Genomic DNA, 114009 nt, shown 5'->3' with positions numbered 1-114009 from the left:
CGTGGTGCCGTTTATCGTCGGCGCGCTGGTGGCGCGGGCATTCGGCTACAGCGATGCCGTCAGCATGACGACCATCGGCGCCGGCGCGGTGACCTATATCGTCGGCCCCGTGACCGGCGCGGCGCTGGGCGCCAGCTCCGACGTGATTGCGCTGTCGATTGCCACCGGGCTCATCAAGGCCATCATCGTGATGGTCGGCACGCCGTTCGCCGCCGGCTTCCTCGGACTGAACAACCCGCGCGCCGCGATGGTGTTCGGTGGGCTGGCAGGTACGGTCAGCGGCGTATCGGCCGGCCTGGCGGCCACCGATCGCCGGCTCGTGCCCTATGGCGCGCTGGTGGCCACGTTCCACACGGGGCTGGGGTGCCTGCTGGGACCGTCGGTGCTGTACCTGGCCACCAAGGCGCTGGTCGGCGGCTGATCCGAGGTTTCACATCCGTGCACGGCCTGCTGCCGTGGTGTGGTAAAGGCCGCTAGCCTGAGGTGGCGGTCGCGCCAGCGGACTTCATCAGGTGCACAGATCGCTCCATGCCTTCCCGGTGTGCCCTGGCCGCACTGGTCCGGTAGACAGGACCACCCGGTTCCATTGAACGGCCCGGCGGCCGGGCATACAGTCGGACTGCCCCTGAAGCAGACAAGACAGCGGTGGAGACCGATATGCCCCTGAGCAGAAGACAATTACTGGCCGGCGCTGCGCTGGCTACCCTCGCCACGATCGCATCCGCCGTGCAGGCCGCCGCGGACAAGCCGATCACGATCGTGGTCGGCAGCCCGGCGGGCGGTACCACCGATTCACTGGCGCGTTTGATTGCCCGCTCGATGGGGGAAACGCTCCATCGCAGCGTGGTGGTCGACAACAAGCCCGGCGCCGGCGGCAATATCGCCGCGCAGTACGTGGCGCGCAGCGCACCGGACGGTTCCACGCTGCTGATGAGTTTCACCGGCCATACCATCAACGCGTCGCTGTACAAGAACCTGCCGTTCGACGCGGTCAGGGACTTCACGCCGATCACGATGGTCGCGCGTGTGCCGAGCGTGCTGGTGGCGCGCAAGAACGCGCCATTCGACAACACCGCGGGCCTGATCGATTACGCCAAGCGCAATCCCGGCAAGCTCAGCTTTGCCATCGGCGCGCAAGGTTCGTCGCTGCATCTGGCCAGCGAGCAGTTCAAGCAGCAGACCGGCACGGATATTCTCAACATTCCCTACAAGGGCACCAATCCGGCGCTGACCGACCTGCTGGCCGGCACCGTGGACCTGATGTTCGCCAGCACCGTCAATGTGCTGCCGCACGTCAAATCCGGCACGCTGAAGATCCTGGGCGTCAGCAGCAAGCAGCCGCTGGCGCAGTTCCCGGGCGTGCCGGCGATTGGCAGCACCGTCAAGGGCTTCGAGTCATCGGCGTGGTTCGGGCTGTTCGGGCCCGCGAAGCTGCCGCAGGCCACTACCGACCAGCTTTATCGCGCGGTCAAGATCGCGGTGGAGGATCCTGCCTACAAGCAGCGCATGGAGGCCGAGGCGGCCGGCGCCGTCAGCATGACGCCACAGGCGTTCGCACAGTTTGTGCGCAGCGATATCCAGCATTGGGCCAAGGTGATCCAGGCGTCTGGCACGCGGGTGGAATGATGGCGCGGGATTCAGTACAGGACGCGCCGCAGACCCTGGCGCAGAAGCTGCTGGCGCGCGCGGCGGGCCGCACGCACGTCACGCCGGGAGAGATTGCCACCTGCCGCGTGGATCTGGCGATGATGCACGACTCGGGCGGTCCGCGCCGGGTGCAGCCGCTGCTGGAGAAGATCGGCGCGCGCGTCTGGGACCCGTCCAGGGTAGTGGTCGTCACCGATCATTACGTGCCGGCGCATGACCCCGACAGCCAGAGGATCGTGCAGATCGCGCGCGACTGGGTCAGGGAAACCGGCGTGGCGCGCTTCCATGACATGGAAGGCATCTGCCACGTGGTGGTGCCGCAGAAAGGCTATCTGCGCCCCGGCATGTTTGCGGTGGGCGGCGACAGCCATTCATCGACCGGCGGCGCGTTCGGCGCCTATATGTTCGGCATCGGCGCCACCGAGATGCTCGGCGTGCTGGTAACCGGCGAGATCTGGGTGCGCGTGCCCGAGACCATCCGCATGCAGTGGCACGGCCGGCTGGCCGCGGGCGTCTCCGCCAAGGACATGATGCTGCGCATGTGCACGCAGTTCGGCATGGACGGCGGCCAGTACCAGGCTGTGGAATACACGGGCGCTGCCGTGGCGGCGTTGTCGATGCAGGAGCGCATGACACTGTCCAACATGACCGCCGAGCTTGGCGCCCAGGTCGGCCTGGTCGCGCCGGACGCGGTCACGCGCGACTGGTTGCGCGCCGCCGGGGTCGAGGACGAAGCCATCGAGCTGGCGCGATGGACTTCCGATGCCGGCGCCGAGTACCTGGCCACGCATGACTTCGACGCTGCCGCGCTCGCGCCGCAGGTGTCGCGGCCGCATACGCCGGCCGACGCCGGGGACGTCGACACCCTGGGTAATGTGGCCATCGACATCGCCTATATCGGCGCCTGCACCGGTGCCAAGCTCGACGACCTGCGCATGGCCGCGGAGGTACTCCGGGGCCAGCGCGTGGCACGCGATACGCGACTGCTGGTGGCGCCCGCCAGCGCCGCCGACCAGGCCCAGGCGGCGCGCGAAGGCACGCTTGCCGCGCTGGTCGACGCAGGCGCCGAATTGCTGCCGAACGCCTGTGGCGCGTGCGCCGGCTACGGCGAACACCGCTTTGGCGAAGACACCGTGGTGATCAGCGCCACGGCGCGTAATTTCAAGGGACGCATGGGCGCCGCCTCGTCGCAGGTCTTTCTTGGTTCGCCTTACACGGTCGCCGCCTCGGCGATCGCGGGGCGCATTGCTGATCCACGGGAGATGCTGGCGTGAACCTGGCTACATCGCATGAAACGGGTCGCGCCTGGGTCTTCGGCGACGATATCAATACTGACCTGCTGGCACCTGGCGCCTACATGAAGTTCGGCATCGGCGAACTGGCACGCCATTGCATGGAGCATGTCGACCCGACGTTCGCCGCTACCGTGCGCCCGGGCGACATCGTGTTCGGCGGGCGCAATTTCGGTGCGGGGTCCTCGCGCGAGCAGGCGGTCGAAGTGCTGCGCCACCTGGGCGTGGTTGCGGTGGTGGCGCAGTCATTCGCGGGCCTGTTCTACCGCAACGGCTTCAACCTCGGCCTGCCCCTGTTCATCTGCCCCACGCTGCCGCAGATCAAGCCGGGACAGCGCGTTGCCTGCGATATCGACAACGCCCGGGTGGTCATCGAAGGCGCATCGCTGGTGCAATGCGAGGCGATTCCGCCCCACCTGATTGCCATGATCCGCGACGGCGGGCTGGTGCCGCACCTGGCGCGCAAGATCGCGGCGGGCCAACTTTCCCTGACCACAACCACACCATGACCTTCAAGCAGCGCCTGCAACAGCCTCGCATCGTCACCGCCCCGGGCGTCTACGACGCCTTTTCCGCCTTGCTGGTGGAACAGGCCGGCTTCGAGGCGGCCTACCTGTCGGGCGCCAGCATCGCCTATACGCGCTTCGGCCGGCCGGACATCGGCTTGCTGTCGCTCGACGACGTTGCCTCGGTCACGCGCAATATCCGCGAACGCGTGGCGTTGCCGCTGATCGTCGATGCCGACACTGGTTTCGGCAACGCGCTCAATGTCGTGCAGACCGTGCGCACGCTCGAGCGTGCCGGGGCCTCGGCGATCCAGCTCGAGGACCAGGCGAGCCCCAAGCGTTGCGGCCACCTCGATGGCAAGACGGTGATTCCGGCAGCGGAGATGGCGGGCAAGATCCGCGCCGCCTGCGACGCGCGCCGCGACGCCAATACGCTCATCATCGCGCGCACCGACGCGGTGGCGGTGGAGGGCATGGCAGCGGCGCTGGAACGTGCCGAGCGCTATGCCGAGGCCGGCGCGGACCTGCTGTTCGTGGAAGCGCTACGCAGCCGCGACGACATGTCGGCGGCGATCGCCCGGCTGGGGCAGCGCGCGCCGCTGCTGGCCAATATGGTCGAAGGCGGCAAGACGCCGGTGCTGGCCGCGCCGGAACTGGAGGAGATCGGCTTCCGGGTTGTGATTTTTCCCGGCGGCACCGTGCGCGCGCTGGCCTTTGCGCTGCGCGACTATCTGCAGAGCCTGGGCGCGCACCACACCACCACGCCTTACCTGGACCGCATGCTGTCGTTCCAGGCCCTCAACGAACTGATCGGCACGCCCGAGATGCTGGCGCTGGGCAAGCGGTACGAGTAGGGCGCGGGGCGGCTTGCTCTGACGGTGCGACGGGCGTACCGTTGCGCCATGTTTTGCCACCGCAGTCTTCCATGCCGCTGATGACCTTCGACGCCAGACCCGACCTGCCGCGCTTCCAGCAAGTCCGCCTGATCCTGCGCGACCGCATACGCGGCGGCTATTACGAGACCGGCATGCCGTTGCCAGGCGAGCGCCAGCTGGCCGAGGAATTCGGCGTGGCGCGCGTGACCGTGCGCTCCGCGCTGGCGCGGCTGCAGGAAGAGGGCATGGTTGCCCGACTGCGGGGCAAGGGTACGGTGCCGACTTTCCGGCATGAGGCGTCCGCCGCCACGGTGCAGGGCGGCTTGCTCGACAATATCGTCAGCGTCAGCATGCGCACGCGCGTGACCGTGTTGCAATGGAAGCGCATGCCGGCGCCGCCTGCGGTCAGCGCCGCGCTGGGCCTGCCGCCCGGCGCGCCCGTGCTGAAGGTCGTGCGCGTGCGCAAATTCAAGGCGCAGCCGATCGCCTACACCGAGGTCTTCGTTCCTGATGACCTTGCCGGTGCGCTCGACCGCCATACGCTGCAGGACACGCCGATGCTGGTGGCGCTGGAACAGCATGGCGTCCATGTCGTGTCCGCCGACCAGACCCTCGGCGCCGCCGTGGCCGACCTGGATGTCGCGCGCATCCTGCGCATCACGCCCGGGGTGCCGCTGCTGCGCGTCGCGCGCATCGCCACGGACCGGCACGGCCGGCGCGTTCAGTACCTGGTCGGGCTATATCACCCGGAGCGGTATACCTACCAGATGCGGCTGTCGCGCGTGGGCGGCTCCACGCGGGTCTGGATCGACGCGGATGCATCCAGGGCGGCGGAACAGGGCGGGGCGACACCGGCGTTGCCCTTGGAATGAGAGGGCGTGACGCCGATGCCCCAATCGATCGCGACAGAGGATGCGACAGACGTGGAGGTCCGCACGCGGACGGAATCAGCTCTCGCTTACGCCCGTATCGAGAATGCGCTTGTAGAAGCCGATTTCATTGATGATCGCCACGCCAGTGTTGGCCCGGAGCAAAGCCATCTGCTGTTGCGCCCGCGCCCTGTCTCCCCGTTTCGCCGCCACATAACCCAGCAGCATCCACGGATAATTCGCGCCCGGTTCGATCTGCGTGGACCAGGTTGGCGCATGCTCGTTCAAATAGGCATAACCGATGTCATACCGGTTTTGCGTTGCTGTGGTATCCGCGGATAGCGGCACGTCGTACAACTGCGGAAAGACCTGGGTGACCGTGCCGGGATAGAAGCCCGGATTGACGGTCTGTTCAACATCGGCCGCATAGAAGTTGGTTCCATTGGACAACTGTTGCATGCCGGCCGAGACCGACGCGGCCACTTGCCTGTAGTAACCGGCATCGCCGTCGCCAATCGAGTCGAGGGCAGCGGCAAAGTCGACCAGGCCACGGTAGTTCTCGGTATTGTCTTCGGTGTACGCGATATCCGATTGCCTGAAGACCGGACAATAGCTCGGATCCGTGGGGGGTGCGTAGTCGCGCCGAAATACCGGAATCAACCCGTTCGGCTTTTGCGTCGCGGCGAGGTTTGAGTATGCAATGGATTTGAGGACTGGCAGGTTATCGCGGAACCATGCGACATCACCAGTGACCTTCAGGTATTCGGACGCCAGCGAAAGGAAGCTCGAGGCATACGAATCATTTGAGTCTGCCGGACATGCAACGGGTAAATTGGTATCGCCGCCGAATTTTACGTCATTGATGGTGTAATTCGATCGGTCTACGTTCCGGATATAGACGTTCATATAATTCCGGACTTCACTGGGTCGTTCCCTGATGAACGGGAGTAACCCGAGATTTGCGAAATACCAGTTCAGATAGTTGCTGCCGATGCCGACCTGATAAGCGCCGGCGAATGGTCCGGTGGCAATCTTCAGTGCATCCAGGTGATCGAGGATATTGAATCCTGTCGTCGAGGTACTCTGCGGAGAAGTGATTTGAATGGTTGAATTTTGAGTGGGCGCTGCCTGGGTCGAATTTTCGCCGCCACCGCCACAAGCAGCCAATGCCAATGGAACGGCTGCCATAAATATAAGATTTTTTTTATAGAATTGCTCACCGAAAAACTTTGCTTCTTTTACATCCATGCTAGATTTAATTTAATGATATAAATTTGGAACGATAATATCCCTTTCCGTCTGGAGGACGGATTATTAAATACTGGGATTGACCGGATTGACGATTGGACAGACCACAGTAGCGGTCTCGCGTCGCGCGTAGATAACGGGCGAGCGAAAAATCCGAAACGTTACTTGGGGGTGAATTCGCCACAAAGTGCCCGATTCACCTCTAAACGACTCTACCGGTCGTAATTTGCAGAAGCGGAATGATAACCGATTGCGTCAGGGCGACAGTCAAACGCCTGGAACTCCGCGCTGGCACGACGGCAGGATGGCGAGTGGAGGGGTTCGCCAACGTGGCCAGGCTTCACGGGTCAAACGGGCACTTCCATGCGCGGCGCATAAGCTAAGCCGACTTCCTTCGTTCCCATCGCCTGCCAGCATGCGTACGCTGGCAGATCGTCCAGACATGCGGTGCCGCCGTTCGCGCTGGCCGCCGGTGCGAATCTGACCTACTACGCCAGCGAGGCACCCTCACCTTCCGCGCAGGCCATCGTTGTCAGGCAGGATTCTCCGATCCATTCCGTCACTCAACTCAAGGGCCAGCGCGTGGCGTTCGCGAGAGGTGCCGGTGCACACTACCTGTTGCTGGAAGAACTCGGTGAGGGGGACTGTCGATGCGCGATCGAGATGCGCGCCACCGGACAGCGCATCGATATGGACGTGATGACGTCGCAAGCCCGGCGCCGCGAAGCCGGCGGCTGGCGGCAGGTGACGTTTCAGGCGACCAACCGCTGAGTCCCCCGGCGCCACCCTTGCCGGCATGCCTCAAGGTCCGCGCTATCGAACGGTAGTGCGGGCCGGTTTCGCTTAAACTGTCCCGCGTTACCGATGTCCGTCAGCCATGTCCATTTCCGATCTCGACGCCACGCACCTCAAGATTCTCGACGCGCTCCAGCGTGACGCCAGCCTGACCAACGTGCAGCTGGCCGAACGCGTCAACCTGTCGGCGTCGCCGTGCCTGACGCGGGTGCGCGCGCTGGAAGAGCGCGGCCTGATCCGCCAGCGCGTGGCGCTGCTGGATCCGCAGAAGCTCGGCCTCAACGTCAATGTGTTCATCCATGTTTCGCTCGAACGGCAGGCGCGTACCGGCCTGGACGCCTTCGAGCGCGCGGTGTGCGCGCTGCCCGACGTGATGGAGTGCTATCTGATGACGGGCGACGCGGATTACATGATCCGCGCCGTGCTGCCCGACGTGCAGGGCGTCGAGCGTTTGATCGTCGACGAGATCACGCGCATTCCCGGCGTCGCCAGCATCCGCACGAGCTTTGCGCTCAAGCAGGTGCTGTACAGCACGGCGCTGCCGCTGCGGCATTTGCGGTAGGCGTGCGCCTCAGGGATGACTGGACGGCACCGGTTCCAGCGCGGTCTCGCGCAGCAGCATCTCGTCGAGCCCGCGTCCGCCACGGATCATCGGCCAGACGTTCTCGCTGCCATCCACGTGGATGTCGAGGAACACCGTGCGGGTCTTCTGGGCCAGCGCCTCGCGCAGGGCCGGTTCCACGTCGGACGGCTTCTTCACCTGGATGCCGACATGGCCGTAGGCGCGGGCCAATGCGGGAAAATCGGGCAGGGCTTCCATGTAGGACTGCGAATAGCGGCGCTCGTACTCCACGTGCTGGAGTTGCCGCACCATGCCAAGGTAGCCGTTGTTGAGCGAGACGATCTTGACGGGCAGGTCGTACTGGCGGCACGTGGACAGTTCCTGGATGCACATCTGGATCGACCCGTCGCCGGTCACGGTGATGACATCGCTGTCCGGAAAGGGGTGCTTGACACCCATCGCGTAGGGCAGGCCGACGCCCATCGTGCCGAGGCCGCCCGAGTTGATCCAGCGGCGCGGGCGCGCAAAGCGGTAATGCTGGGCCGCCCACATCTGGTGCTGGCCGACGTCGGAGCAGATGAAGGCGTCGTCGCCGGCGATATCGCACAAGGTCTCGATCACGAATTGCGGCTTGATGCGCTGCGCGTCGCGCGCGTACGCGAGACATTGCGTCGCGCGCCAGGCGGCGATGTCGCGCCACCAGGCGTCGCGGGTGCCAGCCTCGGGCGGCGCTTCGGACAGGTGCGCGAGCAGGCTGCGCAGCACGCGGCGGGCGTCGCCGACGATAGGCACGGTCGGCTTCACGCGCTTGCCGATGCTGGCCGGATCGATGTCGATATGAATGATCTCGCGCGGGGTGGCGGCGAAGCTCTTCACGTTGCCGATCACGCGGTCGTCGAAACGCGCGCCGATGGCGACGAGCACGTCGCAGTCCTGCATCGCGCGGTTGGCCTCGTAGGTGCCGTGCATGCCCGGCATGCCGACAAAGCGCGGGTCCGCGGCGGGAAAGCACCCGAGCGCCATCAGCGTGGTGGTGACCGGCGCGTCGGCCAGCCGGGCCAGTGCCGCCACTTCGGCCGCCGCGTCTGCCGCGACGGCCCCGCCGCCGACGTACAGATAGGGCCGGCGCGCCGTGCGCAGCAGCTTCGCGGCGTGGCGAATCTGGCCTTCATGACCGTCGAGCGCGGGGCGGTAGGAACGGATGTCGATGGTATCCGGGTAGTCGAAGACGCCGGCGGCCAGCGCGACATCCTTGGGGATATCAACCAGCACCGGGCCGGGCCGGCCGGTGCGCGCGAGGTGGAAGGCCTTCTTCAGCGTGACGGCGAGCTCGGCCACGTCGCGCACGTTCCGTTTCGTCGAAACCGCCCCTAGCCGCCCGTCGGCGGCGCATAGCCTGGCATCCGTTCGCTCATGGCCATCAGTGGGACGAGCAGGGCGGCGTGCAGGTACCTGACTGCGGGCGAGAACTGACGGCGATGCGGGCAGACCAGGTTCAGGGGTGCCCGCTCGCCCGGCTGGTCAGGTAGCAACTGTTCCAGCCGGCCTTCTTCGACGTCATCGCAGACATCGAGCCAGGACTTGTAAGCGATGCCGCGTCCATCAAGTGCCCAGCGCCGCGCGATTTCCGCGTCGTCGCACATCAGCGTGCCCTTGATGGTGATCTGCCGCCGGGCGCCGGCGACGGGAAAGCTCCAACGGTCATGGACCCGGCCGCCCAGCACATATGGCAAGCACTGGTGCGCGAGCAAGTCGTCGAGCGATGCGGGCCGGCCGTGGCGCCGAAGATAGTCCGGGGACGCCACCAGCACGCGGCGATTGTCGGGCGCGAGGGGCAGGGCGACATAGGTAGCGTTTTCGTTCATGCCATACCGGAAGGCGACGTCCACCGGATCGCGGAAAACATCGGAGACCTGGTCGGACAGCGACAGCCTGAGCACAAGTTTGGGGTGGGATTCCCGGAACGCGGTCAGCAGCGGCAGCAGGATATTGCGGCCGAGGTCTGACGGGGCGGCGATCTTCAGCGTGCCCTGCAATGCCCGCTGCTCGCCGTGCAGGCGGTCCCTGCCTTCCTTGAGCTTGGCCAGCACCTCATCCGCATATGGCAGGTACTCCTCGCCCTCGGCAGTGAGCCGCAGGCTGCGCGTGGACCGTGCAAACAGGCGGATGTCGAGCTCCTTCTCCAGGCGCTGGATGGCAGCGCTGACCTGTCCAGGCAGCAGGTCGGCCTCGCGCGCGGCATTCGAGAAGCTGCCAAGCGCTGCGGTTCGTAAAAAAAGTTGCAGATCATCGAGTCGGATCATTTTCACTCTGATAGTGAAAGTCTTGCCGAATTTTCCCAGTTTTTCGACAACGCCGCAGCGACGAGAATGCCGAACTCGTCCCCCGGCTAGACGACACGCACGAAGCTGAACGATTTCCCGTATTTCCCGAACATTCGCTGGAGCAGAATATGAATTTCACTGACGCCGTCCTTTCCCGCCATACCGTCAAGGCTTACGAAGGCGGTAAGACCTTGCCCCAGGAGCAGGTCGACATGCTGCTGGCGTGGCTGCACAACAGTCCGTCGTCGGTCAACTCGCAGCCGTGGCATTTCGTGGTGGCGTCGACGCCAGAGGGACGCGAGACGATCGCCAAGGCGGCCACGGGCACGTTTTCCTACAACCATCCGAAGATCGTCGATGCCTCGCACGTGATCGCCCTGTGCATGCGTGCCGACATGGATGAAGCGCATCTGCGCGCCATCCTGGCGCAGGAGGAAATCGACGGCCGGTTCAAGATTGAAGGCGCTCGAGAAGGTCAGGACAAGACGCGGCGTTCGTATGTGGACTTGCATCGCTACGCGCTGCGCGATGTGCCGCAATGGATGGAAAAACAGGTCTACCTTGCCCTGGGCGGTCTGCTGCTGGGCGCTGGCATGCTGGGGATCGATGCGACGCCGATGGAGGGCTTCGACGCGTCGGCGCTGGATGCGGCACTCAAGCTGCGCGAGCGTGGCCTGACCAGCGTCGTACTGGTGTCGCTGGGCCGCCGCAGTGAACAGGACTTCAATGCCGGACTGCCGAAGTCGCGCCTGCCGAAGGAGGCAGTGTTCACGAATATCTGAAGTGGATTCTCCATCGCTGCCGGGTTGGGGCCTGCGCCCGCGCCCGGCATCAAACTTCAGGTGTCAGGGTCCAATCACTCGCCATTGCCCCTTCTCAGCAAGTTCGCGAAGCGACGGCGACGGTGGTCGGTGACTCGGCAAGAGGCACAAAGCGCCGTGTCGCGCCGTCGAGCGCGTCGATGCTACCGGTCTCAATGTCGTAGACCCAGCCGTGCAAATTCATGCGTCCCTGTTCGAGCGCAAGTGCCACGGACGGATGTGTGCGCAGATTCGCCAGTTGTGCAATGACGTTTTCACGTACCAGGCCGTCAAGCTTGGCGCGAGGCGTATCGAATTGGTGCGCGGCATTGATGGCTTTGGCCGCATCGGAATGACGCAGCCAGTTTGCGACCGCCGGCATATGGTCAAGGCAAGTGCAACGCGAGATCGCGCCCATGGCACCGCAGTCGGAGTGCCCGCAGATCACGATGTCATGCACGCCGAGGACGGCAACCGCATATTCGACGGTTGCCGATACGCCACCGGGTTCCGGCCCGTACGATGGGACGATGTTTCCCGCGTTTCGAATGACGAACAGTTCGCCGGGCTCACGCTGGGTGAGCAGCTCGGGCACGACGCGGCTGTCCGAGCAGGTCACGAACAGCGCCTTGGGGTTTTGGCTGGTTGCAAGCTGTTTGAAGAGCTCGACACGTTGCGGATAGACCTCGCGCTGAAAGCGCAGGAAGCCGTCGATGATGTCACGCATATGGTTCTCCGGATTCGAGTACCGGATGCCGGCATGTGATTCGAATGCCCGCGTCCGGTGCGGCAGCGATTATCGCTGAACACTGCGGCCGGGTACGGGCTGTTGCCGTGCTCAGGAATACAAGGCACCAATAAGAATGCTGGAGCAGCGTGATCTTATCGGCGTTGCGCCTGTTTGGTCGAGAAGTGTGATGCCGGCTTTAGCAGACTCTCGCATCAGGACCGGATTGGTCTGCAGAAAGCCAGGAATGGGGATCAGTACCCGCGACGGTGATCACTGCACAGAACTGCCGAGCCGATCCCGCCAAGTCCGTAGCTCTGCTGCGCGGAAGGACTGGAGCTTCCCGGCTAGCGCCAGGAGCAGATCCGATTGTGGCGTATCGAGCAACCTGGCGGCCTCCGATAATCTCAGCCCGCTGGCACGGATACGGTGGGTGATGTCTTTCGCGATGTCTGCTTTCAACGGGATCTCTTCGGCGTCTGCGAAACCAAGTTGCGCATACACATTCCCTTTCCCATACTCGAAGCAAAACATGCGGACTCCTTTCATTCGCTGGACAACAACCCCTTTCTGCGTCATGCGTGATGGTGGCTGAGGGCGCGATTATTCAGGGAAGTGAATGTCCAGACAATCTCGGGGAAACACTGAGTGCAGCGCTCCGATGTCCTCGTCCCCGGCGTTGCCGCCCCCGCTGAGGCTCCTTTTTTGTGGACCCTAAACCCGAATGACGAGGTCGGAATACTTCCAGACGTGTTCGTCTGCCGATAGCAGTCGCAATGGTTCGGTGATCGCCTGGGCGATCAGCAGCCGGTCAAACGGATCTCGATGGTGATTTGGCAGATGACGCACTGCGGCTGCATGCGTGTTCGCCACTGGAAGCTCGCGAAAGCCTGCGGCGGTAATTTCAGTGATGAGTTCGTCGACATCGACTTCGATCTTGTCGAGGCCAGCTTTGATGGAGATCTCCCAGATGCTGGCCGCGCTGATGTAGACCTCCTCGGCATCCAGGATCAGGCGCTCCGCGGTCTTGCTCAACTTCGGGTCATTCGTGACCGCCCAGAGGAAAACATGGGTATCGAGCAGGATGCGCATTACCGTCCTTCGAAGGCCGCGAGCAGGTCATCGGGGAGCGGGGCATCGAAGTCTTCCGCCGTGCGGATCTTCCCCTTCAGTCCGCCAAGACGCCGCGGGCTCTTTGGCTTGTCGAAGGGCACGATCCGGACCACGGGCTTGCCCGCCTTCGCAATCACGACCTCGTCGCCGTCCGCTACCGCCTCGATGAGCCGCGAAAGGTTCGTTTTCGCCTCATGAATGTTCACCGTCTGCATTATTTCCTCCGAGATACGAACTTAGTCTAGCTTAGTCTACTCTTGCCGGCAAGGTCGCAGACGCACGCGTCAGGATACCGCTCAATACCGCCCCGTTCACACTCTTTGGCATCGCGCTGACCATTTTCCTGGTCTTCCGGAACAACGCGAGCTATGAGCGCTTCAAGGAAGCGCGGCTGATGTGGGGCAACATGCTGATCTCAGCACGGTCGCTCACTTCGCAGATACTGAGTTTCATCCCTGAAAACGGTAGCGTCGATCGTATCCAGGCTGCATGGCCGCACGCAGGGGCGCATTCGCTTCGCGCATTGGGAGCAATCGACAAGCCGGCGCGTTTAGTGTCGCCCCTCACCTTGGCGCGAATGTCATAACGTGACGGCGGTTTGGTTCTATCGCCGATCCTGCGAGATTTGATGTACTTGCGAAACGCCCCCCAGGGCGTACGGCGCTCCGATCGGAGCGATTGGAACAGATACCGCAGCGATGGTCGAGGGCAGCATGTCCGTCAGCACATTCGATATTTTCAAAGTTGGAATCGGGCCGTCCGGTTGGAGTACCGCAGGGACCATGACCGCGGCCCGGGACTTGAAGTGGCAGAACGTCGACGAGCATCCGATTCCTTATCCCTTTCGGACCAGCGAGGAATTGTTCCGGTTGTGCGAGGAGTCAGGCCGCACCCTTGCCGACCTGATGCTCGAGAACGAAAAATGCTGGCGAAGCACCTACGACATTCGGGTCAGGCTGCTCGCCATAGCCCGCGGGATGGACGCTAGCGTTGCGGAAGGCGCCGCGACAGCCCAGACACGTGACGCTGCGGACGTCACACCCGTTGTGCTTCGGTACTACCGTGATTCCGTTCCCGGGGCTAGCGAGCAAGGTGTGTTGGATTTCCTATTAACCGCCGCGGCAATAGGCATTCTTTACAGCGATGGCGCGCGAATATCCGGGGCCGGGGTCGGCTACCAGGATGACGTCGGGGCGGCGTGCTCGATGGCGGCTGCGGGCCTTGCCGCGGTGCTGGGTGGTAGCAACGAACAGATCGGGGACGCCGTCGAGATCGCATCGACGCATAACCTTGTCATGAGCCGTGATCCGATGGAAGGCCTTGTACAGATTCCCGGTATCGGAACCAATGCCAGGGGCGCCATTGCGGCAATCAGCGCTGCACGAATGGCGTTAAGTGGCAGGGGCCATCGCGATGTCTATCGCATGGCATGGACAGCAGCGGAAGCCTCGGCACAGCCAGAAAGGATTGGTTATGGAACATATTGACGGTCTGACCCTGCGCAAGGCATTGGGTGCGTTCCCCACGGGGGTGACTGTGATGACCACGCTGGATGCCACCGGACGAGCGTGCGGAATTACAGTCAACTCGTTCAGCTCGGTTTCGCTAGACCCGCCGTTGATCCTCTGGAGTCATTCACTGTCCTCAAGAAGCTACCCCGTGTTTCGGGATGCCGAGCGCTTCGTGGTCAATATCCTCTCGGAGCATCAGGTTCACATATCCCGGCAGTTCTCGACGGCCCGCGACGACAAATTCCGCGATATTTCCATCCGATCCGGCTTGGGAGGTGTGCCCATCATCGGTTCATGCGCCGCAAACCTCGAGTGCGTGAAGGTTTCCGCCCATCCTGAAGGCGATCATGTCATCTATATCGGAAGAGTGATCCGCCTGGAGCGGTCGGAGCACCGGCCTCTCGTCTTCGGGGAGGGGCGCTACCTGGTCGCACGAGACCATCAGCATGATGAACGCGAGGCTGTTCTCGCCTAGAACCGAGGGGCCGCGCTTATCCCGTCGGCCAGGGGCTCACCGTTCCCCGAGATCGGCGAGCAACGCCCGGGCCTCGCGCAAGTCCGCGGTGTCAAAGCCTTCGGTGAACCAGCCGTAGATCTCGCGCAGCAAGGAACGGGCCTCGTCATGCCGGCCCTGCTGCTGCCACAGGCGGCTTAGCGCGACCGCCGCCCGGAGCTGCGGCGATCGGGCTTCCTGCCTGCCAGCGATCGCGATCGCCTTCTGGAAGCAAGCCTCGGCTTCGCGGACGCTGTCGTTCGTTTTGCCCGATGACCGGACCGCTTCGAGCAGCGTCAGTTCTCCCTTGAGCCGATGCAATTCGGCTTCGTGCAACCGCTCTCCGGTGCGTTCCACGGCAGCCAGTGCCTCGGCCACCGCCGCAAGTCCTGCCTCGACTTGTCCTGCCTTGGCACAGGTTTCGGCAAGCCGCGCCAGGAAGTGCGTGCGTCGAAGCTCGGCGCCGGTTTCGCGGTAGGCACCCAGGCCTTTCCGTATGAGATCGATCCCCTCTTGCACGTGGCCGCCTGCAGCGAGGGCACAGCCCGACAGCAGGGTTCCGCAAGCCAACCCGTACGGCAAGCCATAGTCGGTCGCCAGAGCGACCAGCGCCTGGGCGAGATCGAGAGCCGGCTGCACTTCACCGCGGAACAGCCGGACCTCTGTCGCGGCGATCAGCGCATCGGCCGAGTCCGAAGGATGGGACGGTGTCTGGGCCAGGGCCAGCGCCTCCTGGCTGCGGGTGCAGGCTTGGTCCGGATAGCCGAGCATCCAAAGATCCATGGCAAGCAGGGCCAGACCCTGCACACCGGGTTCGAGGCCATAGACGAAGGCATGTGAACGGTGCTGCTGTGGGTCGTAGAGCGCCATGGCCTGCTCCAGCCGGGCACGGGCCGCAACCAGTTCGCCAAGATAGAACAGGTTGGCACCCAATGCCCGGCGCGCCTGGAGCAACAGCGCGGGATCCTGCGCCTGCTCGGCCTGGCCAAGCAGTTGCTCCGCCAGGTCGCGGGCGGTCCGCAGTTCCGCACGCACGGTGTAGAACGTGCGCAGCCCCATCAGGGCCGTGAAGAGCTGGGTCGTCTCCCCGAGCTGCTGACACAACGCCAGCGCACGGTTGTACGTCGCACCCACTTCCGGGGCAGCGAAGCCTCTGGTCACCATCAAGGCTGGACCGAGGGTGATCTGCAGCGCGAGTTCCTCTTCTGCGCGCGCGGGTCCATCGGGCAGGCCGGCTAGCAAGGTCAGCGCCAAAGCCAGGTGGGTGACCGCTTCGGCGTCAGCGGAGCGTTGCACGGCCTGGCGTCCGGCGCGCCGCAGGTACTCCACCGCCTTTGAGGTGTTGCCGCTGCGGCTGAAATGATAGGCCAGCTCGCTGCAGTGCTCCTCGATCTGGGCGCTGAAGAGGGACTCGATCGCCTGCGCGGTGCGCTCGTGCAGCGCACGACGTCGCTCGCTCAGCAGCGAACCGTAGGTCACCTCCTGGGTCAAGGCATGCTTGAAGCTGTACTCCACCTCCGGGAACGCCGGTTGTTCGTAAATGAATTCCCCTGCCTGCAGCCTGGCCAGCAGGCTCTTCGTCTTGTCCTCGGGCTGCTCCACGACGCGGGCCAGCAGGCTCCAGGGAAAAGTCTTGCCGACCACGGCCAGGGTCTGCAGCAGCGCTTTCTCCGCGGGCTGCAGGCGGTCGATGCGGGCGGCGAGCACCCCCTGCACGGTGGCGGGAATGTGCAGCTTGCCGGGAACCTCCTCGAGACGGTAATGCCCGCGTTCGCCACGCAGCACCTGTGCTTCGACCATGTCCTGCACCACTTCTTCGATAAAGAACGGGTTGCCCTCGGTCTGCTGCAGGATCAGCTGCTCGAGCCGGGCAAGCCCCGGGGCATCGCCCAGCAGCGCGCGCACCAGGTCCCGGGCTTCGGCTTCGCCAAGCGGATCCAGGCGCAGCTGGGTGTAATAGCTCTTGCGGCCCCAGTCGTGCCAATACTCCGGCCGGAAGTTGACCAGCAGGAGAATGCGCGCGCTGGGCACGCTTTCGCCGAGAAAGCCGAGGAAAGCCTCAGTTTCGCTGTCGAGCCACTGCAGGTCCTCGATGATCAGCTCCAGCGGCTGGGCCAGGCTCTCCCGCACGAGCAGCCGCTTGATCGCCTCGAAGGTACGCTGCTGGCGGATCTGGGAGTCCATCTGCGCCAGCGCCGAGCCAGGCTCGACGGCGCCAAGCAGGTGGAACAGATAAGGCAGGCTGTCTTCAAGCGCACGGTCCAGCGTCAGAAGCTTGCCCGTGAGCTTTTCGCGCCGCCTGCGCTCGTCGTCTTGCGCCGTGATCTGACAGTAGTTCCGCAGCAGCTCGATCAGCGGCAAGTAGGGATAGGCCTTGCCGTGCGACACCGAGAAGGTTTCGAGCACCAGGCAATCGCGCGGCGCAAGCAGCTTGAATTCATGGCAAAGCCGCGACTTGCCAACCCCCGGCTCTCCAACCACGCCGACTATTTGCCCGTGTCCGGCCCGCGCCCGCGCGCGCGCTTCGCGCAACTGTTCGAGCTCGCGGGTCCGGCCGACAAAACGCGCCAGGCCGCGGCTGGCCGACATCTGCAGCCGCGTGCGCAGCGGCCCCAAGCCGAGGACTTCGAAGACCGCGAGCGGCTCGCGCAGTCCCTTGATCGGCGTCGCGCCGAGGGCTTTGAAAGCGAAATAGCCCTCGGTCAGGTTGTGGGTGTGTTCGCTGGCGACAATCGTGCCAGGCACTGCGATGCTCTCCATGCGTGAAGCGATATGGATGGAATTGCCCACGGGGTCGTAGTCGGTGTGCAAATCCTTGATCCGGATGGTGCGGACCACCACTTCGCCGGAGTTGATGCCGACGCGGATCTGCAGCGCGATGCCCTGGGCCAGACGGACGCCGTCCGCGTAGTGGCGCATGGCTTCCTGCATGCGCAGCGCCGCGAGCAAGGCCCGCTGCGGATGGTCTTCGTTCGCGATAGGCGCGCCGAAAAGTGCCAGGATGCCATCGCCCATCGACTTGGCCACATAGCCCTCATAGTGATGGACAGCCTCCATCATCAGTGCCAACACCGGGTCGATCAGGCGGCGGGCATCTTCGGGATCGAGATCATGGATCAGGCCGGTCGAGCCAGCCATGTCGGCGAATAGCGCGGTGACCATCTTGCGCTCGCCGTCCGCGGGGCTTCTGGCCTCCAGTTCTGCCTGAGCGGCCCGGATGCGCTCGGCCAGATAGGGCGGGGTGTAATCGACGGGGGCGCTGGACGCCGTTGCCGGGCCAGGCGGGGCCGCGCCCGAGGCAGGAGAGCCCCCCAGCGGCGCGCCGCATTCGCTGCAAAACTTGGCGCTGCCGGCCGCCTCTTGTCCGCAGGCGGGGCAGACGCGTACCTGCCTGGCGCCACATTCCTCACAGAACTTGGCGCCTGCCGGATTCTCGAACCCGCATCTTGCGCAGCGCATGGGGTTGTCCCCGTGGAAGCCAGCGATGGCCAACGATTAAATCTTAGCGCCTGCGCGGGGCGTGTCCGGTCGGGGTACCCAATTCTTCAGCAGCGTGCGGCATTGCGGCGTGCTGACCTGGCAGTGGCCAGGGCCACCGGCGGGCGCAAGTGATCTAGGGTGTTCATGTCGCCCGACTTTTCCTTGAAGCGTCGAGGGCGTTGCCGGCGCGGCCTGATGTGGCCCGCTCATTGCCGGCACCAGGGCAGCCGGCCAGGCTTAACCTGAGCCGGCGGCGTGCCGCCGGCCCACGGTCATGCCGAGCCCCTCAGTACAGCACCACCGAGCGGATCGACTCGCCGCGTTTCATCAGGTCGAAGCCTTCGTTGATGCGGTCCAGCGGCAGCGTATGCGTGATCAGGTCGTCGATGTTGAGCTTGCCGTCCATATACCAGTCGACGATCTTCGGCACGTCGGTGCGGCCGCGCGCGCCGCCGAAGGCCGAGCCCTTCCATTCGCGTCCGGTCACCAGCTGGAACGGGCGCGTGGAGATCTCCGCGCCGGCCTCGGCCACGCCGATGATGATCGACTTGCCCCAGCCCTTGTGGCAGCACTCCAGCGCCTGGCGCATGACCTGCGTGTTGCCGATGCATTCAAAGGAATAATCGGCGCCGCCGTCCGTCAGCTGGATGATGTGGTCGACCACGTTGCCCACGTCCTTCGGGTTGACGAAATGCGTCATGCCGAACTTGCGCGCCATCGCTTCACGCGCGGGGTTCAGGTCGACGCCGATGATCTTGTCGGCGCCGACCATCTTCGCGCCCTGAATCACGTTCAGGCCGATGCCGCCGAGGCCGAACACCACCACATTGGCACCCGCCTCGACCTTGGCCGTGAAGATGACCGCGCCCACGCCGGTCGTCACGCCGCAGCCGATGTAGCAGACCTTGTCGAACGGCGCGTCAGGGCGGATCTTCGCGAGCGCGATCTCCGGCACCACGATGTGGTTCGCGAACGTCGACGTGCCCATGTAGTGGAAGATCGGCTTGCCGTCGATCGAGAAGCGCGAGGTGCCGTCCGGCATCAGGCCCTTGCCTTGCGTCGAGCGGATGGCCTGGCACAGGTTGGTCTTGCGCGACAGGCAGAACTTGCACTGGCGGCATTCCGGCGTGTACAGCGGGATCACGTGGTCGCCCGGCTTCAGCGAGGTCACGCCCGGGCCGACGTCGGTGACAATGCCGGCGCCCTCATGGCCGAGGATCGCCGGGAAGATGCCTTCCGGGTCGGCGCCGGACAACGTGTAGTAATCGGTGTGGCAGATGCCGGTGGCCTTGATTTCCACCAGGACTTCACCGGCGCGAGGGCCTTCCAGGTCCACGTCTTCGATCGTTAGCGGCTTTCCCGCCCCCCAGGCAACTGCTGCGCGTGTTTTCATTGAACGTCCCTGTTGATTTAAGTTCTTGGTGCCAGACTATAAGTGGACCGACGATGGCGATGGCCAGTCGGGTATGCAGTTGTCCGAAGACGGACGCAAGTTGGCCGTCGCCCGTCATCGCACGTGCGAACGGAACGCCGAGCAAGATAATTTCCCCACCATGGAACGACAGGCTCAGCACTCGCTTTCACTTTCGGTGAGCGCCGCTTCCTCGCTGGCATTGCCATTGGGCTGCGACGCCGGATCTACGCCCTTGTCGCGATAGGTGGCCGGCGGGACGCCGAACTGCTTGCGAAATTCCCGGCCCAGATGTGAGGCGTCGGCAAAGCCGCAGCCCAACGCGATGTCGGAGACGGTGCGGTCCGAGCTGGTCAACAGCCACGCCGCGGTGCGTAGCCGCACATGCTTGGCGAATACCTGCGGGCTCTTGCCGGTTTCTGCCTTGAAGAGGCGTTCAAGCTGGCGCGGCGACATGTCGAGCTTGCAGGCGAGCGCCTCGAGCGGGAGCGCCCGGCCGACGTGCTGCTCCATCAGCAGGATCGCGCGCTTGACCTTCGGGTGCGTCGCGGGCTCGAGGCCGGGCGGATGTGGCTGCGGCGCGTTGCCTTTTTGCATCTCGCCGACGAGCAGGATCCGCAGCGCCTTCTGCACGGTGGCGTGATCGAAGTGGCGCAGCAAAATGGCGGCGGCGACGTCGATCGACGCCCGCCCGCCCGAGCAGGTGATGCGCCGGCGGTCGATCACGAACAGCCGGTCCGCAATCAGCAGGTCCGGATCGGCCGAGGGAAAGCGCTCAACAAAATCCCAGTAATGGAACCAGCTGACGCAGGCGCGGTGCCCTTCGAGTACACCCGCGCGCATCAGCGAGAATACGCCGGTGCAGATGCCAACCATCGTCGCGCCGCCGGCGGCCGAGCGACGGATGAACTCGAGGGTCTCAGGTCCCGCCTGGGGCCCCGAGTGCAGTAGCCCGCCAACCACGACCACGTAGTCGAACGGCTCCGCGTCGTCGAATGTCTCCCATGGCGCGACCTGGATCCCGCAACTCGCGCGTACCGGCGCGAGGGTGTTTCCGATTACGGTCCAGACACACCGCACGGGCTTGCTGTAGTCGCCGTCGTCCGCCGACAGTCTGAGCATGTCGACGAAACCCGAAAACGCGGTCAGCGTGAAGTTCGGCAGCAGCACGATGCCGAAGCGGACGCGCCGGGGCGCCGGCTCGGCGACAGGTGAAATGGGTACGTCGGGTGTCATGGCGGCATCCATCTTGGACAGGCTCGTGCAAGCGGGCGGATCGGGGTGGCGGGCTGGAGCTTCAGTGGCCAACGCTGGTGACGCATACGGCATCCATGCAGCCCGCGCGGCCCACCCGCACGACGCGGCTCCGTCACCGCCAGAGTCGCCGATCGGCCGGGCGCGGACTTGTGTATTTGCGACACGAATCATCGCCAAAGCGAATTTCCGGCGAGTCTGGACCGCCCCCTGGCGTCGCTGTCCCACGCCGATGCCGCTTTTGTTCTATCGGCAATTTCCGCGCTTTGATGTACTGGCATCCAACGACACCTACCAGGCCAGAGCAAAGAGGCAGCCAGATGAATGTCAGTGTTTTCGACCTTTTCAAAATCGGCATCGGTCCATCGAGTTCGCACACGGTCGGCCCAATGATCGCCGCATGCCGCTTCGTTTCGCATCTTGAGGATGCGAACCTGCTCGGCTTCGTGCGGCGCGTGCGGGCGGAACTGTACGGTTCGCTCGGCGCGACCGGCAAGGGCCATGGCACCGACAAGGCGGTGCTGCTCGGGCTGGAGGGAAGCCTGCCGGACCGGATCGATCCGGACGCCATTGAGCCACGCCTCGCGCAGATCCGCAAGGACAAGCGCCTGCTGCTCCTTGGCAAGCATGAGATCGCCTTCGACGAAAAGGAGCATATCGGCTTCTTCCGCCGGCTGATGAGCGGCACCGGGAACGTCGTGCATCCCAACGGCATGCGCTTCCAGGCGTTCGACGAGCAGGGGCAGTTGCTCGTCGAAAAAGAGTTCTACTCGATCGGTGGCGGCTTCGTCATCAATCGCGACGGGGACCGCGTGAATGGCGTGCGCGCGGCGGCCGAGGTGCCGTATCCGTTCCGCACCGGGGCCGACCTGATGCAAGCCTGCGGCGACAGCGGCTTGTCGATTGCGGAGCTTGTCTTTCGCAACGAATGCGCGCTTCGCCCCGCGGAAGACGTGCGCGCCGGGCTGCTGGCGATCTGGCAAACGATGGCGGCCTGCGTCGAGCGCGGCTGCAAGGTCGAGGGCGAGCTGCCCGGCCCGATGCGCGTGAAGCGCCGAGCGGCGGAACTCAACCACCGGTTGCGCACACGTTCCGAGGAATCGCTGCGTGATCCGCTGTCGATGCTTGACTGGGTCAATCTCTATGCGATGGCCGTCAATGAGGAAAACGCGGCGGGCGGCCGCGTCGTCACCGCGCCGACCAACGGCGCGGCTGGCGTGATCCCCGCGGTGCTCCACTACTACGTGAAGTTCGTGCCCGGTTCGAATGACGATGGCATCGTCGACTTCCTTTTGACGGCGGCGGCGATCGGGATGATCTACAAGGAAACCGCGTCGATCTCGGGCGCCGAGGTCGGTTGCCAGGGCGAAGTGGGCGTTGCGTGCTCGATGGCTGCGGCCGCGCTTGCCGCAGTGATGGGCGGCACCCCTGGACAGGTCGAGAACGCCGCCGAAATCGGCATGGAGCACAACCTCGGGATGACCTGCGATCCCGTCGGCGGGCTGGTCCAGATCCCATGCATCGAGCGCAATGCAATGGGCGCAATCAAGGCGCTCAACGCCTCGCGCATGGCGCTGAAGGGCGACGGCCAGCACTACGTGTCGCTCGACTCGGTGATCAAGACCATGCGCGAGACCGGGGCCGACATGAAGACGAAGTACAAGGAGACGTCGCGCGGCGGTCTGGCCGTGAACGTCATTGAATGCTAACGAGGGTCCATCCAATGAGCCGCTATTCGATATTCAGTCTGTTCCGCAACGGCTTGTCCTATCACCAGAATTGGGAGAAGCAATGGCGGAGCCCGGAGCCCAGGCGCGAGTATGACGTGGTGATCGTCGGCGGCGGTGGGCACGGCCTCGCGACCGCCTACTACCTCGCGAAGGAGCACGGCATCACGAACGTCGCCGTGCTCGAAAAGGGCTGGATCGGCGGCGGCAACACGGCGCGCAACACGACCATCGTCCGCTCGAACTACCTGTGGGACGAGTCCGCGGCGCTCTACGAAAAGGCGATGAAGCTGTGGGAAGGCTTGTCGCAGGACCTGAACTACAACGTGATGTTCAGCCAGCGCGGCGTGATGAACCTGGCCCACACGCTGCAGGATGTGCGCGACACCGAGCGCCGGGTCAACGCGAACCGCCTGAACGGCGTCGACGCGGAATTCCTGACGCCGCGGCAGATCCAGGAGATCGAGCCAACGATCAACCTGAACAGCCGCTATCCCGTTCTGGGCGCGTCGATCCAGCGCCGCGCAGGCGTGGCCCGGCACGACGCGGTCGCGTGGGGCTTCGCGCGCGGCGCCGATCGCGCCGGGATCGACATCATCCAGAACTGCCAGGTGACCGGTATCCGCCGAGACGGCGGCGCGGTCGTGGGCGTCGAGACGGTGAAGGGTTTCATCAAGGCGAAAAAGGTCGCGGTGGTCGCGGCCGGCAATACGACGACCATCGCCGACATGGCGGGCGTGCGCCTGCCGATCGAAAGCCACCCGTTGCAGGCGCTGGTGTCGGAGCCGATCAAGCCGGTCGTCAACTCCGTGATCATGTCCAACGCGGTGCACGCGTACATCAGCCAGTCGGACAAGGGTGACCTGGTAATCGGCGCCGGCATCGACCAGTACACCGGCTTTGGCCAGCGCGGCAGCTTCCAGGTCATCGAAGGCACGCTGCAGGCAATCGTCGAGATGTTCCCGGTGTTCTCGCGTGTGCGGATGAACCGCCAGTGGGGCGGCATCGTCGACGTGTCGCCCGATGCCTGCCCGATCATCAGCAAGACCGACGTGAAGGGCCTCTATTTCAACTGCGGCTGGGGCACGGGCGGCTTCAAGGCGACGCCGGGCTCGGGCTGGGTATTCGCGCACACGATCGCGCGCGACGAGCCGCATCCGATCAATGCCCCGTTCGCGCTCGATCGCTTCTATACCGGCCACCTGATCGACGAGCACGGCGCTGCCGCTGTCGCGCACTGAACCCCCGAGGAGAAAGAAATGTTGCTGATCGAATGTCCGTGGTGTGGTCCGCGCGCCGAATCCGAGTTCTCGTGTGGCGGCGAGGCCGACATCGCGCGCCCGTTCGAAACCGAAAAGCTGTCCGACCGCGAATGGGGAGACTACCTGTTCATGCGCACCAATACCCGCGGCACGCATCGCGAACAATGGATCCACGCCCAGGGCTGCCGCCGGTGGTTCAAGGTCGAGCGCGATACCGTCACCTACGACATCAAGGGCTACGAGACCTTCGTCCAGCCCGCCGCCAATGCATCGCAGAAAGGGGCCAAGAAATGAGCCAGAAAGACCGTCTCGGCGCGGGCGGCCGCATTCAACGCGGCCAGCCGCTGGCCTTCACGTTCAACGGACGCGCCTACCAGGGCTACCAGGGCGACACGCTGGCGTCCGCGCTGCTCGCCAACGGCGTGCGCTTCGTCGCGCGCAGCTTCAAGTACCATCGCCCGCGCGGCATCATGACCGCCGACGTCGCGGAGCCAAATGCCGTGGTGCAACTGGAACGCGGTGCGTACACGGTGCCGAATGCCCGCGCGACCGAGATCGAGCTGTACGAAGGGCTCATCGCCACGAGCGTGAACGCTGAACCGGACCTGGAACACGACCGCATGGCGGTCAACCAGAAGTTCGCGCGCTTCATGCCGGCCGGCTTCTACTACAAGACCTTCATGTGGCCGCGTAAGATGTGGCCGAAGTATGAGGAGAAAATCCGCGAGGCGGCGGGCCTGGGCAAGGCGCCGACGACGCTCGACGCCGATCGCTACGACAAATGCTACGCACATTGCGATGTGCTCGTGGTCGGAGGCGGCCCGACCGGTCTTGCGGCCGCCCATGCGGCCGCAGAGACCGGCGCACGCGTGATCCTGGTCGACGACCAGCGTGAGCTCGGCGGCAGCCTGCTGTCGGGGCGGACCGAGATCAACGGCAAGCCCGCACTGCAGTGGGTCGGCGAGATCGAGAGCAAGCTGCGCAAGCTGCCGGACGTGACGATCCTGTCGCGCAGCAACGCGTTCGGCTACCAGGACCACAATCTTGTCACCGTGACGCAGCGCCTCACCGACCATCTGCCGGTAGCGATGCGCCATGGCTCGCGCGAGCTGCTGTGGAAAATCCGCGCAAAACGGGTGATCCTGGCGACCGGCGCACATGAGCGCCCGATCGTCTTCGGCAACAATGATCTGCCGGGCGTGATGATGGCATCGGCGGTATCGACCTACATCCATCGCTATGGCGTACTGCCGGGGCGCGACGCGGTCGTGTTCACCAACAATGACCGCGGCTATCAGGCGGCGCTCGACCTGAAGGCAAGCGGCGCGAAGGTGACGGTCGTCGATCCGCGCGCCTCGGCCAGCGGCGCGCTGCCCGCCCTCGCGAAACGGCAGGGCGTGACCGTCATGAACGGCGCGGTCGTGATGGCCGCATCCGGCAAGCGGCACGTTACGTCGGTCAATGTGACTTCCTATGCGAACGGGCAGACCGGTAGCAAGGTGTCGAAGATCCCCTGCGATCTCGTCGCCATGTCCGGCGGCCTGAGCCCGGTGCTTCACCTGTTCGCACAGTCGGGCGGCAAGGCACAGTGGAGCGATGAAAAGGTGTGCTTCGTGCCGGGCAAGTCGCTGCAGGCCGAGGTCAGCGTGGGTGCGGCGGCAGGCGAGTTCAACCTCGCCGTGGCACTGCCGCTGGCGCTGGAAGCCGGCATCGACGCGGCGAAAGCCGCCGGCTTTGGTGGCGCAAAGCGGCCGGCCGCGCCCAAAGTCACGGCCGTCGCCGAGGGCGCGCTGCTGCCGCTGTGGCTGGTCGGCAGCCGCGCGGCCGCCGCACGCGGGCCGAAGCAGTTCGTCGATTTCCAGAACGATGTCGCGGCGTCGGACATCCTGCTTGCCGCGCGCGAAGGCTTCGAATCGGTCGAACATGTGAAGCGCTACACCGCGATGGGCTTTGGTACCGACCAGGGCAAGCTCGGCAATATCAACGGCATGGCGATCCTGGCACAGGCGCTCGGCAAGTCGATTCCCGAGACCGGCACGACCACGTTTCGTCCGAACTACACGCCGGTCACGTTCGGCGCGTTCGCCGGGCGGGAAGTCGGCGACTTCCTTGACCCGATTCGCAAGACCTGCGTTCACGAGTGGCACGTCAAGCATGGCGCGCTGTTCGAGGATGTCGGCAACTGGAAGCGTCCCTGGTACTTTCCGAAGAAGGGCGAGGACCTGCATGCCGCGGTGAAGCGCGAATGCCTCGCCGTGCGCAATAGCGTCGGCATCCTGGATGCGTCGACGCTCGGCAAGATCGACATCCAGGGTCCGGACGCAGTGACGCTGCTTAACTGGATGTACACCAACCCCTGGAACAAGCTCGAAGTCGGCAAGTGCCGCTATGGCCTGATGCTGGACGAGAACGGCATGGTCTTCGACGACGGCGTGACGGTGCGGCTTGGTGAGCAGCATTTCATGATGACGACGACGACGGGCGGCGCCGCGCGCGTGCTGACCTGGCTTGAGCGTTGGCTGCAGACCGAGTGGCCGGACATGAAAGTCCGGCTGTCATCGGTCACCGATCACTGGGCGACCTTCGCGGTGGTCGGGCCGAAGAGCCGAAAGGTGCTGCAGAAGGTCAGCCATGACATCGACTTCGCGAACGACGCGTTCCCGTTCATGAGCTATCGGAACGGCACCGTCGCCGGTGCAAAGGCGCGCGTGATGCGGATCAGCTTCTCGGGCGAACTGGCGTACGAAGTGAACGTGCCGGCAAACGCCGGCCGCGCGGTGTGGGAAGCGCTGATGGCGGCTGGCGCCGAGTTCGACATCACGCCGTACGGCACGGAAACGATGCACGTGCTGCGTGCGGAGAAGGGCTACATCATCGTTGGCCAGGACACCGACGGTTCGATCACGCCGTACGACCTCGGCATGGGCGGCGTTGTTGCGAAGTCGAAGGACTTCCTGGGCAAGCGCTCGCTGACGCGTTCGGATACCGCCAAGGAAGGCCGCAAGCAGTTCGTCGGCCTGCTGACTGACGACGCGGATTTTGTGCTGCCAGAGGGTGCGCAGATCCTCGCGCCGGGTACGCGCCTGTCGGCCACCGAGGCAACACCGATGATCGGTCATGTGACCTCCAGCTACTACAGCCCGATCCTGAAGCGATCGATTGCGCTTGCCGTGGTCAAGGGCGGCCTGGGCAAGATGGGCGAGAGCGTTGCGATCCCGCTGGCCGATGGCCGGCGCGTGATGGCAAAGATCTCCAGCCCGGTTTTCTACGATACCGAAGGGGTGCGCCAGAATGTGGAATGAAACGGGAAATGCTACGCCGGTGGCCGACATGCCGGCGTCTGACGCGCGCAAGCGCGCCGTGCGACTCGAGTCGCCGTTCGTCGGCGCGGCCGATCTACTGAACGCGCAGATGGCGGGTGCGGCGAAGGCATTCGTGATGCGCGAGCGGGCCTTTCTGGATCTCGTGATCGTGCGTGGCGCTTTGTCCGATCCCTTGTTCGTCGATGCGTTCGAGAGCGTGGTCGGTTGCAGCCCACCCGCAGCACCGAACACCGTCGCGCGGAGCACTGCCTATGACGTGCTGTGGCTCGGCCCGGACGAGTGGCTAGTGCGGTCGAACGGGCCGGTGCCGGCGGGTGTACTGGAGCCGAAGCTTACCCAGGCGTTCGCCGGGGCGTATGCGGCCGCGGTCGACGTCGGCAGCGGCTACACGGTGGTCGAGATCCGTGGCGAGCGTGTGCGCGACGTGCTCGCGCGCGGCTGCCCGCTCGACCTGCATCCGCGCGTGCTCAAGCCAGGGCAGTGCGTGCAGAGCCACTACTTCAAGGCCTCGATCGTGCTCGTGCCGACAGAGGCCGACCGCTTCGAGATCGTGGTGCGCCGCAGCTTTGCCGATTACTTCTGCCGCATCATCCTGGACGCGGCGGTGCCGCTGACATCATGAAGCTCGTCGATAACGCCTTCAACGGTCCGCTGGCCGCGCTCGATGCACCGCTCCTGCCCGGGCGGGGATGGAGTGTGTTCATCGATGCCTTGGCGGTGCCGGTGCGCATCGGCATCCATCCGCACGAGCACGATGCACCGCAGCCGATCATCATCGATGCGCGTCTCGGCTATCGCAGCGAGCCGCGCGAAGATGGCGAATGGATCGACTACGAAGGCTATTGTGCTCGCCTGGCCGGGTTTCTCGGGCACAAGCCGCATACGCGGCTGCTCGAGACGCTGGTGGCCGAGATCGCGGAGCTGTCGTTTCGCGAATGGCCCGCGCTCGACACGCTGACGCTGGCCGTGCATAAGCCGAAGATCCGGCCTGGCACGCAACGCGTCGGTGTCGCGCTCGAGTGGACACGCGCCGATTACCTGAGGCGCAGCGGGAAAGTGGCCTGAGCACTGCCGGGACCATGTCGGCCTTGTTCAAACGCGTGTCGGTATTCGACATGGGCTTCCCGGCCTCCCGGACTACTCTCCTAGACGCCGCCGCAGTTGCCGCACCGATCGGTGAGCCAGCGGCGCAAGTCACATAAACACGAGGAGAGAATCCGATGAAAATGGGAGCGACTGCGGGCTCGGCCCTGGCTTTGATGGTTTCCACGTCCGCCTTTGCCCAAAGCGGCGTCACGCTGTACGGCATCATCGACGAAGGCATCAACTACACCAGCAACGTCGGTGGACATAGCCTGACCGAGGTGGCAAGCGGTTTTGCGCAAGGCAGCCGGTGGGGCCTGAAGGGCACGGAAGACCTGGGCGCCGGCCTCAAGGCGCTGTTCCAGCTCGAAGGCGGCTTTAATGCGAGCAATGGCAAAGCGGCACAGGGCGGATTGCTGTTTGGCCGGCAAGCCTATGTCGGGCTTTCCGATAATCAATACGGCAGCGTGACGCTTGGGCGCCAGTATGATTCGGTGATCGACTATCTCGCGCCGACGACTGTTGCCGGAAACTGGGGCGGTACCATGTTTGGCCATCCCTACGACAACGACAACTTCATCTACTCGTTCCGCGTCAACAATACCGTCAAGTACACGAGCCCATCGTTTGGCGGCTTCCAGTTCGGCGGCACCTACAGCTTCAGCAACGACACCAGCTTTGCCAACAACCGCCAGTTTGGCGGAGGGATGCAGTACGCGAGTGGCGGGTTGCTGCTGGCGGCGGCCTATCTGCAGGCGGACAACCCGTCAGCCACGTCGGGGGGCGCCATCACCAACGGCGGCGACCAGAACTTTCTTGCCAAGCGCTTGCGCATCTTCGGTGCCGGCGTCAACTACACGTTCGGCGCGGCGACGGCCGGCTTCGCCTACTCAAACTCGAACCTGACCGAGCCGCTGTCCACGTCGTATATCTCCGGTTCGATCCTGCCGGCCACCGGAACGCTGAACTCTCTCCGGTTCCAGAACCTGGAGGTGAATTTCAAGTACCAGTTCACGCCCGCTTTCTATGCGGGCGGGGCCTATACGCTCACCCTGGAGAACTTCAATGCATCGTCCGGCGACGCAAAGCCGAAAGTGCATTCCTTCGGGCTGATGGCGGATTACAGCTTCTCCAAGCGCACCGACGTTTACCTCCAGGGCGCCTACCAGCGTGTCGCCGGCGGCAAGACCGGCACTGCACTGGACATGGCTGACCTTCCCGGCGCGGCGAATGCATCATCGACATCGAGCCAGTTCCAGGTTCGCGCCGCGATTCGCCATAAGTTCTGAACCCATTGCTTTCCTGAGGTGGCCGCGAGTCGCGACAGCGACTCGCGGCAGACAGCCCGGACGGGATCTTTCCGCGAAATGCCGAGGCCCCGTGTCAGGAAGACTTATCTGCTGCGGCGTAGAAAGTTGCCTCGCCTGTCTCGTCTTCCGACGCCAGCGCTTCCAGCGCGACCCCGCGCGTCTCGATACCAAGCACCCCGACAGCGAGCGCCGCGACGGCAAACGACAGGGCGCCCAGCGTGAAAACTCCACCCTGGCCAAACACCGGCAACACGACGCCAACCACGTAAGGCCCGATCAGCGATCCGATCCGCCCGATCGCCGAGGCAAAGCCCGACCCCGTCGCGCGCGAGCCCGTGCCATACTGCTCCGGCGTGTAGGTGTACAGCACCGCCCACATGCCGAACAGGAAAAACTGCATCGCCAGGCCGGTGCCGACGAGCAGTCCAACACTGCCGCCATACATCGCACTCTGGCCGTACAGGTACGCCATCACGCCGCCGCCGAGCAGCGACGCGATGCAGGTCGGCTTGCGCCCCCAGCGCTCGACGAGCCATGCTGCGCACAGGAAGCCCGGCACGCCGCCAAGAGAAATCAGTACCGTGTAGTAGACCGATTGCGTCACCGCAAAGCCGGCCTGCTGCAACAGCGCGCCAAGCCAGGACGTCAGCCCGTAGAAGCCGAGCAGCGCGAAGAACCACAGCAACCAGACCATCGTCGTGCGGCGGCGATAGGCGCCGCTCCAGATCTCGCGCAGCGCGCCGCGCCCGCGCACTGGCGCGGCCGTCAGGTATTGCGCGGGCCGTGGCAGCATCGCGACGCCGGCCGAGCGCATCACCCTGGCTTCGATGCCACACATGACTGCGTCGGCTTCGGCGTGCCGGCCCGCATGCTCCAGCCAGCGCGGCGACTCGGGCACGATGCGGCGCACGATCAGGACGAACACGGCCGGGATCGCAAGCAGCGCGAACACGGCACGCCAGCCGAACTGCGGCAGCACGAAGTAAGAGACGATGCCAGCCGTGATAAAGCCGAGCGGCCAGAAGCCGTCCATCAGTGCGATCAGCCGTCCTCGGTTCGCGGTGGGGACGAACTCGGACAACAGCGTCTGCGCGACTGGAAACTCCATGCCCATCCCTATGCCGAGCAGTACGCGCCAGGCGATGAGCGCCTCGACGCTTTGCGCCGTCGAGCACAGGTACGAGGCTATGCCCCACAGCACCATGCTCCACTGGAACACCGGCCGGCGTCCAAAGCGGTCCGCGAGCAAGCCGGCGAGCGCTGCGCCGACCACCATCCCGAAGAAGCTGGCGCTGGCGACGAGGCCGGTCATCGCGGTGGACAGCCCGAACTCCTGCTTGATCGAGCCCAGTATGAAAGTCATCGTGGCGAGATCGACCGAGTCGAAGAAGAATGCGATCGCAACGACGACGAATATCAATTTGTGGTAGCCGGAAAACGGCAGGCGTTCGAGCCGGGCAGCGGCGTTCGAGCGCGTGGAGGAGGCAGTAGGCGTTGGCATGGCTTCCTTGAACAAGTCAGGGCCTCTTAGCGGATTGCTTGCAGGCCCTGGATGTTCAGTAGACGCGGTTATCGCCGAACGCTCTGGAGCCTACGCGTCGTAGGTATGTGTAAATCCGACATCGGCAGGCCAATGCGGGGCCGCCCCACTCAGTTCGCCAGGTGTACGCGGGCGTTCGTGTTGGCGACGCTGGCCGATGTCGGCAATGTGCAAGCGCCTGTCGGGTTCACGACGTCTTCCCCGGTGTCCCTGGACTACTCTCGATGGCGCATGCTGCGCATGCCACGCCAGTCGGCGTGGCCGCGGCACGGTGCAACGAGACAGGAGACAAGGCAATGAGCAGCAACCGCGGTGTCGTATATCAGGGGGCGGGTAGCGTCGAGGTGCAAACGATCGACTATCCGAAGATGGTCGATCCGAGCGGCCGTGCGATCGGCCACGGCGTGATCCTCAAGGTCGTGAGCACAAACATCTGCGGGTCCGATCAGCACATGGTGCGAGGTCGCACCACCGCGCCGACCGGGCTCGTGCTGGGTCACGAGATCACGGGAGAGGTGATCGAGGTTGGCCGGGACGTCGAGACGCTGAAGATCGGCGACCTGGTCTCCGTGCCGTTCAACGTCGCGTGCGGACGGTGCGCGATGTGCAAGGAGCAGCACACCGGCGTATGCCTGAGCGTCAATCCGTCGCGCGCGGGGGGAGCCTACGGGTACGTCGACATGGGCGGGTGGATCGGCGGGCAGGCCGAGTATGTGCTGGTACCGTATGCCGATTTCAACCTGTTGAAGTTTCCCGACCGCGACCAGGCGATGGCGAAGATGCGCGATCTCACCTGTCTGTCGGACATCCTGCCCACTGGCTACCATGGCGCTGTGACTGCCGGTGTGAAGCCCGGCTCGACGGTCTACATTGCCGGTGCCGGCCCGGTCGGCATGGCAGCGGCTGCGTCAGCGCGCCTGCTCGGTGCCGCATGCACGATCGTGGGCGACATGAACCCGGCACGGCTCGCGCACGCGAAGGCAATGGGTTTCGAAGTCGTCGATCTGTCGAAGGACGCTACGCTCGGCGAGCAGATTGCCGAGATTCTCGGCACGCCGGAGATCGACTGCGCGGTGGATTGCGTCGGCTTCGAAGCGCACGGCCACGGCTCGGCGGGTCATGCGGAGGAGGCGCCCGCCACGGTGCTCAATTCGCTGATGGAAATCACCCGGCCCGCCGGTGCGATCGGCATTCCGGGGCTTTACGTGACCGATGATCCGGGCGCCAGCGATGCCGGGGCACAGCGCGGCAGCCTGAGTATTCGCTTTGGTCTTGGCTGGGCGAAGTCGCACTCGTTCCATACGGGCCAGACGCCGGTGCTCAGGTACAACCGCAACCTGATGCAGGCCATCCTGCACAACCGGTTGCCGATTGCGCAGATCGTCAATGTGACCGTCATTTCACTGGACCAGGCACCGGAGGGCTACAAGCAATTCGATGGTGGCGCACCCCGCAAGTTCGTCATCGATCCGCACGGGCTGCTGGCGGCCTGACCCGCGAGACGGAAACGAAACGGGCGGCCGATGTCTGGCCGCCCGTTTCTGTCTGGCGTTACGGTGTCAATGGGGTTGCATCATCGCCGACGCGTAGGCGGATGCGCCTTGCGCGGCGGACTTCGCCAGCGGCGCGCCCTGCGCCCTGCGCTCGCGCGTCGGCGGGACGCCGAACGCGTCGCGGTAGCTCTTGCTGAAATGGCACGCCGACTGGAAGCCGCATGCCATGGTGATGTGCATGATCGACATATCGGTCTGAAGCAGCAGCTCGCGCGCGCGGCGCAAGCGCAGCGTCAGGTAGTAATGCGTGGGCGTCATCCCGAGATGGTCGCGGAACAGGCGCTGCAATTGCCGCTGCGACAGGCTTGCCAGCCGTGCAAGCTCTTCGCGCGACAGCGGCTCTTCGATGTTGTTTTCCATCAGCGACACCACTTCGAACAGCGATCTCTTGGCCGAGCCCAGTCGCGCGACCAACGGCATCTTCTGCTGCGCGCTGGTGTCGCGCACGTGCTCGACGATGAACTGCTCGGCGATCTGCGTCACAAGGGCGCTACCGACGCGCCGGTTGATCAGGTTCAGCATCATGTCCAGCGGCGCGACCCCGCCGGTGCATGTGACCCGGTCGCGGTCGATCACGAACAGTTCCTTCAGGAAGCGCGTGTCGGGAAACTCCTCCTTGAGCGCCGACATGTTCTCCCAGTGGATCGCGCAGGCATAGCCGGCCAGCAGGCCAGATTTCGCGAGCGCGTACGTGCCGGTGCAAAGGCTACCCAGCATGATGCCCTCGCGCGCAGCGCGGCGCAGGGTGGAAAGGTGCTCATAGGTCGTCGAGCGCTGCACCTCGATGCCGCCGCAGACGAACACGATGTCCGGACGCCCGATGCTGGCCGCAGGGTGAGTGTCGATCGCCAGGCCGTTGCTCGCTGTCACCGGCCCGCCCTCCGGGCTGATGATGGTCCAGCGGTACAGTTCCTGGCCGCTCAGGTAATTGGCCATGCGCAGGACTTCGATCGCGTTGGTGAACGCGATCATCGTGAAGTTGGGCAGCGGCATGAACGCGAAGTGAGCTAACGACGCGGAGCGGTCGGTCGGCATGGGTGGGGGCGTCCTTCGGATTTTTAAGGTGCATGTCCGGTCCTCGGGAAAAGGACTGGCTGCTCTTTGTATTCATTGTTATGTCAGCCGCAACTAGCGTGCCATACGGCGAAACCCTAGCCAGTCAATAGGGTGCGTCAACGAAGACATGGTGCGCACCGAGCGTGTTGCACTGCAATCGAGAAACGCTGCCCGCGCATCGCGCGTCGCGCACCGTCTCAGTGCATCCCATGGCCACTTGTGAAAATCGGACGCGCATGGCGGAAATGGAAAAGAACGCGTCTGAATTCATCAATCGAGCGGGAGCGCGAACGACAAGAATAGATCCGTCGGCAACGCTGCGCCGATCGGCTGGAAAGGCCTGGCGCAGCGGGCCTTTCGCCCCTCGTCAGCATTTCCATTCCACACGGACCTCTATGTCGAACACCCAGTCTTTCTTCTCGCAGCCCCTGGCCGAGCGCGATGCGCGGGTTCGCGGCGCCCTCTCGAAGGAACTCGAGCGCCAGCAGTCGCAAGTCGAGTTGATCGCGTCAGAAAACATCGTGTCGCGTGCGGTGCTCGAAGCGCAGGGATCGGTACTTACCAACAAGTATGCCGAAGGCTACCCGGGCAAGCGCTACTACGGCGGCTGCGAATTCGCCGACGAAGTCGAAGCGCTCGCGATCGAGCGCGTGAAGCAGTTGTTCCATGCCGGCTATGCCAACGTGCAGCCGCACTCGGGCGCCCAGGCAAATGGCTCCGTCATGCTCGCGCTGACCAGGCCCGGTGACACCGTGCTCGGCATGTCGCTGGACGCGGGCGGCCACCTGACCCATGGCGCCAAGCCGGCTCTGTCAGGCAAGTGGTTCAACGCCGTGCAGTATGGCGTCAACCGGGAGTCGATGCTGATCGACTACGACCAGGTCGAAGCGCTGGCAAAGGCGCACAAGCCGAGCCTGATCATCGCCGGATTCTCCGCGTATCCGCGCCAGCTCGACTTCGCCCGCTTCCGCGCGATCGCCGACAGCGTCGGCGCGAAGCTGATGGTGGACATGGCCCACATCGCGGGCGTGATCGCCGCCGGACGCCATGCGAATCCAGTCGAGCACGCCCACGTCGTTACATCGACCACGCACAAGACCCTGCGCGGCCCGCGGGGCGGCTTCGTGCTGACCAACGACGAAGACATCGCCAAAAAGATCAACTCGGCGGTGTTCCCTGGTCTGCAAGGGGGGCCGCTGATGCACGTGATCGCGGCCAAGGCCGTCGCGTTCGGCGAGGCGCTGACATCGGAGTTCAAGACCTACATCGACAACGTCCTCGCCAACGCGAAGGCGCTGGGCGAAGTGTTGAAGGAGGGCGGCGTCGACCTCGTGACCGGCGGCACCGACAACCACCTGCTGCTGGTCGACCTGCGCCCCAAGGGCCTCAAGGGTACGCAGGTCGAGCAGGCGCTGGAGCGCGCCGGCATCACCTGCAACAAGAACGGCATCCCGTTCGACACCGAGAAGCCGACCATCACATCGGGCATCCGGCTCGGCGCACCGGCCGCCACGACGCGCGGCTTCGGCGTCGGGGAGTTCCGCGAGATCGGCCGCCTGATCCTCGAGGTGTTCGAATCGCTGCGTGCGAATCCGGACGGCGACGCCGCCACCGAGCAGCGCGTGCGCCGCCAGATCTTCGCGCTGTGCGAACGCTTCCCGATTTACTGACCCGCCGAACGGACTGGAACGACCTATGAGCCCCCTGCACCAGGACAGCATCATTATCGATGGCCTGAACATCTCCAAGTTCGAGCGGTCGGTGTTCGAAGACATGAAGAAAGGCGGCGTCACAGCCGCGAACTGTACGGTCTCGGTCTGGGACAACTTCACCAGCACCGTCGACAACATCGCGCTGATGAAGCAGGCGATTCGCGACAACAGCGAACTGCTGACGCTCGTGCGCACCACCAACGACATCCAGCGTGCCAAGCACGAAGGCAAGACCGGCGTGATCCTCGGCTTCCAGAACGCCCACGCCTTCGAGGACAACCTCGGCTACATCGAAGCCTTCGCCGACATGGGCGTGCGTGTCGTGCAGCTTTGCTACAACACACAGAACCTGGTGGGAACCGGATGCTACGAGCGTGATGGCGGGCTGTCGGACTTCGGCCGCGAGGTCATCACGGAGATGAACCGCGTCGGCATCATGGTCGACCTGTCGCACGTCGGCGGCAACACGTCGTCGGAGGCGATTGCGTTCTCGAAGAAGCCGGTGTGCTACTCGCACTGCCTGCCGTCCGGTCTCAAGGAGCATCCGCGCAACAAGAGCGACGCGCAGCTGAAGGAGATCGCCGACGCCGGCGGCTTCGTCGGGGTGACGATGTTCGCGCCGTTCCTCAGGCGCGGGATCGAAGCGACGGTCGACGACTACATCGAAGCAATCGACTACGTCGTCAACCTGATCGGAGAGGACGCGGTCGGCATCGGCACCGACTTCACTCAGGGCTACAGCACCGAATTCTTCGACATGCTGACGCACGACAAGGGCCGTTATCGGCGCCTGACCAACTTCGGCAAGGTGATTAACCCCGAAGGCATCCGCACGATCGGCGAGTTTCCGAACCTGACCGCTGCGATGGAGCGCGCAGGCTGGAAGCCATCGCGCATCCGCAAGATCATGGGCGGCAACTGGGTGCGCGTCTTCAAGGACGTCTGGGGCGCTTGACAGCGCGCCATCTGTTAGCTGAATCACATCAAAACGGGACGAGCCCGCGCGCAATGCGCGGGCTCGCGGGCGATGCCGCGCCTGCGCAACCGATACAAGCGGCCTTTTCCTCACGGAGTTACCACGATGCAACCGCAACTGCCGATCGACGTTGATCCCGAAACCGGTGTCTGGACCACCGACGCGCTGCCCATGCTTTACGTGCCGCGCCACTTCTTCACGAACAACCATGTCGCCATCGAAGAGGCGCTCGGCCGCGATACCTACGCGGAGATCCTCTACAAGGCCGGCTACAAGTCCGCCTACCACTGGTGCGACAAGGAGGCGCAGTTGCACGATATCAGCGGCATGGCCGTGTTCGAGCACTACCTGAAGCGGTTGTCGCAGCGTGGCTGGGGCCTGTTCTCGATCCTGGAGGCCGATCCGGCGACGGCGAGCGCGCGCATCGCACTGCGCCACTCGTCATTCGTGCTCCAGCAGCCCAGGCGGAGCGGCAAGCTTTGCTACATGTTCGCCGGCTGGTTCGCGGGCGCGATGGACTGGGTCAACGACACGTCCGCCGCGGGCAAGGGCGCCCCGCGTGCGCAGTCGAAGGAAGTGCAGTGCGCGGCCGAGGGGCACGATCACTGCGTGTTCGAAGTGTCGCCGATCGCGCGCTGACACCGTAGCCCGCCCGCACTACCACAAATACGAGACACACCAACGCCAGAGGTCGTCCGCGATGCGTTATCCCCACCTGTTCAAACCTTTGCAGCTTAACCAGCTGACGCTGCGCAACCGGATCGTCAGCACGGCGCACGCGGAAGTGTATGCCGAGCCGGGCGGCTTGCCTGGCGACCGCTACGTTCGCTATTACGAGGAGAAGGCGAAGGGCGGTGTCGGCCTGGCGATCTGCGGCGGCTCGAGCCCCGTCTCGATCGACAGTCCCCAGGGCTGGTGGAAGTCGGTGAATCTCTCGACCGACAAGATTATCGATCCGCTCTCGCGCCTGGCAGAAGCGATGCACAGGCACGGCGCCAAGATCATGATTCAGGCCACGCACATGGGACGCCGCTCGGCGTTCCACGGCGAGCACTGGCCGCATCTGATGTCGCCGTCCGGCGTACGCGAGCCTGTGCACCGCGGCAATGCGAAGATCATCGAGCCCGAGGAGATCCGCCGCATCATCACCGACTTCGCGGCCGCAGCCAGGCGCGTGAAAGACGCCGGCATGGACGGCATCGAAATTTCGGCCGCGCACCAGCACCTGATCGACCAATTCTGGAGCCCGCGCACGAATTTCCGCACCGACGAGTGGGGCGGCAGCCTGGAGAACCGGCTGCGCTTCGGCGTCGAGGTGCTGCAGGCCGTGCGCGAGGCGGTTGGCAAGGACTTCTGTGTGGGGCTGCGCATGTGCGGCGACGAGTTCCATGAAGACGGCCTCGATCATGAGCAACTGAAGGAGATCGCGCAGGCAATGTCCGAGTCGGGGCTCATCGACTATCTCGGTGTGATCGGCTCCGGCGCCGACACGCACAACACGCTCGCGAACTGCATGCCGCCGATGGCGCTGCCACCCGAGCCGTTCGTGCATCTGGCCGCGGGCATCAAGTCGGTGATCAAGGTGCCGCTGATGCACGCGCAAAGCATCCGCGACGCGGGCCAGGCCGAGCGCCTGCTTGCTAACGGCATGGTCGACCTGGTCGGCATGACGCGCGCGCAGATCGCCGATCCGCACATGGTCATCAAGATCCGCGACGGCCGCGAGGACGAGATCAAGCAATGCGTCGGCGCCAACTACTGCATCGACCGCCAGTACAACGGCCTTGACGTGCTGTGCGTGCAGAACGCGGCGACCTCGCGCGAAGCGACGATGCCCCACCTCATAGAGAAGACGCGCGGCCCGAAGCGCAAGATCGTCGTGGTCGGTGCCGGCCCGGCCGGCCTGGAAGCGGCGCGCGTTGCGCGCACACGCGGCCATGATGTGGTGCTGTTCGAGAAGAACACTGAAGTGGGCGGCCAGATCCTGCTCGCCTCGAAGGCGCCGCAGCGCGAGCAGATGCAGGGCATCGTGCGCTGGTTCGACATGGAGACCAAGCGCCTTGGCGTCGACCGGCGCCTGGGCGTGGAAGCGGACGCGAAGACGATCATGGCGGAGAAGCCGGACATCGTCGTGCTCGCCACGGGCGGCCGGGCATTCTCCGATCAGGTCCCTGGCTGGGCCGTGGCCGAGGGTCTCGCGGTCAGTTCGTGGGACGTACTGGCGGGCAACGTCGAGGCGAAGGAAAACGTGCTCGTCTACGACGGCGTGAGCACCCACGCCGGCGCGGGCGTTGCGGACTATCTGGCCAGCCGCGGTGCGAAGGTCGAGATCGTCACGCCAGACGTCAAGGTGGCCGACGACTGCGGCGGCACGACCTTCCCGATCTTCTATCGCCGCCTGTATGCGCAGGGCGTGATCCATACGCCGAACTACTGGCTGGATCGCGTCTACAAGGAGGACGGCAAGACGATCGCGGTGCTGCGCAACGAGTACACCGAAGAGCAGGAGGAGCGTGCGGTCGACCAGGTGGTGATCGAGAACGGCTCGACGCCGAACGACGCGCTGTACTGGAAGCTCAAGCCGGAATCGGTCAACCGCGGCCAGGTCGACGTGCACAAGCTGTTTGCGTCGGAGCCGCAGCCGTGCCTGTCCGAAACGCTTGGCAATGGCCGCTTCCTGCTGTTCCGCGTCGGCGACTGCATCTCGATGCATAACATCCACGGCGCGATCTACGACGCGCTGCGGCTCGCGAAGGACTTCTGACCATGAATCCGTCCCTCCTGATTACCGTTCTGCTCTGGCTGTCGGTGGCGGGGCTCGCTTTCGCGGTCGTGAAGCGCGCCTCCTACTGGCGTCTCGGGCGGGCGACCGCGCCCGGATCGTTCGGCATCACGAACTTGCTGGCGATCCCGAAACGCTATTTCGTCGACCTGCACCACGTCGTCGCCCGCGATCCGTACATTGCGAAGACGCACGTCGCCACCGCGGGCGGCGCGCTGGCTGCGCTGGCGCTGGTATTCGTCAACTACGGCCTTGCTATCTACTCGCCATGGCTGGACAAGGCGACGTTTGCCGCGGCACTTGCGATGCTGATTGGCGTGGTATTCGTCTGGCGCCGCCGCGCCGCGAAGGATGTGCCCGCGCGCCTGTCCAAGGGGCCATGGAACACGCTGCCCTGGCTGCTCGGTTCGTTTGCGCTCGGCCTGGTGCTGTTCGTGGCCGTGCCGGCCGACCTGATGTCGGGCGCGTTTGCGGTGATCTGCGCGCTGCTGATCGGCGCCGGTGCCTTCGCGATGACATTCGGCGCGGCCAGAGGCGGCCCGATGAAACACGCGATCGCCGGCCTCATGCATCTGGCGTTTCATCCGCGCCAGGAGCGGTTCGCGGGCAAGGCCGACGCGTACACAGGCAGCGGCACCGCCACGCCGCCAACCGCGCTCAAGCTGCCGGAGATCGAAAAGCAGGAGTACGGCGTTGCGCGGCCCGTCGAGTTCCGCTGGAACCAGCTGCTGAGCTTTGACGCCTGCGTGCAGTGCGGCAAGTGCGAGGCCGCTTGTCCCGCGTTTGCCTCGGGCCAGCCGCTCAATCCGAAGAAGCTGATCCAGGATCTCGTGGTCGGCATGGCGGGTGGCACCGATGCCGCGTATGCCGGCAGCGCGACGCCCGGGATTGCCGTCGGGCGCCATCGCGGCGAGCCGAATGGCCCGATCGTGTCGGGCCTGATCGAAGCGCAGACGCTGTGGTCGTGCACGACCTGCCGGGCCTGCGTGCAGGAATGCCCGATGCTGATCGAGCATGTCGATGCGATTGTCGACATGCGCCGCAACCAGACGCTTGTCCATGGCACCGTACCGGGCAAGGGCGCCGAAGTGCTGGCAAACCTGCGCGAGACCGGCACGATGGGCGGCTATGACACCGCGGCGCGCTATGACTGGTCGGTCGACCTCAATGCGCCCGTGGCGCAGCGTGGCAAGTCGGTGGACGTGCTGATCGTTGCCGGCGAAGGCGCCTTCGACATGCGCTATCAGCGCACGCTGCGGGCCTTCGTGAAGGTGCTGAACAAGGCCGGCGTCGATTATGCCGTGCTTGGCGGCGCGGAAACCGACACGGGCGATGTGGCCCGCCGGCTTGGCGACGAGGCGACGTTCCAGCAGATGGCGAAGCGCCTGATCGGCACGCTCGGGACCCTGTCATTCGGGCAGATCGTGACGGCGGATCCGCACGTGATGCACAGCCTGCGCAACGAGTATCGCGCCCTGGGCCTGCGCGTCACGGTCAAGCATCACACGAGCTATCTGGCCGAGTTGGCGGACAGCGGCCGCATCGCGCCGAAGGCCGTCGAGGCGCTGCGCGAGAAGCGCACGACTTATCACGACCCATGCTATCTCGGCCGCTACAACGGCGAGACCGAGGCGCCGCGCAAGCTGCTGAAGACGATCGGCATCAAGGTCGTGGAGATGGAGCGCAACGGCATGCGCGGCCGCTGCTGCGGCGGCGGGGGCGGAGCGCCGCTGACCGACATCCCGGGCAAGCAGCGCATCCCCGATATCCGCATCGCCGATGCGCAAGCCGTGGGCGCGGAAGTCGTTGCGGTCGGGTGCCCGAACTGCACGGCAATGCTGGAAGGCGTGGTCGGGCCGCGCCCGGAAGTGCTCGATGTAGCCGAACTCGTTGCGGCCTCGCTGGAGTGACCCGATGAACAAGATTCCACGTATCGATCCGCGCCGGCCCTTCGTCGTGACGGCGGCGGGCCTGAGAAGGATCACGCTGGGCGAGACCGGCAGCGCGGATCCGAACACCGCGCACTGGGCCGCGCACGCGCACGGAGCGCCAGCGGCCAGGCCGCGCCGCCAGGTCGGCGATCCGCAGCACGTACTGCTGGTCGCTGCGCACAGCGAGCGCGGCGCGCTCGACGACCATGCATGCCAGGCGCTTGCCGCGGCCGCGTTGCTTGCCGACGCGCAGACCGAGGTCGCGCTGCTGGTGTTCGGTGAGCTGAAGGACGACGCGGCGGTGCTTGGCGCCGACAAGGTCATCGTGCTGCCGGCGTTCGATCGTCGCGCGTTTTCGCCCGATGCCGAGTTGCGGGCGTTGCTGGCCTGCGCGGCGGCGTTGTCGCCCAAGCATGTCTTCCTGCCTGATAACCCGACCAGCGACGGCGATCTCGGCCGCCGCTATGCCGCGGCGACGGGTACGAGCGTCGCGACGCAAGTGGTCGAGATCGACGCGCACCACGTTGGCGCCTATGCCCAGGCGAAGCGTGCGTTCGCGACACGCTCGCTTCCCGACGTGATCTTGCTCGCACCGGGCGCGGTCGACACGAAGCTGCCGTTCACCGGCGCGGGCCAGTCGCTGTCCGGCGACTTCCTGCTCGGGATCGGCGACGGCTCGCAGCCGTACCGCGATCTGGGCCTGGACGAGATCGATGCCGCACAGGTCGCACTCGAGGAAGCGGACTTCATCGTGTCCGCCGGCAACGGCGTGGCCGACATCGGCGCGTTCGAGCGGCTCGCCGGCGTGTTCGGCGCGGCGATCGCCGCGAGCCGCGTCGCCGTCGACAATGGCCATTTCACGCGCGACAAGCAGGTCGGCGCGACCGGCAAGACCGTCGAGGCGAGTGTCTATATCGCCTTCGGGATCTCGGGCGCCGTGCAGCACCTGCAGGGCATCAAGGACTGCCGTCATGTGATCGCCGTCAACCAGGACGGCAGCGCACCCATCGCCAAGCGCGCGAACCTGACCATCGTCGGCGACGCGAAGGAGACCATCGCGGCGCTGATTGACGCGGTGCAGGCCGCGCGCCGCGGGAACGGACGAACGCCGGCCACGGCCAGCGTGCACGAACCCCTAGGAGCCGCAGCATGAACGCCCCCCAAGCTATCCGACGCATCGCGGTGCTGGTGTCCGTCGGCCGTCAGCCGGTCAGCGGTGCCACGCGCTACAGCCGCAACGACGCGGCGGCGCTCGAGATCGGCCTGGCGCTTGCGGGCAAGCATGGTGCCCAGCTCGCCGTGCTGCACGCGGGCGATGCCGCCGAGCCGGCGCTTGCCGACTACCTGGCGCTAGGCGCACGTGAAGTCGAGGTGCTCGCATGCGGTACCGGGGGAGACGCCGGACGCACACTGGCCGCGCGCGTCAAGGATTACGACCTCGTGCTGACCGGCACCCGTGCGGAAGGCGCGTACGACACCGGGATGCTGCCGTACCAGGTCGCCGCCGCGCTGGGCCGCCCGCTGGTTGGCGCGGCTGTCGACGTCGATGCCGCGCACGGGCGCGTCACCGTGCGGCAGTTCCTGCCCAAGGGCGTGCGCCGGCGCGTCGAGGCGGTTCTGCCGGCCGTGGTGGCCGTCCATCCACTCGCGAACGCGCAGCCGCGCTATGCGTATGCACGGCTGCGCGCGGGGGCGGTCCGGACGGCGCCCGCCGCACGATACGAAGACGCCGATGCCGCCGCATGGACGATGGGCGCTCCCGAACGCAAGCCTGTCAGGCTCGCCGCCGCCGAGAAGCGCAGCGGGCACGCCCGGATGCTATCGGCGACGACCACCGAAAGCCGTGGCGGCAACGTCGTAAACAGTGGGACTTCGGTCGAAAAAGCACAAGTCATCCTCGCGTACTTGCGCGAGCATCAACTCATTGACTACTGATGTTGCCGGTCTGTTGGCAAACAAACCAGGAATGCAGGGAATCCGGAGCAAAACGATGAACGTATCGGTATCGGCAGACATTCGTACGCTGGTGGAACGGCGCAAGCAGGGTTACAGCCTCGAGGCACCCTTCTATCAGAGCGAGGAAATCTTTGCGCTCGACATGGAGGCCATTTTTCGCAAGCACTGGATCCAGGTGGCGGTCGAGCCCGACGTGCCCGAGCCGGGCGATTACGTGACTGTCGAGCTGGGCCACGACTCGATCCTGATCGTGCGCGACGACGACATGCAGGTGCGTGCGTTCCACAACGTGTGCCGTCATCGCGGTGCGCGGCTGTGCAACGAGGACAAGGGCACGGTCGGCAACATCGTCTGCCCGTATCACAGCTGGACCTACAACCTGAACGGCAACCTGATCTTCGCCGAGCACATGGGCGAGAAGTTCGACCGCTGCAAGCACAGCCTCAAGTCCGTCCATGTACAGAACCTGGCAGGCCTGATCTTCGTCTGCCTGGCGGACGAACCGCCCGCCGATTTTGCCGCGCTGCGTGCCGCGATGGAACCGTACCTGCTGCCGCACGATTTGCCGAACACGAAGATCGCCGCGCAGGTCGACATTATCGAAAAGGGCAACTGGAAGCTCACGATGGAGAACAACCGCGAGTGCTATCACTGCGTGGCAAACCATCCCGAGCTGACCATCTCGCTGTACGAGTACGGATTCGGCTATCAGCACTCGCCGGCCAATGCCGAGGGCATGCAAGCGTTCGAGCAGACCTGTATCGAGCGCGCCAGGCAGTGGGAAGCGATGGGACTGCCGTCGGCCGAGATCGAGCGCCTGCTGGAAACGACGGGGTTCCGCACACAGCGCCTGCCGCTGGACCGCAGCGGAGAGTCGCAGACACTCGACGCGAAGGTCGCCTCGAAGAAGCTGCTTGGCCAGTTCGGGCAGGCCGACCTGGGAGGGCTCTCGTTCTGGACACAGCCGAACTCGTGGCATCACTTCATGAGCGACCACATCGTCACGTTCTCGGTGATCCCGCTATCGGCCGGCGAAACACTCGTGCGCACCAAGTGGCTTGTCCACAAGGATGCGCGTGAAGGCGTCGACTACGACGTGAAGAACCTGACGGCGGTCTGGAACGCGACCAACGATCAGGACCGGGTGCTGGTCGAGTACTCGCAGCGCGGCTCGGCTGGCAGCGCGTACGAGCCGGGCCCGTACTCGCCGTTCACCGAGGGTCTCGTCGAGAAGTTCTCGGCGTGGTATGTCCGCCGGCTCGCCGAGCAGATCGGCGCCTAGGCCGCGAACAAGCCGCGAACAGGACAGCAAGCAAGCGAGTAGGCAAACAGGAAACAGCGAAGCGAAAGAGGCGGAAATGGAGATGATGCGCGATGCGGTCCAGTTCGAGCCGGCCGACTGCCGGGTGACGCGCCCGGCGTTCTGGAGCGCGCTCCCCGAGCGCTGGACCAGCGACGTCGAGGAGACGCTGGTGTGCTGCCACGTGCGGCACGAAACGCACGACGTGAAGAGCTTCTTCTTCCGTTCACCGGAAGGGCGCGCGTTCGTGTTCGAGCCGGGCCAGTTCATCACGCTTGAACTCGATATCGAGGGCGAAACGATCAACCGCTGCTACACGATCTCGTCGTCACCGGCGCGGCCGCACACGATCTCGATCACCGTCAAGCGGGTGCCGGGCGGCAAGGTGTCCAACTGGCTGCACGACAACCTGAAGCCGGGTGCGCCGATCCGCGTGCTGGGTCCGGCCGGCGAGTTCACGTGCGCGCGGCATCCGGCCAGCAAGTTCCTGTTCCTGTCGGCGGGTTCGGGCATCACGCCGCTGATGTCAATGAGTCGCGCGCATCATGACCTGGGCGAGGACCGGGACATCACGTTCGTGCATAGCGCCCGCACGCCGGATGACATCATCTTTGCGCGCGAACTCGACCTGATCGCCTCCAACCACGCGAACTTCCGCACATCCTTTGTCTGCGAGCGGGTCGGTGCGCGTACCAGTTGGCCAGGCGTGACGGGGTTCTTGTCCCTGCCGCTGCTGAAGCTGATCGCGCCGGACTTCATGGAGCGCGAGATCTTCACATGCGGGCCGGCGCCATACATGAAGGCCGTGCGCGACCTGCTCGACGAGGCGGGATTCGATCGCGGTCGCTACCACGAGGAAAGTTTTTCTTTCGAGACGCTGGCGGGGGAGGCCGCGGCCGAAGCGTCTGATGCCGGCGCGGAACCGGTGGCAAACGGCGATGCGGTGGCGGCGCAGTTCAGCGTCTGTTTTGCAAAAAGCCAGCGGGAGATCCTGTGCGGATCGGGGCAGCATGTGCTGGAAGCGGCGCGGCAATCGGGCGTGCGGCTGGCCGCCTCTTGCACGCAGGGCATGTGTGGCACCTGCAAGGTCCGGCTCGTATCCGGCCAGGTTGAAATGAAGCACAACGGCGGGATCCGCCAGCGCGAGATCGATCAAGGCATGGTGCTGCTGTGCTGCAGCAAGCCATTGACGGATCTCATCATTGACAAGTGAGGCAGCCGCCGGCCATCCGGTTGCCGGCCAATGACATCCGTCGCGCCTCTCTCGAAGATTGTACGTACACGGGGCAGTTCCGCTCCGGCCAATGGAGACATGCCATGAAGCTTCTCTCAAAGCTGTTGTTTACCGGCGCGGCGTCGGTGATGTTGACCTGGAGCGCGTTCGCGCTGGGGGATTCCAAACCGCCCTTGAAGATCGGTTACGTCGAGGGGTGGGATGACAGCGTCGCGACGACGAACGTGGCGGCGCGGATCATCGAGAAGAAGCTGGGGTATCCGGTGCAGCTCGTGCCGCTCGCGGCGGGCGTCATGTGGCAGGGCGTCGCACGCGGCGATCTCGATGCGACCCTCTCGGCGTGGCTGCCGGTGACGCAGGGCGCGTACTGGGACCAGTTCAAGACCAAGGTGGTCAATCTCGGGCCGAACTTTACCGAGGCCAGGATTGGCCTGATCGTTCCCGCATCCGTGACTGCGAAGAGCATTGACGACCTGAATGCACAGAAGGCGACGTTCGAAGGGCGCATCGTTGGCATCGATGCCGGCGCTGGCGTCATGCGCAAGACCGCCGAGGCCATCAAGACTTATGGGCTCAGTTATTCGCTGATGCCAAGCTCGGGCAGTGCGATGACTGCCGAACTGGCGCGCTCGATGAACGCGAACAAGCCGGTGATCGTCACGGGGTGGGCGCCGCACTGGATGTTCGCCAAGTGGAAGTTGCGCTTCCTCGAGGATCCGAAGAAGGTGTTCGGGGATGCCGAGCATGTCGACAACATCGTGAACCCGGGGCTGGAGACGAAGGCAAAGCCGGTGGTCGCATTCCTGAAGAAGTTCCAGTGGAAGCCGGGCGAAATCGATAGCGTGATGCTGGCCATCCAGGGCGGCACAAAGCCCGACGCGGCCGCCGATGCGTGGATCTCCGCGAATGGGGACCGCGTGAATACGTGGCTCGACGCCGAGCACTGATTCATAAAGCGAAGCCAGGAGATCAAGCAACGCCGGCCACGATCGCATTCCGATCGTGGCCGCTTTGCTTTGCGGTTACGGAAGGACGACGGTCCGGTCTCCATTGAGAAACACCCGCCGCTCGATGAACGCCTTGACGGCGCGGGAAAGCGTGATGCATTCGACGTCGCGTCCGACGGCAAGCAGTCGCTCCGGCCGGTACGAGTGGTCGACGCGTTCGACGGACTGCTCGATGATGGGGCCCTCGTCGAGATCGTCGGTGACGAAATGCGCAGTGGCGCCGATCAGCTTCACGCCGCGCGCATGCGCCTGGTGATACGGCTTCGCGCCCTTGAAGCCGGGCAGGAAGGAGTGGTGGATATTGATCGCGCGATTGGCGAGGGCGGCGCTGGTCTCGGCGGACAGCACCTGCATGTAGCGCGCGAGAATCACAAGTTCTGCGCCGCTCGATTCAAAGAAGTCAAGCCACCCGGCCTCCTGCTGTGCCTTGGTCTCGGGCGTAATCGGGAAGTGCCGGAAAGGGAGGTCGTGCTGCTGTGCAAGCGGGGCCAGGTCCGGATGGTTCGAGGCGATCCCGACGATGTCCATCTCGAGCTCGCCCATTCGCCAGCGGAACAGCAGATCCGCGAGGCAATGCTCAAGCCTGGACACCATGATCAGTACCTTCGGTCTGGCGAGCGCGTCGTGGATCGCCCAATGCATGCCGAAGTCGTCTGCAATCGGCGTGAACTCCTGCCGCAATACATCGACGTCCAGCGTTTGTGCTTGCGCCGGATGGAATACACAGCGCAAGAAGAAGCGGTTGCTCAGGTCGTCGTCGAAGACGGTCAACGCGTCGACATAGCAATGGTGGCGCTCGAGCATGCCGACCACCGCGGCCACCTGGCCCGGGGCGCTCGGGCACGACAGCGTGAGGATGAATGATTGCGAACGAGGCAGGGCGTCCATGGGATTCCTTTCATTGAGGGTGGCCTGCGGGCGCCTTGTGCGCACGCGCGTGCCATGCGCGAAGTAGAGCAGGACAATGGGCAGGCCGGATAGAACCGAAGCGCCGCGTGGCTGGTATCGGTGCGCCAGGGAAGATTGGCGGGCGCGACGCCTGAGCCTCGAGCGCACTGGTGCAGCGGGTCGCAATCGATCGATTGGACGTCGCATGCTGGCAAGCAGGCGCAGACAATCGGTTACGCGGATTGTCGGTGTCGCATTTGCGCAAGCACTTGTCGGAATTCATCGGCTGGGGACGGCCTTTTCTGGCAACTATGTAGGGGATCGCACGATATCTGTTTGCGATGCGACGAACCGAGTTAACCGGAGCATTCCAGGGAAGAGGTAGCAATGCACCGTCAGCGCCTTTCAAACGCAACAGGCGCGGGCATGCCATATGACGTATGAGTCCCCGCAGGACCAGGAGAAGGTTTCGATGGATAGTCCCAAGGTCGTGGTCGAAGGTCTGTGCAAGGTATTTGGAAGTAATCCGCAACAGGCGCTGGACATGCTCGCCGCCGGGTCGACGAAGGACGAAGTGTTCAGGCGCACCGGCCAGGTGGTCGGTGTCCATAACGTCTCGTTCGATGTCAAGGAAGGCGAGATCTTCGTGCTGATGGGCCTGTCCGGCTCCGGCAAGTCAACGCTGATCCGTCTCGTGAACCGGCTCGTCGAACCGACAGCCGGGAAGGTGTTGATCGGTGGCCGCGATGTCGCCGCCGTGAGCCGCTCTGAACTGATCGCGCTGCGTCGCAAGGACATGAGCATGGTGTTCCAGTCGTTCGCGCTGATGCCACAGCGCACGGTGCTGTCGAATGCCGCGTTCGGGCTGGAGGTCGCCGGCGTCGGCAGGAAAGAGCGCGAGCGCAGAGCGATGGATGTGCTCGAGCAGGTGGGGCTCTCGACGTTTGCGCAGAAGCTGCCGCGCGAGTTGTCGGGGGGCATGCAGCAGCGTGTCGGCCTTGCCCGGGCGCTTGCCGTCAATCCGTCCCTGATGATCATGGATGAAGCGTTCTCCGCGCTCGATCCCCTCAAGCGCAAGGAAATGCAGAACGTGCTGCTGCAGCTTCAGAAGGAGCATCGCCGCACCATCATGTTCGTGTCGCACGATCTGGAGGAAGCACTGCGCATTGGCAGCCGGATCGCGATCATGGAAGGCGGCCGGCTGGTGCAGGTTGGCACGCCGCAGGAGATCATTGCCAAGCCGGCCGACGACTACGTCCGCACGTTCTTCGACGGTATCGACACCAGCCGCTACCTGACCGCCGGCGACCTGATGCAGAAAGACGCCGTGCCGGTCGTGTCAAAGCTCGATGCGGCGAGCATTGCTGCGACGCTGAACGGACACGCCGCCTATGCCTTTGTGCTGGATGCCCAGCGCAAGGTCCGTGGCTGCGTCATGCGCGATGCAAAGGAAAGCGTGCGGCCCGTGGAAAGCATCCGGCGCAATGCGTCGCTGGAACACGTTGTCGAGCGCGTCGTCGCGAGCCCGAATGCGCTGCCGGTCGTCGACGACAATGGCTGCTACTGCGGGTCGGTAGACCGTGCCGTCATCCTCAAAGCTATCACGCACCTGAGAGGTCACCATGTCTGAATCCCTCCCGCTCGGCCACTGGGTCGACCAGTCTGTCCATTACCTGCTCGACCACGACGCGGCGACGTTCGACACCGTCGGGCGCGCGATCGAGGGCCTCGCCGCACTGATCGAGCGCAGCCTGCAGGCCGTGCCGATGTGGCTGATGATGGCGATCTTCATCGGCATTGGACTCTGGCGGGTCGGCTGGCGCTTTGCGCTCTTCACTGGCGCGTCGCTGTTCGTGATCTTTGCCACAGGGTTCTGGGATCAGACTGTCATCACGCTGGGCCTCACGCTGTCGTCGACGATCATCAGTCTGCTGCTTGGCGTTCCGCTTGGCATCTGGGCGGCGAAGAGCAGGGTGGTGGCGGCCATCGTGCGACCGATCCTGGACCTGATGCAGACCATGCCGGCGTTCGTTTACCTGATTCCTGCCGCGATGCTGTTCGGCCTGGGCCGCGTGCCGGGCATCCTTTCCACGGTGATCTTTGCCATGCCGCCGGCCGTGCGCCTGACGAGCCTGGGAATCCGACAGGTGAACATGGAGATCGTCGAGGCGGGCTATGCGTTCGGCTGCACGCCGTGGCAATTGCTGTACAAGGTGCAGTTCCCGAACGCGCTGCCGTCGATCATGCAGGGCGTGAACCAGACGATCATGATGGCGCTGTCAATGGTCATCATCGCATCGATGGTCGGGGCCGGCGGCCTGGGCAACGAGGTGCTCGCCAGCATCCAGCGGCTCGACATCGGCCTGGGCTTCGAAAGCGGCCTGTCGGTGGTGCTACTGGCCATTATTCTCGACCGCATTACGGAAAGCTTCGGCCGCGCGCCCGGCACCGCCAAGGCACCGCTTTTCTCTGGGCTCAGGCAACTGTTTTGCGCCAAGACAGCGACGGCGCAAGCCTGATCGCCGGCTCCTTCGTTCGCCAGGAGACTGACGTGAGCGCCATTGCCGCCGCGCTGCCCGACAGCGCACCCACTTCGATGTCGTCGCTCGCGCATTTCGGCTTCCTGACGTTGCCCGATTTCTCGATGATCGCGTTCTCGAGCGCCCTCGAAGTGCTGCGCATGGCGAACTATGCCGGTCGCGCCCAACATTACACCTGGTCGATCTATTCGCCCGAAGGGGCGCCGGTGCACGCTAGCAATGGCATCGCGGTACGGCCGACGCGCGCGCTCGATGCCTCGGGCTTGCCCGATGTCATGATCGTTTGTGGCGGCATTCGCATTCGCGACGCCGTGGACGATGGTACGCGCAGGATGCTCTCCCGGCTGGCCGGGCAAGGCCTTCCGCTGGGCGGCATCTGCACGGGCGCCTATGCGTTGATGTCGACCCATCTGCTGGACGGTTACCGCTGCGCCGTGCATTGGGAGAACCGGTCGGTCTTGCACAGCGAGTTTCCGCAGGTCCGGTTCGCCGACGAGTTGTTTGTCATCGACCGCGACCGGCTGACGTGCACGGGCGGCACGGCACCGATCGACATGATGCTGAATCTCGTAGGCTTGCGGTTCGGCCAGAAACTTGCCGCGCAGGTTTCCGAGCAGTTCATCCTGGAGCGGATCCGCAGTGCGACGGATCCGCAGCCGATCCCGGTCGATGCGCGGGTCGGCCTTTCGCGGGCCGAGCTGGTCGAAGTGGTACGGCTGATGGAGGCGAATATCGAGGAGCCGTTGTCGCTCGATGAACTGGCGCGGCTTGTCCGGCTGTCGCAGCGGCATCTCCAGCGGATGTTTCGGTTCTATCTGAACGTATCGCCCACCCACCATTACATGACCTTGCGCTTGAAGCGGGCCCGCGAGCTGCTGCGCACGACCAGCGCGTCAATCGCCCGTGTTACCGCGGTTTGCGGATTCCATTCGCCGAGCCATTTCAGCAATGCGTATCGCGCGCAGTTCGGTCATGCGCCCAGTCACGAACGCCGGCCGACGGGATGACCACCGGGGAGCACGGAGCGCTCGCCAGGGCGAGAATCCAACGCGCAGGATCGCGCGAGCTTGACTACAGAACTTGATACGCCGATGAGCCAGACGACCTTGCACGCATTGCGCACGCCACTGTATGAGCGCCACCTTTCCGTCCGCGCCCGGATGGCTGATGTGGATGGCTGGCATCTGCCAGTCGCTTACGGATCGCAGATCGAGGAGCACCACACCGTTCGCGCGGATGCCGCCATGTTCGATGTCTCGCACAGGGCCGTGGTCGACGTATACGGGTTGGACGCGCGAAGGCTGCTCGGCAAGCTTCTTGCCAACGACATCGGCAAGTTGAAGTCTCCAGGCAAGGCACTTTATTCGTGCATGCTGAACCGGGAGGGAGGCGTGATCGGTGACCTGGTGGTGTACTACCTGAACGATGAATGCTTTCGTATTGTCCTGAACGCGGACACCGCAAGTCGGGACATTCAGTGGATCCAGTCGCAGATCGGTGCGATGAAGAGTTCGGCGACCCTGGTTGCGCGCCGCCAGGATCTTGTCACGGGGGATGCGGAGCCCCTGGCAATGATCGCCGTGCAGGGCCCCCATGCCCGGCGGAAGGTGTTTCAGGCCATTCCATCCACACACGCCGCTGAGAAGGTGAAGCCGTTCAATTCCATGATCGTGCACGACCCTGTCGTGGGGGAACTGATGCTGGCGCGGACGGGGAAGACCGGCGAGGATGGGTTCGAAGTCATGATGCTGGCAAAGCATGCGGTTCAGGTATGGGACATGCTGCGTTCGGCCGGCATCTCCGCAGCGGGCCTTGACGCATGGGAAACCCTTCGGCTCGAAGCCGGCATGCACTTGCATGGGCGCGACATGGACCCACACACTTCGCCTTTTGACGTCGGCCTGGGTTGGACTGTGGAGCTTGGGCCGGAGCGCGATTTCGTCGGCAAGGCAGCGCTACGCGCTCGCCCCCAGGACTGGCAGTTCGTCGGACTCGCTTTTGAAGGAAGCGCCGCGGTTGCTCGCGCGCAGAGCCCGGTGATGTGTCTTGAAGGAGAAGTGATCGGGAAGGTGACGAGCGCAACCTACAGCCCGACGCTTCGGATCGCCATCGCTTTCGCGCTCGTCAACCCAGGCATCCAGTTCGGGACCTATGTCGATGTCGAGGTCTACGGCAAGAGAATCCCTGCCAAGGTCGTTCGTCCACCTTTCGTACGGGACGGAAGCTCCGTGCCGCAGCATTAGGGCGGCCGTCAACAACAGTCTGCCAGCGCTATCGCCTCGGCTGACAAGAACACCGGAACGCTTATGCATGACAACTTGCCACAGCGCTTGCGCTCACTGCTCTTCGTCCCCGCGGACAGTGACCGGAAGCTTGCGTCCGCGCTAAAGTCGGCAGCGGATGGGCTGGTGTTCGATCTGGAAGATGCCATCCCCGAGTCGGGGAAGGACGATGCACGGCGCAAGCTGGTGGCCTTTCTGGCGCAGCATCGCGCCGCGATGCAGCCGGCCCTGCTGGTGCGTGTCAACGGACTGGCGTCCGGCCATATCCTGCGCGACCTGGCCGCCGTGATCCCGTACCGGCCCAACGCGATCGTGCTGCCGAAGTGCCGCAGTGTCGATGATGTGCACCGCCTTTGCGATTTCCTTGCAGCCTTCGAATGCGCGCTGTTGGACGGCAGGTGGGAAGTCTCCATCATCGCGATGGCCACCGAGTCGTCCGAAGGCGTATTCGGATTATCGTCGTATCGCAACGCACCCATGCGGCTACGCGCGCTGATGTGGGGGGTGGATGACCTCGCCGCGGACCTCGGCGCTTTTTCCGCGCATGCAGGCAAGGAACTGACGGCCCCGTTTTCCGTGGCCCGTACCATGTGCCTGCTGGCAGCCGCCCAGGCGGGGATCGACGCCATCGATGCGGTCAGTACGAGGCTGACTGACCCGGCGAACATCAGCGAGGAGTCTGCCCAGGCCAAGCGCGACGGATTTTCGGCCAAGGCCGCGGCGCACCCGGCGCACATTGATGCCATCAACCAGGCCTTTGTCCCGCAGGATGAGGAAATACGCTGGGCCAGACAGGTGGTCGAGTCGTTCTCGGGCGTGGGGGCCTCGGGTGTGACCAGGCTGGGAAATTCCATGATTGACCGGCCCCACCTGCGGCTCGCCCATCGCATCCTGTGTCATATCGACGAGAGTTGATGCTTGCGGGGCAGGTCGACGAGACAGGGGGCTGCCGACGAGGGGCTCGCGGCAGGAAAGGACGAAAGCCAATGAGGACGAAGGAAATGCCCGTCACGATTCTATTCATGGCATGCCTTGCCGTTGCCTACTTCCTGCCGGATCGGATCTCGGTTCCGATGATGCTGATTGCGTCGATCGCGGCTGTGGTCCATGCGTGCCTGACGGATTAGCCTGTCTCTGGCTTCGGCGAGACGTCGCCGCAACGCTGGCTTGCCCATCCTGCGCCGGCACGGGAAACAGGTGTGCCCCTTCAGGCGGCGCCATTAGAATCCGGGTTGAGGGGTGGGCCGGTGACAGCGCCGCGCCGATTCCCCGAGTCGACGGAGTTGACTGATGATCCACTTTCCGCGACGGCTGTACGTTGCCAGCCTGATCGCTGTGTTGCTGTCCTTCACCTGGAGCCAGTCATATGGAGAGATGGTCGTCGGAATCGGCGTGTCCAGTCCTCTAACGGGAATCAATGCCGCCAATGGCAAGGATATCGAGAATGGTGTTCGTCTCGCTGTGGAAGAGGCCAACGCGCAGCACATCAAGCTGGATGGCCGGGAGGCCCGCTTCGAACTTCATTCGGTTGACGACGAAAGCGACCCCCGCATAGGCGTCCAGGTCGCCCAGAAGCTGGTCGACGATGGTGTGGCCGTCGTTGTGGGGTACTACAACTCGGGTGTTGCCATTCCATCCGCACGGGTCTTCGCCAGCGCGGGCATACCGATGATCCATCCTGCGGCGACCAATCCGGCCATTACGCATCAAGGCCCGAAGACGGTGTTCCGCATCATTGCGACGGACACCCAAAACTCCGGTACGGCGGGAAAGTACGCGGTCAATGTCATGAAGGCGCAGCGGATTGCCGTGATGGACGACCGGAGCGCGTTCGGCCAGGGGGCCGTGGACGAGTTCAAGAAGGCCGTGACGAGCGCCGGCGGAAAAATCGCGATCGCTGAATACACCAGCGACAAGGCGGTCGAGTTCAGCGCGCAACTGACGAACATCCGGGCGGCCAACGCCGACCTGCTGTTCTTTGCCGGCCTGGACAACCAGGCGGCGCTCATCGCGAAACGGATGAAGGAGCTCGGCATGCGAACCCGGTTCGTCGGCAGCGGTGGCATCGCCGACAGTATTTTCCTGAACATTGCAGGTCCCGCTGCGGAAGGTGCGATGGCCTGGGAGTACGGGCGTCCTGTCGATACACTGCCGCAAGGCAAGGCCTTCATGCTGAAGTTCAGGAAGCGCTTTGGTACCGACAGCCTGATCTATGCGCCGTTCGCGTACGACGCCACGTGGGTGGCGATCCATGCGATGAGGCAGGCCAACTCCGCGAAGCCCGGCGAATTCGTGCCCGCGCTACGGGCCATGCAATACGACGGCATCACGGGGAAAATTGCCTTCGATACGAACGGCGACCTGAAGAATCCGACCTCGACGCTCTATCAGGTAAAGGGCGGCCGTTGGTTTCCGGTAACGACCATAGGCGCCGAATGACGGAGTTTGCGGGCCGGAGTGAGTAAGCCAGGCCGCCTCAGCAGGTGGCGGAGACGTTCAGCCGGCCAGGCTGTCTAATTCTTGCCGCAAGGGGGCGTATGCGCCGGCATGGCCGGCAGCCACTGCCGCGGCGGCAGCGGCCATCCGTGCCTGCGCCGCAAGGTCCGGCCGTGGTTCGGCCAGCACCGCGGCTATCCACCCGCCCATGGCGGCATCCCCGCAACCTACGGTGTCGGCAACATTGACCCGGAACGCTGGCTGCTCCACCACGCTGTCGGACTGGAGCAGGGTCAGGCCGTCGGCGCCGCGCGTGAGCAGGATGGCGGCGTCCGGCGCCATGGCCCGCACCTGCGCGAGCGCTGCCTCCAGCGCCAGTGCCGGAAAGAGGCCCGCCAGGTCTTCATCCGAGAGCTTGATGTAGGACGCCAGCCCAAGCATGTGTGCAAGCGCTTCGCCATAGCCCGGCGCGTTCATCAGTTTGCGGTAGTTTGGGTCGAATGCAATGCGCTTGCCGGCCCCCGCCGCTTGCGTGGCTTCCGCGCACAGGCATGCGGCCAACGGCTGACGTGCCAGGCTGATGGAGCCAAAGTGAATGACTTGCGCCGCCTGACGCCAGCCCTGCGGCAGCCGGGACGGGTCGAAATGCAGGTCGGCACTGTCGTCGCCCACGAAGAAGTACTGAGGGGGATGGCGCGAAGCGACAAAGGCCAGGAAGGGCGAGCGATCGACACGTTGCAGGAAGCGCATGTCCAGGCCGGCCTGCTCGCTGGCCTGGGCCAGTTCGTCGCCGAACAGGTCCCGGCTGACAGCGCCGGCAAACGCCGTGTCGATGCCCAGGCGCGCGCCTACGCGCGCCACGTTCCAGCAGGACCCGCCAGGCAGGCCGAGCCAGCTTCCGTCGGCCTGGCGAACCATGTCGGTGAGGGCTTCGCCGAAGACGACATAGCGGGGCAAGGGCTTGGACATCGGTGACTCCTGTATCTGGGGTTACGCGCACTGCGCGCCTGGTTTGACAGGGAGAAGGCTCGCGGCTGGACTATTGCGTCCAGTAGACGTCCACGGGAGTGCTTTGCTGATGCAGCAGGTAGCTGACCGGCAACATCGGCGTGGGCTCCAGCGTGGCGGCATCGAACGCCTGCTTCTTCCGGGGTCCGCGAATGCCCACCAAGACCCGGCTCGCGCGCAGCAGGGCACTCAGGTTCAGGCTGACGCGACGATGCGGTGCGGCGCGCGGGCTCAGCGCCAGGTAGCCCGGCGGCCCGTTCGGGGACAGGCCCTCGGGCAGTTCCGGCGCATCGGGGAACAGCGACGCAGTATGGCCGTCTTCGCCCATGCCAAGGATGACGAGGTCGGGTTGACGATAGCTGCGGTTCAGGGCGGCCACGACCGCCGCGGCGTCGATCTGGTCAATTTCCGTGCAGAACGGTGGGACCGGCGGCTGGAACGATGCGCGCGACGCGGCCTGGCGCAGCAGCCGGTTGCACACCAGGCGCGCGTTGCTGTCGGCGTGGCCGAGGGGCACCAGGCGCTCGTCGACCAGCATCACGCTGACTCGGTCCCAGGGCAGGGCGCGCTGCTGTAGGGCCTCGAACAGCGGGAGCGGCGAACGACCGCCGGAGACCGCCAGGCAAGCCTGGCCCTTTTCGGACAAGGTACGCTGCAGTTCGCCGGCCACGGCTTGCGCCATGGCTTCGACGTGGGCGGCGGCATCATGGGGTTCAATCAGGCGCATGGCTCCCCCTGCACGTCCCTGTCATGGCGTGATGCGGTGTGGCGGTGTGGTTCTGGCTTCGCACGCGGCGGATCAGCGCGGCGGTCGAGGCGTCATGCGGCAGGGGCGGCGCGCCTTCCAGTTCGCGTTCGATAGGGCCGGCCAGTTTCTTGCCGAGTTCCACGCCCCATTGATCGAAGGAGTTGATGTTCCAGAGTGTGCCCTGCACGAACGTGCGGTGCTCGCACAGGGCGAGCAAGGCCCCCAGATGGAAGGCATCGAGTTGCTGCAGCAGCAGCGTGTTGCTGGGACGGTTCCCTTCGAACACAAGATGCGGCACCAGGCTCTCGTCAAGCTGCCCTTCGGCGCGTACCTCGTCGGCGGTGCGACCGCGCAACAGGGCTTCACCCTGCGCAAAGCAGTTGGCCAGCAGCTTGGTATGGTGGCCGGGCAGGTCACTGTGCGGCTGCAGGCAGGCGATGAAGTCCACCGGTATCAGTTGCGAGCCCTGGTGCACCATCTGGAAATAGGCATGCTGGCCGTTGGTACCGGTGGTGCCCCATACCACTGCGGCGGAGCCGGCCTGCAGCGCCGCGCCGTCGTGCTGCACCGACTTGCCGTTGCTCTCCATCTCCAGTTGCTGCAGGAAGGCCGGGAGCAGTTCCATCGGCTCGCAATAGGGCGCTACGCAGCGGCTGCCTGCGCCCAGGAAGCTGCGGTACCAGACATCGAGCAAACCGAGAATCATCGGCAGGTTCTGTTCGGGCGGCGCACTGGCGAAATGCCGGTCCATGGCCCTTGCGCCGTCCAGCAGCAGACGGAACCGGTCAAAGCCGATCGCCACGGCAATCGACAGCCCGACGGCCGACCACAGTGAGAAGCGCCCGCCGACCCAGTCCCAGAACGGGAACATGTTGACCGGGTCGATGCCGAACGCCGCCACGGCGTCGCGGTTGGTCGACACGGCCACGAAGTGGCGAGCCAGGTCCGCCTGCGTGGCCCCGTGGCGCAGGAACCAGTCGCGCGCGGTGCACGCATTGGCCATGGTTTCCAGCGTAGTGAAAGTCTTGGAACAGACGATCACCAGCGTGGTGGCCGGCGCCAGGCGTGCCAGCTTGCGGGCCAGCTCGCAGCCGTCCACGTTGGCGACGAAATGCATGCGCGGCGCGGCTTCCTCATCCTGCACCAGGGCGCGGCACACCATGCGTGGCCCAAGGTCGGAACCGCCGATGCCGATGTTGACCACATCGGTGATGGCGCGGCCGTCAAAGCCTGTCCATGCGCCGCTGCGCACTTGCTGCGCGAAGCGTTCCATCTGCGCGAGGACCGCCGACACATCGGGTTCTACCGGCACGCCGAGTGCCCGGAAGCCATCGCCGGGGCGGGCACGCAGCGCCATGTGGAGGGCGGCGCGGCGCTCGGTGGTGTTGACCGGCTCGCCGGCAAACATGGCATCGCGACGCTCGCACGCGCGGGCCTCGCGGGCCAGCGCGAACAGCAGGGCCAGGGTCTCCTCGGTGACGCGGTTCTTGGCGTAGTCAAGGGTCAGGCCGCAGGCCTCAGCCGCCATGCGTTCGGACCGGGCCTGGCCGTGCGGGCCCGCAAACCAGTCGCGCATATGGGCATGACGAATGCTGGCCGCATGTTCACGCAGGGCCTGCCAGGCGGGGAGGGACGTCGACATCGGGAGCTGCTCCATGCGGGAATCGGGATAGGCGATGAACGGGAATTCGGACTACATCTCTTCATGCCAGGCCATGCCGTCGCGCGACAGCAGGGCGCTGGATGACGCCGGTCCCCAGGTGCCGGCGGTGTACAGCTTGGGAGGCGCGTTGGTGTTCTCCCATGTCCGGAGAATGGGAGCGACCCAGCGCCAGGCCTGGGCCTGTTCATCCCTGCGCACGAACAAGCCCAGCCTGCCGCGGATGACATCCAGCAGCAGGCGCTCGTACGCGCCCATGCGGCGTACGCGTGGACCCGCCCCCGGGCGTTGCAGGTCCAGCGAAGCCGGCACCAGCGCTTGCGTGTCACCGGGCTGCTTGGCCAGGAAATAGAGCCGGATGCTCTCTTCCGGCTGCAGCGTGATGACCAGCCGGTTCCCCGCCGGCGTGCCCAGCGGGCGCGCGAACAGGGCGCAGGGCACATCGTGGAAATGGATGACGATCTCCGCCACGCGCGACTGCATGCGCTTGCCCGTGCGCAGGTAGAAGGGCACGCCGGCCCAGCGCCAGTTGGCGATCTCCGCCTTGATGGCGACGAAGGTCTCGGTCCGGCTCTCGGGCGGGATACCCGGCTCGCTGACATAGCCCGGCACCGGGTTGCCCCCGGCAGCACCGCGGCAGTACTGGCCACACACGACCTTCTCGGCCACGTCCTCGGGCCGGATCGGCCTGAGCGCCTTGAGGATCTTCAGCTTCTCGTCGCGGATCGCGTCTTCGGACAGGCTGGCAGGCGGCTCCATGGCCACCATGCACAGCAACTGGAGCAGGTGGTTCTGCACCATGTCACGCATCGCGCCGATGCCGTCGTAGAAATTGCCGCGCCGCTCCACGCCCAGCTCCTCGGCGATGGTGATCTGCACTTCCTTGACCCATTCGCGCCGCCATAGCGGCTCGAACAGGACATTGCCGAAGCGCACCGCCATCAGGTTCTGCACGGATTCCTTGCCCAGGTAGTGGTCGATGCGATAGATCTGGTCCTCCGCAAAGAACTTGGCCACTGCCGAATTGATCGCCTCGGACGACTCGAGGTCATGGCCCAGCGGTTTCTCGAGCACGATGCGGCTGCGATGGCCGGTGAGCCCGACGCGCTCCAGCTGCTCGCAGATCCTGACAAAGAGGTGTGGCGCGGTGGCCAGGTAGCACACCACCACTTGTGCGGCACGGGCATTCACCAGCTCGGCCAGTGCATCGAAGCCCGGCTCGGTGTTGGCGTCGACCTGCAGGTAAACGATGCGTTCCAGGAAGGCCGGCCACGACGAGGCCACGGCGTTGCCCGCCAACGCGGGCAGTACCTCGTCGTTGAGCATGGCAAGGTAGGCCTCGTGGGCCAGCGGCTGGCTGCCCAGCGCGAGAATGCGGCCTTGCGGATGCAGCGCGCCTGCAGCATGCGCGTCGAACAGCGCGGGCAGGAGCTTGCGGCGGGCCAGGTCGCCGGTGGCGCCGAACAGTACGAAATCGAAATCCGGGGCCTGCGCGCCGGTTTTGGTGCTATCCATCATGTCGCCTGGAAGGTCTGAAAGGGGGTCGAGTTTGGCCGGGGCGCTATCTCGGCGCCGCCCAGCCCTTGTAGTCGCGGACATTGGCGCGCGTGACCAGGGTGGAGGGCAGCAGCACCACCGGCCTGGCGGGCCGCTGGCCGTTCATCATGCCGACGCCGAGCTGCACCGCGGTGCGGGCAATGGCCCACGGGTCCTGGCTGGCCGAGGCCTGCACCAGCGTGTCGGCCTTCAGCGCCGCCTCGATGTCGGGCGCGCCGTCGACCGATGCGATCAGGATGCCGCGCCGGTTGAGCTGGCGGGCGGCCAGGTCGGCGCCGACAGCCTGCGGGTCATTGATGGTGAACACTGCATCCACCTTGGGAAAGCGCGTCAGGTAGAGCTGCATCACGTTGAGCCCGCCTTCGCGCGATCCCTTGGCGTCCTGGTCGTCGGACAGGATGCGGATGTCCGGGTGTTTCGCCAGCACCGTCTTGCAGCCCCTGACGCGGTCCAGCACGGCCGACACCGGCGGCCCGTTCTGGATGATGAGGTTGCCGTGGCCGTTGAGTCGTTCGGCAAGGAAACCGCAGGCCAGCTCGCCGGCCTGGAGGTTGTCGGTCTGCACGGTGGCGTCCGCACCGGCTGCGGCCACGTCCACCGCCACCACCACGATGCCCGCCTTCTTCGCTTTGCGCACGGCCGGTTCGATGGCGCGCGCGTCGGCGGCGTTGATCAGGATCAGATCCACGCCGGCGACGATAAAGCTGTCGATATGCGAGAACTGCTTGTTCAGGTCATAGTCGGCCGACAGCACGGTGACCTTGGCCTGCGGGTTGACCTGCTTCGCGGCGGCTTCGGCGCCGTGGGCCAGCGCCACGAAGTATGGATTGCCGAGGGAGCCAAGCGTGACGCCCACCTTCTTCAACTGCCGCGGCGCAGCGGCCGTGGAGGTCTCGGCAGCCGGGGCTTGTGCCGTCGCACCGGCAATGCAACATGCGCCGAGCGCGACTGCCATCAGGAATTGCTTGATCACTTCTGTCTCCTGCGTGTGCTCAGGTGCGGGCCGAGCCCTTCTGGCGATAGCGGTCCAGCGCGACCGCGCCGATGATGACCAGGCCCTTGATGATGTACTGCCAGATGTCCGACACGCCCAGCAGCACCAGGCCGTTGGAGAGTGCCGCGATAATCAGCGCGCCGATCAGGGTGCCGCCGATGGAGCCGACGCCGCCGACAAAGCTGGTGCCGCCCAGGATCACCGCGGCGATCGCGTCCAGCTCATAGGATTGCCCGAGCTGCAGGCCATTGGCCGCGTACAGGCGCGAGGCAGACATCACGCCGCCAAGCCCTGCCAGCAGGCCGGATACGGCATAGACGAACAGCAGTACGCCCCACACCTTGATGCCCGACAACCGCGCGGCCTCGGCGTTGCCGCCCACGGCGTAGATCTGCAGCCCCAGCACGGTCCGGCGCAGCACGACCCAGGACACCGCGATCACGGCACAGGCGATGATCACCAGCCACGGCACGCCCAGCACGTCGCCGTTGCCGATGAAGGCAAAGCCGATGTCGGGGTTGTAGACGGTGCTGTCATGTCCGGCCAGCCGCGCCAGCCCGCGCACCGCGGTCAGGCTGCCCAGCGTGACGATGAAGGGCGGCAGCTTCATGAAGGCGATCAGCGCGCCATTCACCAGCCCGAACAGCAGGCCGCACAGCAGGGCGGCGGGCACGCTGAGCGCGGACAGTTCGGGCGTCAGCGAAGTCAGCATCGCCGCCACGGCCGAGATCGAGAGGATGGAGCCGACCGACAGGTCGATCCCTCCGGTCAGGATGACGAAGGTCATGCCGGCCGCCAGCACCAGGTTGATCGACGCCTGCTGCGCGATGATCGACAGGTTCTGCAGGCTGGCGAAGTTGTCGGTCAGCAGCGTGAAACCGGCGCACAGCAGTACCAGCACGGGCAGCATACCCAGTGCCCGCAGGCGCTCCTGGGTGGTGGCGCCGCGGCGGCCGTCAGGCGTGTGCGCCGCGCCGTGTGAAGCTACGGCGTGTGCCGTGGGATGGATTGAATTGCGCATGGTGTCTCCTGAATCTGTGTGGCGGTACTTGCCGCCGACCGTCTGCGCGGTCTCGGTGGGATGGTCGGTTCAGTGCAGCACGGTGGCAGGGGCCGGTTCGCCAGCGCCGGTGGCCAGGGCGATGATGCGTTCCTGCGTGGCGGCGGCATCCGGGCAGGCGTGTACCTCGCCAACCAGCCGGCTTTCGCGCATCACCAGCACGCGGTCGCACAGGCCTACCACTTCCGGGAGTTCGCTGGAGATCAGCAGGACGGCCACGCCGGAGCGGGCCAGCGCGTCGATGAGGCGGTAGATCTCCGCCTTGGCGCCGATGTCCACGCCACGGGTTGGCTCGTCCAGGATCAGTACGCGCGGCTTCGTCTCCAGCAGGCGCGACAGCATCACCTTCTGCTGGTTGCCGCCCGACAGCGAGCCGACATTGACGCGCGGATGCGCCACGCGGATGCCCAGCGAGCTGACGGCGTCGGCCGTGCGCCGGCGCGCGCTGGCACGGTTGAGCCGGCCGCCGCGCAGTGCATCGCGTGCGGCGACGATCAGGTTGATGTTCTCGTGCACGCTCTGGTCAAGGAACAGGCCCTGCAGCTTCCGGTCTTCCGTCAGGTAGGCAATGCCGGCGTCAATGGCCTGGCGCGGATGATGGATGGCCAGTGGCGAGCCGGCCAGGTATACCGCGCCGCTGGTGGGCGTATCGGCACCGAAGACCAGCCGCGCAAGTTCCGTGCGGCCCGCCCCGACCAGCCCGGCCAGGCCAAGGACCTCTCCGGCACGCAGGTCGAAGCTGCAATCGCGCACGCGCCGCCCGTCGGACATATTGCGCACCGACAGCACAATGTCGCCCGCTTGCGTCTGGCCATGCGTCTTGGTGTAGAAGCCCGACAGGTCGCGGCCGACCATCATCTTGACCAGCGCCGCCTGGGTCAGCTGGGCCTTTTCCAGTGTGCCGACGTAGCAGCCGTCGCGCAGCACGGTGACGCGGTCCGCCAGTTCGTCGATCTCCGCCATGCGGTGGCTGATGTAGATGATGGCCATGCCGTCGGCGCGCAACTGGCGGATCAGCGCGAACAGGCGGTCGGTCTCGCGGGTGGACAACGGCGTGGTGGGTTCGTCCATCACCAGGATGCGGGTCTCGAAATGCACGGCGCGGGCGATTTCAACCAGCTGGCGCTGGGCGATCGACAGGCGCTCGACCAGGGTCTGCGGCGTAAAGTCGGCGCCGAGCCGGGCCAGCGTGGCCTCGCAGGCCCGCACCATCGCGGCGCGGTCCACCATGCCGTGGCGGCGCAGGTGGCGTCCGAGGTAGATGTTCTCGGCCACGCTCAGGTTGGGCGCCAGGCTCAGTTCCTGGTAGATCACGGCAACGCCGTGGGCGCGCGCGGCGAGCGGGCCGTCGATGACAACCGGATGGCTTTCGATGCGGCACTCGGCACCGTCGTCGGCGATATAGGCGCCCGCGAGGATCTTCATCAGCGTCGACTTGCCGGCGCCGTTCTCGCCCATCAGCGCGTGGACCTCACCGGGATAGATCGTGAGCTGGACGTTGCTGAGCGCCTTGACGCCAGGGAAGGTCTTGGAGATGTTGCGCATCTCCAGCAGCGGCGCCACCGGGGCGTGCCGTGCGGCGGGGATCGGGTCAGACCGTTGCATAGCTGGCCTCCGGAACGATGGCGGACGCGCCCTTGAGCAGTTCCGCGCGCGGCGAGAAGTTCATGAACATCGGCAGGGACGCAGCCCCGACCGCGCCGGCATTGGCGCCAAAGCAGCCGCGCACGATGCGCGCGGCGGGGCGTGCCTCCGGAGCGCTGTCGTCCAGCGCCTGCTGCAGGCGCTCGATCAGCGTGGGGACGAGGCCGCCGTCGATATCGGCATCGAAAATCACCAGCGGCACGTCCAGCACGGCCAGCGCGGATTGCAGCGCGGGGGCCATCGCCTCCACACAGTCATCCACCCATTCCGCCACGGCCGGGTGCTTCAGTTCCACCTGCCGCTGCAGGTCGGCATGCCCGTGCACTGTCACGGCGTGGTGGCGCAGGTGGCGCGTCAGCGCGTTGAGCGAGGCGCGCGAGAGCAGGATGTCCCGCCGCCGGCCCGGCACTGTCGGGGCGGAGGCCAGCGTGCTGGGCGGCACCGGCATCATGGCGATGTCGCCGGCATTGCCCGAGACCCCGCGCACGCAGTCGCCGTTGAGCACCACGCCGCCGCCGATCGCCGGGCCAAGGAAGACATAGAGGAAATGCTGGGCGTGGTGCCGGCCGTAAAAAAGTTCGGCCACCGCGGCCGCGGTGCCGTCGTTCTCGCTGAATACCCGCAGGCGCGTTGCTCCCGCCAGCATCGATGGGAAATCCGCCTCGTCCCAGGCGCGAAAAGTGGCCTGGAAGGCCTCGCCCTGCACATCGAGTTCGCGCAGCCATGCGCCGAGGTTGTAGGGCTGGGCAACGCCGATGCCAAGCAGGCGCTTCTGCTCGGCCGGGGAGAGCAGGGCGCGCATTTCCTCGATGTCGCGGCGCACCAGTTCCAGCGCCTGGTCAGGGTGGGGCAACACCATCTGGTGCGCGCGGCTGGCCAGGATATGCCCTGCAAAATCCACCATGACGGCCTCGATGCTGCCGCGGTCGAGCCGCACGCCAAGGCCAAAGGCCCCCTTGGGCTGCAGGCGGATCAGGCTTGCCGGCTGTCCGCGCTGGCCTTCGACGCGCCGCCCGGAAAGCTGGATCAGGCCTTCGTCGGTCAGTGTCTGCACGATGCTGCCGACTGCCGTGTTGGTGAGCTGCGCCATGCGGGCCAGGTCGGCCTTCGATGCCTCACCAGCGCGGCGCAAGGCCAGCAGCAAGGCGCGCTCGTTGTACAGGCGCAGGCTGGCGGAGTTTACGCCACGGCCTGCCTTGGATGCGTTCATCTTGTCTCCGCCCGGTGGGCTCCCTGCTTGGGAGCGCTATTAATTAATTCATGTTGAATTAAAGAGCAGAGGGAGGAAGAACTCAACTGAGGGGAAACCCGCAAGGGATTTTGGAAGTCCGTCTTGATAAAAGCGTTTTGGGGCCGGGATGTGGATAGAGATCTACTTAGGATGCGCGACTGGCAGCCGGCTCAAGCCGAGGTTCCGCCTGTCCGGCGCCATCACTGCTCGTCGGGCTCTTGCCCATATTTCCCGTTCCTCACGCTGCGGGGAACAGGCAGTGCCTGTCCCCGCTCTTCACCCGGCGATCAGTCCGGAGCGCGCTCCGGGACCGGCAGATGCACCCATTCCGAATAGAAGGCGTCGATGTCCGGCTCGAAGTCATGGATCACCGGATACCACGGCGTGGGCGCCTCGACGTCGTGCATGGTGCCGCACGCCGGGCAGTAGTACTCGCGATAGACCTGCCACTGGGTATCCGGCGCCATCAGCTTGGGATAGACCTCCGTCATCGCCTCCTCGGTGTCGCGTACGTAGATGGCGGCGTGCAGCTTCCAGTTGTCGCGGTAGTCGCCGAAGCTGTGGCCGCAGTCGCACTGGGTGACCCACTGCCTGGTGCTCGCCGACTGCACGATGTACAGGTGCGGGCCGAGCGGCAGCACGATGCGGTCCTTGAACTTGACCTTGGCCTGCAGCGCAGCCAGGTACTGCTCGAACCGGCTGTCATCCTTGGGCATCGACAGCATGCGGAAGGTGGTTTCCCAGTCCAGAGAGCCTTCGACGAGGTGGGCAACCTGTTCATTGGTGTAGGCAGACATTGTTCAGCTCCTTGATTCGGTGATTACTCTTCGACCTGGACGACGGTGGTGACGTCGGGCAGCAGGGAGAGGTCCATGCGGTGCTTGGCGCCGTAGGACGGCACCCCCAGTTCTTCCTCGCGCAGCTGCCACTCGGCGGGCAGGTTCCAGAATGTCTTGAACTCCCGCGTGAACTTCTCCGACAGGGCGAAGCTGGTGGCGAACATGTGTTGCACCTGGACGGACGCATGCTTGTTAAGGATGCGATCGCGTTCTTCCTTCATCCATTCGCGGGTTGGCAGCGAACGGGCCAGGCGTTCCTTGCGGATCTCGGCACGGCGGGCCTGGGTTTTGCCCGCATCTACCGCGAACACGCCCTTGGCGTCCTGAGTGAAGACGGCGCCGTAGACCTTTTGCGCATATTCCGGCAGCAGGAACTTCTGGTTGAGGTCCGCCTCGATGGCCTTCGGATCGCGGTCGATCGGATCCCCAAAGCCCGGGCCGCCGCGCAGGTAGTTGAGGTACAGGTCGTGGTTGGCGTAGCAGTCCTCGGTCGTGATGCACTGCTTGTCACGCTTGACCACGGCGGTGGCATCGATGTGGCGCTCGTAGTCCGGGTTGCCGGGATCGATGTCGCCGCCCAGAGGCAAGGAATCGCCAATGGCGATGCGCTTGTCCAGCCCGGTCTGGTGTGCCTCGAAGCGGTAGCCGGTGGCCGACGGATAGCCGCCCATCATGCCCCAGTCGCTGTTCATGAACCCGTTGCCCATGAAGAACATGGTCCAGTCCTGGGCGTTCCATACCATGCGCAGCGTCTCGAAGCCGCAACCGCCGCGGTACTTGCCGTACCCGCCGGAGTTGGCCTTGACGTTCCGTCCAAGGTAGAGCAGTGGCTCGGCCATCTCCCAGATCTCGATGTCACCCATGTCGCCTTCCGGGTTCCAGATGGCGGCGGCGTGGTTGAGGCCATCCTTGACGGCGCAGGCGCCCGTCCCGCACGAACTGGCTTCGAAGCTGTTGACCGCGTGGATCTCGCCATCCTGGTTGATGCCGCCGCCTTGAAGCCAGTTGGAGGTGTTGGCATTACCGGCGTTGACCTCTTCCAGATAGCCGCGGCTGAAATACGACTGTGACAGACCGCGCCACAGGGCCGCCCAGCCGGAGACCAGGAAGTGCCAGGCGTAGGCGTGGCCGGTGCGGCGGTCATCCGGGTTGCACCAGGTACCTTTTGGCAGGCGGAACTCGGTGGCGAAGTACGCCCCGTCATTGATGCGCTGTGTGGGGACCAGGGTCTGGCACATCATCACCCAGATGCCGGACGTAAATGCCACCTGGTGGGCGTTGAAGGTGTGCCAGCCCCAGCGGCTCGCGCCCTCGAAGTCGAGGCGCCACTTGCCGTCCGGCCTGATCGTCATCTCCACCGGCGAGTGCATGATCGAGTCGAGCTTGGCGAAGGCGTTGGAGACCTGCACGTCCTCGTGCTTGTAGGGCACGTCGACAAATGAAACCTTGCGGTACTTGCCCGGCAGGGTCATGGCCTTGATACGGCTCTGCAGTCCGCGGCGGCCTTCTTCGATGACCTCGTAGGTAAATTTCTCGTAGGCCTCGATGCCGTCGGCACGAATCACTTCCTCGACCAGGTCGCGAATCATATGGCAGCCGGCGATGCGGGTCTTCTCGTCGAGAATCCAGTACTTGGGCGTGCGCACCGAACGCTGGGACTCGTGCAGCCAGTCGCGCAGCGGCTCGTCATTCACCCCGGTCTTGCGGCAGGTGATCATGTAGCCGTCGCCGAAGCGTTGGGTTTGGCCGGTGGACATCGAGCCCGGCGTCACCGAGCCGGTGTCAATGACGTGCGTGACGCCGCCGACCCAGCCGATCAGCTGGCGTTCCCAGAAAATCGGGACGATGGTGGCGATGTCGCACGGGTGGACATTGCCGATGGCGCAGTCATTGGTCGTGAACATGTCGCCGGGGTTGATGCCGGGGTTGGCTTCCCAGTTGTTCTCGATCATGTACTTGATCGCCGCGCCCATGGTGCCGACGTGGATGATGATCCCGGTCGAGGTCAGGACGCAGTCGCCGGCGGCGTTGTAGAGGGTGAAACAGAGTTCGCCTTCCTGCTCGACAATCGGGCTGGCGGCGATTTTCTTGGCGGTCTCGCGGGCATGCACCAGGCCGCCGCGCAGCTTGGAGAACAGCTTCTCGTAGCCGATCGGGTCGCTGTCCCGGAATTCCAGCTTCCTGAGGCCGTTGTAGTGGCCGGTGGCCTTGGTGCGCGCGATGATGCCGTCGCGGTGCTGCTTGAGGGTCTGGCCGTTCTGCAGCAGGTCGGCGAAGCCGACTTCCTTCTTGCTCATCATGTTCATGGCGGGTCTCCTTACTTCACTTCCTTGAGATGGAACAGGCGGTGCTTGTCGATCGTGGTTTCGAAACCGTCGGGCACAACAAAGGTCGTGGCATCGGATTCGATGATGGCGGGACCCACGATGTGGTTGCCGGCCTTGAGCGCTTCCATCTTCCAGAGCGCGGCATCCACCCACTTCTTGTGGCGGTAGAAGGGACGGGTGCCCAGATAGGCCTGCTTGGGCGGCGTCGGGCCGGCATCCGGGTCTTCCGGCAGCACCGGCTTCTGGGTCACAACGGTGCCGCGCAGGATGGCGCCTGTGATCGAGAAGCCCAGTTCCGGCGAGCGGGCGGAGCTCGCGTAGACGCGCCCGTAGGTGTTCTCGAAGGCCTCGACGATCCGGTCCCAGTCGGCGGCTGTGGCGGCGCTGGTCACCGGCGAGACGATTTCGAGGTCATTCAACTGGCCCATGTACTGCATCTTGTAGCCGGGGATCAGCAGCACGTCCTCGGGCTTGTAGCCGTTGAGGACAAATTCGTCGATGACCTTGACGGCCAGTTCCGACCAGGATTCCTGCAGGCTCTTGCAGGCGGTTTCCTTGTCCGCATCGGGCGCGTGTTGGGCAACACCAAGGTCCACGGACTTGTCGTAGCGGTACTCGAAGTCGGCGCAGGCGCAGCCGAAAGCCGAGAAGCCGGCAGCCCAGGCCGGCACGACGACGTCCTTGAAGCCGACGCCACCGGTGTAGCCGTAGGTGTGCACCGGGCCGGCGCCGCCATAGGAGAAGCAGGTGAATTCCGCCGGGTTGTAGCCCTTGGCACTGATATTGGCGCGCAGGTATTCGGAGAGGGTGAGATCGAGCAGTTCGATGACGCCGGCGGCGGCATCCTCGACTGACAGGCCGAGCGGGTCGGCGATCTGCGCCTTGATGTGGTCGCGGGCGCGCTGCACGTCAAGCTTGATGGCACCGCCCAGGAAGTTGTCCGGGTTCAGGTAGCCGAGCACGACGTGGCAGTCGGAAACGGACACCGTGTCGAGACCGCTTTCCGGCCAGCAGGTGCCGACGCGGTAGCCAGCGCTGTCGGGGCCGAGCTTGATCGACTTGCTGTAGGGGTCGAGCCGCACAAAGCTGCCGGCGCCGGCACCGACCGAGTCCATCGCCACGAGGGGCAGGGACAGGACCAGGCGAGCCATGTCGGGGTCGGACTTGATGGCGAAATTGCCCTTGGTGATCAGGGCCACGTCGAAGCTGGTGCCGCCGATGTCGGAGCAGGCGATGTTCTCGTCGCCGAGATACTCACCCAACAGTTTGGAGCCGATGACGCCGCCGATCGGGCCGGAGACGATCGTGCGCGCGAGCTCCTTGGCCTTCCAACTGATGGTGCCGCCGTGGGTAGCCATCACCCGCAGGTCGAACTTGGCGCCGTGCTTCCTGAACCGGTCACTCACCTTCTTCAAGGTCTGGCGCGAAGGCTCCGCACCGTAAGCCTCGAGGATGGTGGTATTCATCCTGTGGCTTTCCTTGCGCGACGGGTAATAGTCCACCGAGGCAAAGACCGGAATATCCGACTTCAGCTTGTTCAGCTCCTCGCGCACGATGTCACGGGCGCGCTGCTCGCTCGACTCGTTCTTATGGGATTGCAGCAGGCAAATGACGATGGCTTGCGAGCCGGCCTCCACCAGTTCCCGGGTAGCCTGGCGCACCTCGTCTTCACGCAGGGGGATGACGAGCTTCCCCTGTACGTCGGTGCGTTCGGTGACACCGCGCGTGCGTGAGACGGGCACAAGAGGCTCGTCGTAGCGGTGAGTGTTCAGGTGAATGCGGTCCTCCAGTGCATAGCCCAGATAGCTCTGCAGGGCGCGGCCCATCGAATGAATCTGCTCGAAACCGCGGTTGCAGATGAGGCCAACGTCGAGGCCCTTGCGCATGAGGATGCGGTTGAGCATGGCCGTACCGGAATAGACGCAAGTCACCAGTTCCGGATAGACGTCGTCCACGGTCCGGTCCCAGTGGGCGAGGGCATCCTCGGAAGAGTTGTAGATGGCAAGCGATTCGTCGCCGGGATTGCTCTGCGCCTTGCCGACCACGAAGCGACCATCGGAGCGCACGAAGAATGTGTCGGTCATCGTGCCACCAGCATCGATGCCCATCACCTGTACGGTGGACTGCGATTGCATACTGCCTCCTGTCATTGATGTAGTCATGGTGGGATCCCCCACGACTCATCCATGGCAAAGCGTGTGCCAGGCCCCGTCCAGCAGCGGCGAACAGCCCCGCAAGGCGATTGAATTCAACGAGTTGCCGGCATTGTCCGGCCACGCCGCTGGTGGCGGCAGGCCTGTCGTCAGTGTCCGGATTCACGACGCCCCGCACAGCGGTGTCCGGGAACCGGACGCCTTCTGGCCAGCTATCGATTCGATTGGCCCTGGGCAAGCCAGCATTCCGCAGTTCCAGCAAGGCGCCGCCACGCAGTCGGGCGCTGGCACAAGCTATGCACTGGCTTCACGCGAATGGCCGCGAAACAGGGTGAAGCCCATGAAGAACTCAGTGAGGTCCAGCCGACCAAGTGTGTCCGGGCTGCGCGCCGCTTTCCGATTCGGATGCTCGGCTCGGGCCTGCGCGCATTCGACGCAATCCGTTTCCTGAAACCACAACAGCGCTTGTCGCGAGGCGCTGGTCAGCGCTGTCCGGAAACCGGACACCTGAAGCCGTGATGACCGGAAACCGGACACCTCCCGGTTGCTTTGCTGCAAAGCACAAATAATTGATTTCAAAAGAGATTTATTGACTTGGTGAGGGCACGCGGATACGGTTACTCCAGTCAATTGAGAGGGACCGTCCCATGCCGTTCTCGCGTTGCGGCACCCTGATCCCCCGCCTCGGCGACGAGCCGGTGGTGGCTTCCGCATGGGAGCGTTTTGTGCATGACCAGCCCCTGGAAGTGCAGGCGGCTGGTGTACGCAGCGTCGTCCTGGCGTCGTGGCAACGGTGTCGTTCCGAGGCCGTTGACCCTGCCAGGCACTCCGCGCCCGGGGCTGCGGCCGACCGTGTCCGCCAGTTGCAGCGGCAGAACCGGGAACTCTGCGATGCCGCGCGTCCGGCACTCGAAAGTCTGCGCGATATCCTGCGGGAATGCGGCACGCTCATCATGCTCTGTGATCCAGGCGGAACCGTACTGCAGCTCAATGGCGAGACCCGGGCCCGCAGCGTTGGCGAGGGGATCAACCTGGCCACCGGTGGTTGCTGGAATGAGGAGGTCATCGGTACGAATGCCATCGGCACCGCGATCGCCACTGCCACGCCGGTCCAGATCCATGCCGACGAGCATTTCTGCCTGGACGTGAAGCGCTGGACCTGCGCAGCGGCTCCCATTCTCGACCCCTTTAATCGAAGCCTGTTAGGCGTCGTGGATGTTTCAGGCGTCAAGCAAACCTTCCATGGCCATACCTTGGGTCTCGTGGTGACCGCGGCCAGGCAGATCGAAGGCGAACTGGCCCGCCGCAACGTTGCTCTCCATGAGCGGCTGCTGACCCGGGCCATCGACCATTTCATCCGTTACGCCAGCGACTACGTTGTGCTGGTCGACAGCCGCGGACGCATTGTTCGCACAAACGGAAATGCGCCCGCGGCGCGGGAGCGCTATGAAGCGCGGCTACCCTCGGAAGTTGGCAGTCAGGTGCCGGGACTCAACCTCGCACTGTCCGACATCGATCGATCGTGCCAACGCCCGGAATGGCTGCGTCCCGAATGGCTGCACCCGGTGAAGGACCATGACGGTGTGCTTGGTACGGTGCTGGTGCTCCCGCTCGGGACGCGCCAGAATCGAACCGCGATATCGCTGCCCACGGCCACTGTCAAGGCCAGGCCGCCCATGGCAGGAAATGATGCCTTTGGTGAAATCATTGGAGCAAGCGAGGTACTGGAGGGGACCAAGGCGCGCGCGCGTCGTATCGCCCCTCTTGATCTGCCGGTACTGCTTCTGGGCGAGACTGGCGCAGGGAAGGAGCTCTTTGCCAGAGCCTTGCACCGGGCGGGCAGCCGCCCCGACGGTCCGTTCATTGCCGTCAATTGCGGCGCATTCACCCGTGAGCTGCTGGCCAGCGAACTCTTTGGCTATACCGATGGCGCGTTTACTGGTGCCCGCCGTGGCGGTCTTGCCGGGAAGTTCGAGCAAGCCGACGGAGGCACGCTGTTCCTGGACGAGGTCGGCGAACTGCCGCTTGACATGCAGCCACACCTGTTGCGCGTGCTGCAGGATGGCGTTGTGGTCCGCCTGGGCGACACCCGCGAACGGCGCGTTTCAGTGCGCATCGTCGCAGCCACCAACCGCGATTTGCAAAAGGAGATCGCGGCCGGACGCTTCCGCGAAGACCTGTACCACCGCCTCTGCGTGGTCAGCCTGACACTGCCGCCGCTGCGTGATCGGCCTGGCGATATCGAGGCAATCATCGAGCACCTCAACAGCAAACTCGCACGCAAGTATGGCTGTTCATCCAAGCAGCTCGAACCGGCCGTTCAGCAGGCGCTCTTGAGCTATTGCTGGCCGGGCAACATTCGTGAGCTGCAGAATGTCTTCGAGGTCATGTTCGCACTCAGTGAAGGCAACATCATCGATAGTTCCCTACTACCCCCGGGCATCGCACGCACGGCAAGCGACCCGCTTCCCGTATCCACCTCGACGCGGATCCCTGTCTCCTTCGGCCGTCTTGACGAGCTGGAGCGACAAGCGATTCTTGATGCGATCGCGAATGCGCACGGAAATATCTCGATGGCGGCCCGGACTCTCGGTATTTCGAGGAGTACGTTGTACGTGAAGCTGGCCACGATTCGGGCAGATGTGCAGCGCGCGAATGACGCTGCGTCAGCATCCGGGTCCGGCACGGCCAGCGCATCCGGTGGTACCGGGCAAGCGCTACCGCGTGGCCCGGTGTAAGCACCGGCAGGACCCCAAGCCGCGCTCACTTGCGCAAGGTCTTTCGTTTGATCTGCTGTAAGCGGAATCGCGCGCAGGGGTGGCACATCCGCTCCATCTAACCAGGCGATGTCCGCCTCTACATGCGGTACACCATGCCAAGCCAGACACTGCGCGGCGCCCCCGGGGCCACGAACAACGCCGTCGCACTGTCGCCTGGCGCGACATGCGGCTGCACCAGGGTGCCGCCGGGAAACACATTGTTCGCGACCTGGCCGTAGGTCTCGTAGCGCCGGTCAAACAAATTAGCGATGCGAGCATATACCTCGAAGCGCTTGTTAACCTGGTACGCCGCGCGCAGGTTGACGGTGGCGTAGCCGGGCACGTGCCAGTTGGCCGCCTTGGGCTCCTGGCCCGGCTGCGGGTCGGCGCGCAGTCCGTCTTCATTGCCGCTGGCTGCGCTGTCGGACACGGCGACGAGGTCGGCGCCCAGCGTCAGCCCCGCCACGGCTTGCCAGTCCGCCCCGAACTTGAACGTGTGGCGCGGCAGGCCGGCGACGCGCATCCCGGGGTGGACGTCGATGGTGCGTTCGCCGACCGCAAGCTGTCCGCTCGCCTGGTAGGTCGCCTGCAGGTAGCTATAGGTAAAACGCAAGGTGACATCGCCGACGCGCTGGCGGGCGGTGAGGTCGAGGCCCTGGTTACGGGTGCGGTCGAAGTTCGCGAAATAGCCCATCTGTGTGTTGGGCGCGCGCAGGAACAGGATGTCGTCGTGGTTGTCGATGCGGTAGAGCGTCGCGGTGACGTCGGTGTCCTTGCCGGGGCGCCAGCGCACGCCGGCTTCATAGGCGTGCGAGACCACCTGCTTCAGGTAAGGGTCCGCCTGCAGCCCGGCAGGCAGGCGGCACGGCTGCGTCGGGTCGGCACAGCCGAGTTCCAGGACTGTGGGCACGCGGTTATTCTGCGCGTAGCCGCCGAACACCGAGACGCCGTCGCCCAGCTTCTGCACCAGCCCCAGCGCGGGATTGAGACGGCGGTAGGTAAAGCTCTCGCGCGCCTGTTCGCTGCCGTCGCTGTTTTGCAGCGTATTGCTCACCGTGGCGAGATTCCATCGTGCCGACGCCGTCAGGAAGGTGCTGGGCGTCAGGGTCCAGGTGTCCGAGAGATACATGCCAAATGTGCGCGCGTTGCCGCTGACGCCGGAGACGAGATTGTTGGGCGCGTCGGGGTCGGCCACCGCACCGCGGTCGTCGGTGAAGGTGCCCAGCTGGGCGAACTGCGAATAGCTCAGCCGGCTTCGGTCCAGGCTGATGCCGGCGTTCAGCACATGGCGTTCCGTCTCCCTGGCCAGGCTGAGCGCCACGCCGATGGTTTGCTGCCGCATATGGCTGGTGTTGACCACGGCAGGATGCAACAACGCGCCTTCGGTCCGGGTCACGCCGCAGCCCTGGCCACGCGGGCTGCCGTCGGCGTTGAAGCCGTCCTCGCAGGCCTCGGCATAGTTCTCGTAGTCAGGGTTGACGTCGCCGCTGGTGGTATCGCGCCGGCTGTTGCGCACATAGGCCAGGGCGGCGGCGCTGGTCTTGTCGTCGAACCAGTGGCGGCCGTTGACGGCGACCTGCGTGACCTGGTTGCGGGTCTGGTCCGGATAGGTATACACCGCGCGGCGGTCCAGCTGATAGATGTCGGGCTCGGTGGCATTGCCGCTGGCACGGTAGGCCGGTACCAGCCCATTGCCGCTCAGCGTGCTGCGGCCGTGCAGCAGCGACACATCGAGGCTGTCGGTATCGCCCGCATAGCCCGCCTTGGCAAAGACGTTGCCGAGCTTCCCCGACGAGTCGTCGCGCCAGCCGTGCTCCTGGAACAGCGTGCCGGCGGCAAAGGCATGCCAGCCGCCTGCGCTGCGCACGCCGCCCGACAGGTCGGCACGCTTGCGGTTGCCGCTGCCGTAGGACAGGTCGGCAGTGAAGCCGGGCGAGTCCAGGCCGGAGCGGGTGGTCATGGCAAGGGCGCCGCCCAGGCTGTTCAGGCCATAGGCCGGGTTGGCGCTGGAGATTAGCGACACGCTTTCCAGCGCGGCCTCGGGGATCATGTCCCAGCTGATCACATCGCCGAAGGGTTCGTTGACGCGGATGCCATCGAGATAGACCGACAGCCCCTGCGGCACGCCCGCGATCGATGAAGCGCGGTAGCCGCGATAGGTGATATCGCTCTGGAACGGGCTGCCCTGGATATCGTTGGTGTTGACGCCGGCCAGGTTGCGGCCCAGGTAGTCGGCCAGGTTGCTGGCGCGCGTGCCGTTCAGGTCATCGCCGCGCACGGTCTGAACGGTGTAGGGCACCAGGTTGCTGTCCACGCCGATGCCGGGCAGCGGCGCCGCCGCCACCACCAGCACTTCGGGCAGCACGGCACTGTCCTGCTTTGGAGCAGCAGTGTCCCATTGCGCAACAGCGGGCCGCTGCGCCAGCACGGCCACGGCCAGGGCGATGGCCGTGGCCGCGCGGCAGCAGCGCTTGCCACGCCGCGCCGGCGCGTGCTGGATGGCCTGCGATGACGGGGCAGGGAACGGGTTGGCTGGCATCTTGCATCTCCTCCGGAATCGGGGCGCGCTGCCTGCGTTGGGCAGCGGCTGAACCTGAACAAACTGAGGGGATGGGGAGCAGGTTCCGTACCGCGGGCATCGGGAAAAACTCCCGACCCGGGGCGCGCCCGGACTCCACCTTCCTCCGGAGGAGCACTGCCATGACGATGTCGCGTTTCCTGGCCAGCCGTGCGTTCTGGCTGTCCTGCGCCTGCCTCGGTGGCGCGTTGCTGGTGACGCTGTGGCTGGCGCAGCAGGCCATTGGCGAAGAGCGCAGCGGTGCCGCCGCCACGGCGCAACTGGTCGCGCGGCTCTCGGCACTGCAGTCCGCCGGGCCGGCGGAGCGCGCGGCGCACCTTGCCGCACTGCGCGCGATCAATCAATCGGCGCGCCTGCGCCACCTGCGGCTGCACGTCGAGGACGCCGCCGGCCACGCGCTGGTGGAAACGGCGCCGAAGGCGGAGCTGGCCCACGCGGAAAGCGAATGGGACATCCGCGCGCGCGATGGCACCGTCTACCATGCCGCATTGCGCTGGAACCCGGACAGCGAAGTGCGCGAGGCGCGCCGCGACGTCATCGGCAACCTGGCCCTGCTGAGCGCGTACAGCGTGCTGTTGCTGTGCGGCCTGTCGTGGATGCTGGGCCGGGCGCTCGCGCCCTTGCAGCAGATTCTCGACGCCATTGGCCACTACGAGCGCAAGGACTACAGCCTGCGCCTGCCCGCCATGCGCATCCGCGAACTGGATCAGGTTCGCCGCGCGCTGAACGACCTGGCCGGCGCGCTGGCGCATCACCAGGCCGAGCGGCGTGCGCTGAGCCGCAAGCTGCTGGACGCGCAGGAATGCGAGCGTGCCAGGCTGGCGCGTGAATTGCACGACGAGTTCGGCCAGGTGCTGACCGCCATGCGCGCCGATGCCACGTACCTGGTGCGCAAGTGCTCGCATGCGCCGATGCTGCAGATCGTGGCCAACGACCTGGCTGGACATTGCGCCCGGATCCAGGACGAAGTGCGCCACCTGCTGCATCGGCTGCGCCCGCATGGCGCGCAGCCAGACGGACACGTCGCCGGCGTGGACCGGCTGCTGCAGGACCTGGTGCGCAGCTGGCGGGGACAGCCGGGCCAGTCGGTGCGGCTCGATTGCGCCGTCGATCTTGGCGGCGCCATGCTGGGGCCGGACCTGACCCTGACGCTCTACCGGATGACGCAGGAGGCGCTGACCAATGTCATGCGCCACGCCGGCGCTCGCCGGGCGTCGGTCTGCATCGCAAGGAATGGGGACAAGGTCTGCTGGTGTGTGGAGGACGACGGCGCTGGCATCGGTGACATCGACGCGGCCCTGCAGCGCAGCCATGGCCTGCGGGGCATGCACGAGCGCGCCTGGGCGCATTGCGCCACGCTGCTGGTCGGAGACGCTCAACGCACCGGGGATACGCGGGGTTGCCGCCTGAGCGCAAGTTTTCCGCTGCCTGCGCCCGCGCAGGAGGCGTCATCGATGCAAGCAGGGAGGCAGGCGGCATGAACCCGATCGATGTGGTGATTGCCGACGACCATGCCGTGGTGCGCACGGGCTACCGGCGCCTGCTCGAACTGGACGAAGGCATGCGCGTGGTGGCGGAGTTCGGCGACGGCAATGCCGCCTACGACTGGCTGGTCCGGACACGGGCCGACGTGCTGATCCTGGACCTGTCGATGCCGGGCCGCGGCGGCCTGGAGATACTGCGGCGGCTGGGCGTGCGTGTGCCGGCGCTGCGCACGCTGGTGTTCAGCATGCACGACAGCGCGGCCGTCGTGATGCAGGCGATGCGCGCCGGCGCGGCCGGCTACCTGACCAAGAGCAGCGCGCCCGACGCGCTGGTGGACGCGGTGCGAAAGATCGCCGCAGGGCAGCAAGTGCTGTCCGATGACATTGCCGGCCTGGTCGACATGGGCACGCAGCCGCCGCACTTCGCGCTGTCGCCGCGAGAATTCGACCTGTTCCGGCAGTTCGCGCGCGGCACCGCGATCGAGGACGTCGCCGCGCATTTCTGCCTCAGCACCAAGACCGTGGCCAACTACCAGACGCTGATCCGCAAGAAGATGGGGCTGGCCAACCGCGTCGAGATGCATCGCTATGCGGTGGCGCACGGCTTTGGCTGATGGCGCGGCCACTGCTGGCTGTTCAGTTCTGGAGCAGATGCAACGCAATGTTGCGTGCTGACACGGCTGCAACGCCGCCACGCGGCGGCAATCGGCGGACTGGCGCGCAAATCCGATTGGCATGGGAATTGCCAACTGCGTCACTGGTTGCGGCGCAGTGGCGCACCGGTGGAAACGGAAAATAACGAGGAGAAGACAATGAGGACCTTACGAGTAGTGGTGGCAGCCGCGGCTGCCGTGGCCACGCTGGCCGCGCAGGCGGCGGTGACCGATGCCATGATCGAGAACGATGCGAAGAGCCCCGGCGACGTGCTGTCATGGGGCATGGGGCCGCAAGGCCAGCGCTATTCCGGGCTTACGCGCATCAACACCAAAAATGTCGGCAACCTGGTGCCGGCGTGGTCGTTCTCGTTCGGTGGCGAGAAGCAGCGCGGACAGGAAGCCCAGCCGCTGATCCACGACGGCAAGATGTTTGTCACGGCGTCGTACTCGCGCATCTACGCGCTCGACCTGAAGACCGGCGCCAAGTTGTGGAAGTACGAGCACCGGCTGCCGGAAGGCATCATGCCGTGCTGCGACGTGGTCAACCGCGGCGCGGCGCTCTACGACAACCTGGTGATCTTCGGGACGCTGGATGCGCAACTCGTGGCGCTTGATCAGAAAACTGGCAAGGTGGTTTGGAAGGAGAAGCTGGCGGACTATGCCGCGGGCTATTCGTACACGGCGGCGCCGCTGATCGTCAAGGGCATGGTGCTCACCGGCATTTCGGGCGGCGAATTCGGCGTGGTCGGCCGGGTCGAGGCGCGCGATGCCAAGAGCGGGCAGCTGGTGTGGTCGCGTCCGGTGGTCGAAGGCCACATGGGCTACAAGTACGACAAGGACGGCAACAAGACCGAGAACGGCGTGACCGGCACCGAGAACGCCAGCTGGCCCGGCGAGACCTGGAAGACCGGCGGCGCCGCCACCTGGCTCGGCGGCACCTATGATCCGTCGACGGGGCTGGTCTACTTCGGCACCGGCAACCCCGGCCCGTGGAACAGCCATATCCGCAAGGGCGACAACCTTTACTCGGCGTCGACGGTGGCCATCGATCCGGCCACCGGCAAGATCGTCTGGCACTACCAGAACACCCCGAACGACGGCTGGGATTTCGACGGCGTCAACGAGTTCGTGACCTTCGACCTGGACGGCAAGCGCATGGGCGGCAAGGCAGACCGCAACGGCTTCTTCTATGTCAACGACGCGAACAACGGCAAGCTGGTCAATGCGTTCCCGTTCGTGAAGAAGATCACCTGGGCCAGCGGCATCGACCTGAAGACCGGCCGGCCCAACTATATCGACGAAGGCCGCCCCGGCGACCCGGCCAGCGGCACCGACCCGAAGAAGGGCAAGTCCGTGCTGGCCGCGCCCGGCTTCCTCGGCGGCAAGAACCAGCAGCCGATGGCCTACAGCCCGCAGACCGGCCTGTTCTACGTGCCGGCCAACGAGTGGGCCATGGATATCTGGAACGAGCCCGTCAGCTACAAGAAGGGCGCCGCCTACCTGGGCGCCGGCTTCACCATCCATCCGCTGAACGAGGACTACATCGGCGCGCTGCGCGCCATCAACCCCAAGACCGGCAAGATCATCTGGGAGGTCAAGAACAACGCGCCGCTGTGGGGCGGGGTGATGACCACCGCCGGCGGCCTGGTGTTCTGGGGTACGCCCGAAGGCTACCTGAAGGCCGCCGACGCCAAGACCGGCAAGGAACTCTGGAAGTTCCAGACCGGCAGCGGCGTGGTGGCGCCGCCGGTCACCTGGGAAGACAACGGCGAGCAGTACGTGGCCGTGGTGTCGGGCTGGGGCGGGGCGGTGCCGCTGTGGGGCGGGGAAGTCGCCAAGCGCGTGAATTTCCTGGAGCAGGGCGGATCGGTATGGGTGTTCAAGCTGCATAAGAGCTGAACCCAGGCTGGTTGATCGCCAGACACGCGGGCGTCGCCATGGCGACGCCCGCTGACTTGCACGCTGACACAGCGGGAGACGAAGAATGAAGAAGGAATGGATGGCGCTGGCGGCGGCTTTGCTGCTGCCTGGTGTGGTTCAGGCGGGCACGGCGGCCGATATGCAGCCGCTGGCGGACAAGAACGGATGCTTCGCCTGCCATGGCATGCAGACGAAGCTGGTGGGGCCGGGCTTTGCGGAAGTGGCGGCTAAGTACAAGGGAGACAGCGAGGCGGCCGAGCGGCTCGGCAAGAAGATCCGCGAAGGTGGCAAGGGTGTGTGGGGTCCGGTTCCCATGCCGGCGCACGGGAACCTGGGGGAGGCGGATGCCAGGAAACTCGCGGAGTGGGTGCTGAGCGTTGGCTAGGTAAGGATTAGCGTGGGTTGTGGCACTACATCCGTAGTGCCAGCTCAGCCGGGGACCGACCCATCATTGGTTCCCGCGGCTCAGTCGCAGTGAATTGCCATCGCTGCGAAACACCATCGGCTGCGCCTCGGTGTTCGGCTGCAATGCTGCGAGCCGGCCCTGCAGCACAATCTCCCGGACCCGGCCATGTTCGCCAGAGCGCTCGCACACCGGATCGGTCGCGGCGGGGTCGCCGGTCAGCAATAGCGCCTGGCAGCGGCAACCGCCATGGTCTTCCTCGCGATGGTCGCATGACTTGCAGGGCTCCTGCATCCATCCGGTGCCACGGAAGCGGCGGAACGCCTCGCTGTCACGCCAGATCTCCCGCAGTCCGTGCGTGGTGACATTGGGCAATGCCAGGCCCGGCAACATCCGCGCCGCATGGCACGGCAGCGCCGTCCCATCGGGCGCCACGCCAAGGAAGGTCGTGCCCCAGCCGTTCATGCACTTCTTGGGCTTGCCTTCGAAGTAGTCGGGCACCACGAACAGGATCTGGCACTGCCTGCCGATGCGCGCGCGGTATTGCCTGACCACGGACTCCGCTTCCAGCAATTGCTCCTGCGTCGGCATCAGCGCCAGGCGGTTGTGCCAGGCCCAGCCGTAGTACTGCGTGTTGGCCAGCTCCAGGTACTCGGCGTCCATCTGCAGCGCCATTTCGATGATGGTGCCGACATGCGGCAGGTTGTGCCGATGCAGCACGCAGTTCATCACCATCGGATAGCCGTGCGCCTTGATCAGCTTCGCCACGCGCTGCTTCAGGTCGAAGGTGCGGGTGCTGGACAGGAAGTCATTGAGCTCGCGGGTGGAATCCTGGAAGGACAGCTGGATATGGTTCAGGCCCGCGTCGCGCAGCGCGGCGAGCCGGGCGTCGGTCAGGCCCACGCCGGACGTGATGAGGTTGGTATAGAAGCCCAGGCCGTGCGCATGCCGCACCAGTTGTTCCAGGTCCTTGCGCAGCAGCGGCTCGCCGCCGGAGAAGCCGAGCTGCACCGCGCCGAGCGCGCGGGCCTGGGTGAAGACGTCGCACCATTGCGCAGTGTCGAGTTCAGCCGTGTGCCGGGCATAGTCGACCGGGTTGGAGCAGAACGCGCAGTGCAGCGGGCAGCGGTAGGTCAGCTCGGCCAGCAGCCACAGCGGCGGGCCGGGCTGCGCGGCAGGCCGATCAGACCAGCCAGCCGCGTTCGGTTGCATGTTTGACAAAGGCATGTACCTCCGGGGCGATGCCCTGCACGCCGAAAGCGGCCTGCAGGTCGTCGATCAGCATATCCAGCGTATGGCCGCCGTCGCAGCGCTGCAGGATAGCGGCAGCGCTGTCGTTGAGGGTGACCATGCCTTCCGGATACAGCAGCACCCAGCTCTGCTGGGCGTCTTCCCACTGCAGGCGGAAGGTCCGGTGCAGGACGGGGCGGGCGAGTTCTGGCGGATTGGTGGTCATGGGTTGGCAAGCTGGATGGCGTCGAGCATCGACCAGAGTATGTCGAGCTTGAACTGCAGGATATCGAGGGCGCGCTGCTGTTGCTCCGGGGTGCGGAAGTAGCCCAGCGTCACGCGCAGGCCATGGTCGACATCGCGCTGCGCAAGCGGGATGCGCGAGCGGAAGTAATCGAGTCCGGCGGCCTCGATCCACGGGTAATGCGTAGGCCAGCCGGCCAGCCGCTCCTTGTGGATCTCGGGCGCGAACATCTCGGTGAGCGACGAGCACACGGCTTCCTGCCACGGCGCGCGCCGCGCGAAGTTGACATAGGCGTCGACGGCGAAGCGCACGCCCGGCAGCACATGCCGATGGTCGAGCAAGGCCTCGCGCTCCAGCCCTGTGGCCTGCCCCAGCCGCAGCCAGGCCTCGATGCCACCGGGCTGCGTGTCGGTGCCGTCGTGGTCGAGGATGCGCACCACCCACTCGCGGCGCGTGTCGCGCTCGGGGCAGTTGGCCAGGACGGCGGCGTCCTTCAGCGGGATATTGGCCTGGTAGTAGAACCGGTTTGCGACCCAGGCGCGGATCTGTTCGGGCGAACACAGGCCGGCCGCCATGCGCTGGTTGAACGGGTGGTGGATGTGGTATCCGCTCTCCTTGGCGCGCAGCCGGGCCTCGAATTCCGCGGGGCTCAATGCAGTGGCAGATGTCAAAGCGCGATCTCCATGCCGTCGTACGCCAGTTCGATGCCGTGCCGCGCCAGCACGGCGCGCTCCGGCGAGTCGTCCACCAGCACGGGGTTGGTGTTGTTGATGTGGATAAGGATCTTGCGGCTCGCCGGCAGCCGGTCGAGGACCTCGATCATGCCGCCGGGACCCGACAGGGGCAGATGCCCCATGTCGGCGGCGGCCTTGTCGGAGAAGCCGAGCGACTGCATCTCGTCCTCGCGCCAGAACGTGCCGTCGACCAGCACGATGTCCGCGCTGCGCAGTTCGGCGAAGACGTGGTCATCCACGCTGCCGAGGCCGGGCGCATAGAAGGCGCGGCGGCCGCTGCGCCGGTCTTCGATGCGCAGGCCGATGTTGTCACCGGTGCGCGGCGCGTGGCGGCCGGGCGAGTAGGGCGGTGCCTTGCTTTGGAGCGGCACCGCGGTCAGCACGATGTCGTCCAGCTGTGCTACCGAAAACGGCGTGCCGTCGCCGGGCAGGGTATGCGTCTGCAAGCCGCAGTAGTGCGACAGCATGCGGGTCAGCGGGAACGCGGTGCCGAGGTCGTCCAGCACCGCGGCGGTGGCATAGAGCGGCAAGCGCTGGCGGTGCTCGCGCAGCATCAGCAGGCCGGTGACGTGGTCGATCTGCGCGTCCATCAGCAACACCGCAGCGATGGCCGTATCGCGTGGCGCGCGTGCCGGTTGCAGTGCGGGCGTCTGCCGCAGCTGCTGAAGGATGTCGGGAGACGCGTTGACCAGGATCGAATCGGGTCCGTCGCCGGACAGCGCGATCGATGACTGCGTGCGCGGCGTGGCCCGCACGGTGCCGCGGCGCACGCCATCGCAGTTGTGGCAGTTGCAGTTCCACTGCGGAAAGCCGCCGCCGGCGGCCGAGCCGAGTACCCGGATGGTGGTCATGGCGCGAGCGAGTTGGGGTGGATCATGGCCGCAAGGGGCAGGCGCGCTGACCGTGCAGCCGGAGCCGATGCCTGCCCGGCTTCACGGTGCGTGCGTGGCGCCTGCGTACCGTGCGCCGGCGATCGCGGCGGTCATGTCGGGACGTTGACATGTCGCCGCGCGCAGCGCGCTTCAGCGGTTGGCGATATACATCGTGATTTCGAAGCCCAGCCGCAGCTCGGTATAGGCAGGCGTGGTCCAGTTCATGTCTCTCTCCTTGGTTGGCATGTTTAGTGATAATTCCGTCTTGGCGCGGCAGGCTGGCTGCCGCTTCCCTGCAAGGCAACATCCATGCCCGACGTGCCGCTCGCCTCCGACTGCTTCTACCTGCGTACGCCCGATGCGCAGCGCCTGCATGTGCGGCTGGCCGGGCCGCCGGATGGCGAGCCATGGCTGGTCCTGCACGGCGGTCCCGGCAGCGGTTGTTCGGCGGCCATGGCGGCGTGGTTCGATCGGCATCGGCATCGGGTGGTGATGCCGGACCAGCGCGGTGCGGGCAAGTCGCGGCCGACGGGCTGCCTGCGCCGCAATAACGTGAGCGCGCTGCTTGCCGATCTGGAACAGCTGCGCCGGGCGCTGGGCATCGGGCGCTGGGGCGTGGTCGGCGGCTCCTGGGGCGCGGCGCTTGGGCTGGCCTATGCGGCGAAGTACCCGGACGCGGTAGCAGCGCTGGTATTGCGCGGGGCGTTCCTGACCGGACGCGATGACATCGGCAACCTGTTTGCGGCGCGCCATGGCGGTCGCCGCATGTTGCAACGCATCAAGCCGTGCGGCGAGCGCGTGCCGGATGCCCGGGCCGGCCTGCTCACTGTGTCACGACTGTTGCAAAGTGGAACACCTGTCCAGAAACGGGACACCGCCGCGGCGTGGCGCGACAGCGAACGCGCCTTGCTGGGCCTGTCCGCGCGGCGGCAGTGGCGCAGCCAGCCGCTGCGCGGGCGCGCGGCGAAGGCAATGATCGCCAAGTACCGCATCCAGGCGCATTACCTGCGCAACCGGGCTGGGCTCGGCAAGCCGGGCCTGCTGCGGGCGGCACGGACGATTGCCGCGCAGGGCCTGCCGGTGACACTGCTGCATGGCCGGGCCGACGCGGTCTGCCGCCCGGCCAATGCCCGGCGCCTGCAGGCCGTCATGCCCGGCGCGCGGCTGGAGTGGGTCGATGGCGGGCACCTTGCCACGGGCGCGCTGGGCAAGGCCCTCGCCGCCGCGATCGTCGCCGCGCGCTGGCAGCCAGGGTGACGGCGGCACGGATATCCGGGGATCAGCCCGGAACAGGCGGCAGCCCGCGCGCCTCTTCCATCTTCCGATAGACCGTATTGCGCGAGATGCCCAGCGCCTTGGCAGCGGCCGAGATATTGCCGTGGTGCGCCTTGACGGTGGCGACGATGACCTGTGCCTCGACCTCGGCCAGCCGCGTCGGCTGCGCGGCCGGTTGCCCGCCCGGGCCAGCCACGGAGACCGTCAACCCCCGCATGATCTGCCCGCCCGGCGCCACCCCCTCTTGCCGCTCGCGCAGGTCGTCGAGGAAGTCGTCGGGCAGGTGGTCCTCGGTGATCTCGGCTTCGCCTTCCGCCATCAGGCGCGCCGTGCGCAGCAGGTTGCCGAGCTGGCGCATATTGCCCGGCCAGTGATAGCGGCGGAACAGTGCCATCACGGCATCGCCGATCCGCGGTGGTTCGCCGCCGCCCTGGCCCTGGTCCTGGCGCAGCAGCTTGCCCGCCACCACGTCGAGGTCGCTGCGCTCGCGCAGGGCCGGCAGGCGCACCACGAGCCCGTTCAGGCGGTAATACAGGTCTTCGCGGAACTGGCCGCCGGCGACCATCTCGCGCAGGTTGCGGTTGGTGGCGCACACCACCAGGACATCGACCTGGATCACTTTGCTGCTGCCCAGCGGCTGGACCGCGCGTTCCTGCAGCGCGCGCAGCAGCCGCCCTTGCAGGTGCAGCGGCATGTCGCCGATCTCGTCGAGGAACAGGGTGCCGCCGTTGGCCAGCAGCATCTTGCCGATGCCGCCCTTCTTGCGGGCGCCGGTAAAGGCGCCTTCCTCGTAGCCGAACAGCTCCGACTCGATCAGGTTCTCCGGGATCGATGCGCAGTTCACCGCGATGAAAGGCCCCGCGTGCCGCGGGCTGTCGGCGTGGATGGCGCGTGCCATCAGTTCCTTGCCGGTGCCGGTCTCGCCCAGCACCATCACCGGGATGTCCTTGCCGATGACCTTGCGCAGCTTGCCGATCACGGTCCGGATCTGCGCGTCGCCGGTGTCCAGGTCGGCCAGCCCCTCGGGCCGGGCCGGCGCGGCATAGAGGCGGCGCGGCTCCGGGATGGCATTGGCGCTGCCTGCCGTGGCCGTGGCCGCGGCCGTGCCGGGCATCGAAGCGGCGCTCGACTTCCATTCCACGCGTGCGCTGACCTTGACGCCGCTCGGCAGCTGCAATTGCACGATGCCGGCCGGCGCGCCGCGCACCGCATCGAAGAGCAGGGACATCGGCATGCCGAACAGCGAGGAAAAGGTATGCGCCTGCAGCGCCGCATTGGACAGGCCCAGCTGGAACTGTCCGCTGCGGTTCGACGACAGGAAGCGCCCGCCGGGCGTGAACGAGACGATGCCCTCGACCAGCGTGCCCAGGAACTCCGCGCGCGAATGGAAGCGGATGCACACCATGTCGCGGAACGCGTTGCCGAACAGCTGGTTCTCAATCATCTGCGCCGACATCCGCACCAGCGCCATGGTGTGCTTGTGGAAGCCACGCTGGTCGCCGGTCACATCGAGCGCGCCCACGGTCTTCCCGTAGGGGTCGAGGATAGTCATGCACGAGCAGGTCAGGAATTGGTTGGCCTCGAGGAAATGGTCGGCGCCGTGGACCAGCGTGGCGCGGTTTTCGGCCAGTGCGGTGCCGATGGCATTGGTGCCGCGGCTCTCCTCCGACCAGTCCGCGCCCGCGCGCAGCGCCACCTTGTCGGCCCGGGCCAGGAAATCGTCGTCGCCCAGCGAGTGCAGGATCAAGCCGTCGGCGTCCGTCAGGATCACCATGCTCTGCGTGTTGACGATCTGGTCGTAGAGCGTTTCCATCACCGGCAGCGCATAGGTGAACAGGGACTGGCTGCGTTCGATCCGCGTTTTCAGCTCGCTTTGCAGAACCGGGCAGAAGTCCGGCGACTCATAAGGGCGCAAGCCATACGAGGCGGAACGCTGGTGGGCCAGGGCAATCAGTTCGGCGCGCTCGGGCTGGCCGGCCAGGTCGCCGGTAGGAGCGGTATTGCCGGACTCGGCAGGTCGAACCGGCTCCGCTGGGATGGTCATGTCTCGGTCTCCTGTTGATAGTCGCCCGCGATCTGTTGCGCGGGTCGCTGTCGGCGCCTTCATCGCCATGCCCTGGCGTGCGGTCGACAGTGTTGCGTCATGTAGCAAAACGCTTGCCAGTGTGTGGCATTCCGGGACACCGCCGTGGCGATGGTGCACTGCACTCGCCCCAAGGGATGCCGGAAAGCCTGCTGCCGGGCGGTACGGTAGCCCGCTGCACCGTGCTACGGCCTGCTGGTATGGCTCTTGCGGAAATGGTGGCAAACAAAAACCCCATCCACCACTGTAGGAGACATCCATGAAAACGCAGCGCCGCCTGCTTGCCTTGTTCTCGCTCTGCGCCTTGCTGGGCGCCGCGCCGGCCGCATGGGCCCACGGCGATGTCACGCCGCAAGCGGTCGACACCAAGTCCTTACCACAGCTTGGCGACGAATGGCGTCCGGACAATCCCTATCGCGCCGGCGCCGAACAGCAGGAGGCCCAGCGTATCGGCAGCTCCGCCTATAACCAGAACTGCGCGCGCTGCCATGGCCTGGAAGCGGTGTCCGGCGGCATCGCCCCCGACCTGCGCAAGATCGACGGCGATTGCCTGTCGCTGGCCGACGCCAAGAAGAAGCAGGCCTGCATCAGCGAGATCTCGCAGTACTTCACCACCACCGTGCGCAAGGGCCGCACGCGCGACGGCCGTGTCTACATGCCGCCGTTTGACGGCGTGCTGAGCCAGGAAGCCGTGTGGGCGATCAAGACCTACCTGGAATCGCGGCGCGAGTAAGGCGGCGCGGTCCCGGCCGGCGAGCCGCTGGCGAACCCCTTTTTCCCTTTTCCAGCTTCCTTGTCCTTCAAGTTCAGGAGAGACCCCATGTCCCCGAGGCCTTGTCCGACCCCTGCCGAACCAACCGACATGCGGCGCAGGCTGTGCGGTGCCTTGCTGGCGGCCGGCGCGCTGCTGTGCGCCCCGCCGGCGCTGGCGGACCTGGCCAGGATCCGCCAGAACGGTACGCTGAAGGTGGCGGTCTACAAGGGTTTGCCACCGTTCTCGGCGGTCGCGGGCAGCCAGTACGCCGGCATCGACGTGGCCTTGGCCAGGGCCCTGGCCAGCGAGCTGGGTTTGCAGGTCTCGCTGTTGCCGTTCGATGCCGGCGATGACATGGCGGATGACCTGCGCTCGATGGTATGGCGCGGGCATTACCTTGGTTACGGCCCGGCGGACGTGATGTTGCATGTGCCGGTCGACCGTGCCTTCATCCGTGCCAACGACCAGGCCCTGATCTTCGCGCCTTATTACCGCGAGACCTTCGTGCTGGTGCGCGACCGCGAACGCGTGCCGGATGTGCGCGGCCTGGAGGACCTGGCCGGCCAGGCCACCGGCGCAGCCGCCGGCTCGGCGGGCGCCAACGCCTTGCTGTCCGGCGCGGGCGGTGCGCTGCGCGACAAGGTCAGGATCTACCCCGAAGCCGACGACGCGCTGCGCGCGCTGTTTTCCGGTGACATTGCCGCTGCCATGGTGACCCGGGCGCAGTACGAGAGCGCGTTGAAAACCGCAAACCAGTCCACGTCGCGCTTTGCCACGGCAGACATCAGCTCACCACTGTTGCCGCCGCGCGGATGGGCCGTCGGCATGGCCATCAAGGCCGGCGACAAGGCACTTGCCGAATCGCTGGAGAGTGCCATGGGGTCGCTGCGGCGCAAGGGGGAACTGGCCCGCATCTTCGCCAGCCATGGGGTGACCTTGCAGGAGCCATAGGAGAGACCGGCCCGCCAGAGGTCGCGGGCCGCGTCAAATGCCGGTCAGAACGAATGCTTCAGGCCGGCACCGGCCAGCAGGGTCTTCGCACCTGGCGCGGTACCGCCCGCGACGATGGAGGTCTTGAGGCCCTCGAGCGCATCGGCGGTCCCGACCGAGCCGGCATCGACATACGCCAGTTGCATATACAGGGTGGTGCGCTTGGAGAACGAATAGTCGTTGCTCAGTACCACCGACCGGGTCGAGCTGTTGTGCGCGTCGCTCTTGTAGTGGCTGTAGTAGCCGGCGAGCGTTGTTGTATTGTTCCCGTTCCAGCTGTAGTCGATCCCGGCGCCGCCCGACTGTACGTTGGAGATCCGGCCGCCGCTGGTCGCATTGTTGGTGACATCGATGTAGTTCAGCCTGCCGTTGAAGGCACCGCCGAACGGCACCGCGACGCCCGCGCTCCACAGCCGGCTGACGGTGGCGCCGCTGGCGCTGTCCTTCATTGCCTGATAGCCGAGGGCAACGGTGGCGGGGCCGGAATAGGTGGCGCCGAGCGAGATCTCGTTGCCCTTGTTCATGCTGCCGGGGATCTCGCCGAACGAGTAGGCGGCGGCCATCCAGAGCGGGCCGAAGTTGTTCGCGTATTGCACGGCGTTGCCGATGAACACGCCGACGTCGTTGCCGCTGTTCGAACCTGCGTTCAAGGCATTGCCGGGGGAGGACAACTCGTTGTAGGCCCACACGTACAGGTTGGAGAACTGCTCCTTGAAGCCGCGCGCTTCGGTGCCGATGACACCGAGCAGGGCCGGGCTGTATTGGCGGCCCAGCGTGATCGTGCCCCAGTTGCCGGCGAGGCCGACGTTGGCCTCGCGACGGAAGAGTTCCGAGCCAAAGCCGGGTCCGCTGGTCAGCTGCCCGGTATCGCTGCTGAAATGGCCCTGGAGGTTGAAGGTGGCTTTCATTCCGCTGCCAAGGTCTTCGACGCCCTTGAGGCCCCAGATGCTTGGGCTGATGCCACCGGACCTCAATTCCGTGAGGCTGCCTGCGTTGTCTGCGCTTTTGTTGCGGAACTGGAGTCCGGAGTCGACGGTGCCGTAGAGCGTCACCGAGGATTGCGCCATGGCGGTGCTGGCGGCACAGCTCATGATTGCGGCGGACAGGTATTTCTGAATGTCATTGCGCTGCATGAAGTCTCCTTTTTTTGTTGAGACCGGGTGGGTCTCTATTGGTCTGGGCCCAGTGCCAACGGCTTGATGCGATCGGCACCGGGGCGGGACTCAGCAATGTGCGTACCAAGGGGGGATTGAAGGCATGCCGGCTGCGTTTACTCACGGCGTGAGGCGTGAAACGCCGCGGTTCCTGGGCATACGGTGGCCGCAAGGGCTGTCGCTTTTCATGCGACATTCGTCGCGCGCGAGGGTGGCAGGTGTCGCGTGGTGGAGCAGCGGGGGGCGATGGATGTTCTGTATTGAGACAGGGTGGGGCGGCGCGTAGCCGGCAGGGGGGCTTCGGTGATGACCGGCTTGTCGCTCTTGGCATGCGCGGCTGTTTCGCCGGCGTAGCCGGCGAGTTACTTCTTGTCCAAGCGACAAGAAGTAAGGACGTGTCAGGAATTTCGTGTGCTGAGGTCGTTGTAAGAAATCTCAGCCGATGGCGTTGGTGAATCGCTCGCCAAACAGAATGGCGAACTGATTGACTGCCTGCCGCCAGGTGATAGGCGGCATCTTCCAATCCTTTTCGATGTTGCGCAAGGCCAGAAACAACAGCTTGCTGGCCGCTTCGTCGCTGGGGAAGTGGCCTCGATTCTTGACGATCTTGCGCAACTGCATGTGCATGCTTTCAATGGCGTTGGTCGTATATATGATTCTGCGTACTTCCGGTGGATAGGCAAAGAAGGGAATCACTTGCTCCCACTGGCGTTGCCACATGGCCGCGACGGTAGGGAATTTACGACCCCATTCGCCTTGGGAGAAAGCCTCCAGCGCCGCTGCTGCCGCATCGGCCGTGGCGGCCTGATAGATCGGCTTGAGCGCCGCAGCGAGCGGCTTGCGATCCTTCCAACTCGCCAGACTCAGCGAATTGCGGATCAGATGCACAATGCAGGTCTGGATCTGGGCATCCGGATAGACCGCTTCGATCGCCTCGGGAAAGCCGCGCAAGCCATCGACCACTGCGATTAGGATGTCGTTCAAACCGCGGTTCTTCAATTCGTTGAAGACCTTCAGCCAGAACTTGGCGCCCTCGGTTTGCTCGATCCACAGGCCCAGTACTTCCTTGCGGCCGTCGGCCCGAATGCCCAGCGCCAGATAGACCGCCTTGTTCTTGACCGTGCCTTCGTCGCGAATCTTCAGCCGGAGCGCGTCAAAGTACACGATCGGATACATGGCCTCGAGCGGCCGTTGCTGCCATTGCTCGACGTCGGCCAGCACCTCATCCGTGACCGTGGAAATCAGATCGGGCGACACCTGGAGCCCGTATAGCTCCAGCAGATGGCCCTGAATCTCGCGCACGCTCATGCCGCGCGCATACATGCTGATGACGTGGTCGTCGAAGCCTGGAAGCCGGCGTTGATACTTGCCAACCAACTGCGGCTCGAACGTTGCCTGCCGATCGCGCGGGATATCGAGCGTCAGCTCGCCGTTGGGCGTAATGACTGTCTTGGGGCTCTTGCCGTTGCGGTGGTTGCCGGCTTTGCCTTGCTCCGCCTCGCTCTCCAGGTGATGAGTCAGTTCGGCCGCCAACATTCGCTCGGCCAATTGCTTCTTCAACTGCCCAGCCAGGCCTGATTCGCCGAGGATCGACTCGGCATCTTTGTTCTGGACCTGCGCCAGCAGTTGATCGATCAGTTCATCAGGGAACAGCTTGGGTGCCTTCGGGCTCTTGCTCTTCTTGGTCACTGTTGTGTCGGTCATAGGACGTTTCCGTAATCGTCTCATGACCTCGTCACACTAAAAATCTGACAGGCTCAGAAGTAACCAAGAAACGCGTTTACTTGCCCTAACGGGCGAATATTGATCGTAGCGTGCGAAGAATTTCGTACGGGTATTCGCTTCAGAGACTGCCCCGCTGCCTGCCGCGTGGAGCGCATCCGTATGCAGGCTCTCCAGCACTGATTGAACCAGCCCCGAAACTGTCCGTGGCCCGACACTGCCCGCGATATCGCATCATCGCCTTCGGCTGCTGCGCGGCTCAGTAGTCGGTTGGTCGGGGGCATCAACGGCGCAGAGGCTGGTGCTTCCGTTTCTTCTTTCCCTCGGTTTTTACTGAGTGCGCGCAGCGCAGCCGTAGGCGTCCTGCCGATGGCGTGGTTAGAAGGGGCCACCAAACAATGGCCCGCTTTTTGCTGACAACGCATCGACACGCCACACCAAGATAAACGCGTGGAGCGGGCTGTCGGCACGCAAGTCCGCCAAAAAATGTCCTGTGCATCTGCCAAACAAAAAGCGAGCGAGACCGTGAATTTCCTGATCCGTTGCATCGGCATGGCGGCCCTGGCCTGCCTCAGCGTGGGACCGGCATGCCAGGCGTATGCCGCCGAAGGCGAAGTGGCCTATGTCACCAATCAAGGGGGCGGCGTGACCGTGCTGGATACGCGCACGTTCACGCCGGTCGCCCACATCGAGGTCGGACCAGATCCCCGCGGGCTGGCGGTTTCACCCGATGGTCGCTGGCTATTCACCGCCAACCAGGGGAGCTCCGACCTGTCGGTGGTCGACACCGGTACACGCAAGGAAATCAGGCGCATCGCCATCGGCAAGAACGTCGAGTTCATGCGCATCTCCCCTGACGGCCGCCGCGCATTCGTGACCTACGAGCCCGCGTCGCGCGGCGGCCCACAGGGCAGCGAGCGCAAAACCGGGAAGGAGGAAGCACAGGACGAAATCCCGGCCGAGGTGGCCGTCGTCGATCTCAGCCAATGGCGCATAGTCGGCCGCATCAAGGCATCCCGCGAAACCGAAGGCATCGAGTTCTCGCCGGACGGAAAACTGCTGGTGGTGGCCAACGAAGGCGACAATACGCTGGCCGCTTATGACCTCGCGACGTTTGAAAAAATCCGCTCGATCGATGTTTCGGCGTTTGGCAGCCGGCCGCGCGGCATCAAGATGGCGCCGGATGGCAAGACCTATGTCGTCACGATGGAAAACTCGGACAACCTGCTGCTGCTGGACACCGCCTTCAGGCCCATCAAGACGATACCGACCGAACGCGGCCCCTATGGCGTCGCCTTCGACCGCGACGGCCGCTATCTCTGGGTCGCCGCCAGCCGCGCCGACCGCCTGCAGGTCTTCGACGCCCGAAGCCTGGCCCCGGTCGCGGTGATTCCGGTTGGCAAGCGCTGCTGGCATTTCAGTTTCACCCCCGATGCGCAGAAGCTGCTGCTCGCCTGCGGTCGCTCGAACAGCCTGCAGGTGATCGACACGAAGCGCTATGAGGTCGTCGATACGCTGCAGGACTACAAGATGCCGTGGGGCGTGGTCACCTATCCCATCTCGGTCGGGAGCCTCGATGCACCACGCTAGCCGGGCAGGGGACGCGCACCGGGACGGCCCTGCCACGGCGCCGCGCGCATATGCGGCCGTTCAGATCGCCCTGCATTGGATAAATGCCCTGCTGCTGTTTGCCCTGATTCCGCTGGGCTACTACATGACCAGCCTGGCGCGGGGATCGCCCGGAAAGGCCGAATGGGTGAATCTGCATAAATCGTTGGGGCTCACGGCCGCCCTCGTGATCGCATGGCGCATCGTTGAGCGGGTCCGGCGGCCCTTGCCGCGGCCCATGCCGGGGCTGCGCTGCTGGGAAGCGGAAGTCGCGCGCATCACGCACAGCGTGCTCTACATGTGCCTGGTCGTCATGCCGCTATCCGGCTATCTGGGCTCGTCGTTCAACCAGTACGGCACGCGCTTCTGGGGCTTGCCTCTGCCCCGTTGGGGCTGGGTCGACCTGACGCTGCAACACCTGTTCTACACGGTGCATGCCACGACTTCATACCTGCTGCTTGGCCTGGTCGTCCTGCATGTGGCTGGCGCGGTCAAGCACCAGTGGCTCGATGCGCTGGCCTGCACGCAGCGCATGCTGCCTGGCAGGCGCGATGCTTCCCGATAGGCCGCTCACGCCGGTCGGGTTGCTGCAACGTTGATCGCGCCGACCAGAGCGTCGCGTTCCTCGAAGCCGCATTCGACACGGTCAACCTTCGCCTGGGCGCGACAGTGGTCTGCCGACTCATTCCGATAGCACCCATTTCCGGTCGCCTCGACGATGCCGGCTTCACGGCGCGGCGGACCGAGCCCCTCTCACAGCCTTGATCGCAGTACCTAGCGCGCGTCATCGGATGCGGGCGACCTGAGACAAATGTCTCGCTGACCGCGACGTCTGTCTCGTCGCGCGGCTCGCCATGACGGCCATCCGGCGCGCCCCGGGAGCTGCGGCCGGATGGCTGCAAGGCCTCGTCCAGCAACGGTTTGCAGGCGTTGCAGAGCGCGCTGGGACGCCTCTGTTTGCTGCTGGCACCGCTCTTGCACTTATAGGCTATCCGGCACATCGGCCGGACACCGATACGAGAGCAAGAGGAGACATCGCATGGACCCCACACCGCAACATCTTCTGTGGATGTACGAGAAGATGATCGAGATCCGGCAGTACGAAGAGACCATGGCCAAGGTGTATCTGGAGGGCAAGCTGCCGCCGAAGATCCAGAAAGGCCTGGCTTTTGACATCGGGGCCGGCCCGGTTCCCGGCGAGATGCACCTGTCGGCCGGGCAGGAGCCGGTGGCCGTCGGCGTCTGCGCCCATCTGCGGCAGGAGGATACGGTGGTCGGCGCGCACCGCTCGCACCACTTTGCCATCGCCAAGGGCGTGCCGCTCGACGCGATGACGGCCGAGATGTTCGGCAAGGCCACCGGCCTGGGCCGCGGCAAGGGCGGCCATATGCACCTGTTCCATGCCGGGACCAAGTTCTCGTGCAGCGGCATCGTCGGCGCGAGCTCGCCGCAAGCCTGCGGCGCCGCACTGGCCGCGCGCAAGCTCGGCAAGGACTGGGTGGCAGTGTCCTTCTTTGGCGAGGGCGCCGCCAACCAGGGCTCGTTCCATGAGTCGCTGAACCTGGCCGCACTGTGGAAGCTGCCGGTGATCTTTGTCTGCGAGGACAACAAGTACGGCATCTCCGTGGAGAAGAGCGCCTCCACCGCCGTGCCGACCAACGAGATCCGGGCGGCCGGCTATGGCATGCCGGGCGTGCTGGTCGAACGCAATGACGCGGTGGCCGTCTACCGGGCGGCCGGCGAGGCGATTGCGCGCGCACGGCGCGGCGAAGGCCCCACGCTGATCGAAGTCAAGACCGACCGCTATCTGGGCCACTTCCAGGGCGACCCGGAAACCTATCGCCCGCGCGACGAGGCCAAGACCTTGCGCACCCATGACCCGATCCAGGTCCTCGGCGACGCGCTGCGCGCCGGCGACCTGCTCGACGCAGCGACCGAGGCGGGCATGCGCGCGGCTGTCGCTGCCCGGATCGAGGCCGCCTATGAATTCGGCCGCAACAGCCCCTACCCGGCCCCCGGCGACGCGCTGCAGCACGTCTTCGTGCAGTAAGCCGCGCCCCCCAACAAGACAGGAGACCACTATGCAAACGGCACAAGAAGCGGGCCAGGGCACGCGCACGCTGACCATGGCCCAGGCCATCGCCGAGGCCATCGGCCAGGAGATGGAGCGCGATTCGCGCGTCTTCGCGATGGGCGAGGACATCGGCAAGTACGGCGGCATCTTCAGCGCCACCACCGGTCTGCTGGACCGCTTTGGCCCCGAGCGCATCATGGATACGCCGATTTCCGAAACGGCTTTCATGGGCGCGGCCATCGGCGCGGCCGCGGAAGGGCTGCGGCCGATCGCGGAGCTGATGTTCGTCGATTTCTTCGGCGTCTGCTTCGACCAGATCTACAACCACCTGGCCAAGAACACCTACATGTCCGGCGGGCGGATGGCGCTGCCGGCGGTGGTGATGACCGGCATCGGCGGCGGATACAACGATGCGGCCCAGCACTCGCAGTGCCTGTACGCCAGCTTTGCCCACATGCCGGGCATGAAGGTCGTGGTGCCGTCCAACGCCTATGACGCCAAGGGCCTGATGATCCAGGCCATCCGCGATGACAACCCGGTGGTGTTTTGCTACCACAAGGGCATCATGGGCCTGTCGTGGATGTCGTACTTCGAGGGCAGCACCAACGCGGTTCCCGAAACGGCCTACGCCATTCCCTTCGGCCAGGCACGCGTGGCCCGCAGCGGCCGCGACGTGACCATCGTCACGCTGTCGCAGATGGTGCAGAAATCGCTGCTGGCGGCCGAGCAGCTCGCCGCCGAAGGCATCGAGGCCGAGGTGATCGACCTGCGCACCATCGTGCCGCTTGACCGCGAAACCGTGCTGCGCTCGGTGGCCAAGACCGGCCGCCTGCTGGTGGCCGATGAGGACTATCTCAGCTTCGGCTTGTCCGGCGAGATCGCCGCCATCGTGGCCGAGAACCTCGACAGCGTGGCGCTGCGGGCCCCGGTGCGCCGGCTGGCCGTGCCCGATGTGCCGATCCCGTTCTCGCGACCGCTCGAACAGTTCGTGATTCCGCAGGTCGACAGCATCGCCGCCCAGGTGCGCGCGCTGGTGCAGCACCAACCCGTTTCCTATTCACTCAAGCGAGAAGCAGCATGATCGACGTACTGATGTCCGACGCCGTCTGGCAGGACGTGGAAGAGGGCACCGAGGCCCTGTTGCAGGAATGGTCGGTCCAGCCCGGCGACACCGTCGGCGCGGGCCAGGTGCTGGGCGTGGTCGAACTGGTCAAGACCACCCATGAGATCACGGCGCCGGCCGATGGGGTGGTTGCCGCGCTGGCCGTGGCGGCGCAGGACACCTTCGGCCGGGGCGCCGTGCTGGCCCGGCTGGAGTCCGCATCATGAACCATAGCCTGGCTTCCGCCGCGGATGCCCGCGAGCGCCGCGTCGTCGCGCTCGCCGGCCTGCGCGGCGCCATCGCGCGCAGCATGAGCGCCGCGTGGCAGGTGCCGCGCGTGGCACAGTCGATCGAAGTGGACGCGACCCGGCTGGAGCTGGCGGTGGCGGCCCTGCAGCAACGTCTCGGCCCCCAGTGCAAGGTCACGCTGACTGCCTTTGTGCTGCGCGCGGTGGCACTGACGCTGCGCGAGCACCCGCGCCTGAACGCCCGCGTGCTGGAGAAGGAGAAGGCGATCGATGTGCTGCCCGACATCAACATCGGCCTCGCGGTCAGCCTGGACGAAGGGCTGATGGTGCCGGTGCTGCGCAACGTGGATGCCATGCCGGTCGCGGACATTGCCGCGCAAAGCCGCCGCCTGGCCGAGGGCGCGCGCGCCGGCACGCTGTCGGCAGGCAGCTACCAGCACGGCACCTTTACCGTCACCAACCTGGGCATGACCGGCATCGACAGCTTCACGCCCATCATCAACGTGCCGCAGGTCGCGATTCTGGGCGTGACGCGCGTCGCCAGGCGGGCGGTGGTCAGGGACGACAGCATCGCGATCGCACCGATGATGGGGCTGCACCTGGTGTTCGACCATCGCGCGGTGGACGGCTACCCCGCCGCGCGTTTCCTGACCGACCTGAAGACGCGGCTGGAAACCGTCGAAGGCCTGTGATGCTCGCCCCCGCCTTTCTCGCCGACGGCATTCACTGTGCGCAGGAGCAGGACTGGAACCGCTCGCAGCTGGCGGTGCCTGTGCTGCGGCCGGCCGTACGCCTGTGGACCTATGCCGCCCCGGGCATTGTGCTCGGCCGCGCCCAGGCTGCCCTGCACCCACGGCTGGCGGGCGGGCCTGCGCCGGTGGTGGTGCGCGAATCCGGGGGCGGCGCGGTGCTGGCCGGGCCCTGGATGTTGTCCGCCTCGATCGTGCTGCCCGCGGATCACCCGCTGGTGGGAACCGGCACGGTCTCCAGCTATCGCTGGCTGGGCGTGCTGTACGCGGGGCTGTTGCGGGACCACGGCATTGCCGCCTATGCGGTACCGCCCGAGGAACTGCAGATGGCGCCGCCCGACCCGTCGCTCAAATGGGCTTGCTTCGGCTCGCTGTCGCCGTGGGAGGTGGTGGTCGGGCAGCGCAAGATCGTCGGGCTGGCGCAGGTGCGGCGGCGCACGGGTGTGCTGCTGACCTCGGGCACGCTGATCGCGCCGCCGGACTGGCCGCTGCTGTGCGCCATGGTCCAGGCGCATCCCGCCGATGCCGAGCGCCTGCGCGCCTGCACGACGTCGTGCGCCGAGCAACTGGGCGCGCCGCTGATGGCCACCGTGCTGGCCGAGGGCCTGCACCACATGCTGACCGACGTGCTCGGCGAGCAAGAGGATCCGGGCCAGTCGCGGCGTCCACGCCAGGCGCCGCAAGCGGCGCCGGCCATCCTGTCCGCCACCGCGGACCCGTGAGTCCGCGTACCTACGCTGTGCAATTCAACAAAACAAGGCACGCCAAGCGCGCGCCAGGATATGGAGACATCCGATATGAAACCCATGCCACCCGCCGGCTCCGCCATGCGCGTACTCGACAAGCGGCCCAAGGTATCGCGCCGGGGCTTTCTGCGCGGCAGCGGCCTGGCCGCGATCAGCGTCACGGTGATTCCCACCGCCGGCCTTGCGGCCAACGCGGATGTGGCGGCCCGGCAGAGCTTCCGCAGCCTGGGCGCGGCCACCGGCAAGACCCTGGTACGCATGGCGCGCGACATCTATCCGCACGACAAGCTGGCCGACAAGTTCTACATCGAGGCCGTGGCGCCCTATGACGCGGCCGCGGCCGAGGACCCGGCGGTGCACACGCTGCTGACCGGCGGCGTGCAGAACCTGAATCAGCGCGCCAGGCAGCGCTACGGCGTGCCCTATGCCGAGGTGAAGACCGAGAACGAGCGCGTGGCGCTGCTCAAGGACATCGAGGCCACCCCTTTCTTCAAGAAGATCCAGGGCGACCTGGTCACCGGTCTCTACAACAACAAGAAGCTGTGGCCGCTGTTCGGCTACGAGGGCTCGTCATGGGAGCAGGGCGGCTACCTGCACCGCGGATTTGACGATATCGACTGGCTCTGAGCCTCGGCATACAGAAAAGGAGACAAGCATCATGGCAGATCAGGCAAGGTTTTCTCTCGACGACGACAGCGTCGTCGTGATCGTGGGGTCGGGCGCGGGCGGCGGCACGCTGGCCAACGAGCTGGCGCAGCGCGGTGTCAAATGCGTGGTGCTGGAAGCGGGCAAGCACTATACGCAAGCCGATTTCGAGAACGACGAATGGGCGATGTTCAACAAGATTTCCTGGCTGGACAAGCGCATTTCAGCCGGCGGGTGGCACCACACCAGGACGTACCCGAATCTGCCGGCCTGGATCGTCAAGGCGGTTGGCGGCTCCACGGTGCACTGGTCCGGTGTTGCGTTGCGTTTCCAGGAGCACGATTTCCACACCAGGACCACCTATGGCGCCATCCAGGGGGCCAATGTGCTCGACTGGCCGATCACGCTGGCCGAGCTGGAGCCCTATTACGAGCTGGCCGAGAAGAAGATGGGGGTGTGCGGCACCAAGGCCAGCGGCCTGCCGCCCATGCCGCCGAACAACCACTACAAGGTGATCGAGGCGGGTGCGAGGAAAGTGGGCTACAAGCGCATCGTGCGTCCGGCCGCGTCGAACTCCCAACCCTACGATGGCCGGCCCGGCTGCCAGCAGATCGGGTTCTGCATGCAGGGCTGCAAGATCGGCGCGAAATGGTCCACGCTGTACACCGAGGTGCCGCGCTCCCAAGCCACGGGCAAGGTCGAACTGCGGCCCGAGTCGATGGTGCTGCAGATCCAGCACGACCGCAAAGGCCGTGCGAATGGCGTGCTGTACGTCGACAACAAGGGCCGCAAGCAGTTGCAGAAGGCGCGCGTGGTATGCGTGGCGGGCAACTCGATCGAGTCGCCCAGGCTGCTGCTGAACTCGGCATCGGCCATGTTCCCCGACGGCCTGGCCAACTCATCGGGGCAGGTGGGCCGGAACTACATGAATCACGCCACCGCGGCGGCGGTGTCGATCCACAAGAAGCCGGTCTACATGTACCGCGGCTTCGATATCGCGGCGGTGGTGGCGGACGAGGTGCCGCTCAATACCAGGCGCGGCTTCGTCGGCGGCTATTACCTTGAAGGCCTCGCGATTCACCTGCCGTACACGGCCGCGTTCATGAAGCCGGGCGGCTGGGGGCGCGATTTCACCTCGGCCATGGAAATGTACGATCACATGAGCTGCGTCTGGGTCTGCGGCGAAGACCTGGCGCGCGAGCAGAACTCCATCACGCTGCACCCGACCGAGAAAGACCAGTACGGCCTGCCCGTACCCATCGTGACCAAGACCTACCACGAGAACGACGACAAGATCACGGCCCACGGCCTGGTCCAGTGGCGCAAGCTGTCCGAGGCGGTGGGCGCCACGCGCGTGATCGACATGCCGGCCTATCCGGCCAGCCACAATATGGGCACCAACCGCATGAGCGCGAAGCCCGGGGACGGCGTGGTCAACCGCTGGGGCCAGGCGCACGACGTGAAGAACCTGTTCATTTCGGACGGCAGCCAGTTCACTTCCAGCTCGGCGGCCAACCCCACGCTCACCATCGTGGCGCTGGCAATCCGGCAGGCGGAGTACATTGCCGGGGCCCTGAAGCGGCAGGAGATCTGATCGGGTCCGTGCGGCCGCCGCACGTTGCGGCGGCCGGGCAAATGGATTAGCGTAGTGCCGCAACGGGCCCGCGCCAGGCCGGCAGCAGACCGGCCGCGCGGTCCCCGGCCTCTTCAAACGCGGCGGACAAGGAGACAGTCGTGCAGCAAAAAGCACACCGCGACCATATCGAGCGGCTGCTCGCCTTTTCGCAGCAGCCGGGCGAAGCCCATGGCACGATCGAGCGCTCATGGCGGCGCTGCCTCGACGACTATGGCCGCGATCCCAGCCGCCCCGTGCCCGCCTACATCGTGGAAGCAGGCCGCCTGCGCGAGCACAAGGACCAGATCGAGGATTTCCTGAGCGTCGCCCGCGCCGGCATGGAACAGCTCTACAAGCGCGTATCCGGCCTTGACTACGTGCTGCTGCTGACCGATGCCTGCGGCGTCGCGGTGGACTTCATCGGCAACGACCACCTGGACCGCGAACTCAAGCGCTCAGGCCTTTATCTGGGCGCCGACTGGAGCGAGGCGCGCGCCGGCACCTGCGCGGTCGGCACCTGCATCGTCGAGCAGGCGCCGGTGACCTGTCACCAGACCGACCACTTCGACGCCTGCCACATCACGCTCACCTGCAACAGTGCGCCGCTGTTCGATCCCACGGGCGGCTTCCTGGGCGTGCTCGACGTATCGGCGCTGACGGCGCCGGCGCCCAGGGAAGGGCAGCACCTTGCGCTGCAGATGACCGCCATGTACGCGCAGAAGATCGAGGATGCGAACTTCCTGCGCTACTTCCGCGACCAGTGGATCCTGCGGCTCGGTTCCACCTGGTCGCTGGTCGACGTCGACAGCGAAATCATGGTTGCCTTCGACGCGGACGGCGTGATCCGCGGCATCAACAGCGGCGGGCGGCGCAAGCTGCGGCTCGAAAGCGATGCGCGGGCCGATGTGCGCGGCCACCTGCTCACCGAGGTGTTTCGCGAGGACATGAGCGAGCTGTGGCGCATTGCGCGTGCCGGCACGTCGTCCGAGCGCACCGCGGTACGGATGTTCGACCACGGTCTGTACTACGCGACGGGGATTCCGCCGCGCGGCGCGCCGGGCAAGCCGTCGATGCCATCCGCCACGGCGGCGCTGCCGAGCGCCGAGGCCAGCGCCGCCCTGGAAGCCCTGGGTGCCGACGACCCGCAGATGCAGCGGCTGATCCTGCAGGCCAAGCGTCTTGCGAACAAGCCGCTCAATATCCTGGTGCAGGGCGAGACCGGTACCGGCAAGGAAGTCCTGGCCAAGGCCCTGCACATGGCCAGCGAGCGCCGCGGCAAGGCCTTTGTCGCCGTCAACTGCGCCGCGATTCCCGAATCGCTGATCGAGAGCGAACTGTTCGGCTACATGCCGGGCACCTTCACCGGCGCGCGCACCAAGGGCATGCGCGGCCTGATCGCGCAATCGGATGGCGGCACCTTGTTCCTCGACGAGATTGGCGACATGCCGCTCCACCTGCAGAGCCGGCTGCTGCGCGTGCTGTCGGAGCGCGAGGTCATGCCACTGGGCTCGGAGAAGCCGATCCCGGTCGACCTGCGCGTGATTGCCGCCTCATACCGCGACCTGCGGCAATTGATTGCCGAGCAGCGCTTCCGCGAGGATCTCTACTACCGGCTGTGCGGCGCCACCTTGCACCTGCCCACGCTGCGCGAGCGGCGCGACAAGGACTACCTGATCGCGCGCATTGTCGAGGACGAGGCGCGCCAGCTCGATATGCGCGTGGAACTGGCGCCCGCCGCGCTCGCGTTGTTGCGAAACCATTCATGGCACGGCAACGTCCGGCAATTGCGGAACGTGCTGCGCTTTGCGCTGGCCATGAGCGACAACGGTCTGATCGACATCGATGCGTTACCGCCGGAAATTCTGGAAAGCACGACGGACAGCACCGCAGGCGTGGTTTTAGCCACGGACGATGTCCCGCCGGCCAACGAGCGTGAAGCCCTGCTGGCAGCCCTGCGCCGCAACAAGTGGCGGATAACCCAGGTTGCCACCGATCTCGGCATCGCGCGCGCCACCGTCTATCGCCAGATGGAACGCTTCGGCATCGTCGCCCCGAACCGACAGTAGGGCTGACTAGCGCATTGACAGCAGCACGAACTTTACCTCGCTTGCAAGCGGGTGGAGCCGGCCTGCTCTGCAGTCCAACAAAGCGAGAGGACGGGCCTCGCGGTCAGAAACAATATGCACGCGGAGCGCGCCCGGAGAAATTTATGAGCGACGCCCTGATTGCCTCCTCCAGCGAAGCCCCGCAATCCCCCGCGGAGCAGTACGATCCGACCCGCAAGCAGAAGTCTGCCGACAAGACCGCGCGCATCCCCATCAAGATCGTGCCGGCCGAGAAGCTCAAGAAGCCGGACTGGATTCGCGTGAAGGCCGCCACCGGCAACTCGCGCTTCTACGAGATCAAGGACATCCTGCGCGCCAATAACCTGGTGACGGTGTGCGAGGAAGCGAGCTGCCCGAACATCGGCGAATGCTTCGGCAAGGGCACGGCCACGTTCATGATCATGGGCGACAAGTGCACGCGCCGCTGCCCGTTCTGCGACGTCGGCCACGGCCGCCCCGATCCGCTCGAAGTGAACGAGCCGGGCAACCTGGCGCGCACCATCGCGCAGCTCAAGCTGAACTACGTGGTGATCACCAGCGTCGACCGCGACGACCTGCGCGACGGCGGCGCCCAGCACTACGTCGACTGCATCAGCCAGACCCGCGAGCTGTCGCCCGTGACCCGCATCGAAGTGCTCGTCCCTGACTTCCGCGGCCGTCTCGACAAGGCGCTGGACATCCTGCAGGCCTGCCCGCCGGACGTGATGAACCACAACATGGAAACCGTGCCGCGCCTGTACAAGCAGGCTCGCCCGGGCGCCGACTACGCGCACTCGCTCACGCTGCTGAAGGAATTCAAGCGCCGCAACCCGAACGTTGCGACCAAGTCCGGCCTGATGGTCGGCCTGGGCGAGACCGACGAGGAAATCCTCGAAGTCATGCGCGACATGCGCGCGCACGACATCGACATGCTGACCATCGGCCAGTATCTGGCGCCGTCGAACCACCACCTGCCGGTGCTGCGCTACGTGCATCCCGACACCTTCAAGATGTTCGAGGACGAGGCCTACAAGATGGGCTTCACGCACGCCGCTGTGGGCGCGATGGTGCGCAGCTCGTACCACGCAGACCAGCAGGCGCATCAGGCGGGGTTTGCCTGAGCGCTCACGCCACCAGCCTTACCGGCACACGCCGTGAGGGACTGCGCCGCGGTCATGTTATGCCGAACTTCTCACCTTTTGCCGATCAAGACAGCAAAGCCCCCTCGGTCTGCACCGGCAAGTGAAACAGTGACACCGCTACAGCCACCCTCGCCACTGGCCAAGGGACCCGTTAAAGGCAAGGCCTTGCGCATTGCCCCGGGATACTCCCGCTAATCATTGGTGCGCACGTATACGGGCGCTGGCTGGGCCCGACTATTGCCGGTTGGAACTGATCTCGCCGGCAAGGAGCAGGCATGAACGAGAAGACCGCCAAGGCCCCGTAAGGTGCCCCACGTGCCACCGAAGCGCCTGGCTGTCGAACCTGGTCCCATCGTCTTGAATTCGGCGTTGTACTCACGCCGGCGCGGCCGCTCAATTGTCGACACTTGTTCCATCGTATCCACGATCCTCCTTCGTGGGGACGATGCTTCATCGCTTCAGTGGATACAAGATGGAACAACTTGCCGCTTACGATGTGCATGCCAGTATTTCATTTCGGTATACTGCAAGGTAAAGGCCGCTGAGATAGACGAGATGACACAATCCGAGAAGAAGAGTATGGCCGGCGAGATCAAGGCCACGATTCAGCGTGAAATCGAGGATGGCGAAATGCCGCCCGGCACGCCGCTGGACGAACGCATGCTGGCGGAGCGCTTCGGCGTTTCCCGCACGCCAGTGCGGGAAGCATTGCAGCAGTTGTCCGTGCAGAACATGGTCCGCATCGTGCCGCGCGTCGGTGTGTTCGTGTCGCGCCTCTCGATTACGCAACTGCGCGAGACCCTGGAGCTGCTAGGCGAGCTGGAGGCTGTGGCGGCCAAGCTGGCGGCGCGCCGCATGGATGACGACCAGCGCGTTCACCTGAAGGCCGCCCGCGCCGACTGCGAGCAGGCGCACGCCGAGGACGACGGCAAGCGCTTCGCCAAGGCCAACGCCGAGTTTCATGACACAGTCTATGCCGGTAGCCACAACGAATACCTGGTGGCACAGATCCAGGGCATCCGCCGGCTGATGCAGCGCTATCGCCCGCGCATTTTCCAGACCCCGGCACGCCGGCAGCGCGTGCTGGAAGACCACCAGCGGCTTGCCGACGCCATCCTCAGCGGTGACGAGGTTGCCGCGCATGCGGCCATGCTTGAACACGCGCCCGTCGGTACGACCGGATTCTCTGAATTCCTTTCCACCTTGCCGGCCAGCTACCTCGAAGGCGAGGGCGGCGGCGAGACAACGGCCGCCAGGAGCACCGCACCCCGCGGCGGCGCCCGGCGTGGCCGCAAGCCCGCCGTCACGCCGGCGGCCTGATCCGGTAGGCGGGAAGCCTGAGCGCTATCCCCCTCGTGTGGGAGAGGAGCGTGGCTTCGGGGCTCTCCGTGGTGACAACTCAGAACTTGTGCCGCATGCCCATCGCCACGCCGATCTGGCTCTTCTCGTTGGGGGCGATCTGATAGGCGGCCGTGGCGCCGTTCAGGCTTTCGAAGTTCAGCGACGCATTTTTGGTGTACGCGGTGCTGAGGTAGACGTCCGTGCGCTTGGACAGCGAGTAATCCGCGATGAACGTGACTTGCCACGGGTTGCTCGGATTGGTCTTGCTGGTCGCGGTGTACTGCGACTTCACGTTGTCATAGTAGAACGCGCCCGTAAGCTGCAAGGCCCCCGTTGCCTGATAGTTCAGCGCCAACCACCACAGGTCGTCGCGCGCGGCGGTGTTGGCCGCCCGCGTACCGTTGTTGTTGTACCGGTACGCCGCCTGGGCCAGCAGCGTCGGCGTAATCTGGTAGCGCAGTCCCAGCGCTGCCTTCTGCGTGCGGGTGTAGTCGGCGGTCTTGGCGCTGTTGATGCTGTCATAGGCTCCGGCGACGCCGAACGAGCCGATGCGGTAGTCGAAACCGCCGCCGAAGGCGGACGAACCCGCGACCGTACCGGCCTGCTCGCCAAAGGCCCAGTGCGCTTCGGCAGTCAGCGGGCCCAGGTCCACATGGTATTTCACCATGTTGTCTTCGCGCAGGTTTGCCCCGGCAATACCGACCACGGGTTCATACGTGGTGGCGTACGCCGTGGGCGAGTAGTTGGCCATCATCAGGAACAGCGACGTATATTGCCGGCCCAGCGTCACCTGGTGCGCGCCGCTGCGCAGGCCTACCCATGCTTGGCGGCCGAACAGGCGTCCGCCTTGCGTGGAAACGCCGTTATCCAGGGTGAACCCGCTTTCCAGCGCGAAGAGCGCCTGCTTTCCGTCTCCCAGGTCTTCCACACCACGCAGGCCCCAGCGGCTCGGGGACAGGCCGCCCGAGCCCAAGGCAACCTTGGAATGCCCGTCTGAGCCCGTTCCCGGATTGTTGTTGGTGTATTCGATGTTCGCGTCGGCAACCCCGTACAACGTCACGCCCGATGTCTGTGCGGCCGCGGTGGCGCTGGCGATGACGCAGGCAAGACCGACCAGGTTTCTTTTCATGATGCTCTCCTCCATGTTATGGCTGTCATTTCCGTGATTTGGAAAGTGGCAGAACTATCGCTTATTGGTATGTGTATAAAAAATAGTGGTATACGTTACGGTGTGTTTGGGATGCAACGGTCATGCTGTTGGAAGGGCGAAGGGGGCGCCGGCTTCACGCGTGCTCGCGCTGGTAGTCGGCAAAGGTTCTGCCTTCGCGCGCCAGCCGGGCCAGCAGCGGTGCCGGTTTCCACCAATAGCCGTGTTCCGCGTGGAAGCGCTCGATGTCGGCATACACCTCGGGCAGCCCGATGCGGTCGGCGTAGTACATCGGCCCGCCGTGGCGTGGGGGGAAGCCATAGCCGGTCAGGTAGACGGTGTCGATATCGCTCGGCCGCAGCGCCACGCCGGCCTCGAGCAGCTTCGCGCCTTCATTGACCATGCCGTAAACGCAGCGCTTGATGATTTCCTCGGCGCCGATGGGGCGCCGGACGATGCCCAGTCGCGCGGATTCCTGTTCGATGAAGGACTCGACCTCGGGGTCGCGCAGCGGCTGGCGGCTGCCCGGTTCATAGCGGTACCAGCCTTTGCCGCTCTTCTGACCCAGGCGTCCAAGCTCGGTCAGCTTCAGGATCAGGTCATTCCAGCGCCGGTCTTGCGGCCGCGTCGCGATCTGCGCCTTGCGGGTCTGGTAGCCCACGTCGTTGCCGGCCATGTCGTGCACGGCGAAGATGCCCATGGCATAGCCGAAGCCGGTCAGTGCCTGGTCGACCTCATGCGGCAGTGCGCCTTCTTCGACCAGGAAATGCGCTTCGCGCGTGTAGTTGCGGAACAGCGCATTGCCGATGAAGCCCGGATAGACGCGCGCCAGCACGGCGGTCTTGCCCATGCGTCGTCCCAGGTTCATCAGGGTGGCGATCACGTCCGGCGCGGTTTCGCGCGCACGGACCACTTCCAGCAGCCGCATCACGTGCGCCGGGCTGAAGAAATGGGCACCGACCACGTCCTGTGGCCGCCCCGTGACCGCCGCGATCGCATCGACGTCCAGCCCGGAGGTATTGGTGGCAAGGATGGCACCGGGCTTGCATAGCGCGTCAAGCTCGCGGAACACCTGCTGCTTGAGCGACATGTCTTCGAAGACGGCTTCGATCACCATGTCGGCGGACGCGGCAGCAGCCAGCTCAACCGAGCCTTTGATGAGCGACAGCCTTGCTTCCATGGCTGACGGTTCCAGCTTGCCGCGCGAGACGCTGCCGGCGTAGTTGTCGCGCACGCGGCGCAGGCCGGTATCCAGGCCTTGCTGGCTGCTATCGATCAGCGTGACCGGCATGCCGATATTGGCCAGTGCCATCGCGATGCCGCCGCCCATGGTGCCGGCGCCCACTACGGCTACCTGGTTCACCGGGCGCAGCGGCAGGTCCTGCGGGAAGTCCGGGATGCGGGCCGCTTCAGCCTGGGCGAAGCGGACGTAGTCTGCCGTGGCCTGCGCCTGGGCGTCGGCATTGGCATTGGCATTGGCATTGGCTTGAATCGTGGTCGTCATGGCGTTCCTGGGTTTCAGTCGGATTTCGCGCCGGGGGTGGCGAGGGGTTTGGCGCGGCCTTCGACGAAGTCGCGCAGGCGTTCGGCGGCCTCTGGCGGGCGCGGGATGTTCGAGGTCAGGTATTCGACGAACAGGCCGTCGTCGTGCGACAAGTCGTTGATGCGCGGCAGCACATTGGTGATGCGCCAGTTCGTATCGGCGGTATTGCGCGCGACCAGCGCCGCCAGTTCGCGCGCCTTGGCCAGCGCCTGGCCCTGTGGCACCACATAGCGCACGATGTGTTCGCGTTCGCCTTCCTGCGCGTTGAGCAGGCGGCCGGTCAGCATCATGTCGGCCATCACGGTGTAGCCCACCACGCGCTGGATGCGCACGGTGCCGCCGCCTCCCACAAAGATGCCGCGCTGTCCTTCCGGCAGGCCGAACAGGGCCGATTCATCCGCGACGCGGATGTGCGCGGCCGTCGCCAGCTCCAACCCGCCGCCCACCACGGCGCCATGCAGCGCTGCCACGAACGGGATCGGGCCGCGCGCAATGCCGTCGAACACGGTGTGCCAGGAATGGCGGGTGCGCTTGCGCGGACGCGGCTGCTCTCCCGAGGCGCGGGCCAGTGCTTCTTTCAGGTCCAGCCCCGCGCAGAAGTTGCTGCCGTGGCCGAACAGCACGCCGACATCGGCTTCTTCGCCGGCACGTACCACGGCGTCGTGCAGGGCCCAGACCACCTCTTCGTTGATGGCATTGCGCTTGTCGGGGCGGTTCAGGCCAATCAGGGCGACGTTGCCGTCGAGTTCATAGGTCACCAGTGCGGTGCTCATCTCATGCTCCTTGTTCGTTGTTTAATGCGACGGTTGGTGGCTACAGGTCGAGCACCAGCTTGCGGGTCTTCGCGCCGGAACAGCACACCATCATCCGGTTGTTGGCGGCGCGCTCGGCCATGTTCAGCACCAGGTCGCGGTGGTCCGGCTCGCCGTCCAGCACGCGCACCTCGCAGGTTCCGCAGACGCCTTCCTGGCACGAGTACATGGGCTCCACGCCTTCGGCGATCAGGCATTCCAGGATGGTCTTGCCGGGCTGGATCTCAATGCTGCGGCCACTGCGCGACAGCTCCACGGTGAAGCCGCCCCTGGTGGCCGCCGCTTCGCGCGCGGCGAAGTACTCGCGATGCACGCGCTCCGGCGCCAGCGATGCCGTGGCCTGTTCGAAGGCCTCCAGCATCGGCACCGGTCCGCAGCAGTAGATGTGCGCGTCTTCCGGCAGGCTGGCGGCAATGGCCGCGAGGTCGAGTCGATCGGCACCGGCCTCGCGGTCGAAGGTCAGGTTGACCGCGCTGCCCGGCTCGATGCCCATGGCTTCGAGGGTCTCGACGAAGGCCGCCTGCTTGCGGGTACGCGCGGCGTAATGCAGCCGCCACGGGCGGCCCAGTTCACGCAGGCGATGGATCATGCCGAGGATGGGCGTAATGCCGATGCCACCGGCCACCAGCACCGCGAGCGACGCGGAATCGTCGAGCGGGAAGTTGTTGCGCGGCGCGCTGATGGTCAGCACGTCGCCGGGGCGCAGGGTCTCGTGCATATAGCGTGAGCCGCCGCGGCTCTGCGCATCGCGGTTGACGCCGATCACGTAGCTGTGCGATTCGTTCTGCGCGTTCAGCAGCGAGTAGCTGCGGATCAGGCCATTGGGCAGGTGCAGGTCAATATGCGCCCCTGCGGTGAAGGCGGGCAGCGTGCGCAGCGGCGGCTCCGGCCGCAGGTCGAACGCCAGGATGCCTTCGGCTTCCCAGCTGATGGACTTGACCCTGACTTGCAAGGTATCGGTATTGCTCATGGATGTCTCCGGTCGAATCAGGGGCGGCCCCGCCCATGCCGCGCGGACGGGCCGCACGGCATGCATGGCAGCAAGGGGTTTAGCCGGTTACGGCTTCTAGAGTTCCGCGCGAAAGCCCGAGGCGCGGATGATGGGTCCCCACGTTTCCAGTTCGGCGCGCTGGCGGCGGCCCATCTGTTCGCCGTCGAGGTAGTCGGGCACTACCGCGAGCTGGCTCATCAGGGTCTGGCGCGCCTGCGGCGCGGCCAGGATGGTCTTCAGCGCTGCCTGCACGCGGGCGATCTCGGCCGGCGGCGTGCGCACCGGCGCCCACATGGCCGTCCACGCGTCGCCCAGGCGCACGGGAATGCCTTGCTCGGCCATGGTCGGGATATCCGGCGCCAGCGGCGAGCGCTTGTCGCTGAAGATGCCCAGCAGGCGCACCTTGCCGGCACGGTGGTGGCGCAGCAGGTCCTGCAGCAGCGTGACCGCCGACGGGATATGGCCGCCCAGCAGGTCATTGATCATCGGCGGCGTGCCTTTGTACGGGGTGACGGACAGTGAAATGCCGGCCGCCTTCGCATACTGCAGGCCCAGGAAGTGGTTCTGTCCGCCGAGCCCCGGGGTGCCGAAGCTGGCCTGCTGCGGATTCGCACGGGCCCATCGCACGAATGCCTGCGCACTGGTCGCGCCAGTGGCCATGCCCGCGGCCATGCCGGTCGGGTAGGACACCAGTCCCGCCACGGGCGCAAAGTCGCGCCACAGGTCCCACTTGAGCTGCTTGCCGAACACCAGCGTCTGGAACGTGGGCGTGGCGTTGGGCGCGATCATGTAGGTGAGGCCATCCGGCTCGGCGGACTTCAGCACGTCGGCGGCCAGGCGGCCACCGGCGCCCACGTGGTTTTCCACGATTACCGGCTGACCCAGCAGCGCCGCAAGCGAATCGGAAAAGTACCGCGCAATGGCATCGGTGCCGCCGCCGGGCGGCAGTCCCACCAGGATCCGGATGGCGGGTTTGCCGCGCAACTGCGCGAAGGAGGCCGCGGGCGCGGCGAGTCCTGCGCACGCCGCCAGCAACAGCTGGCGGCGCGAGCGGAAGCGGGGGCTGGTCATCGTTGTCTCCGTCTTCTTTGGTCTGATGCCGGCGGCTCAGGAGGCCACGGTCAGCGTACGCCAGTCTTCGCCGGCAGGCAGCACGCCGCCGATCGAGACGATCCGGCTGTAGTCGAGGTCCGGGTTGTCGGCGAGCGTCGGGGTCTTGCCGGCGACGAACTCGCGGACCGACTTCAGCAGCGCCTGGCGCACGCGCAGCACCGCGCCGTCGGCCGAGCACAACTGCTCGGTGGTGCGGTCGGCAATCGGCCCCTGCCCGATGAACATGGCGAAGTCCTCGGTGCCCAGGTGCTGCGGAAAACCGGTGGCGTGGCCGCGTCGCATCAGGTCGCGGTTCTGGCCCCAGTTGTCGGCGGGCGTGCCCGGCGGCAACGGCGGAAAGTTCCACACGTCTGGCGTGGCCGACATGATGGTCATGCCGAGCGGGCGGTGCGGGTTGAAATGCACGAACCAGGCGCGGTGCGTGACGTCATCCACCGGCGTCGAGAAAAACACCGTGCTCGGGCCCTTTTCATCGGGCGCGCAGATGATGCCGTACCACGGCATCACGAAGTTGTTCACGCGCGCATAGAGCTTGTCGTCGGGCAGCGGGCGCAGCGCCGCGTAGCGGTAGCCGTAAGGGCGATCCTCGAATTCCAGGCGCGGTGCCAGTGCCTGTGTCATGTGCATGCGCTGGTTGCCGGAGCCCGCGGTGATCTGCGTGGTCGATTCATGCAGCACACCGACGTGCGACGAATCCATCGACGCTTCCACGCCCTGCACCCAGTTGGTCGGCACTTCCTGGCTCGTGACCGAGCGCTGGTCTTCGGGCAGCGACGTGAACGGCAGGTCGGAGAACCTCGGCGCCTGTTCGCCCTTGCCGAGCCACACCCACACGATGCCGCCGCGTTCCTGCACGCCGTAGCGGTTCACGCGCACGTGCTTGCAGAACTGCGCCTGGTCGCCGACATGGTTCGGTGCTTCCATGACCTCGCCGGTAGTGCCGAGCTTCCAGCCGTGGAAGATGCAGCGCAGGCCGTTGTCCTCGTTGCGCGCCATCAACAGCGAGGTCTTGCGGTGCGGGCACAGCTCGTCGAGCACTCCGACCGCGCCGTCGGTGCGGCGGAACGCGACGTAGTTGCTGCCGAGCAGGCGCACACGCACCGGCGCGCCATCCGCCACCAGCTTGGCCGACGGCACTGCCGGAAGCCAGTAATGCTGCCGGATCATCTCGCCCATCGGCGCGCCGTTCTCGACGCGCGTGAGCAGGTCATTGTCTTCGCGGCTCAGCGGCATGTCAGCACTCCTCGTCGGTGCGGAAGGCGCGCGAGTACAGGCGCCGGCAGTTGCATTCGAAGATGTTCTTGCGCTGTTCGTCGGTCAGCCACGAAATGCCTTCGATGACCGGCTTCATGTCGTCGTAGTCGCGGTCGGTCAGCGGGTCGCGCGCGCTGCCGGTGCCGGGCTTCTCGGTGCCGAACAGCACGTTGTCGGTGCCGGCTACCTTGAGCAGCAGGTCGATCGCCTCGGTCGAGTAGTTGCAGGTGTCGAAGTAGAGCTTGCGCAACTGCTCGTCGAACGTGACGGTCTCGCCCTTGCGCACCGACCACGAGCGGAAGCGGCCCATCTGGTAGGGAATGGCGCCGCCGCCGTGCGCGACGACGATCTTCAGATTCGGGAATTCCTGGAACACCTTCGAGTTCAGCAGCGAGATGACGGCGATGCTTTCCTCGTTGATGAACTTGAGCGTGTACGACTCGCGTGCGCTGCAGCTGCCGGCGGAGTGGATCAGGCCCGGCACGTCCAGGCGCGTCATGGCCTCGTACAGCGGATACCAGAACGGATCGCCAAGCCCCGGCGGCGTCGGGCCTTCGCTCTCGGTCGGATCCGGGTTGATCAGGCAGCCGACAAAGCCGAGTTCGTTCACGCAGCGCTCAAGTTCAGGCACCGCGCGCTCGGCCGGCGATTCCAGCATGTGCTGCGGCAGGCCGGCCACGCCGCGGAAGCGGTCCGGGAACATGGTGACGAAGCGCGCGATGATGTCATTGCAGTGGCGCGACCACAGCTCGGTCACGCGGCCCGGCTTGACCGAATGCATTTGCAGGTAGGGGCGCGGCGAGATGAACTGTACGTCGGTGCCAACGGCGTCCATGCTGCGCACCAGCTCTTCGGCCGCCTTGCGTACGGATGCATCCGGAATCTTCGGCGTGGTGGACGGATTGGCGCGTCCACCGACGAGTTCCGCCATGTAGCGGAAGCTCTCCGGGGGCATGACGACGTGGGCGTGGGAATCGATGATCATGGTGTTCAGCCTTGGTTGGCGCCGGCCAGGACGGCCAGGCATTCGAGTTGCAGGAGCATGCCGTGCTGCAGGTCATGCACGACGATGTGCCGCGCGGGGCGGTCTTCAGGGTTCGGGAAGCACTGCAGCCATTCGGCATTGATGGCTTCGCGCACGCTGTTGTCCTTCACGTAGACGGTCAGCTTCACCACGTCCGCAACGCTGGCGCCGCCGGCCGCCAGAACGCTGGCGAGATTGCGGAACGCGTGCACGGCCTGTGCATCCGCGCCGGCCGGCAGTTCGCCGGTGGCCGCGTCCTTGCCCGAGATGGCCGAGGTGCAGATCACATTGCCCACGCGGGCGCCGGTGGGAATGGGGGCGTTGTGCGCAAGGCCGGGCACATCGAGCGAGCGGAGAGGTCTGGTCATGGGATGCCTGAGGGTTCTGGGATATCTGGGGGACTGAGGTCAGGACGCGGCGGCATGGCCGCCGTCGAAGAAATGGGCTGGCACGGTCGCCAGGAATTCGGCAAAGCCGGTGGTGCCGGCGGGCACATGGACGGCCATGGCGGCGGCGGCCTGCTGCTCGTCACCGGCGCGGATCGCATCCGCAATGCGCTGGTGCTCTGCGAGCGACTGCGCCACCTGCTGCCCCGTCGCGAAGTCGCGCACCCGGTAGCGTTGCAGGCACCGCCTCGCTGCGCGGATATGGCCGGCGAGGATTTCGTTGCGGCAGCCCTGGTAGATGGCTTCGTGAAAGGCCGCGTTCGCGGCTGTGTAGCCGATGGCTCCAGGCGTTGCCGCGACCCGCCGGCCCAGCGACAGGCCAGCGTCGAGCGCGGCATGCAGTGCGTCGTCGCCACGCCGCGCCGCCAACCGCGCCGCCAGGGATTCCAGTTCACCCACGTACTCGAGCATCGCCCGCACCTTGCCGACGGACAGGCGCGCGACCGCGGCGCCCTGGCGCGGCGTGATGCTCACCAGTTCGTGCGCGGCCAGTTGCTGCAGCGCTTCACGCACCGGTGTGCGTGATACGCCAAAGCGCTGCGCCAGTTCCCGCTCGTCAAGCGGCGTGCCGGGACACAGGACACCGGCTTCGATCTCCGCTTCCAGCGTCGCGCGAATGTCTTCGGCCCGGCTGTTGCGTCCGACGTGGCCGGTCAGGTTCAAGGTGTGGTTAGTTGATTGCATACGCTCGGAGGCGATCAAGCATCTAGTTGTTGCTTAAAAATATACAACAAAAAAATACTGGTATGCAAAGACCGCAGGAAAAAGATCGCCGTGGTGGCGTGCAGGATTCCCGTGGGTTCCTCTCCTATGCTGGGAGAAATGGAGGCGTGCGCAGCGGGGTGGCCTCCCCGGAATCCCGCGCCGTGCTTGGTTTCCAGCCTTCAAAGGTGTGGCGTTCAAAGGCCTCGTAAGAGGTTCGCCTCAATGAGTGGGGGACTTTCATGCGGGGCAGTCGAACCAGTGGCTAGCCCGTATGATCAGGGGAATCCCCTAGGAAATTTTATGAAATATCGTTTTCTGGTGTATTGAAACGCTAGTTCTGGTATGCCAGAATTCGTTCAACACGAAGCGAATGCCATTTTTCTGGAAGACCCAACCCATGAAGACCTCTGACTTTCCCGGTGCGCAGGCCGGTCATGCACAACCGGTGGCCGAAGCCAAGGTGGCTGCCGTGACGAGCGTCCTCCGTCCGGCTTCCATTGCCATCGTTGGTGCTTCGGCGGACCCGCGCTCGTTCGGCGGGTTCGTGCTGGCGAACCTGGAGCGCTTCGGTTACGCCGGCGCTATTCATCTGGTCAGCCGCAGCAGTACCGAGATCAACGGCCGTGGCTGCGTGAAGACGGTGGACGAACTGCCCGCCGGCATCGACCTGGCCGTGCTGGCGATTCCCGAGGCAGGCGTGCTCGACGCGGTGCGCAACCTGGCCGCGAAGGGCACC

97 protein-coding genes and 4 pseudogenes (2 of these 101 only partly in view) are annotated in these 114009 nt (G+C 65.4%); 58 read left to right on the top strand and 43 right to left on the bottom strand.

The annotated features are described in order from the left end of the window. From madM to ACIGJB_RS23150, 6 genes are all read left to right on the top strand, one after another. Window positions 1–421 carry the 3' portion of a malonate transporter subunit MadM gene (gene madM, locus ACIGJB_RS23175; protein ID WP_483711697.1) on the top strand. 362 nt of this gene lie to the left of the window's left edge, so 421 of the gene's 783 nt are visible here — the last part of the coding sequence; its start codon lies beyond the left edge, outside the window; its stop codon occupies window positions 419–421. Window positions 422–657: 236 nt separating this feature from the next. Beyond that, entirely contained in the window at window positions 658–1626 is a 969-nt protein-coding gene (locus ACIGJB_RS23170; protein WP_483734605.1) for a Bug family tripartite tricarboxylate transporter substrate binding protein, read from the top strand. Next, window positions 1623–2921, top strand: coding sequence for a 3-isopropylmalate dehydratase large subunit (locus tag ACIGJB_RS23165; protein ID WP_483734604.1), 1299 nt, complete (start codon window positions 1623–1625; stop codon window positions 2919–2921). Before ACIGJB_RS23170 ends, ACIGJB_RS23165 begins: the two co-directional genes overlap by 4 nt. Beyond that, a complete protein-coding gene (locus ACIGJB_RS23160; RefSeq protein WP_483734603.1) occupies window positions 2918–3448 on the top strand; it encodes a LeuD/DmdB family oxidoreductase small subunit in 531 nt (176 codons plus the stop codon). The genes ACIGJB_RS23165 and ACIGJB_RS23160 overlap by 4 nt, the downstream gene beginning before the upstream one ends. Continuing rightward, entirely contained in the window at window positions 3445–4299 is an 855-nt protein-coding gene (locus ACIGJB_RS23155) for an isocitrate lyase/PEP mutase family protein (RefSeq protein WP_483734602.1), read from the top strand. Before ACIGJB_RS23160 ends, ACIGJB_RS23155 begins: the two co-directional genes overlap by 4 nt. A 71-nt stretch (window positions 4300–4370) precedes the next feature. Further along, a complete protein-coding gene (locus ACIGJB_RS23150) occupies window positions 4371–5192 on the top strand; it encodes a GntR family transcriptional regulator (protein WP_483734601.1) in 822 nt (273 codons plus the stop codon). Between the two features lie 75 nt (window positions 5193–5267). On the opposite strand, the gene ACIGJB_RS23145 is transcribed toward ACIGJB_RS23150, so the two are convergent. Beyond that, on the bottom strand, window positions 5268–6437 hold the full coding sequence (locus ACIGJB_RS23145; protein WP_483734600.1) for a hypothetical protein: 1170 nt from the start codon (window positions 6435–6437) through the stop codon (window positions 5268–5270). 444 nt (window positions 6438–6881) lie between these two features. Between ACIGJB_RS23145 and ACIGJB_RS23140 the strand changes: the two are divergent. Then, window positions 6882–7096: pseudogene (locus ACIGJB_RS23140) on the top strand (aliphatic sulfonate ABC transporter substrate-binding protein); the annotation flags it as partial. 218 nt (window positions 7097–7314) lie between these two features. Continuing rightward, window positions 7315–7794, top strand: a complete 480-nt coding sequence (locus tag ACIGJB_RS23135) for an Lrp/AsnC family transcriptional regulator (protein WP_483734599.1) — start codon at window positions 7315–7317, stop codon at window positions 7792–7794. A gap of 9 nt (window positions 7795–7803) precedes the next feature. On the opposite strand, the pseudogene ilvB reads toward ACIGJB_RS23135, so the two are convergent. Next, window positions 7804–9141, bottom strand: a pseudogene (gene ilvB, locus ACIGJB_RS23130) (biosynthetic-type acetolactate synthase large subunit); the annotation flags it as partial. A gap of 23 nt (window positions 9142–9164) precedes the next feature. Beyond that, window positions 9165–10097: a LysR family transcriptional regulator gene (locus ACIGJB_RS23125; protein ID WP_483734598.1), complete on the bottom strand. Its 933-nt coding sequence runs from the start codon at window positions 10095–10097 to the stop codon at window positions 9165–9167. Between the two features lie 149 nt (window positions 10098–10246). On the opposite strand from ACIGJB_RS23125, the gene nfsB reads away from it, so the two are divergent. Next, window positions 10247–10900 (top strand): oxygen-insensitive NAD(P)H nitroreductase, encoded by a 654-nt coding sequence (gene nfsB / locus ACIGJB_RS23120; RefSeq protein ID WP_483734597.1) that lies wholly within the window; start codon window positions 10247–10249, stop codon window positions 10898–10900. Between the two features lie 94 nt (window positions 10901–10994). On the opposite strand, the gene ACIGJB_RS23115 is transcribed toward nfsB, so the two are convergent. The 4 genes from ACIGJB_RS23115 to ACIGJB_RS23100 form a co-directional block, all read right to left on the bottom strand. Further along, the gene (locus ACIGJB_RS23115; protein ID WP_483734596.1) at window positions 10995–11645 is read right to left on the bottom strand and encodes a carbonic anhydrase; all 651 of its coding nucleotides are present in this window, start codon (window positions 11643–11645) and stop codon (window positions 10995–10997) included. Between the two features lie 273 nt (window positions 11646–11918). Further along, window positions 11919–12179 carry an XRE family transcriptional regulator gene (locus tag ACIGJB_RS23110; protein ID WP_483734595.1) on the bottom strand — a complete coding sequence of 87 codons (261 nt, stop codon included), beginning with the start codon at window positions 12177–12179 and terminating at the stop codon, window positions 11919–11921. Between the two features lie 180 nt (window positions 12180–12359). Continuing rightward, window positions 12360–12737: a type II toxin-antitoxin system VapC family toxin gene (locus ACIGJB_RS23105; protein ID WP_483734594.1), complete on the bottom strand. Its 378-nt coding sequence runs from the start codon at window positions 12735–12737 to the stop codon at window positions 12360–12362. Then, a complete protein-coding gene (locus tag ACIGJB_RS23100; protein WP_483734593.1) occupies window positions 12737–12973 on the bottom strand; it encodes a type II toxin-antitoxin system Phd/YefM family antitoxin in 237 nt (78 codons plus the stop codon). The genes ACIGJB_RS23105 and ACIGJB_RS23100 overlap by 1 nt, the downstream gene beginning before the upstream one ends. A gap of 71 nt (window positions 12974–13044) precedes the next feature. Between ACIGJB_RS23100 and ACIGJB_RS23095 the strand changes: the two are divergent. From ACIGJB_RS23095 to ACIGJB_RS23085, 3 genes and pseudogenes are all read left to right on the top strand, one after another. Continuing rightward, window positions 13045–13248: pseudogene (locus ACIGJB_RS23095) on the top strand (hypothetical protein); the annotation flags it as partial. Window positions 13249–13471: 223 nt separating this feature from the next. Further along, window positions 13472–14245, top strand: coding sequence for an L-serine ammonia-lyase, iron-sulfur-dependent, subunit alpha (locus ACIGJB_RS23090; protein ID WP_483734592.1), 774 nt, complete (start codon window positions 13472–13474; stop codon window positions 14243–14245). Further along, window positions 14232–14744: a flavin reductase family protein gene (locus ACIGJB_RS23085; protein ID WP_483734591.1), complete on the top strand. Its 513-nt coding sequence runs from the start codon at window positions 14232–14234 to the stop codon at window positions 14742–14744. Before ACIGJB_RS23090 ends, ACIGJB_RS23085 begins: the two co-directional genes overlap by 14 nt. 36 nt (window positions 14745–14780) lie before the next feature. Here the strand turns inward: ACIGJB_RS23085 and ACIGJB_RS23080 are convergent, their stop codons facing one another. The 3 genes from ACIGJB_RS23080 to ACIGJB_RS23070 form a co-directional block, all read right to left on the bottom strand. Continuing rightward, on the bottom strand, window positions 14781–18221 hold the full coding sequence (locus ACIGJB_RS23080) for an AAA family ATPase (RefSeq protein WP_483734590.1): 3441 nt from the start codon (window positions 18219–18221) through the stop codon (window positions 14781–14783). Between the two features lie 307 nt (window positions 18222–18528). Further along, complete coding sequence (locus ACIGJB_RS23075) at window positions 18529–19635, bottom strand: S-(hydroxymethyl)glutathione dehydrogenase/class III alcohol dehydrogenase (RefSeq protein WP_483734589.1); 1107 nt, start codon at window positions 19633–19635, stop codon at window positions 18529–18531. Window positions 19636–19809: 174 nt separating this feature from the next. Then, complete coding sequence (locus ACIGJB_RS23070; protein WP_483734771.1) at window positions 19810–20889, bottom strand: GlxA family transcriptional regulator; 1080 nt, start codon at window positions 20887–20889, stop codon at window positions 19810–19812. A gap of 338 nt (window positions 20890–21227) precedes the next feature. Between ACIGJB_RS23070 and ACIGJB_RS23065 the strand changes: the two genes are divergently transcribed. The 7 genes from ACIGJB_RS23065 (at window position 21228) to ACIGJB_RS23035 (ending at window position 29591) form a co-directional block, all read left to right on the top strand. Then, window positions 21228–22616, top strand: a complete 1389-nt coding sequence (locus ACIGJB_RS23065; protein ID WP_483734770.1) for an L-serine ammonia-lyase — start codon at window positions 21228–21230, stop codon at window positions 22614–22616. A gap of 14 nt (window positions 22617–22630) precedes the next feature. Next, a complete protein-coding gene (locus tag ACIGJB_RS23060; protein ID WP_483734588.1) occupies window positions 22631–23875 on the top strand; it encodes a sarcosine oxidase subunit beta family protein in 1245 nt (414 codons plus the stop codon). Between the two features lie 18 nt (window positions 23876–23893). Then, a complete protein-coding gene (locus ACIGJB_RS23055) occupies window positions 23894–24190 on the top strand; it encodes a sarcosine oxidase subunit delta (protein WP_483734587.1) in 297 nt (98 codons plus the stop codon). Next, on the top strand, window positions 24187–27198 hold the full coding sequence (locus tag ACIGJB_RS23050) for a sarcosine oxidase subunit alpha family protein (protein WP_483734586.1): 3012 nt from the start codon (window positions 24187–24189) through the stop codon (window positions 27196–27198). Before ACIGJB_RS23055 ends, ACIGJB_RS23050 begins: the two co-directional genes overlap by 4 nt. Then, on the top strand, window positions 27188–27841 hold the full coding sequence (locus ACIGJB_RS23045) for a sarcosine oxidase subunit gamma (RefSeq protein WP_483734585.1): 654 nt from the start codon (window positions 27188–27190) through the stop codon (window positions 27839–27841). The genes ACIGJB_RS23050 and ACIGJB_RS23045 overlap by 11 nt, the downstream gene beginning before the upstream one ends. Beyond that, complete coding sequence (locus ACIGJB_RS23040) at window positions 27838–28284, top strand: dihydroneopterin aldolase (protein ID WP_483734584.1); 447 nt, start codon at window positions 27838–27840, stop codon at window positions 28282–28284. The genes ACIGJB_RS23045 and ACIGJB_RS23040 overlap by 4 nt, the downstream gene beginning before the upstream one ends. Before the next feature lie 155 nt (window positions 28285–28439). After that, a complete protein-coding gene (locus ACIGJB_RS23035) occupies window positions 28440–29591 on the top strand; it encodes a porin (protein ID WP_483734583.1) in 1152 nt (383 codons plus the stop codon). 94 nt (window positions 29592–29685) lie between these two features. Here ACIGJB_RS23035 and ACIGJB_RS23030 read toward each other — a convergent pair whose 3' ends face one another. Then, complete coding sequence (locus ACIGJB_RS23030) at window positions 29686–31113, bottom strand: MFS transporter (RefSeq protein ID WP_483734582.1); 1428 nt, start codon at window positions 31111–31113, stop codon at window positions 29686–29688. Window positions 31114–31448: 335 nt separating this feature from the next. On the opposite strand from ACIGJB_RS23030, the gene fdhA reads away from it, so the two are divergent. Beyond that, window positions 31449–32645 (top strand): formaldehyde dehydrogenase, glutathione-independent, encoded by a 1197-nt coding sequence (gene fdhA, locus ACIGJB_RS23025; protein WP_483734581.1) that lies wholly within the window; start codon window positions 31449–31451, stop codon window positions 32643–32645. Window positions 32646–32711: 66 nt separating this feature from the next. Here fdhA and ACIGJB_RS23020 read toward each other — a convergent pair whose 3' ends face one another. Beyond that, complete coding sequence (locus ACIGJB_RS23020) at window positions 32712–33761, bottom strand: GlxA family transcriptional regulator (RefSeq protein ID WP_483734769.1); 1050 nt, start codon at window positions 33759–33761, stop codon at window positions 32712–32714. A 395-nt stretch (window positions 33762–34156) separates the two neighbouring features. Here ACIGJB_RS23020 and ACIGJB_RS23015 point away from each other — a divergent pair, with 395 nt between their 5' ends. The 10 genes from ACIGJB_RS23015 (at window position 34157) to ACIGJB_RS22970 (ending at window position 46599) form a co-directional block, all read left to right on the top strand. Further along, the gene (locus ACIGJB_RS23015) at window positions 34157–35431 is read left to right on the top strand and encodes a serine hydroxymethyltransferase (protein WP_483734580.1); all 1275 of its coding nucleotides are present in this window, start codon (window positions 34157–34159) and stop codon (window positions 35429–35431) included. Between the two features lie 25 nt (window positions 35432–35456). Beyond that, on the top strand, window positions 35457–36428 hold the full coding sequence (locus ACIGJB_RS23010; protein ID WP_483734579.1) for a dipeptidase: 972 nt from the start codon (window positions 35457–35459) through the stop codon (window positions 36426–36428). A gap of 126 nt (window positions 36429–36554) precedes the next feature. Beyond that, a complete protein-coding gene (locus tag ACIGJB_RS23005) occupies window positions 36555–37088 on the top strand; it encodes a DUF5943 domain-containing protein (RefSeq protein ID WP_483734578.1) in 534 nt (177 codons plus the stop codon). A gap of 61 nt (window positions 37089–37149) precedes the next feature. Beyond that, on the top strand, window positions 37150–39213 hold the full coding sequence (locus tag ACIGJB_RS23000; RefSeq protein WP_483734577.1) for an oxidoreductase: 2064 nt from the start codon (window positions 37150–37152) through the stop codon (window positions 39211–39213). Window positions 39214–39215: 2 nt separating this feature from the next. After that, window positions 39216–41141: a (Fe-S)-binding protein gene (locus ACIGJB_RS22995; RefSeq protein WP_483734576.1), complete on the top strand. Its 1926-nt coding sequence runs from the start codon at window positions 39216–39218 to the stop codon at window positions 41139–41141. A 4-nt stretch (window positions 41142–41145) separates the two neighbouring features. Further along, a complete protein-coding gene (locus tag ACIGJB_RS22990; RefSeq protein WP_483734575.1) occupies window positions 41146–42315 on the top strand; it encodes an electron transfer flavoprotein subunit alpha/FixB family protein in 1170 nt (389 codons plus the stop codon). Next, entirely contained in the window at window positions 42312–43097 is a 786-nt protein-coding gene (locus ACIGJB_RS22985) for an electron transfer flavoprotein subunit beta/FixA family protein (protein WP_483734574.1), read from the top strand. Before ACIGJB_RS22990 ends, ACIGJB_RS22985 begins: the two co-directional genes overlap by 4 nt. A 55-nt stretch (window positions 43098–43152) precedes the next feature. Then, a complete protein-coding gene (locus tag ACIGJB_RS22980; RefSeq protein WP_483734573.1) occupies window positions 43153–44400 on the top strand; it encodes an aromatic ring-hydroxylating oxygenase subunit alpha in 1248 nt (415 codons plus the stop codon). Between the two features lie 82 nt (window positions 44401–44482). After that, entirely contained in the window at window positions 44483–45631 is a 1149-nt protein-coding gene (locus tag ACIGJB_RS22975) for an FAD-binding oxidoreductase (protein ID WP_483734768.1), read from the top strand. 104 nt (window positions 45632–45735) lie between these two features. Then, window positions 45736–46599 carry a glycine betaine ABC transporter substrate-binding protein gene (locus ACIGJB_RS22970; RefSeq protein ID WP_483734572.1) on the top strand — a complete coding sequence of 288 codons (864 nt, stop codon included), beginning with the start codon at window positions 45736–45738 and terminating at the stop codon, window positions 46597–46599. A gap of 75 nt (window positions 46600–46674) precedes the next feature. Here ACIGJB_RS22970 and purU read toward each other — a convergent pair whose 3' ends face one another. Continuing rightward, entirely contained in the window at window positions 46675–47547 is an 873-nt protein-coding gene (purU, locus tag ACIGJB_RS22965) for a formyltetrahydrofolate deformylase (RefSeq protein WP_483734767.1), read from the bottom strand. A gap of 466 nt (window positions 47548–48013) precedes the next feature. Here purU and ACIGJB_RS22960 point away from each other — a divergent pair. The 7 genes and pseudogenes from ACIGJB_RS22960 to ACIGJB_RS22930 all read left to right on the top strand — a co-directional run. Further along, window positions 48014–49177, top strand: a pseudogene (locus ACIGJB_RS22960) (quaternary amine ABC transporter ATP-binding protein); the annotation flags it as partial. Further along, window positions 49170–50066 carry a choline ABC transporter permease subunit gene (choW, locus tag ACIGJB_RS22955; protein WP_483734571.1) on the top strand — a complete coding sequence of 299 codons (897 nt, stop codon included), beginning with the start codon at window positions 49170–49172 and terminating at the stop codon, window positions 50064–50066. The pseudogene ACIGJB_RS22960 and the gene choW, both read left to right, overlap by 8 nt. Before the next feature lie 77 nt (window positions 50067–50143). Further along, on the top strand, window positions 50144–51094 hold the full coding sequence (locus ACIGJB_RS22950) for a GlxA family transcriptional regulator (RefSeq protein WP_483734766.1): 951 nt from the start codon (window positions 50144–50146) through the stop codon (window positions 51092–51094). Between the two features lie 84 nt (window positions 51095–51178). After that, complete coding sequence (gene gcvT / locus ACIGJB_RS22945; RefSeq protein WP_483734570.1) at window positions 51179–52330, top strand: glycine cleavage system aminomethyltransferase GcvT; 1152 nt, start codon at window positions 51179–51181, stop codon at window positions 52328–52330. 63 nt (window positions 52331–52393) lie between these two features. After that, the gene (locus ACIGJB_RS22940; RefSeq protein WP_483734569.1) at window positions 52394–53284 is read left to right on the top strand and encodes an HpcH/HpaI aldolase/citrate lyase family protein; all 891 of its coding nucleotides are present in this window, start codon (window positions 52394–52396) and stop codon (window positions 53282–53284) included. A gap of 71 nt (window positions 53285–53355) precedes the next feature. After that, window positions 53356–53496, top strand: coding sequence for a hypothetical protein (locus ACIGJB_RS22935; protein WP_483734568.1), 141 nt, complete (start codon window positions 53356–53358; stop codon window positions 53494–53496). A 163-nt stretch (window positions 53497–53659) separates the two neighbouring features. Continuing rightward, window positions 53660–54808 carry a branched-chain amino acid ABC transporter substrate-binding protein gene (locus ACIGJB_RS22930; RefSeq protein ID WP_483734567.1) on the top strand — a complete coding sequence of 383 codons (1149 nt, stop codon included), beginning with the start codon at window positions 53660–53662 and terminating at the stop codon, window positions 54806–54808. A gap of 57 nt (window positions 54809–54865) precedes the next feature. Here the strand turns inward: ACIGJB_RS22930 and ACIGJB_RS22925 are convergent, their stop codons facing one another. From ACIGJB_RS22925 to ACIGJB_RS22870, 12 genes are all read right to left on the bottom strand, one after another. Continuing rightward, window positions 54866–55774 carry a carbohydrate kinase family protein gene (locus tag ACIGJB_RS22925; protein ID WP_483734566.1) on the bottom strand — a complete coding sequence of 303 codons (909 nt, stop codon included), beginning with the start codon at window positions 55772–55774 and terminating at the stop codon, window positions 54866–54868. Between the two features lie 70 nt (window positions 55775–55844). Then, window positions 55845–56540 (bottom strand): 6-phosphogluconolactonase, encoded by a 696-nt coding sequence (pgl, locus tag ACIGJB_RS22920; protein ID WP_483734565.1) that lies wholly within the window; start codon window positions 56538–56540, stop codon window positions 55845–55847. Next, window positions 56527–58203 (bottom strand): glucose-6-phosphate isomerase, encoded by a 1677-nt coding sequence (gene pgi, locus ACIGJB_RS22915; protein ID WP_483734564.1) that lies wholly within the window; start codon window positions 58201–58203, stop codon window positions 56527–56529. Before pgi ends, pgl begins: the two co-directional genes overlap by 14 nt. Before the next feature lie 51 nt (window positions 58204–58254). Next, on the bottom strand, window positions 58255–59736 hold the full coding sequence (gene zwf / locus ACIGJB_RS22910; protein ID WP_483734765.1) for a glucose-6-phosphate dehydrogenase: 1482 nt from the start codon (window positions 59734–59736) through the stop codon (window positions 58255–58257). A 46-nt stretch (window positions 59737–59782) separates the two neighbouring features. Beyond that, window positions 59783–60733: an ABC transporter substrate-binding protein gene (locus ACIGJB_RS22905; RefSeq protein ID WP_483734764.1), complete on the bottom strand. Its 951-nt coding sequence runs from the start codon at window positions 60731–60733 to the stop codon at window positions 59783–59785. A gap of 37 nt (window positions 60734–60770) precedes the next feature. Further along, the gene (locus ACIGJB_RS22900) at window positions 60771–61793 is read right to left on the bottom strand and encodes an ABC transporter permease subunit (protein ID WP_483734563.1); all 1023 of its coding nucleotides are present in this window, start codon (window positions 61791–61793) and stop codon (window positions 60771–60773) included. Between the two features lie 69 nt (window positions 61794–61862). Beyond that, complete coding sequence (locus tag ACIGJB_RS22895; RefSeq protein WP_483734562.1) at window positions 61863–63437, bottom strand: sugar ABC transporter ATP-binding protein; 1575 nt, start codon at window positions 63435–63437, stop codon at window positions 61863–61865. Further along, on the bottom strand, window positions 63424–64686 hold the full coding sequence (locus tag ACIGJB_RS22890) for an ROK family protein (protein ID WP_483734561.1): 1263 nt from the start codon (window positions 64684–64686) through the stop codon (window positions 63424–63426). Before ACIGJB_RS22890 ends, ACIGJB_RS22895 begins: the two co-directional genes overlap by 14 nt. Before the next feature lie 308 nt (window positions 64687–64994). Then, window positions 64995–65504 (bottom strand): acetone carboxylase subunit gamma, encoded by a 510-nt coding sequence (locus ACIGJB_RS22885; RefSeq protein WP_483734560.1) that lies wholly within the window; start codon window positions 65502–65504, stop codon window positions 64995–64997. Window positions 65505–65527: 23 nt separating this feature from the next. After that, window positions 65528–67852, bottom strand: a complete 2325-nt coding sequence (locus ACIGJB_RS22880; protein WP_483734559.1) for a hydantoinase B/oxoprolinase family protein — start codon at window positions 67850–67852, stop codon at window positions 65528–65530. Between the two features lie 11 nt (window positions 67853–67863). Next, complete coding sequence (locus tag ACIGJB_RS22875; RefSeq protein WP_483734558.1) at window positions 67864–70008, bottom strand: hydantoinase/oxoprolinase family protein; 2145 nt, start codon at window positions 70006–70008, stop codon at window positions 67864–67866. Window positions 70009–70320: 312 nt separating this feature from the next. After that, entirely contained in the window at window positions 70321–70605 is a 285-nt protein-coding gene (locus ACIGJB_RS22870) for a hypothetical protein (protein WP_483734557.1), read from the bottom strand. Between the two features lie 68 nt (window positions 70606–70673). Between ACIGJB_RS22870 and ACIGJB_RS22865 the strand changes: the two genes are divergently transcribed. Next, window positions 70674–72764 carry a sigma-54-dependent Fis family transcriptional regulator gene (locus ACIGJB_RS22865; RefSeq protein WP_483734556.1) on the top strand — a complete coding sequence of 697 codons (2091 nt, stop codon included), beginning with the start codon at window positions 70674–70676 and terminating at the stop codon, window positions 72762–72764. A 118-nt stretch (window positions 72765–72882) separates the two neighbouring features. Here the strand turns inward: ACIGJB_RS22865 and ACIGJB_RS22860 are convergent, their stop codons facing one another. Next, window positions 72883–75324, bottom strand: a complete 2442-nt coding sequence (locus tag ACIGJB_RS22860) for a TonB-dependent receptor (protein WP_483734555.1) — start codon at window positions 75322–75324, stop codon at window positions 72883–72885. Between the two features lie 161 nt (window positions 75325–75485). Here ACIGJB_RS22860 and ACIGJB_RS22855 point away from each other — a divergent pair, with 161 nt between their 5' ends. The 4 genes from ACIGJB_RS22855 (at window position 75486) to ACIGJB_RS22840 (ending at window position 79808) form a co-directional block, all read left to right on the top strand. Then, window positions 75486–76844, top strand: a complete 1359-nt coding sequence (locus ACIGJB_RS22855; RefSeq protein WP_483734554.1) for a sensor histidine kinase — start codon at window positions 75486–75488, stop codon at window positions 76842–76844. Further along, the gene (locus tag ACIGJB_RS22850; RefSeq protein ID WP_483734553.1) at window positions 76841–77461 is read left to right on the top strand and encodes a response regulator; all 621 of its coding nucleotides are present in this window, start codon (window positions 76841–76843) and stop codon (window positions 77459–77461) included. The genes ACIGJB_RS22855 and ACIGJB_RS22850 overlap by 4 nt, the downstream gene beginning before the upstream one ends. A 198-nt stretch (window positions 77462–77659) precedes the next feature. Further along, window positions 77660–79402 (top strand): PQQ-dependent methanol/ethanol family dehydrogenase, encoded by a 1743-nt coding sequence (locus tag ACIGJB_RS22845; RefSeq protein ID WP_483734552.1) that lies wholly within the window; start codon window positions 77660–77662, stop codon window positions 79400–79402. An 85-nt stretch (window positions 79403–79487) separates the two neighbouring features. Next, the gene (locus tag ACIGJB_RS22840) at window positions 79488–79808 is read left to right on the top strand and encodes a c-type cytochrome (RefSeq protein WP_483734551.1); all 321 of its coding nucleotides are present in this window, start codon (window positions 79488–79490) and stop codon (window positions 79806–79808) included. Between the two features lie 63 nt (window positions 79809–79871). Here ACIGJB_RS22840 and pqqE read toward each other — a convergent pair whose 3' ends face one another. From pqqE to pqqA, 5 genes are all read right to left on the bottom strand, one after another. Beyond that, window positions 79872–81038 (bottom strand): pyrroloquinoline quinone biosynthesis protein PqqE, encoded by a 1167-nt coding sequence (gene pqqE, locus ACIGJB_RS22835; protein WP_483734763.1) that lies wholly within the window; start codon window positions 81036–81038, stop codon window positions 79872–79874. Next, on the bottom strand, window positions 81010–81282 hold the full coding sequence (gene pqqD / locus ACIGJB_RS22830) for a pyrroloquinoline quinone biosynthesis peptide chaperone PqqD (RefSeq protein ID WP_483734550.1): 273 nt from the start codon (window positions 81280–81282) through the stop codon (window positions 81010–81012). The genes pqqE and pqqD overlap by 29 nt, the downstream gene beginning before the upstream one ends. Continuing rightward, window positions 81279–81971, bottom strand: a complete 693-nt coding sequence (gene pqqC, locus ACIGJB_RS22825) for a pyrroloquinoline-quinone synthase PqqC (RefSeq protein ID WP_483734549.1) — start codon at window positions 81969–81971, stop codon at window positions 81279–81281. Before pqqC ends, pqqD begins: the two co-directional genes overlap by 4 nt. Beyond that, on the bottom strand, window positions 81968–82885 hold the full coding sequence (gene pqqB / locus ACIGJB_RS22820) for a pyrroloquinoline quinone biosynthesis protein PqqB (RefSeq protein ID WP_483734548.1): 918 nt from the start codon (window positions 82883–82885) through the stop codon (window positions 81968–81970). The genes pqqC and pqqB overlap by 4 nt, the downstream gene beginning before the upstream one ends. Window positions 82886–83056: 171 nt before the next feature. After that, window positions 83057–83131 (bottom strand): pyrroloquinoline quinone precursor peptide PqqA, encoded by a 75-nt coding sequence (gene pqqA / locus ACIGJB_RS22815; RefSeq protein ID WP_009277446.1) that lies wholly within the window; start codon window positions 83129–83131, stop codon window positions 83057–83059. Between the two features lie 84 nt (window positions 83132–83215). Here pqqA and ACIGJB_RS22810 point away from each other — a divergent pair, with 84 nt between their 5' ends. Beyond that, a complete protein-coding gene (locus ACIGJB_RS22810; RefSeq protein ID WP_483734547.1) occupies window positions 83216–84163 on the top strand; it encodes an alpha/beta fold hydrolase in 948 nt (315 codons plus the stop codon). A gap of 22 nt (window positions 84164–84185) precedes the next feature. Here the strand turns inward: ACIGJB_RS22810 and ACIGJB_RS22805 are convergent, their stop codons facing one another. Beyond that, a complete protein-coding gene (locus ACIGJB_RS22805) occupies window positions 84186–86225 on the bottom strand; it encodes a sigma-54-dependent Fis family transcriptional regulator (protein WP_483734546.1) in 2040 nt (679 codons plus the stop codon). A gap of 298 nt (window positions 86226–86523) precedes the next feature. On the opposite strand from ACIGJB_RS22805, the gene pedF reads away from it, so the two are divergent. Beyond that, window positions 86524–86997, top strand: coding sequence for a cytochrome c-550 PedF (gene pedF, locus ACIGJB_RS22800; RefSeq protein ID WP_483734545.1), 474 nt, complete (start codon window positions 86524–86526; stop codon window positions 86995–86997). Between the two features lie 87 nt (window positions 86998–87084). After that, complete coding sequence (locus ACIGJB_RS22795) at window positions 87085–87969, top strand: substrate-binding periplasmic protein (RefSeq protein ID WP_483734544.1); 885 nt, start codon at window positions 87085–87087, stop codon at window positions 87967–87969. Window positions 87970–88013: 44 nt separating this feature from the next. Here the strand turns inward: ACIGJB_RS22795 and ACIGJB_RS22790 are convergent, their stop codons facing one another. After that, window positions 88014–89141 carry a porin gene (locus ACIGJB_RS22790; RefSeq protein ID WP_483734543.1) on the bottom strand — a complete coding sequence of 376 codons (1128 nt, stop codon included), beginning with the start codon at window positions 89139–89141 and terminating at the stop codon, window positions 88014–88016. A 456-nt stretch (window positions 89142–89597) separates the two neighbouring features. Then, on the bottom strand, window positions 89598–90866 hold the full coding sequence (locus ACIGJB_RS22785) for an IS256 family transposase (protein ID WP_483729500.1): 1269 nt from the start codon (window positions 90864–90866) through the stop codon (window positions 89598–89600). Window positions 90867–91409: 543 nt separating this feature from the next. Between ACIGJB_RS22785 and ACIGJB_RS22780 the strand changes: the two genes are divergently transcribed. The 12 genes from ACIGJB_RS22780 to ACIGJB_RS22725 all read left to right on the top strand — a co-directional run bounded on the left by ACIGJB_RS22780 (window position 91410) and on the right by ACIGJB_RS22725 (window position 104217). Next, window positions 91410–92474 (top strand): cytochrome D1 domain-containing protein, encoded by a 1065-nt coding sequence (locus tag ACIGJB_RS22780; RefSeq protein ID WP_483734542.1) that lies wholly within the window; start codon window positions 91410–91412, stop codon window positions 92472–92474. Further along, window positions 92461–93057: a cytochrome b gene (locus ACIGJB_RS22775; protein WP_483734541.1), complete on the top strand. Its 597-nt coding sequence runs from the start codon at window positions 92461–92463 to the stop codon at window positions 93055–93057. The genes ACIGJB_RS22780 and ACIGJB_RS22775 overlap by 14 nt, the downstream gene beginning before the upstream one ends. A 474-nt stretch (window positions 93058–93531) precedes the next feature. After that, window positions 93532–94542, top strand: coding sequence for a thiamine pyrophosphate-dependent dehydrogenase E1 component subunit alpha (locus tag ACIGJB_RS22770; RefSeq protein ID WP_483734540.1), 1011 nt, complete (start codon window positions 93532–93534; stop codon window positions 94540–94542). Between the two features lie 31 nt (window positions 94543–94573). After that, window positions 94574–95647, top strand: coding sequence for an alpha-ketoacid dehydrogenase subunit beta (locus tag ACIGJB_RS22765; protein WP_483734539.1), 1074 nt, complete (start codon window positions 94574–94576; stop codon window positions 95645–95647). After that, complete coding sequence (locus tag ACIGJB_RS22760; protein WP_483734538.1) at window positions 95644–95895, top strand: lipoyl domain-containing protein; 252 nt, start codon at window positions 95644–95646, stop codon at window positions 95893–95895. The genes ACIGJB_RS22765 and ACIGJB_RS22760 overlap by 4 nt, the downstream gene beginning before the upstream one ends. Beyond that, on the top strand, window positions 95892–96608 hold the full coding sequence (locus ACIGJB_RS22755; protein ID WP_483734537.1) for a dihydrolipoamide acetyltransferase family protein: 717 nt from the start codon (window positions 95892–95894) through the stop codon (window positions 96606–96608). The genes ACIGJB_RS22760 and ACIGJB_RS22755 overlap by 4 nt, the downstream gene beginning before the upstream one ends. Next, window positions 96608–97387 (top strand): lipoate--protein ligase family protein, encoded by a 780-nt coding sequence (locus tag ACIGJB_RS22750; protein WP_483734536.1) that lies wholly within the window; start codon window positions 96608–96610, stop codon window positions 97385–97387. Before ACIGJB_RS22755 ends, ACIGJB_RS22750 begins: the two co-directional genes overlap by 1 nt. A 75-nt stretch (window positions 97388–97462) precedes the next feature. Further along, entirely contained in the window at window positions 97463–98038 is a 576-nt protein-coding gene (locus ACIGJB_RS22745) for a gluconate 2-dehydrogenase subunit 3 family protein (protein ID WP_483734535.1), read from the top strand. Between the two features lie 31 nt (window positions 98039–98069). Further along, window positions 98070–99650, top strand: coding sequence for a GMC family oxidoreductase (locus ACIGJB_RS22740; RefSeq protein ID WP_483734534.1), 1581 nt, complete (start codon window positions 98070–98072; stop codon window positions 99648–99650). 140 nt (window positions 99651–99790) lie between these two features. Continuing rightward, a complete protein-coding gene (locus tag ACIGJB_RS22735; RefSeq protein WP_483734533.1) occupies window positions 99791–101737 on the top strand; it encodes a sigma-54-dependent Fis family transcriptional regulator in 1947 nt (648 codons plus the stop codon). Between the two features lie 143 nt (window positions 101738–101880). Next, window positions 101881–102876, top strand: a complete 996-nt coding sequence (gene lipA / locus ACIGJB_RS22730) for a lipoyl synthase (protein WP_483734532.1) — start codon at window positions 101881–101883, stop codon at window positions 102874–102876. Between the two features lie 576 nt (window positions 102877–103452). Then, window positions 103453–104217, top strand: coding sequence for a GntR family transcriptional regulator (locus ACIGJB_RS22725; protein WP_483734531.1), 765 nt, complete (start codon window positions 103453–103455; stop codon window positions 104215–104217). A 79-nt stretch (window positions 104218–104296) separates the two neighbouring features. On the opposite strand, the gene ACIGJB_RS22720 is transcribed toward ACIGJB_RS22725, so the two are convergent. The 9 genes from ACIGJB_RS22720 to ACIGJB_RS22680 all read right to left on the bottom strand — a co-directional run bounded on the left by ACIGJB_RS22720 (window position 104297) and on the right by ACIGJB_RS22680 (window position 113252). Then, entirely contained in the window at window positions 104297–105367 is a 1071-nt protein-coding gene (locus ACIGJB_RS22720) for a porin (RefSeq protein WP_483734530.1), read from the bottom strand. 154 nt (window positions 105368–105521) lie between these two features. After that, entirely contained in the window at window positions 105522–106889 is a 1368-nt protein-coding gene (locus tag ACIGJB_RS22715; RefSeq protein WP_483734529.1) for a 3-hydroxyacyl-CoA dehydrogenase, read from the bottom strand. A 14-nt stretch (window positions 106890–106903) separates the two neighbouring features. After that, on the bottom strand, window positions 106904–107701 hold the full coding sequence (locus ACIGJB_RS22710; RefSeq protein ID WP_483734528.1) for a crotonase/enoyl-CoA hydratase family protein: 798 nt from the start codon (window positions 107699–107701) through the stop codon (window positions 106904–106906). 40 nt (window positions 107702–107741) lie between these two features. Beyond that, window positions 107742–108710: a PDR/VanB family oxidoreductase gene (locus tag ACIGJB_RS22705; protein WP_483734527.1), complete on the bottom strand. Its 969-nt coding sequence runs from the start codon at window positions 108708–108710 to the stop codon at window positions 107742–107744. A 96-nt stretch (window positions 108711–108806) separates the two neighbouring features. Further along, window positions 108807–109802, bottom strand: coding sequence for a tripartite tricarboxylate transporter substrate-binding protein (locus ACIGJB_RS22700; RefSeq protein WP_483734526.1), 996 nt, complete (start codon window positions 109800–109802; stop codon window positions 108807–108809). Window positions 109803–109838: 36 nt separating this feature from the next. Beyond that, window positions 109839–111077: a Rieske 2Fe-2S domain-containing protein gene (locus ACIGJB_RS22695; protein ID WP_483734525.1), complete on the bottom strand. Its 1239-nt coding sequence runs from the start codon at window positions 111075–111077 to the stop codon at window positions 109839–109841. Window position 111078: 1 nt separating this feature from the next. Continuing rightward, window positions 111079–112083: an amidohydrolase family protein gene (locus tag ACIGJB_RS22690; protein WP_483734524.1), complete on the bottom strand. Its 1005-nt coding sequence runs from the start codon at window positions 112081–112083 to the stop codon at window positions 111079–111081. A gap of 5 nt (window positions 112084–112088) precedes the next feature. Beyond that, window positions 112089–112490, bottom strand: coding sequence for a RidA family protein (locus ACIGJB_RS22685; RefSeq protein WP_483734523.1), 402 nt, complete (start codon window positions 112488–112490; stop codon window positions 112089–112091). Window positions 112491–112529: 39 nt separating this feature from the next. Then, window positions 112530–113252, bottom strand: coding sequence for a GntR family transcriptional regulator (locus ACIGJB_RS22680; protein ID WP_483734522.1), 723 nt, complete (start codon window positions 113250–113252; stop codon window positions 112530–112532). Window positions 113253–113670: 418 nt separating this feature from the next. On the opposite strand from ACIGJB_RS22680, the gene ACIGJB_RS22675 reads away from it, so the two are divergent. Then, a protein-coding gene (locus ACIGJB_RS22675; protein ID WP_483734521.1) for an acetate--CoA ligase family protein crosses the window boundary here: on the top strand, window positions 113671–114009 show its beginning. 1833 nt of this gene lie beyond the right edge of the window; the window shows 339 of its 2172 coding nt (coding positions 1–339); its start codon is at window positions 113671–113673; its stop codon lies beyond the right edge, outside the window.

This window comes from Cupriavidus sp. C2SS-8b (assembly GCF_057073745.1).
The sequence above is the reverse complement of the archived record's forward strand: the minus strand, read 5'-3'. Positions and strand labels throughout refer to the sequence as shown.

What these genes read in the sequence shown, in the direction of transcription:
- ACIGJB_RS23170 (WP_483734605.1), top strand. Translation starts at nt 658, where the DNA reads ATGCCCCTGAGCAGAAGACAATTACTGGCCGGCGCTGCGCTGGCTACC.
- ACIGJB_RS23165 (WP_483734604.1), top strand. Translation starts at nt 1,623, where the DNA reads ATGATGGCGCGGGATTCAGTACAGGACGCGCCGCAGACCCTGGCGCAG.
- ACIGJB_RS23155 (WP_483734602.1), top strand. Translation starts at nt 3,445, where the DNA reads ATGACCTTCAAGCAGCGCCTGCAACAGCCTCGCATCGTCACCGCCCCG.
- ACIGJB_RS23150 (WP_483734601.1), top strand. Translation starts at nt 4,371, where the DNA reads ATGCCGCTGATGACCTTCGACGCCAGACCCGACCTGCCGCGCTTCCAG.
- ACIGJB_RS23145 (WP_483734600.1), bottom strand. Translation starts at nt 6,437, where the DNA reads ATGGATGTAAAAGAAGCAAAGTTTTTCGGTGAGCAATTCTATAAAAAA.
- ACIGJB_RS23135 (WP_483734599.1), top strand. Translation starts at nt 7,315, where the DNA reads ATGTCCATTTCCGATCTCGACGCCACGCACCTCAAGATTCTCGACGCG.
- ACIGJB_RS23125 (WP_483734598.1), bottom strand. Translation starts at nt 10,097, where the DNA reads ATGATCCGACTCGATGATCTGCAACTTTTTTTACGAACCGCAGCGCTT.
- nfsB (WP_483734597.1), top strand. Translation starts at nt 10,247, where the DNA reads ATGAATTTCACTGACGCCGTCCTTTCCCGCCATACCGTCAAGGCTTAC.
- ACIGJB_RS23115 (WP_483734596.1), bottom strand. Translation starts at nt 11,645, where the DNA reads ATGCGTGACATCATCGACGGCTTCCTGCGCTTTCAGCGCGAGGTCTAT.
- ACIGJB_RS23110 (WP_483734595.1), bottom strand. Translation starts at nt 12,179, where the DNA reads ATGTTTTGCTTCGAGTATGGGAAAGGGAATGTGTATGCGCAACTTGGT.
- ACIGJB_RS23105 (WP_483734594.1), bottom strand. Translation starts at nt 12,737, where the DNA reads ATGCGCATCCTGCTCGATACCCATGTTTTCCTCTGGGCGGTCACGAAT.
- ACIGJB_RS23100 (WP_483734593.1), bottom strand. Translation starts at nt 12,973, where the DNA reads ATGCAGACGGTGAACATTCATGAGGCGAAAACGAACCTTTCGCGGCTC.
- ACIGJB_RS23090 (WP_483734592.1), top strand. Translation starts at nt 13,472, where the DNA reads ATGTCCGTCAGCACATTCGATATTTTCAAAGTTGGAATCGGGCCGTCC.
- ACIGJB_RS23085 (WP_483734591.1), top strand. Translation starts at nt 14,232, where the DNA reads ATGGAACATATTGACGGTCTGACCCTGCGCAAGGCATTGGGTGCGTTC.
- ACIGJB_RS23080 (WP_483734590.1), bottom strand. Translation starts at nt 18,221, where the DNA reads ATGCGCTGCGCAAGATGCGGGTTCGAGAATCCGGCAGGCGCCAAGTTC.
- ACIGJB_RS23075 (WP_483734589.1), bottom strand. Translation starts at nt 19,635, where the DNA reads ATGAAAACACGCGCAGCAGTTGCCTGGGGGGCGGGAAAGCCGCTAACG.
- ACIGJB_RS23070 (WP_483734771.1), bottom strand. Translation starts at nt 20,889, where the DNA reads ATGACACCCGACGTACCCATTTCACCTGTCGCCGAGCCGGCGCCCCGG.
- ACIGJB_RS23065 (WP_483734770.1), top strand. Translation starts at nt 21,228, where the DNA reads ATGAATGTCAGTGTTTTCGACCTTTTCAAAATCGGCATCGGTCCATCG.
- ACIGJB_RS23060 (WP_483734588.1), top strand. Translation starts at nt 22,631, where the DNA reads ATGAGCCGCTATTCGATATTCAGTCTGTTCCGCAACGGCTTGTCCTAT.
- ACIGJB_RS23055 (WP_483734587.1), top strand. Translation starts at nt 23,894, where the DNA reads ATGTTGCTGATCGAATGTCCGTGGTGTGGTCCGCGCGCCGAATCCGAG.
- ACIGJB_RS23050 (WP_483734586.1), top strand. Translation starts at nt 24,187, where the DNA reads ATGAGCCAGAAAGACCGTCTCGGCGCGGGCGGCCGCATTCAACGCGGC.
- ACIGJB_RS23045 (WP_483734585.1), top strand. Translation starts at nt 27,188, where the DNA reads ATGTGGAATGAAACGGGAAATGCTACGCCGGTGGCCGACATGCCGGCG.
- ACIGJB_RS23040 (WP_483734584.1), top strand. Translation starts at nt 27,838, where the DNA reads ATGAAGCTCGTCGATAACGCCTTCAACGGTCCGCTGGCCGCGCTCGAT.
- ACIGJB_RS23035 (WP_483734583.1), top strand. Translation starts at nt 28,440, where the DNA reads ATGAAAATGGGAGCGACTGCGGGCTCGGCCCTGGCTTTGATGGTTTCC.
- ACIGJB_RS23030 (WP_483734582.1), bottom strand. Translation starts at nt 31,113, where the DNA reads ATGCCAACGCCTACTGCCTCCTCCACGCGCTCGAACGCCGCTGCCCGG.
- fdhA (WP_483734581.1), top strand. Translation starts at nt 31,449, where the DNA reads ATGAGCAGCAACCGCGGTGTCGTATATCAGGGGGCGGGTAGCGTCGAG.
- ACIGJB_RS23015 (WP_483734580.1), top strand. Translation starts at nt 34,157, where the DNA reads ATGTCGAACACCCAGTCTTTCTTCTCGCAGCCCCTGGCCGAGCGCGAT.
- ACIGJB_RS23010 (WP_483734579.1), top strand. Translation starts at nt 35,457, where the DNA reads ATGAGCCCCCTGCACCAGGACAGCATCATTATCGATGGCCTGAACATC.
- ACIGJB_RS23005 (WP_483734578.1), top strand. Translation starts at nt 36,555, where the DNA reads ATGCAACCGCAACTGCCGATCGACGTTGATCCCGAAACCGGTGTCTGG.
- ACIGJB_RS23000 (WP_483734577.1), top strand. Translation starts at nt 37,150, where the DNA reads ATGCGTTATCCCCACCTGTTCAAACCTTTGCAGCTTAACCAGCTGACG.
- ACIGJB_RS22995 (WP_483734576.1), top strand. Translation starts at nt 39,216, where the DNA reads ATGAATCCGTCCCTCCTGATTACCGTTCTGCTCTGGCTGTCGGTGGCG.
- ACIGJB_RS22990 (WP_483734575.1), top strand. Translation starts at nt 41,146, where the DNA reads ATGAACAAGATTCCACGTATCGATCCGCGCCGGCCCTTCGTCGTGACG.
- ACIGJB_RS22985 (WP_483734574.1), top strand. Translation starts at nt 42,312, where the DNA reads ATGAACGCCCCCCAAGCTATCCGACGCATCGCGGTGCTGGTGTCCGTC.
- ACIGJB_RS22980 (WP_483734573.1), top strand. Translation starts at nt 43,153, where the DNA reads ATGAACGTATCGGTATCGGCAGACATTCGTACGCTGGTGGAACGGCGC.
- ACIGJB_RS22975 (WP_483734768.1), top strand. Translation starts at nt 44,483, where the DNA reads ATGATGCGCGATGCGGTCCAGTTCGAGCCGGCCGACTGCCGGGTGACG.
- ACIGJB_RS22970 (WP_483734572.1), top strand. Translation starts at nt 45,736, where the DNA reads ATGAAGCTTCTCTCAAAGCTGTTGTTTACCGGCGCGGCGTCGGTGATG.
- purU (WP_483734767.1), bottom strand. Translation starts at nt 47,547, where the DNA reads ATGGACGCCCTGCCTCGTTCGCAATCATTCATCCTCACGCTGTCGTGC.
- choW (WP_483734571.1), top strand. Translation starts at nt 49,170, where the DNA reads ATGTCTGAATCCCTCCCGCTCGGCCACTGGGTCGACCAGTCTGTCCAT.
- ACIGJB_RS22950 (WP_483734766.1), top strand. Translation starts at nt 50,144, where the DNA reads ATGTCGTCGCTCGCGCATTTCGGCTTCCTGACGTTGCCCGATTTCTCG.
- gcvT (WP_483734570.1), top strand. Translation starts at nt 51,179, where the DNA reads ATGAGCCAGACGACCTTGCACGCATTGCGCACGCCACTGTATGAGCGC.
- ACIGJB_RS22940 (WP_483734569.1), top strand. Translation starts at nt 52,394, where the DNA reads ATGCATGACAACTTGCCACAGCGCTTGCGCTCACTGCTCTTCGTCCCC.
- ACIGJB_RS22935 (WP_483734568.1), top strand. Translation starts at nt 53,356, where the DNA reads ATGAGGACGAAGGAAATGCCCGTCACGATTCTATTCATGGCATGCCTT.
- ACIGJB_RS22930 (WP_483734567.1), top strand. Translation starts at nt 53,660, where the DNA reads ATGATCCACTTTCCGCGACGGCTGTACGTTGCCAGCCTGATCGCTGTG.
- ACIGJB_RS22925 (WP_483734566.1), bottom strand. Translation starts at nt 55,774, where the DNA reads ATGTCCAAGCCCTTGCCCCGCTATGTCGTCTTCGGCGAAGCCCTCACC.
- pgl (WP_483734565.1), bottom strand. Translation starts at nt 56,540, where the DNA reads ATGCGCCTGATTGAACCCCATGATGCCGCCGCCCACGTCGAAGCCATG.
- pgi (WP_483734564.1), bottom strand. Translation starts at nt 58,203, where the DNA reads ATGTCGACGTCCCTCCCCGCCTGGCAGGCCCTGCGTGAACATGCGGCC.
- zwf (WP_483734765.1), bottom strand. Translation starts at nt 59,736, where the DNA reads ATGGATAGCACCAAAACCGGCGCGCAGGCCCCGGATTTCGATTTCGTA.
- ACIGJB_RS22905 (WP_483734764.1), bottom strand. Translation starts at nt 60,733, where the DNA reads ATGGCAGTCGCGCTCGGCGCATGTTGCATTGCCGGTGCGACGGCACAA.
- ACIGJB_RS22900 (WP_483734563.1), bottom strand. Translation starts at nt 61,793, where the DNA reads ATGCGCAATTCAATCCATCCCACGGCACACGCCGTAGCTTCACACGGC.
- ACIGJB_RS22895 (WP_483734562.1), bottom strand. Translation starts at nt 63,437, where the DNA reads ATGCAACGGTCTGACCCGATCCCCGCCGCACGGCACGCCCCGGTGGCG.
- ACIGJB_RS22890 (WP_483734561.1), bottom strand. Translation starts at nt 64,686, where the DNA reads ATGAACGCATCCAAGGCAGGCCGTGGCGTAAACTCCGCCAGCCTGCGC.
- ACIGJB_RS22885 (WP_483734560.1), bottom strand. Translation starts at nt 65,504, where the DNA reads ATGTCTGCCTACACCAATGAACAGGTTGCCCACCTCGTCGAAGGCTCT.
- ACIGJB_RS22880 (WP_483734559.1), bottom strand. Translation starts at nt 67,852, where the DNA reads ATGAACATGATGAGCAAGAAGGAAGTCGGCTTCGCCGACCTGCTGCAG.
- ACIGJB_RS22875 (WP_483734558.1), bottom strand. Translation starts at nt 70,008, where the DNA reads ATGCAATCGCAGTCCACCGTACAGGTGATGGGCATCGATGCTGGTGGC.
- ACIGJB_RS22865 (WP_483734556.1), top strand. Translation starts at nt 70,674, where the DNA reads ATGCCGTTCTCGCGTTGCGGCACCCTGATCCCCCGCCTCGGCGACGAG.
- ACIGJB_RS22860 (WP_483734555.1), bottom strand. Translation starts at nt 75,324, where the DNA reads ATGCCAGCCAACCCGTTCCCTGCCCCGTCATCGCAGGCCATCCAGCAC.
- ACIGJB_RS22855 (WP_483734554.1), top strand. Translation starts at nt 75,486, where the DNA reads ATGACGATGTCGCGTTTCCTGGCCAGCCGTGCGTTCTGGCTGTCCTGC.
- ACIGJB_RS22850 (WP_483734553.1), top strand. Translation starts at nt 76,841, where the DNA reads ATGAACCCGATCGATGTGGTGATTGCCGACGACCATGCCGTGGTGCGC.
- ACIGJB_RS22845 (WP_483734552.1), top strand. Translation starts at nt 77,660, where the DNA reads ATGAGGACCTTACGAGTAGTGGTGGCAGCCGCGGCTGCCGTGGCCACG.
- ACIGJB_RS22840 (WP_483734551.1), top strand. Translation starts at nt 79,488, where the DNA reads ATGAAGAAGGAATGGATGGCGCTGGCGGCGGCTTTGCTGCTGCCTGGT.
- pqqE (WP_483734763.1), bottom strand. Translation starts at nt 81,038, where the DNA reads ATGCAACCGAACGCGGCTGGCTGGTCTGATCGGCCTGCCGCGCAGCCC.
- pqqD (WP_483734550.1), bottom strand. Translation starts at nt 81,282, where the DNA reads ATGACCACCAATCCGCCAGAACTCGCCCGCCCCGTCCTGCACCGGACC.
- pqqB (WP_483734548.1), bottom strand. Translation starts at nt 82,885, where the DNA reads ATGACCACCATCCGGGTACTCGGCTCGGCCGCCGGCGGCGGCTTTCCG.
- ACIGJB_RS22810 (WP_483734547.1), top strand. Translation starts at nt 83,216, where the DNA reads ATGCCCGACGTGCCGCTCGCCTCCGACTGCTTCTACCTGCGTACGCCC.
- ACIGJB_RS22805 (WP_483734546.1), bottom strand. Translation starts at nt 86,225, where the DNA reads ATGACCATCCCAGCGGAGCCGGTTCGACCTGCCGAGTCCGGCAATACC.
- pedF (WP_483734545.1), top strand. Translation starts at nt 86,524, where the DNA reads ATGAAAACGCAGCGCCGCCTGCTTGCCTTGTTCTCGCTCTGCGCCTTG.
- ACIGJB_RS22795 (WP_483734544.1), top strand. Translation starts at nt 87,085, where the DNA reads ATGTCCCCGAGGCCTTGTCCGACCCCTGCCGAACCAACCGACATGCGG.
- ACIGJB_RS22790 (WP_483734543.1), bottom strand. Translation starts at nt 89,141, where the DNA reads ATGCAGCGCAATGACATTCAGAAATACCTGTCCGCCGCAATCATGAGC.
- ACIGJB_RS22785 (WP_483729500.1), bottom strand. Translation starts at nt 90,866, where the DNA reads ATGACCGACACAACAGTGACCAAGAAGAGCAAGAGCCCGAAGGCACCC.
- ACIGJB_RS22775 (WP_483734541.1), top strand. Translation starts at nt 92,461, where the DNA reads ATGCACCACGCTAGCCGGGCAGGGGACGCGCACCGGGACGGCCCTGCC.
- ACIGJB_RS22770 (WP_483734540.1), top strand. Translation starts at nt 93,532, where the DNA reads ATGGACCCCACACCGCAACATCTTCTGTGGATGTACGAGAAGATGATC.
- ACIGJB_RS22765 (WP_483734539.1), top strand. Translation starts at nt 94,574, where the DNA reads ATGCAAACGGCACAAGAAGCGGGCCAGGGCACGCGCACGCTGACCATG.
- ACIGJB_RS22760 (WP_483734538.1), top strand. Translation starts at nt 95,644, where the DNA reads ATGATCGACGTACTGATGTCCGACGCCGTCTGGCAGGACGTGGAAGAG.
- ACIGJB_RS22755 (WP_483734537.1), top strand. Translation starts at nt 95,892, where the DNA reads ATGAACCATAGCCTGGCTTCCGCCGCGGATGCCCGCGAGCGCCGCGTC.
- ACIGJB_RS22750 (WP_483734536.1), top strand. Translation starts at nt 96,608, where the DNA reads ATGCTCGCCCCCGCCTTTCTCGCCGACGGCATTCACTGTGCGCAGGAG.
- ACIGJB_RS22745 (WP_483734535.1), top strand. Translation starts at nt 97,463, where the DNA reads ATGAAACCCATGCCACCCGCCGGCTCCGCCATGCGCGTACTCGACAAG.
- ACIGJB_RS22740 (WP_483734534.1), top strand. Translation starts at nt 98,070, where the DNA reads ATGGCAGATCAGGCAAGGTTTTCTCTCGACGACGACAGCGTCGTCGTG.
- lipA (WP_483734532.1), top strand. Translation starts at nt 101,881, where the DNA reads ATGAGCGACGCCCTGATTGCCTCCTCCAGCGAAGCCCCGCAATCCCCC.
- ACIGJB_RS22725 (WP_483734531.1), top strand. Translation starts at nt 103,453, where the DNA reads ATGACACAATCCGAGAAGAAGAGTATGGCCGGCGAGATCAAGGCCACG.
- ACIGJB_RS22720 (WP_483734530.1), bottom strand. Translation starts at nt 105,367, where the DNA reads ATGAAAAGAAACCTGGTCGGTCTTGCCTGCGTCATCGCCAGCGCCACC.
- ACIGJB_RS22715 (WP_483734529.1), bottom strand. Translation starts at nt 106,889, where the DNA reads ATGACGACCACGATTCAAGCCAATGCCAATGCCAATGCCAATGCCGAC.
- ACIGJB_RS22710 (WP_483734528.1), bottom strand. Translation starts at nt 107,701, where the DNA reads ATGAGCACCGCACTGGTGACCTATGAACTCGACGGCAACGTCGCCCTG.
- ACIGJB_RS22705 (WP_483734527.1), bottom strand. Translation starts at nt 108,710, where the DNA reads ATGAGCAATACCGATACCTTGCAAGTCAGGGTCAAGTCCATCAGCTGG.
- ACIGJB_RS22700 (WP_483734526.1), bottom strand. Translation starts at nt 109,802, where the DNA reads ATGACCAGCCCCCGCTTCCGCTCGCGCCGCCAGCTGTTGCTGGCGGCG.
- ACIGJB_RS22695 (WP_483734525.1), bottom strand. Translation starts at nt 111,077, where the DNA reads ATGCCGCTGAGCCGCGAAGACAATGACCTGCTCACGCGCGTCGAGAAC.
- ACIGJB_RS22690 (WP_483734524.1), bottom strand. Translation starts at nt 112,083, where the DNA reads ATGATCATCGATTCCCACGCCCACGTCGTCATGCCCCCGGAGAGCTTC.
- ACIGJB_RS22685 (WP_483734523.1), bottom strand. Translation starts at nt 112,490, where the DNA reads ATGACCAGACCTCTCCGCTCGCTCGATGTGCCCGGCCTTGCGCACAAC.
- ACIGJB_RS22680 (WP_483734522.1), bottom strand. Translation starts at nt 113,252, where the DNA reads ATGCAATCAACTAACCACACCTTGAACCTGACCGGCCACGTCGGACGC.